Origin of the sequence: Alicycliphilus denitrificans K601 (assembly GCF_000204645.1) — a bacterium.
Lineage (GTDB): Bacteria > Pseudomonadota > Gammaproteobacteria > Burkholderiales > Burkholderiaceae_C > Alicycliphilus > Alicycliphilus denitrificans.
Genome location: NC_015422.1, coordinates 1618744 through 1730186, shown reverse-complemented (window position 1 = coordinate 1730186; position 111443 = coordinate 1618744). Strand labels below are relative to the sequence as shown.

Genomic DNA, 111443 nt, shown 5'->3' with positions numbered 1-111443 from the left:
GCCTACGAACTCGAAAACGAGCTGGAGCAGGCCGGCAAGAAGGAAATGCTGGAGTTGGTGCGCAGCATCGCCCCGGCCGACATGAACTGCCTGTTCGTGCGCCAGCCGCGCAGCCTGGGCCTGGGCCACGCCGTGCTGTGCGCCGAGCCCCTGGTCGGCGACGAGCCCTTCGCCGTGCTGCTGGCCGACGACCTGATGGTGGGTGAGGACGGCGGCCCCGGCGTGATGGCGCAGATGACCGCCGCGTTCGCCAAGCAGGGCCGCTCCCTGCTGGCTGTGCAGGAGGTGCCGCAGGAGCACACGCGCCGCTACGGCATCGTGAAGGGCGAGGCCGCCGGCGGCGCCCTGATGCGCGTGGACGAGATCGTGGAGAAGCCCGCGCCCGAGGTCGCCCCCTCGCGCATGGGCGTGGCCGGCCGCTACGTGCTCACCCCGCGCATCTTCGAGGAGATCCGCAACCAGCCGCGCGGCGTGGGCGGCGAGATCCAGCTCACCGACGCCATCGCGCGCCTGATGCAGCAGGAGACCGTCTACGCGTACCAATACAGCGGCAAGCGCTACGATTGCGGTAGCAAGGAAGGCTTCCTGGAGGCCACGGTCGAGCTTGCCCTGAAGCACCCGCAGGTGGGCGCGCAGTTCCGCGACTACCTGCGCTCACTGGAGCTGTAACGCCCGCCCGCATCGCATCGCATCGCATCGCGCCATTGTTTCGATAGCTGCCAGCGCTTGCCCAGCAAGCGTTGGAGGCCCATCTGCTGCTCAGCGCCGGCGCAGCACGTGGATGTACTCATCGCCCATGGTCTGCTGCTCGACCAGCTCGTTGCCCGTCTGCTTGGCGAACGCCTGGAAGTCGCGCAGCGAGCCGCTGTCGGTGGCCACCACTCTGAGCAGCTGGCCGCTTTCCATGTCGGCCAGGGCCTTCTTGGCCTTGAGGATGGGCAGGGGGCAGTTCAGGCCCCGGGTGTCGATTTCCTTGTGGATGTCCATGCTTGCTAATCCTTCGGCGCGTCGAGCCCGCGGCGGCGCTCCGCGTTTTCCTCGTCCGTGAAGAACACCGGCTCGTGCCCGCGCGAGCGCAGCCAGTCGGCCAGTGCATAGCCCGTGCCGGCGGGCCAGCACTTGAGCTCGCCCAGCTCATAGAAACGGTGGTCCACCAGCTCGGGCGACAGGCGCACCTCGCCCTCGGCCTGCACGTGGTAGGCGATGATGACCTGGTTCATGCGCAGGAACTCGTACGCGCCCACGAGCTTGACGGCGCGCGCGTCGAGGTTGGTCTCCTCCTTGACCTCGCGCGCGATGCCCTCCTCGGGCGACTCGCCCGCCTCCATGAAGCCGGTGATCAGCGCGAACATCTTGGGCGGCCACAGCGCGTTGCGCGCCAGCAGCACGCGGCCATCGACCTCCACGATGGCGGCCAGCACCGGCGTGGGGTTGTTCCAGTGCGTCCAGCCGCAGGCGCCGCAGCGCAGGCGTTCCTTGTCGCCGCTGTCTTCCAGCAGCGTGATGAATTCGAGCGGCGTGGCGCAGTGGGGGCAGAAGCGGGTTTCGTAGCGCATGGCGGTCAGGCGGGGAAGACGCCGGTGGACAGGTAGCGGTCGCCCCGGTCGCAGACCACGAAGACGATCGTCGCGTTCTGCTCGCGCTCGGCGATCCGCTGCGCCACCCAGCACGCGCCGGCCGCGGAGATGCCGCCGAAAATGCCCTCCTCGCGCGCAAGGCGCCGGGCCATGTCCTCGGCGTCGTCCTGGTGCACCAGCACCAGCTCGTCCACCATCTGCGGGTCGTAGATCCTGGGCTGGTACTCCTCGGGCCACTTGCGGATGCCCGGGATGCGCGAGCCCTCGCAGGGCTGCGCGCCGATGATGCGCACGCCCGGGTTCTTCTCGCGCAGGAAGCGCGACACGCCGGTGATCGTGCCCGTGGTGCCCATGGCGCTCACGAAGTGCGTGACGCGCCCCTCGGTCTGCTCCCAGATCTCGGGGCCCGTGGTCTCGTAGTGGATGCGCGGGTTGTCGGGGTTGGCGAACTGGTCCAGCACCACGCCCTTGCCCTGCGCGACCATCTGCTCGGCCAGGTCACGCGCATATTCCATGCCCCCGCTCTTGGGCGTGAGGATGAGCTCAGCGCCGAAGGCCTTCATGGTCTGTGCGCGCTCCACCGACAGGTCCTCGGGCATGATCAGCACCATGCGGTAGCCCCTGATGGCCGCAGCCATCGCCAGCGCGATGCCGGTGTTACCCGAGGTGGCCTCGATCAGCGTATCGCCGGGCCTGATCTCGCCGCGCTCCTCGGCGCGCCGGATCATCGACACGGCCGGCCTGTCCTTGACCGAACCCGCGGGGTTGTTGCCCTCCAGCTTGCCCAGGATGACGTTGCCGCGCGCCGCGTTGTCCTGCGCCCCGATGCGCTGCAATACGACCAGCGGCGTGCGCCCGATGGCGTCTTCAATGGTGGGATAGGTTTTCATACGACGCTACTGTGCCATAATTTGCGACTTCGTTTTTTGCGTCGCCCGGGTGGTGAAATTGGTAGACGCAGGGGACTCAAAATCCCCCGCCGCAAGGCGTGCCGGTTCGATTCCGGCCCCGGGCACCACATCCAAGGCCGCACAGTTCCAAGAACGTGCGGCCTTTTCTTTTTCAACCGCCGAAGAATGACGGACATGAAGAAGAGCAGATTCAGCGGAGAACAGGTCATCGAGTTTCACGTATATCGCGACCCGGCAGGGCTGGCTGCACGCGGTCTTGGTCATCGACGTGTTCTCGCGGCGCATCGTCGGCGGGAAGGTTGGCACCTGGATGCGAACGGGCTTCGTGCCCGTAGCCCTGGAGCAAGCCCTGCATGCCATCCGCCATTAATCGTACGGATGTCCGTTATTTTATGTATCATGACCACATGCAACTGGTCATTGATACCCGCCTGCCCGGCGGCGTCCGGCGCATTACGCTGAATCGCCCCGAAGCCAAGAATGCGTTCGACGCCGAGATGATGCAAGCCATCTCCCAGAGCTTCAGAAACGCTGCCAAGGACCCCGAAACACGGGTCGTGGTGCTCAGCGGCGCAGGCAGTCACTTCTGCGCGGGCGGCGACATCGAGTGGATGAAGGAAACCCTGGCGGCTTCGCAGATGCTGAAACGCGAGCGGGCACAGGCCGTCTCGGACATGCTTGGATCGGTGCATGCCCTGCCCCAGCCTCTTGTAGCTGAAGTCAAGGGAGCCGCCATGGGAGGCGGCTTTGGCTTGGTGTGCTGTGCTGATTTCGTCGTTGCAGACAGTCGGGCGAAGTTTGCACTGAGCGAAACGAGGCTAGGGATCGTGCCCGCCGCCATTTCGCCGTATGTGGTTGCCGCACTCGGTGTGCGCCGGGCCAACCGCCTCGCATTGGCAGGAACGCTGATCGACGCGCAAGAAGCGAAGGAACTGGGTCTGGCCACTCATGTGGCGGCTCCCGGCGGCACCGCAGAAGCCGTGGATTCGTTGCTGCATGAGCTGCTGTGCTCCGCCACCGGCGCACAACGGCTGACCAAGGCACTCTTTCGCCAGATGGCTTCTCCGGTATCCGACGAGAGCAACGCCGCACTGGCAGTCGAGGCCCTTGTCAACGCATGGAACCAGCAGGAAGCCATCGCCGGACTTGATGCCTTCCTCAACAAGGCAGCGCCCCCGTGGCGCGCCTGACATACGCGTGTGCGGCTACCCGCTGAGCCGCCATCCGGCTTCAGTAACATTGGGCTCATGACGAGTACCAAATTCTGTTTCTTCGGTCCGCAATGGTCTGCACACGAGGTCCACGGGGCCCCATCCATGGAGGACCGCGGACATGGCTAGACCTGCCGGCGTAAGCGGTGCCGATACAAAGCAGGCCATTCGCGCGGCGGCCATACAGCGCATCTATCGCCATGGCTATGAGGCGATGAACCTGCGCGGCCTCGCGGCGGATGTCGGGCTGCGCGTGGGCTCATTGCACAACTACATCCCGCAGAAGCAGGAATTCCTCGCCAACCTGCTCGACGAAATCATGACCGAGTTGCTGGCCGACTTCGAGACGCATATGGCCGGTGTCTCGGATCCGCAGGAGGCATTACGGCAGTTCGTGAGCTTTCATGTGCAATGGCACACGGCCCGTAAGGAGGAGGTGTTCATCGGCAACATGGAACTGCGCAGTCTCGCGCCAGAGCAATATGCGCGCGTGGCAGCCAAGCGCAAGCAGTATGAGAAGCACCTGACGGCGATCCTGAGCAAAGGCAAGAAGCTCGGCGTGTGGACCATCGAGAACCCGGGCATCACGGCCAAGGCCATCCTGGCACTGCTGACCGGCGTGAGCAACTGGTACCGGCCGGACGGCAGCCTTTCCCAGCCCCGTCTGACGAAGCTCTATCAGCTGATGGTGGAGCGCATGCTGCGCAACCCCTGACCGGCTCCTCGACGCGGCGGTCGCCTTGCCGAGCGGCCGTTGGACAGGCTCAGCTGCGCAGCAATGCCTCAACCTGGCGCTTCTGGATCTTCCCGGTACTGTTGCGGGGAAACGCTGCAGCGGAGATCACGCGGAACTCCTTGGGAACCTTGTAGCCCGCCAGGTGTTCTCGGCAATACGCCTGTAGAAAGTCGAGCGGACGCGATTCACCCTTGAGGGCGACGAAGGCCACCGGCACTTCGCCCCAGCGATCATCGCTTCTGCGCACCACGGCCGCCTCGATCACGTCGGGGTGGGCCAGCAGAACGCGCTCGATCTCGGCGGGATAGACGTTTTCGCCCCCGGTCTTGATCAAGTATTTGCTGCGATCCACGAAATCGAGCGACCCATCTGCATGGCGCACGAACACGTCGCCCAGATGGAACCAGCCGTCGGCTAGCTCTGCGCTTTCGATGCGGCCATTGCTCCAGTAACCCGAGAACAGGCCGGGACCACGCACGAGCATGTTGCCGGGCGTGCCGATCGGCACGTCCTGGTTGTCGTCGTCCACCAGCCGCACATGGCACCAGCTGGACTCGCGCTTCGAGAGGCTCTCGGGCACCTGCCCGGCTTTCAGCAGCGCGCCCGAGGCCGGGGCCAGCCCCGTTTCAGTGGAGCCGAAACTGTTGAGGTAGGGAGCCCCCACCAGCGAGGTGAGTTCAGCGATCTGCTGACACGGCACAAGATCAGCCATCGCGCCCACCATGCCCATCCTCGGCGCGAGGACGGGCGACGCCGACTTCAGCGCATTGATCAGGGGTTCAATGACCCCAGGCATGGCCATCAGCCAGCCAATGCGCTCCCGCTCGAGCGTCTTGCAGATCTCCGACGCCGAAAAGCCATCCTGCACGATCACATGGCCGCCCAGCATGAGTGTGGCCAGCGAATGGTCCGTGGCGGCCATGTGGAAGAAAGGCGACCATGCGATGAATCCATCCTCGGCCCCGATCCTATACTCGCAGGCATAGGCCATGGCGCGCGCAATGCTGGCCCGCTGACTGATCACGGCACCCTTGGGAAGACCCGTCGTTCCACTCGTGTAGAGGATCAGGAAGCCATCTTCGGGATGCACTTCAGGCCTGAGGAAATCGCGATCCTCCAACGCCCGCGTGGACTCTTCAGAAGCATCAGGCGAATCCAGGTCAATCACCCGGGCAACGCCGTGCTCCAGGGTGCCGAGCTGCTCCCGATAACGGGCGGACACGATGACGACGGCCGGCTCGACGAGTCGAAGGCAGTGCAACTGCTCTGCGCCCTGAAGACGCCAATTCAGGCAGGCGATCATCACCCCCAGCCTTGCTGCCGCGAGCTGCAACTCCAGATACTCGGGCCGGTTCTCGGACCATACGGCCATCCGCTGCCCGCGCAGCAATCCACACGCCTGCAGAAACGCCGCCCAGCGCTGCACCCGGGCTTCCAGCTCGCGGTAGCTCAACGTCCGGTCCGCATGGCTGAGTGCCGGCTTGTCGGGGTGCATCTGCACGCGCTTGAGGAACAGATCCGTCAAACACAGCTGGGAAGCTGCGGCCGTGGCATTCATGGGAGACTCCTGCATGCGGAATGGGGCTGGGTCGGGGTGAGAGACAAGGCTCAGCGGCTGCGCGTCGGGAACGCCTTGAGGCTGCCGCTGTGCATGACGCGGCCATCCAGGCGCCGCCCGATGATGCGCTCGGCCAGCCTTGCGGCCTCAATGAGGCATTCCAGATCGATCCCGGTCTCCAGCCCCATTTCGTTGCACATGAAGACCAAGTCTTCCGTACAGATGTTGCCTGCGGCGCCTCCATGCGCATGGCCGCTGAAGGGGCACCCGCCCAGTCCCGCCACGGAGGCGTCGAACAGGTCGACACCCGCCTGCAGCCCCGCCAGTGCGTTGGCCATTCCGGTTCCGCGGGTATCGTGCAGATGCAGGCCGATGCGGGCATGGGGGAAGAAGCGCCGGGCAAGCTCGACCCGCTCGGACACCGACCGCGGGTTGGCCCAGCCAACCGTATCCGCGAGGTACACCTCGTCCAGCCGGATCCGATGCTCGTCCTGCAACGATGCCATGTCGGCCAGCACCTCCTTGAGCCGCTCCTGCGGGATCGCACCTTCGAAGTTGCAGCCGAAGGCCGTCAGCACGTAGGCCTTGCGAACCGGCACGCCACGCGCGGCGTAGCGCTCCACCCAGCGCCGCTGGTCCTGCGCCTGGGCCTGCGCCGATACGCCATTGTTGAGCCGGCAGAAGGCATCCGAGGTGTAGAAGTACAGCACCCCTTCAAGATCCACTTCCGGCACGGCCACCGCACGTTCGAATCCCTTTTCGTTCAGCCAGAGCCCCGTATAGCGCACACCGGGCTGCTTGCGGATGGCACGGAAGAGCTCAGGCGCGTCCGCCATCTGAGGTACTTTCACCGGGTTGACAAAGGACGCGACCTGTATCTGGGGCAATCCGGCTTGCGCCAGTGCCTCCACCAGACCGGCACGGTCGGCAATGCTGAAACCGGGCTTTTCGATCTGGAAGCCCTCGCGCGGGCCTTCCTCGTGGATTTCGATGCGCATGGGCAAACTCATGGGTGCACTCCTTCGTCAAGCCTCGTCCGCGATGCGGAACAGCTCCTGATTCCGCTCCACCTTGCCGCCCACGCTGCAGCCGACCCAGCGGACCACGCCGTCGATAGCCGCCACGACAGGCATTTCCATCTTCATCGACTCGAGCGTCGCAAGGCGGTCGCCAGCCGCGACCTTCTGGCCCGCCTCCACATGGATCGCGACCATCAGGCCCATCATCGGCGCGACTGCGACACCTGAATGATCCGCGCCCCCGCCTCCCTGCGCAGCGTGCAGAGGCTTGATGTCCAGCGCCAACTGGGCTTCCTCGAAATCGGCCCAGGCGCGCCCGGCCTGGCACCGCGCAGACATGCGCATCGTCCGGCGGCCCAGCGTCACCAGCCAGCTTCCATCGGCCAACGGCTGCCCAACTCGGACGTCGAACAATTCATCGTCGATGCGAACAGGCCATAGGCCATCGGGCCGGGTCGCGCCGAAGCCCACCTGCCAGCGCCCCGACGGCGTCGAGACGTCGTAGCGCGGCGTGATCGAGAGCATGCCCGCCTTGCCCGCCGGATCGCGCCGCATGCGCCAGCCGGTGAGCGCCGCATCGCCCCACGCGCCCGATGCGGCGCTGGCGCGATGCACCGCATGGCGCCAGACAGTCATCAGCGCGGCGACATGCCCAACGCACTCGCGCGACTTCGCATGCGCGGCGAGCCATTCGTCGATGGTCTCGGTGTCGACGGTGTTGGCCGCCACCTGCGGCATGCCGAGCAGGCTGATCAGGAACGCGCGGTTGCTCGTCACGCCCAGCACCGTGGTCTGCTGAAGCGCTTCGCGCAGCCGTTTCAGCGCACGTTCCCGCGTGCTGTCGTACGCGATCAGTTTGGCAATCATCGGGTCGTAATGCGGGCTGATCTCGCAACCTGCGATGACGCCGTTGTCGGCCCGCACGCCCAACCCGACGCTGAATGCCTCGATCCGCCCGGTGGAGGGCAAAAAACCCTGCGCCGCGTCTTCTGCGTACAACCGGGCCTGCACAGCATGGCCGCAAGGCGCAGGCACCTGCGCCTGCTGCACCGCCAGCCGGCGATCGGCGACCGTGCGTACCTGCAGCTCAACCAGGTCGAGGCCGAGCACGCTCTCCGTCACCGGATGTTCGACCTGCAGCCGGGGGTTGACCTCCAGGAAGACGGCGGCGTCCTGCGTGACGGCGAACTCGACCGTGCCGAGACCCAGGTACCTGGCGGCCTCGCCCAGCGCTACGGAGTGCGCCCACAGCTGCCCCCTAAGTTCGTCGGAGATGCTGCAGACCGGCGCCTCCTCGATCACCTTCTGGTGGCGACGCTGCAGCGAGCACTCGCGGTCGTAGAGGTGCACCACATTGCCGGCTCCATCGCCCAGGATCTGAACCTCGACATGGCGCGGCTTGTTCAGGTAGCGCTCGACGATCACACGCCCGTCGCCAAACGAGGAACGGCCTTCACGAATGGCCGCCTCGACGGCTTCGCGCGCAGCCTCGATGCTGCGGATCACACGCATGCCCTTTCCGCCGCCCCCGGCAACCGCCTTGACCACGCAGGGCAAGGGCAGATCGCTGATGGCGCTAAGCACCCGCTCGGCATCCTCCGTCGCATTGGCCAGCCCGCCGGCGGTAGGAATGCCCAGCCGCTGCGCAGCCAGCTTGGCCGCCGACTTGTCGCCGAAGAGTTCGAGCGTTTCAGGCGTGGGGCCTATGAAGGTGATGCCGAATTCGGCGCAACGCCGCGCAAGCAGCGGGTTCTCCGACAGGAAGCCGAAGCCCGGATGAATGGCATCGGCCCCTACGGCCTGTGCGGCCTTCAGCACGGCATCGATATCGAGGTAGCTCTGCCGCGCCGGCCCGTCTCCGATCCATACCGATTCGCCGATCTCCTGGACATGCAGGGCGTTGGCGTCGGCGGTGGAGTGCACGGTGGCCACCGCGACGCCCATGCGCCGAAGGGTGCGGGCGATGCGGCAGGCGATCTCGCCGCGATTGGCAATCAAGACTTTGCTGAACATCTTCGTCCTCACATGCGAAACACACCGAACTGCGTGCTCTCGGCCGGCACTCTGGCTGCCAGATCGAGCAGCAGCGTCAGGGTGTCGCGGGTCTCCACCGGGTCCAGAATGCCATCGACCCACAGATGCCGCGCGAAATTACGGGCTGCGGCAAAGCTTTCGTACTGCTGCCGGATCGGCGCCTTGAAAGCCTCCTCTTCCTCGGCACTCCAGTCCAATCCCTTCGCCTGCAGGTTCTGCCTCTTGACCATCGCCAGCGTGGTGGCCGCCTGCTCGGGCCCCATGATGGCGGCACGCCCGTTGGGCCACATGAACATGGCATTGGGCCGGAACGCTCGTCCACACATGGCGAGATTCCCCGCGCCGTAGGAGCCGCCGGTGATGACGGTGAACTTCGGCACCTTGGCCGAGCTCATCGCGGTGATGAACCGTGCGCCTGCCTTGGCGATACCGCCTTGTTCAGCCTCCACACCGACCATGAAGCCGGCGACGTCCGCAAGGAAGAGCAAGGGAATGTTCCGCTTGCAGCACAGGTCGATGAAGTGGGTCGCCTTGACGGCGCTCTCGGTGAAGAGCACGCCATCGTTCGCCAGCACGCCGACCTGCCATCCGCCGATGCGCGCGAAGCCGGTGATCAGCGTCGGCCCGAACTCGGCCTTGAATTCGGTCAACTCGCCGCCATCCAGCAGGCAGCGAAGCACTTCGCGCGTGGGCGTCGGCTTCTTCGGATTGGCGCTCACCAGTTCATAGATGTCGGTCGCAGGGCGTGCCGGCCCCTGCGCAGGTATGCGGTCACGCAAGGGAGGGGGCATCGGCGGCAACTCGCCCACGAGCCGGCGCGCAATGGCCATGGCCTGGCCGTCGTTCTCGGCGATGTGATCGGTCACGCCGCTGACGCGGCTGTGCATCTCGGCACCGCCCAGACGTTCGGCGTCGATCACTTCGCCCGTTGCCGCCTGAACCAGTTGCGGGCCGCCAAGGAACATGAACCCCTTGCCGCGAACGATCACGATCTCATCGCACAGCGACGGAATGTAGGCTCCGCCTGCCGTGCAGGCACCCAGCACCACGGCAATCTGCGCGATACCCTGCGCGGACATTTCGACCTGGTTGCGGAAGATGCTTCCGAACAGGCCATCGTCGGGAAAGATATTGGCCTGGTCCGGCAAGAAGGCGCCGCCGCTGTCCACCAGCGTGATGCAGGGCAGCCGGTGCTGCAGTGCGAACTGCTGTGCACGAACATGCTTGCGGCACGTCATGCCGAAGTAAGTCCCACCTTTCACCGTGGGATCATTGGCAATCACCATGCATGCGCGCTGCTGAATCAGCCCGACGCCGGTGACGATGCCAGCGCCCGGAGCCACGCCGTCGTACATGCCTTCGCCAGCCAGTTCGGCAAGTTCCACGAACGGAGAACCCTCGTCCAGCAGCAGGTCGATGCGTTCGCGCACCAGCAGGCGGTTGCGCTCATGATGTTTCTTGCGCGCGCTTTCGCTGCCGCCGAGCCAGGCACGCTGGCGCGCCTCGGCAAGATCCTCGATCAGCAGGCGGTAGGCCTGGGCATTCACGTCACTGTCCTTGGTTTCCACAGCTTGCTCCGATCCACTCTCAGCCATTGATGTCCGGCATTTGCCGCAGCGTCAGCGCGACCTTCTGCGCGCCGGGTGCCGCGAAGAAGCCGTGGCGCACCATGTGCACCTCGGCCTTGACCGACAGCGCATTACGCACGCGCATCTCGACCTGGCGTGCCGTCTGGGCGTCGGCTTCGGCACCTTGCCCCGGTGCGCGCTCGACCACCAGCTTGAGGTTGCCCTGGGTCGTATGCCCCTCGAAGTCCGCGAGCACCCGCACCGCACCACCGACCAGAGGCGCCATCGCCGACACGATGTCCTGCACGGCCGACGGGAAGATGTTGACTCCGCGGACGATCAGCATGTCGTCGGTGCGCCCGAAGCAGCGAATCGCCGGCGTGGTGCGTCCGCCGGGACCGCCCATGGCGGTGACCGTGACGTGGTCGCCCGAACGGAAGCGCAGGACAGGCGACGCCTGGCGCTGCAACGAGGTATAGACCAGCTCTCCCGTCGCCCCTTCGGTCCAGGACAGCGGCGCCAGGCTTTCCGGGTCCACCAGTTCGACCAGAATGTGATCGGGGGCAACGAAGTACATCCCCTTCTGATCATCCGACTCCGCCCAGTAGACGCATCCGAGATCGGTACCGCCCATCAGTTCGCAGCAGGTAGCACCCCACGCTTCCTCGAGCGCGGCGCGGATGGCCGGGTTGCCGCCGCCAGGCTCACCACCAACGATCAGACGCTCGACCCCGAGCTCGCTGGCCGTCAGGCCCACCACGTCCTTGGCAATGCCGGCCAGATAAAGAAGGAAGTTGGGCGTGCCGACAATGCAGCGCGGCCGTGCATCACGCGCCGCGATCAGCAGCCGGTCCGCCCCGCCATCGGCGCCGATGGGGATATCAATGGCGCCGATCTGTGTCACGCCCTGATAGATGGGAATACCGCCGACAAAGCCCTTGCTCATCGAGAAGGCGTGAAGCACCAGGTCATGCGAGCGCACGCCACAGGCAAACAAGCCGCGCGCGGTGACCTCCGACCAGGCTGCCCGGTCGGAACGGGTGAGGCCGACATAGGCCGGACTGCCCGTCGTGCCCGACGAAGCCTGGATCTGAACGATTTCGAACATGGGCGCCGCCCGGTGCAGGCCCAGCAAGGGCGCTGCAGCGAGGCTCTCGCGCAGTTCCTGCTTGTAGGTGAAGGGCACGCGGGCCAGGTCCGCCAGAGTCAGAACCGAAGCGAGATCGACGCCGGCCGCCTGCATCTTGGCCTGATAGAAATCGGAATGATCGACGAGGTACTTCAACTGCTGCCGGAGCAGCACTTCTTGGCCGCGCTGCAGGACATCCCAGGGCTGAGTCTCGATCGCGCTGAACGAGATGGTTTCGGGGTTAGCACTCATGGTTGCTCTCTCATGATTGATCACAATACGGTCGTCCGTCCGTTTATGCTAGCATGACTACGAATGACTCTCAAGGCAAACAGCCAAAGGAATTTCCCCATGCAAGACTCCATCGAGATCACGCGGCCTGCCCCCGGTGTCGGGCTTCTGACGATTTCGCGTCCTGAGAAACACAACGCCATCGATCCGGCGACCGACCAGAAGATGGCGCAGGCCTTTGCCGAGCTCGACGCAGACGCAGGCGTGCGCTGCATCGTGGTCACGGGCGCAGGCAACCGGGCCTTCTGCGCAGGAGCCGACATTCCCGAATTGCTTCCCCACATCAAGCACAACATGGCGGCCCAGCGCGACGACCCGCAGTTCTGCGGCATCACCCATCGCATTGCGACGTCCAAGCCCGTTCTGGCTGCGATCAACGGTGTGGCATTGGGCGGCGGCCTGGAGATCGCCTTGGCCTGCGACATGCGTATCGCCTCGAGCAGCGCCAGCTTCGGTCTGCCCGAGATCAAGGTCGGTGTGCTGGCAGGGGGCGGAGGCTGCACCCGCCTGCCGAGAACCATTCCGGTCGCCCTGGCTGCAGAGATGATCCTCACTGGCGAGCCCATTGGCGCGACGCGTGCGCTAGAGGCTGGGCTGATCAGCCAGATCACGGAGCCCGACGCCCTGATTCCCCGCGCACTGGAAATCGCAGCCGCCGTGGCGAGCCGGGCACCCAAATCGGTACGCGCCTGCACGGCACTGCTCCGCCGCGCGCGCTATGACGAACTCCAGGACGCATTGGCCGACGAGCGCCGGGCGTTCGCCGACGTTCTGTTGTCGCACGACGCCGACGAAGGCATCCGCGCGTTCGCCGAGAAGCGCGCACCTCGTTATGAAGACCACTGACCGGCTCCACTCCCCTGTTTACCTGAACGTATAGGTCCACGACACCGGCGGCACCATCGTCTTTCGAGGCGACGCGCAAATTGCCCGATTCTTTTTTTGATCCGCTCAACTGAAGGAGACTCAACGATGAAGCGAAAGATGATCTGCGCGGCACTGGCCGCGGTTGGCATGCTGAGCCTGAGCACCGTCCAGGCCCAGATATCGGACAACGTGATCCGCATCGGAGTCATGAACGACATGTCCGGTCCGTTCTCCGAAATTGCCGGACCAGGCTCGGTCGTGGCAGCAAAGATGGCCGTAGAGGATTTTCTCCGGGCCAGCAAATCGGGCCTCAAGGTAGAAGTGGTTTCGGCCAACCACCAGAACAAGCCCGACGTGGGCGCGGTCACCGCGCGCAAGTGGTTCGACACCGACGGCGTCGACATGATCGTCGACGTCCCCGTTTCGTCGGTCGCTCTGGCCGTCAACCAGGTCGCACGTGAAAAAGGCAAGGCCTACATCAACACGGGCGCCGGCAGCCCCGACCTCACCGGCAAGGACTGTTCGCCAACCACCGTGCACTGGCTCTTCGACACATGGATGCTGGCCCACAGCACCGGGCGAGCGGTGGTCAAGAGCGGTGGCGACACGTGGTTCTTCCTGACCGCCGACTATGCATTCGGCCACGCGCTCGAGCGCGACACCGCTAACGTAGTGAAGGCTTCGGGCGGCAAGGTGATCGGGAGCGTCAAGGCACCGATGAACACGCCGGACTTCTCGTCCTTCCTGCTGCAAGCGCAAGCGTCGAAAGCCAAGGTCATTGGCCTGGCCAACGCGGGCGGCGACACCATCAACGCGGTCAAGCAAGCTGCAGAGTTTGGAATCGTGAAGGGTGGGCAGCGGCTGGCCGGCCTGTTGATCTTTCTTCCCGACGTACATAGCCTGGGGCTGCAACGAGCGCAGGGCCTGAACATCGCAGAATCCTTCTATTGGGACCTGAACGACGGGACGCGTGCCTGGACCGCCCGCTTTGCTCCGCTGAACGGCGGAAAATACCCGAGTGCGGACCACGCGGCCGTCTATTCCTCCGTGCTGCACTACCTGAAGTCGGTCGAAGCTGCCAAGACCGACGATGGGGCCAAGGTGGTTGCCAAAATGAAGGAACTGCCGACCGACGATCCGCTCTTTGGCAAAGGCAAGGTCCGGGAGGATGGGCGCAAAACCCACCCGGTCCATCTGTTCGAAGTGAAGAAGCCCAGTGAGTCGACAGGACCCTATGACTACTACAAGAAACTGGTGAGCATTCCGGCCGAGGAAGCCTTCCGCCCTATGGCCGAAGGAGGTTGCCCGCTCGTCGCCAAGAAGTGAGGTTCATCGAGAAGACATGCACTTCTGCCCAACCCCCAGCCTTTTTCGCAATCTCCGGGCTGTATCGAAAGGTGGCCCGCACCGCAGATGCCTACTAGCGTCGTCGATCGGATCTTGGGCCGCCAGATGGTAGGCGCGCGCACCTGCCTCCGCCGATAGACTTTGGAATACTCTATTTCACTGCACTGACGATAACGACATCTGGCTCACATAGCTGCTTGCGTTGCAGATTGAGCGGCACCACGGAAATGGCGTTGCGCACCACGGCGGCAACTGGCAGCGGCGGGCATGCAGTGCGAGTACCTTGCCCTCCAGGAACGCAGAGGAGCAAGGTCATTTCGCTTCTCGCAGGCCTTGTCAGCTTTGCGTCTCGCCTTGCGCCGCCGGGCGCGGCGCCTTGATCTGCACCTTGAAGCGCTGCTTGAGCAGCTCGTAGTACGCCTGCGCTTCGGCCGAGACCCAGAGCTGCAGGTACTGCTCGCGCTCCATGCGCGCCGTCGCTTCATCCGCAGCATCCCGCGGCACGATGCGGTTGACCTTCAGCACGGCATAGCCCTGCCCCGCAAGGTCCACGCCGGTCCAGACGGGCAGCTTGTCCGTGGGCGCCCGCAGGGCCGCATCGACCACCGCGCGCGGCTGGTTCTGCGGGCGGTCGCGGGACACCGTCACGGGGGCGGAAAGGCCCGCGGCGCCGTCGGGGCTGGCCTTCCAGGCGGCCAACCTGACTTGGCCCTCCTGCCGTGCGAACTCCGCTGACTTGTCCGCGACGTAGAGCGAGCGCACCTGCTCGCGCGCCTTGTCCAGCGGCAGCGTCATGGCGGGCTGATAAGCGGTGATCCGCGCCGCCGCCAGGGTGCTGTTGCCGATTTCGATGGCCTCGGTGTTGCGCTTGCTCTGCACCGAGTCCGGCTGGAACAGCGCCTCCAGCAGGCGCGGGTTGGCCAGCGCGCCCTTCTCGCCCGGAGCCGACGTGCGCGTCACGCCCGTGGCGGTGTGGATCTTGAGCTTGAGCTTGTCCGCCACCGGCTGCAGGCTGTCCGGCTGCTCGTAGACCGTGTTGGCGAAGGTTTCGGCCACCTCAGCGAACTTGCGCTGCGCCTGCTGCTGCCTGAGCTCGGCCTCCAGCGACGGGCGCAGTTCCTCGAAGCTCGGCTGGCGCGGCGTCTTGACATCGGTGAGCATGATGACGTGGTAGCCGAAGTCGGTTTCCACCACATCGCTGATCTCGCCCTTCTTCAGCGAGAACACCGCATCCTCGAACGGCTTGACCATGGCGCCGTGGCCAAAGAATCCCAGGTCCCCGCCGGAAGCGGCCGAGCCGGTGTCCTGCGACTCCTTCCTGGCGATCTCGGCAAAGCGGCCGGGCGCCTTGCGCACCTCCGCCAGCAGTTCCTGCGCCTTGGCCTTGGCCTTTTCGCGCTCGGCTGCGGGCGCATCCTTGGCAGCGTTGACCAGGATGTGGCTTGCGCGGCGCTCCTCCTTGCCGGACAGGCGGCTGAGGTTTTCCTTGTAATAGGTGCGCAGATCGTCCTCGTTGAGCGTGATGCCGGCCTTCACCGCATCCAGGTCCAGGACCACGTATTCCACCGTGGCCTGCTCCGGCTGCTGGAACTTGGCGAGGTGGGCCTTGTAGTAGGCCTCGAGGTCGGCATCCGTCACCGCGACCTTGGACACGAAGGCCGACGGATCGAATCGCGCGACCTGGATCTCCCTGCGCTGGAAGAGGGCGTCCAGCGCAAGCTTGGATTCCGCGGGGCCGGCGAACGCGGATGCCACCACGCTGCCCATGACCTGGCTGACCGATATGTCATGGCGCACGCGCGCCTCCAGGCCCTCCGGGGTGAGGCCCTGGGCGCCGGCCAGGGCGCGGTAGGCCTCGGCGTCCAGCGTGCCGTCCGGACGCTTGAGCGCGGCGATCTGGGGAATGCTCTGCAGTTCGCGCGCCAAACGCGCATCGCTGGTCAGCATGTGCATCTTCTGCGCGGCGACCTGCAGCACGCGGTCGCGCACCAGACGCTCCAGCGTGGCATAGCGCGCCTGCGGCGAATCGAGCAGCTTGGCATCGATGCCCGGCGACTGCGCACGGATGCGGTCGCTCTCCATGCGGTGCGCGTTGTCCCAGTCGGCCTGCGTGATGTCCTTGCCATCCACCCGCGCCACGACCGGGCTGCCCCCGCCAAAGTAGTTCCGGTCTATCCCCACGAGGATGAACGAGGGAATGATCAGCAAGAACAGCAAGCCCATCACCCACTTGGTGTGCTTGCGGATGGATTCCAACATGGTCGATCTTTCAACGGCTGCAAAAGAAAAGGCGAACTCGCGTTCGCCTTTGTCTGGGGTGGTGGGTGCTAACGGGGTCGAACCGCTGACCTACGCCTTGTAAGGGCGCCGCTCTACCAACTGAGCTAAGCACCCCCCATATCTCACAATCAGTTCAGGGCGTCCTTCAACGCCTTGCCTGGACGGAACTTCGGCACTTTAGCAGCCTTGATTTTAATCGTGGCGCCCGTGCGGGGATTGCGGCCGGTACGGGCGGCACGCTTGCCGACAGCGAAGGTCCCGAAACCGACCAGCGACACCGTCCCACCCTTCTTCAAGGTCTTCTTGACCGCGTCGATCGTGGACTCCAGAGCACGCGTAGCAGCGGCCTTGGAGATATCTGCTTGGGAAGCAATGTGCTCTATCAATTCGGATTTGTTCACAGGAAGCCCCTCGGGAAAAGAGTGGATGAATGTCTTATGCAAATCTGATCTTCAATGCCTTGCGCCAGTGACCGTGGGCCAATGGCGGCTAGCGCATGAAAATACTGGAACAGCAGCAGAAATTGCCGTCGCAGATTAAAACCATCGCCCTGCAGGGTGTCAACAAAGACGTACCGCCGCAGCGACAGCATGGCTGCGGATTCTAGTCGCATTTGCACGGTGCTCCGGGGCTCTTCCGCCTGTTTTGTCTCGCAAACGCCGGCGCTAGGCGGATTCCGTATTGACAAACGACACCAGGGACGCCTTTTCGGCCCGGCCGTGTCGCAACGGCGCCTCAGGCGAGGCTATTTGGCGACGCGGGCACGTATCTCCGGCAGGGCCTTTTGCAGGTAGTACACCATGGACCACACGGTCAGCACGGCCGCGAGCCAGATGAGCCAAGTGCCCCATACGCCAGTATCGATGATGTCGAACAATCGTCCATCGTAGAGCAGGAAAGGAATTGCAACCATCTGCACCGTGGTCTTGAGCTTGCCCAGCATGTGCACGGCCACGCTTTTGCTCGCGCCGATCTGCGCCATCCACTCGCGCAACGCGCTGATGGCGATCTCGCGGCCGATGATGATGAGGGCCACGAAGACGTCGGCGCGCTGCATGTGCACCAACACCAGCAGCGATGCGCAGACGAGGAATTTGTCCGCCACCGGATCAAGGAAGGCGCCGAAGGCGGACGTCTGGTTGAGCTTGCGCGCGAGAAAGCCATCAAGCCAGTCGGTAGCGGCGAACACCACGAACATCGCCGTGGCGATGAGATTGCGCGTGGCCGGCTCCATCGGCGCATAGAACACGCCCACGATCAAGGGTATCGCGACGATGCGCGTCCAGGTCATGACCGTGGGAATGGTGAAAAACATGAGGAGCGATTGTGTCATGCATCGCGATGCTCCACCGCGGCGGCAACTCAGCGCAAGGCGCGGTAGATTTCCTCGGCTAGGCCATGGGAGATGCCTTCCACCGTCGCCAGGTCTTCCACGCTCGCGTCGGCCACGCCGCGCACGCCGCCGAAGCGCTGCAGCAGGCGCGCGCGCTTCTTGGGCCCCACCCCGGGAATGTCCTCCAGCCGGCTGCCGCCCGTGCGCGCCCTGGCGCGGGCCGCGCGCATGCCGGTGATGGCGAAGCGGTGCGCCTCGTCGCGGATCTGGGCCACGAGCATCAGCGCCGCCGAGTCGCGGCCGAGATAGACCTTCTCGCGCCCGTCGGCGAACACCAGTTCCTCCAGGCCCACCTTGCGCCCCTCGCCCTTTTCCACGCCCACGATGCGCGAGACGTCCAGCCCCAGCTCCGTGAACACCTCGCGCGCCATGCTCACCTGTCCCTTGCCGCCGTCGACCAGCACCAGGTCGGGCAGGCGCGCACGCTTGTCGGACACCTCGGCGCCGCCTGCCTCGCGCTGCGCCTCGGCCACCTTGCTGTAGCGCCGCGTCAACACCTGGCGCATGGCGGCGTAGTCGTCCCCGCCGGTGATGCCGTCGATCTTGAAGCGGCGGTATTCGCTGCCCTGCATCTTGTGGTGATGGAACACCACGCACGAGGCCTGCGTGGCCTCGCCTGCGGTATGCGAGATGTCGAAACACTCGATCGTGAACCGATCCAGGTCCTCGGCGTCCAGGTCCAGCGCCTCGGCCAGGGCGCGCGTGCGCGCCTGCTGCGAGCCTTCCTCGGCCAGCAGCCGGGCCAGCTGGATCTCGGCATTCTGTTGCGCCATCTCCAGCCACGCGCGGCGCTGCTCGCGCGGCTGGCGCACCGCGGTCACGCGCACGCCGCTCTGCTCCGACAAGGCCTCCAGCAGCCGCTGCTCCACCGGCAGGCTGGTGATCAGCGTGGGCGGCACGGGCACGCCCAGGTAGTGCTGGGCCATGAAGGCTTCGAGCACCTGCGCCTCCACGGGGCAATCGGGCTGCGCCGCTCCTGCGCCCTCTTCCTGATCCTCCAACTGGAACACGCCCGCGGCGTCTTCGACATGCACGGGAAAATAGGCCCTGTCCCCCAGGTGGCGGCCGCCGCGCACCATGGCCAGGTTCACGCAGGCGCGCCCGCCTGCCACCTTCACGGCGAGGATGTCCACGTCCTTGTCCGAGACGCTCTCCACGGCCTGCTGGTGCAGCACGCGCGACAGCGCCGTGATCTGGTTGCGCACCTCGGCCGCCAGCTCGAACTCCAGCCGCTCGGAGTGCGCCAGCATGCGCCGCTCCAACTCCTGGAGCAGTTCCTGCGTTTCGCCGCGCAGCAGGGCCTCGGCGCTGCGCACGTCGCCGGCGTAGCCCTCGGGCGAAATCAGCCCCACGCAGGGCGCCGTGCAGCGCTTGATCTGGTAGAGCAGGCAGGGGCGCGTGCGATTGGCGAACACCGTGTCCTCGCAGGTGCGCAGGCGAAACACCTTCTGCAACAGCTGGATGGTCTCCTTGACTGCCCAGGCTCCCGGATAGGGGCCGAAGTAGCGGTGGCGCTTGTCCACCGATCCCCGGTAATACGCGATACGCGGATAGCGCTGGCCCGGCGCGTCGCCCTCGCCGTCCTTTTCGGCCACGCCGGTGATCTTGAGATAGGGGTAGCTCTTGTCGTCGCGAAACAGGATGTTGTACTTGGGGCCGAGCGACTTGATGAGGTTGTTTTCCAGCAGCAGCGCCTCGGCCTCGGAGCGCACCACCGTCGTTTCCAGGCGCGCTATCTTGCCCACCATGTGGCCGATGCGCGTGCCGCCATGCTGCTTGGCGAAGTAGCTGCTGACGCGCTTTTTCAGGTTGCGGGCCTTGCCCACGTACAGCAGCACGCCCTGCGCGTCGAAATAGCGGTACACCCCGGGCAGCGGAGGCAGGGCCGCCACCTGAGCGAGCAGTTCATCGGAGTGCGTTGCGGACATGGCGCTATTGTGGGCGTGGCAACAGTCCGTCGAGGGCGGAGCAGGCAGGCCCCGCGCTACCAGCCAAGAAGCGAGGCCTGCCCTGGTGCGGCAGCCGGTGCCGCCGCGCCACCGTGAATGCGGATCAATGCAGGTGGCGCGGGCGGCGGCCGCCGCCATGGCCGCTGCCGCCCTGCCCGCCAAGGCCGCGCGGAGGCTTGCCGATCTCCAGCGAGTTCACCAGCGCGTCGAACCGCTGCGAGAACAGCTTGTCGATCTCCGAAACCACCCCTCCCAGCTGCGAGCCGTCGAAGTGGCGCTCCATGAGGTTGATCACGTCCTGCACCAGCAGGTCGCGCTGCACCTGCATGATGGCCGCGGGCGTGGGCCCCACGAACAGCATCACGAAATCGTCGCGCGCGTCCTCGTCCTCGGGCGCCTCTTCCTCATCGAACTCGGTGTCGTAGAAGGTCACCTCGATGGCCGCGCCCTGCTCGGCCAGCTCGTTGAGGCTCATGCACATCTCATCGAGCGACTGGCGGAAATCCTCATCCCCGCTCACCGTCCAGCACATCTGGAGCACATGCTCCTTGGCGTCGAACTGGATGCCCGGCTCCTCCTCGTAGGCGCTGGCCGCGCCATCGGCAAGCGAGCGCGCCCCGGCGTATTTCCACAGCGGCTTGAGCGCCTCCTGGATCTGGTTGAAGTCCACATCGGCCCGCAGCTGCACCTGGCCGTGGACATGGATTTCAAAAGGAGCAGTGTAATGTGACATATCGAATCTTCATGGTGCCCCGAGCCGGGGTCGAACCGGCACGCCCCTTTGCAGGAAGCGGCGGATTTTAAGCCAGAGCATGGCATCCGCACCGGGCTAACGATGGACTTTGATGAGGCTTGCTGTAACAGGTTTTCCCCGAGGCCAGTGCCTTCGATCATATCCCGGTGCGCGATGCAAACCGCCCCGGTTCCCCTCCGCCTGGCTCCTAGCCGGCCCCTGGAATCGGGGCCTTTCAGGAGCACCTCATGGCGAAGATCAAACTCACCAAGTCCGTCGTTGACACGGCGCAGGCGCAAACCTGCGATGTGGAACTCCGGGATACGCTCGTTCCGGGCTTCTTGTGCAAGATAACACCAACGGGCCGCAAGGTCTTCATGGTTCAGTACCGCACGAACTCCGGCGTGCGGCGCAAGCCGGCACTCGGCCAGTTCGGCGAGCTGACGGTCGAACAGGCCCGGTCGCTGGCCCAAGACTGGCTGGCCGAAGTCCGGCGCGGGGGCGATCCCGGACTCGACAAGGCCGAAGCCCGCAAGGCGCCGACGGTCAAGGAACTGTGCGGCCGGTTCATGGATGACCACTCCAAGCCGCACAACAAGCCCAGCACCCAGGCCAGCTACCAGTACCAGATCGACAACTTCGTCATCCCAGCCTTCGGCAGCAAGAAGGTTCACGAGGTCACGCGCCACGACATCACCGCGCTGATGAAGCGCATGGAGAGGTCCCCCACGCAGGCCAACCGCGTACTGTCGCTCGTCCGCAAGATGTTCAACCTGGCCGAACTGTGGGGCTACCGGCCCGATGGCTCCAATCCTTGCCGTCACGTACCCAAGTACCCGGAGAAAGGCTCGACCCGCCTTATCACCGACGAGCAGATGGTCAGCCTGTTCGCCTACTTGGACAAAGCCGAGGCCGAGGGCCTGGAACATCCCATCTATCTGCTGGCCGTCCGGCTGCAATTCGAGTTCGCGGCCCGCATGTCGGAGATCCTGCTGTTGCAGTGGGATTGGCTCGACTTGCCCAATGGCCGGGTTGTCTGGCCGGACAGCAAGACGGGCGATATGTCCAAGCCGTTGAGCGAGGAAGCCCGCCGGTTGCTGACGAATGCACCTCGCTACGGCAATTCGCCCTACGTATGCCCGGCCATCCTCGACCATGACAAGCCGCTCGGCCCCCATTCCTACTATCAGGCGTGGCGCCGAATCCTTGATCGCGCCGGCGTGCCGAAGGTTGGCACCCACGGCATACGCCACCGCTCAGCGACCGACATTGCCAATTCCGGCATCCCCGTCAAGGTCGGCATGGCGCTAACCGCGCACAAGACCGTGGCGATGTTCATGCGCTACGTCCACACCGAGGACGACCCGGTGCGTAAGGCAGCCGAGTTGGTAGCCAGCCGGCGCAAGTCGGTCGTCGGCACGCGGCAAGAACCCAAAGAGGTGACCGCATGATCGGTGACCAGTGCCTCGGCATGTCGGCCCTGATTGCCGTGTCGCCGTTACGCCAATCGGCTCGGCAGCCCTCCCCGCCCGTGCATCGCACTGGGGACTGGAAAAGTATGCCCGTTACGGGTATAGTTTGGAGGTCAAGATGACCCACGTCCTCAAGCGGAAGGACTTTGCACGGTGGCAGGCGGGCGAAAAGCTGCCTGATGCTGCCTTGTGCAAGGCGGTTCAAGAGATGGAAAGCGGTCTGATTGACGCGGACTTGGGCGGCTTCCTCTACAAGAAGCGGGTTGCCCGATCCGGCGGCGGCAAGAGCGGCGGCTACCGCACGCTGCTGTCGGCCCGGATCGGCAGCCGCTACGTATTCCTGCATGGGTTCCCCAAGAGCGACAAGGCGAATATCACGCAGGACGAGAAGAAGGCGCTGCAATTCGCCGGCAAGGTGTTCCTGGAACTGTCCGCCGAGGCTTTGTCGAAGGCGTTGCACTCGGGCGTGTTATTGGAGGTGCATTGTGAGCAAGATCATTGAATCCCTGCGTGGCGACCTGGCTGCGCTCCACGAAGCGGGAGCGATCGGCAAGGTGACGATGCGCGAGTTCGACGCGATCTGCCCGCCGCCGGTGCGGGAGTTCAGTGCTGCCGACATCAAACACCTGCGCGAACGGTTGAAGTTCAGCCAGCCGGTGTTCGCACTTCACCTGCACACCACCGCGTCGACCGTGCGAAAGTGGGAGCAAGGCGAAACCCATCCCACCGGGCCGGCCCTCAAGCTGCTCAACGTCATCGCCGACAAGGGTTTGCAGGCAATTATTTGATCAAGGCAAACGGGTCAGCATTTCCTGCCACAGCGGCCGAAAACACAGTTACGATCTTCAAACCATGTAAGAACAATGGAGGTGACAGGTGGCAGAGAAAAGGAACGTGTTCATCAGCCATGTCCATAAGGACGATCACGGACTCCAGAAGCTGAAGGATCTGTTAGCTCCAAAAGGGATCGAGGTCAGGGATTCCTCCATCCATACAGGGAAGTTCAACAATGCCACCGATGAGCACTACATAAAGACGCAGATCCTTGCCCCTGCCATCAACTGGGCTGGAGTGTTCATTTGCTACGTTTCGCCCCAGACCAAGAATAGCGATTGGGTGAACTGGGAAATCGAATATGCGGCCAAACAGGGCAAGCGCATTGTCGGTGTTTGGGAGCATGGCGAGAAGGAATGCGACCTTCCAGAGGCCCTGAAAGAATATGCCGACGCCTTGGTTGGGTGGAACGGCGATGCGATCATTGACGCGATCAACGGGAAGGACTCGTGGGAAAAGCCAGACGGTGGTGCCTGCGACCCGGTTCCACTCAAGCGGCATCCCTGCTGATGGCTCGCATTCACTCCTATGTGGTGCGATACGACAGTGGTTTCGCGCCCAACCCTTTCTATGGCTACTGCACGCTTGCGACCTGCAAACCCAATATCCGCCGATCCGCTGACATCGGTGATTGGGTGGTCGGCAGTGGCAGCAATGATAGAACTGTCCGACGTGGCGGGCGTCTCGTGTACGCGATGCGCGTTACCGAGGCGATGACATTCGACGAATATGGCGCAGATCCACGGTTTGAATACAAGATGCCGTACCGCAATGGGAGTCGGAAGCAAAGTTGCGGGGACAACATCTACTTCAGGGCCGCGCCTGGAGCCGCTTGGCAGCAGCGAGACTCATTTCATTCCCGCCCCAATGGCACGCTCAACCCGGACCATGTTGCCCGTGATACGGGCGTCAACAGGGTCCTGATCAGTAATGATTTTGTGTACTTCGGGGGCGAGGGTCCGGAATTTCCCGAGGAACTGAAAGACCAGCAAGATCGGCCCTTATGCAAAACGGGAATAGGTCTAACCACCTTTGACGATGCGCAACTGATTGCGAACCTTGAGAAATGGATTCGCAGCTTTGACGTGAGCGGTTATCAGGGCGCTCCATTCGAATGGCTGACTCTTCGCAGGTGACCGATGAAAAAGGAAGGCTCCCTCTTGCTCTCGGATTACGCTGCGGAAATTGCAGCCACAGACGTACTCAACCCGAATGACTTCAATCCTGTCCTCCAAGGTCTATACGGAGAAGTCGGCGGAATAATGGCTACGGCCAAGAAAAGTGTTCGAGAGAGAACGGCTTACCCGGGTTTCAAGAAGGCGGCAGAAGAAGAGTTTGGCGACACCCTCTGGTATTTGGCTGCAATCTGCAGGCGCCTGCAGATTCCTCTCGAAGAGATATTCTCGGAAGCTGCGAACCACGGAAACTTCAAGAATGTGGGCGCTGCAAGTGACATCACCGAAGGTGCGTTAGCCTATATCGCTGTGCCTGTCGCCGCGACTGCTTCGTTGGATGCCACCTTGGTGCGTTTGGGGCAGTCAGCGGCAGCGCTACTTGGAAGTACGCCTGCACGCGCAGACTTGATTGCTTTCGCACGGGCTTACCTGGATGCAATTCATGCGGCCGAACTTGCGTTCTCTGAGGTGGCTCGCGGAAATCTCCGGAAAGCTCGCGGCGCGTTCTTGGAGCCGCAGGCAGAAGACCTGGCTGGCCTTGATTTCGACAGTGAGTTTGGAATTGAGGAACAGCTACCCAGGGATTTCAAAATCCGGGTCAATCAGCGAGGCAGTGGCAAGAGTTACCTCCAATGGAAGGGCGTATTCATTGGAGACCCTCTGACGGACAACATTGCCGATCGCGATGGCTACCGGTTCCATGATGTCTTCCACTTTGCTTATGCAGCAATCCTGCACTGGTCACCTGTGATGCGGGCATTGATCAAGCACAAGCGAAAGAGCAATCCGAAATACGATGAAGAGCAGGACAGTGGTCGGGCCATCGTCGTGGAAGAAGGGCTTTCAGCGTGGATTTTCTCCAGAGCCAAGGAGCTGAATTTCTTCGAGAATCAGGAAAAGGTCTCACTTGGGGTTCTCAAGACCATTGGTGAGTTCGTGAGTGGTTACGAAGTGGAGAAATGTCCGCTAAAGCTCTGGGAAAAGGCAATCCTGGATGGCTATGCTGTCTTTCGCCAGCTCAAGGAAAATCAAGGCGGCTGGATCATTGGAAACCGAGAACAACGCACCATCAAATACATGCCACTTGAGTCTGAAAAATGAAGATCCACCCGTTCGTTGATGCAGTTGCTTCTCTGCAGTTCGAAGACTGCTTCAATCCGTATTCGGATCGTTGTGAAGTTCATGATCGACGCGATGCACCACGTCGCCGTGCTGCTGCACTGTCCGCCATGTTGCGTCGTGCAACCGAGGAACCCGTAGACGCGATATGGATTGGACGAGACCTCGGATATCGCGGAGGACGCCGCACTGGGTTAGCCCTGACCGACGACCTTCACATAAGCCAGCACGCTAGGCGTTGGAATCTCGACCAGGTCGCCGAACGGCCGACGATAGGCAGTGCTGTGGCCGAACGAACCGCCGCGGTCATATGGGGCATGCTGGAACATATTGATGCCCGCATCTTCCTCTGGAACGTTTTCCCTCTGCATCCGCACGAATCAGGAGATCCGTTCACCAACCGGCAGCACAACGCGCGTGAGAGGCGAGCCGGCGAAGAACTGCTCCAACAGCTCATTGTCTTGCTACGTCCCTCTCGCATCGTCGCCATCGGCAACGATGCCGCCGCTGCGGCCCATCGCATCACGGATTCCGTACCCGTGATTTGCGTGAGGCATCCTAGCTATGGAGGACAGACCCAGTTCCAGAGGCAAATCTCGGAGCTCTATGGGCGCCCCATGAGCACTGGGTCGTTGTTTTGACGAGAGGCTTGGCTTCTTAGCGCGCAGCGATCGCCGCTTCAATCCAGCCCGACAGGTTGTCACTGATGTGGTTATAGGCCGCACTGCTCGTGGCCCCTGGTGGATCGTACATGCGGACGACGGTGGATAGCTTTCTACCGTCGTTCAAGGTAAATGAGTCAAATGGATTGGCCCCGGCAACTGATGGTTGCTGGTTGTGGTCCAGCAGCTTATGGACTCGTATCCCTAAGAGTCCCTTGCCACTATTCCATGACTGCTCAATCTCATATCGAATCCAGGGGCGATTCGCCGTTTCGGCTCCGACCAGAACAATTGTGCATGTCCGTCCTTGCAGCTGATCGTCGATCCAGCGCTTGATTGCGGCCTCGCCGCCTCGCTTCACTTCTTCCCATTTGTTATCGCTTGCTGGTTGGTTGCCCTCAACAACACCAATATTCCGTATCTTGGAGGCGCGCCAACTGTCGCGTTGATAGTGGAAGCTATAGAAGATTTTCCGTGGCATGGCGAGTCCTTTGTTGGATCATGTAAATCTGCAGAGGAGACTCAACTCGCTGCACCTTGAATGTTCAATGCGAGGTGCGTGTGAAAGAGTTGCGCGAAGTCCACATCACCAAGATCCGCATCGGCGAAATAACCTTGATCTTTGGCCAAGTTCAAGGCCGCCCCGCCTGGCGACGGTACGGGCAGAACTTTGGCGGCGGGGTGGAATTGCCTGAAGAGTTCATGCTCGGCTTCCACTCCTTCCATGCCGCCGATGAAAACAGCGGCAACGAGATCATCGCGCGACAGCATTTCTTCCCGCATTAGCAGCAGGCTCGCCTCTCTGTCACCGGCAACTGCATTGGTGAATACTACATTGTGAAAACGGTCGTTTTCTTCCGGGTAACGATCCTTGAAGAACGTGCTCTGATACAGAACCACGGCCCCAGAATAATCGACACCCAAATCCTCACAAATGCTCCAGATCATAGGCGTGATAGCGGGATGGCCTCCCCACACGATCTTGTGCTGACGAATGACGGCCATGACCAGTTCCCTCACAGCGCATTGGATGAGGAATGGATTGGCGGTCTCGTGATACGAGCCGCGGCCGACAAGTGGGACACTGGCTGAAAGGAAGATTGCGCTCACGATTCAGGCCTCCCAGTCCGCAAATTGCCATCCAGCTTCGCTGGCTTTGACCCACCGCGCAGAGTGGATATGCTGGCCCAGCCAGTCCAAATGCCCCAGCCACCGGGGATGCAAGCCAACATGATCGTAAACGACGGCAACCGATTGATCTGGCGAATTGGTGGATGCGTCATGCAACGTGGTCGACGTGGGGACACCAACTGTTGGGTAGACGACGACATTCCGGCCATCCGGCAGTCGGATATAGACCGCCTTGTTCGGTCCAACGCCGACAAGTTGACCGCCAATCGTTTGAATAGCGTTGCGCAAATTGCTCACTAGATTGACGGAACGGACCGCATGGCTTTGGCTGCGAACTTCTTCGAGCTGTAGACAGATTCGCTCCACAGCGCTGTCCGCGAGGCGTCCTGTGGCCGCATCCACTTCGTCGGGCAACAATTCTGCGCGACTGGCGGTGGCTGTTCGCGCAGATGGCGTGCAGTCTGGCCAGCCAACCCGTAAGACGCTGATGCCTTTCGCCAGAGCGCGTCCGAACTCTGCGCTTGTCCAGCGGCTTTCAAAGTAGCCTGGCGTGTCAAGCATCACAAGAACGTCGGAATCGCAAAGGCGATGCCATAGCATCGTCTGAAAATCTTCCGCAGGTGGAATCCCATGCGTATCGAGAAACACATCGAATAGCCGAGCAGATAAGGCGTCAAAGAGCTGCAAGGCTGCCTCACGGGCTTCGCCCCGGCGGTAACTTACGAACACTCGACGCTGGCGAGGTAGCAACCCCGCACACTCAAGTAAAGCGGTCGCGACACGCTGTGACCCGTTGGCGGCATAGGCTAAGCAGTTGAGAGGTCGCAGTAATTCAGGAATCTCTGCGTTAACTCGATTGACGTCGGATGCTATCGGCAGTAGCGGGATGCCTCGCTCCAGCAACTTCGCCACGTTGGCGAGAGGTGGATTGTCGCCCCCGAAAAATACTGCAGCGGATGAGCGCTGTTGGTCGGGGTTAAACGCTTCCGGGCGCACCTCCCATCCAACTTCATGTCCTAGTCGCAAGTTGAACATGCCTACGGCAGTTCCGACGATTTCTTCAAGCTCAGAAATCTGGGCGTCGGTTGGCGAACCAAGCACTGCAAGTTGATAGAGGGCGGCCATGCTCTTCCTTGTGATTTCAGTGTTCTCGCCTATCTGACCTTACGAAACCCAATGCGGGAATCTCCTTCAAAGATAGCCGATTTCGGGCGTCCCCGGTCGTGCCGCGCTGTCGTGCTACGCATCAAGCCCCGCTGCGCGAGTCTCGCCCCTGCGGGCTTCCATCGTTCCCTCGCGACGCTCGGCTGACGCCTCCGGCCCTGCTGGGCCTGCGCGCTCCGCTTGCCAGGGTTCGTGTATGGCATGGGGCGGTCTTGCTGTTTCCCTTCACCGTACCACGGCGTTCTCGCCGTCAAGGGCGGCGCGCGCCATGCGCGCTTGCGTCCTGGCGGCCGTCTGCGACCCCTGACTGCTTGCGCTGCGCCGTGCTGGCACCGGTTCCGGGCAATTCCGCCCGAGCAACCGGAGCACGATCATGTCGCAACTGACCCTCACTCTCGACACCCCGCTGATGGTGCGCGATGGCCGTGGGCGCTATCGGCTGGCGGACGCCGACCAGATTCTGGAAGCCGCGCGCCAGGTCATCGAACAGAAGATGCAGCGCGGCGAGGCGTTCACTTCGCCGGAGGCGGTGAAGGACTACCTGCGCGCCAAGCTGGCCGGCTTCGAGCACGAAGTCTTCGCGGTGTTGTTCCTCGACACGCGCCATCGGCTGATCGACTACGTGGAGATGTTCCGCGGCACGATCGACGCCGCCGAGGTGCATCCGCGCGAGGTGGTGAAGCAGGCGCTGCGGCTCAATGCGGCGGCGGTCATCGTTTCGCACAACCATCCGAGCGGAAACTCCGAGCCGAGCGCGGCCGACAAGGCGATGACCTCGCAGCTTCGGCAGGCGCTGGCGCTGGTGGACATTCGCACGCTGGATCACGTCATCGTTGCGGGGACTCGCACCACGTCATTCGCCGAACGCGGCCTGCTTTGACCATTGGGGGCTTCGGCCCCCTTTTTGCTGCGCCCGGCGGCGCGACTCCGGCCCTCGCGGGCCTGCGCGTGCTGCGCACTTGCCGAAAACCCGGGTGCGTGGAGGTGCGAGGGAGGCGGTCTTGCTGTTCCCTTCATCGTGCCACGGCGTTCTCGCCGTCAAGGGCTGCGCGCCGATGGCGCTTGCGTCCTGGCGGCCGTCGTTGACCCCTGACTGCTTGCGCTGCGCCGTGCCCCGGAAGGGTCGGGCAATTCCGCCCGGCTTCCTTTCAGGAGTTCACCATGAACAACGCACTCATCACCGACGAGCAGCGCATCGTGTTGCTGGCCAACGGCCGCGAATCCTTGGAGAACCCGGACTTCGATCCGGCCCCCGTGGTCAAGCTGTTCACGCCGGACGCCGGCGCGACCTGGCTGCTGACCGAGATTGATCCCGATGACCACGACCACGCCTTTGGGCTGTGCGATTTGGGCCTGGGGATGCCGGAAATCGGCTGGGTCAGCCTGCAGGAGCTGGCGGCCGTGCGCGGGCGGCTCGGGTTGCCGGTCGAACGCGATCTGCACTTCCGTGCCGAGAAGCGCCTGAGTGCCTATGCGCGCGATGCGCGGCTGGCCGGGCGGATCATCGAATGATTTCGCGCGGGGCGTCGCAAGATGCCTCGTTCAAGGTTTCAGGAGATCCGGCAGGCAGTCGGCGAATGCCGGCTGGATCTTACTCACGGGCTTGGCCACGGCCTCGTCGCCGGTGAGGACTGCCATCGTCATGCCGGTCATGGTCGTCAGACCGTTCGAGCTGCGCAGTACCTGTAGCGCAAGATCGACCGGGAAGCCGTCGGCACTGCGCCGCAGTGGATGAATGCCGCCATGCACGAACGAGTTCATGCCGTGCCAGGTCACATCCTTGAAATGCGAAAGCATTTGGTGCGCAGCCGCCGGCGCGCCTTGTCCGACTCGCTTGCCGATCTGCTCAATCATTTCGCTGGCGCCAGGCAAGTTCTTGGCCGCCTGTTCGCTCTGCAGCGTCAGTGGCGCCAGCAGCTTGTCGATCGCTGCGTCGCTGGCTGCGTAGAGCAGCCACATTGCCCGCGTCAGGGCCTCGAACTGCAGGCGCATGAGGCCGACGGCGGACGAGGGTAGTCGCAGCGCCATCAATGCTCGCATCGCTGTTGCATGCTCCATAGCGACCAGGCACATGCCAAGAGCTGACTCGCCACGGGGCGATCCATCGAAATCGGCGTCGCCCAGTAGTTCATCCAGACGTTCGTGCAAGGCATTGGAGCGGTGGAGCATGTGCTCCAAACGATCGTCGTTGTTGATGATGGTTTCCTCCATAGAGGGATCGTAGGACAGTCGTGCGTCCCCGGCCAAGAAACATGGCCGGTCGCGCTGTCGTGCTGCGCATCGAGCCTCGCTACGCGAGTCTCGCCCCCTTCGGGCTTCCATCGTTCCCTCGCTCCGCTCGGCTGACGCCTCCGGCCCGGATTCCTAGATCCGGGCCTGCGCGCTTCGCTTGCCGTGCGGTCGGCGTATTGAGGGGCCGTGGCCATGTCCAGCCGTCTCCCCTGACTTCATCACCTTCACCGCGACTGTAGCCCGCGGCCGTGTGCCGTCAAGGCGCGCAGGGCCGTGTCCTCGGCTGCGCCTGCGGGCCGCACCCACCCTGCGCTTGCCTCCTTGACGGCCCCCGTCCGCGCGCTCCTGACCGTCGCGGGCGATGAACTCAGGAAAGACGGTGGCAACAGGGCCAACCGGGTTCCTCGTGCCGACCGCACCGAACAGCCGAAAGGCTGGGCTTCCGAATCTAGGAATCCGGTATGCGGTGAACAGCAAACCTTTTTTCTTTGTCAGGAGAAATGCTATGCAAATCGCATCCCGCTTCGCTTCCCGTTCCCCGGTGCTGCGTTCGGAACGTCCCTTGTCGGATGACCAAATCCGGGCCGTGGCCCCGTCCATCTTCGCGGAGGCACCGCACGAAAGCCGCTCCGAGCGGTACAGCTACATCCCCACCGCAACCGTGCTGCAAGAACTGCGCGGGGAAGGCTTCGAGCCCTTCATGGTGACGCAAACCCGCGTGCGCCACGACGACCGCCGCGACTACACCAAGCACATGATCCGGCTGCGCCATGCCAGCCAGATCAACGGACGCGAGGCCAACGAAATCATCCTGCTGAACTCCCATGACGGCACCAGCAGCTATCAGATGCTGGCCGGGATGTTTCGCTTCGTTTGCAGCAATGGCCTTGTCTGCGGCGACACCGTGGCCGACGTGCGCGTGCCGCACAAGGGCGACGTAGCAGCCCACGTCATCGAAGGCGCTTACGAAGTCCTGCACGGCTTCGACCGGGCGCAGGAATCGCGCGATGCCATGCGCGCCATCACGCTGGACGCCGGGGAATCGGAAGTGTTCGCCCGTGCTGCGCTGGCGTTGAAGTACGACGAGGACAAGCCCGCGCCCATCACGGAATCGCAAATCCTGATGCCGCGCCGCCACGACGACGACCGCCGCGACCTGTGGAGCGTGTTCAACCGCACGCAGGAGAACTTGACCAAAGGCGGCCTGTCCGCCCGCGCAGCGAATGGCCGCCGCCAGACCACCCGGCCCGTGCAGGGCATCGACCAAAGCGTGCGCCTGAATCGCGCCCTGTGGCTGCTGGCCGATGGCCTGCGCCAGTTGAAAGCCTGAATCCCCACGCGGCAGGGGCAGGCAGCAGCCCTTGCCGCTTCTCTCGCTGCTGCATCCCACCGCTAGGAGAAATCACCATGAACGCCGTACTCAAAACCGAAGCCGTCGCCATCGAAGCCGCCTCACCGCTGGAAGTGGCCGACCCGGCCAAGAACCTGATCTTGGTTCCGTTGTCGCAACTGTTGCCGCGCCGCTCCAAGCGCAACGTCCGCACGACCCCGCGCCAGTCCATCCCCGAACTGGCCGCGAGCATTGCCCGCATCGGCCTGCTGCAAAACCTGATCGTCATCCTTTCCGCCGATGGCGAGGCTTACGAGGTGGTGGCAGGCGACCGCCGCCTGACCGCCTTGAAGCTGCTGGCGAAGAAGATGCGCATCCCTACCGACTACGAAGTGCCGTGCCTGCTGGTGGCCGATGCGTCCGCCCGTACCGTCAGCCTCGCGGAGAACGTGCAGCGCGAGAACATGCACCCCGCCGACCAGTTCGCGGCCTTCGCCGCGCTGGTCAAGGAAGGCCGACCCATCGAGGACATAGCCGCCGACTTCGGCGTGTCCCCGCTGGTGGTGCAGCGCCGCTTGAAGCTGGCGAACGTCTCGCCGCGCCTCATGGCCGACTACCGGGCCGGTGGCGTGACGCTGGAACAGTTGATGGCCTTGACCATCACCGATGACCACGCCGCGCAGGAAGCGGCGTTCTATGGTGCGCCGGAATGGCAGCGCAGCCCGTCCAAGCTGCGCGAGCGCCTGACCGAGCGCGAAATCGACGCCACGCACGCGCTGGTGCGCTTCGTCGGGCTGGACGCCTACCAGCAGGCAGGCGGCGGCATCCGCCGCGACCTGTTCGCGGAAGGCGATGCCGGAACCTACCTCACCGATACCGCAGTGCTGGAAACGCTGGTGCGCGACAAGCTGGCAACGCTGGCCGAGGACGTGCGCGCCGAGGGCTGGGCATGGGTGGAGGCCGTACCGCATCTGGCCTACGAGGAACGGCAGGCGTTCCAGAACGCCCCGCGCCACCGCCGCGAGCCGACCACCCGCGAGGCCCGCCGCATCGCCTCGCTGGAAACCCGCCTCGAAAAGATCGACGCCGAACTGGAAGAAGCTTGCGACGCCGAGGACGAGGCCAAGGCCGAGAAGCTGGAACAGCGTCGCGATCAGGTGGTCGGCGAACTGCAAGACGCGGAGGACGCCTTGCACGGCTATGCCCCCGATGTGCGCGAGGTGGCCGGTGCCATCGTCACCATCGACCGCAACGGCGAAGCCGTCATTCATCGCGGCCTGCTGCGCGAAGCCGAGGCGAAGGCGCTGCGCACGCTGGAAAAGCTGCGGCGCGGTTTCGGCAGCACCGAAGGCGAAGCCGCCAACGACGAGCACGAGGACGCCGACGACGCGCCCAAGGCCGCGAGCCTGTCCGACCGGCTGGCGCAGTGGTTGAGCGCCCATCGCACGGCGGCGCTGCAAATCGAAGTCGCACGGCATCCGCACGTCGCGCTGGCCGCGCTGGTGCATGGCATGGTGCAGACCGTCTTGCAGGAAAGCCACTACGGCCACGACCTGCCGCTCGGCGTGAGCCTGAAAGTGCAAGACCGACTGGAAGGCATGGCCCCGGACTGGCCGGAATCGCCCGCCGCCGTGGCGCTGCGCGAACTGCAACAGGTCGCCGGTGAAGCCTTGCCGGAGGACAACGCCGAACTATTCGCCGCGCTGCTGGCGAAGCCGCAAGACGAACTGGTGCGGCTGCTGGCCGTGTGCGTGGCTTCCACGGTGGACGTGGTGACGCCTCGCGCCACGCCGCACCAGCCCGGCGCGGAACTGGCGCAGGCCGTGGGCCTCGACATGGCTGCATGGTGGAAGCCGACCGCAGAAGGCTACTTCAAGCACGTTTCCAAGGCCGTGATTCTGGATGCCGTGGGCGCGTTTGCACCGGAATTCGTCACCCGGCTGGCGAAGCTCAAGAAGGCCGACATTGCCAGCGAGGCCGAGCGGCTGGCCGATGGCACCGGCTGGATGCCCGCCATCTTCAAGGCCGAAGGCCCGCAGGAGGCCGCGCAGGAAGAAGGCCCGGAGCAGGACGCCCCGGAGGATACCGAGGCAATGGCGGATGAACCCGCCGAGGCACTGGCCGCTTGACCCGCGCCGAAGGCAAGCGCCCCGGCCTCGACCGGGGCGCTTCGCTTTGTGTGGTGGCGCATCGAGACGAAGGAATAACCGCGATCAGCACCGCGCCCAGGCCGTTCCGCCCTGGGCGCGGTGGACGCGAAATCCGGGTGCGACAGTGGCCGCGCCCGGTGTTCAAGGCCAATAGCCGAATTAAAACGCCGCCGCCTTCGCGCTGGCTCAGGCGGCGGCGTTGAAGGCATCGCTGTAGTGCGCGATGCCTTCCGGCACTGTCCCATGCAGGGCCAGCGCCATGAAATAGCCGGGCGGCACGCCCGGCAGTTGCAAGCCCGCATGGGCCTGGAAGCCAAAGCGCGTGTAGTACGTTGGATCTCCCAGCAGCACGCAGCCTGCGGCCTGCATAGCCCGCAGTTCAGACAGCGCCTGTTCCATCAGGCGCGAACCGATGCCTCGCCCCTGCCTTGGCGGCAGGACGGAGATCGGCCCCAACCCATACCAGCCCTCGGTCTTTCGCCTGTGCTCATGGGTGATCGTTACTGGCGACAGCGCGACGTGACCGACGACGCGCCCATGTTCTTCGGCCACGATGGAAAGCGTCAGTTCGTTGGCGGCACGCAAGGCGCGCACGATGAATTGCTCGGTGTGGCTGGTGTGTGGTGCATCAGCGAAGGCGGCGGTCGTGACCGCTTCGATGGCGGCAATGTCGTCGGCGGTTTCGTGTCGGAGCTGGATGGTCAGGGTGTGCCACATGAGATTCAGACGCCCATCGCCATGACCCAGCCCACCAGCCCGGCTAACAGCACCACGAGCGCCGGCGGCACGCGCCCCACCGTCAGCAGTCCGAACGAGAGCAGCGCCAGCCCAAAATCCGCCTTGCTGTGGATGGCACTCGTCCATACCGGGTCATAGAGGGCGGACACCAGAATACCGACCACGCCGGCGTTGATGCCGGCCATGGCCGTCTGGATGCCCGCGCGGTGGCGCAGCCCTTCCCAGAACGGCAGTGCACCGACCAGCATGAAAAAAGCGGGGAGGAAGATCGTGCCCAGGAGTGCCAGCCCGCCGATCCAGCCATGCAGCGGTCCGTGGGCGACCGCGCCGAGGTAGGCCGAGAAAGTGAACAGCGGCCCCGGCACGGCCTGCGCCGCACCGTAGCCGGCCAGGAAGTCGGCATTGCTCACGACGCCGCTGGGCACCACCGAGGCCTGCAGCAGCGGCAGCACAACGTGTCCACCGCCGAAGACCAGTGCACCGGAGCGGTACACCCCTTCCAGCAGGGCTATCGTGGACGAGTCCGTGGCTGCCGCCCACAGGGGCAGCCCGACGAGCGGTGCGGCAAACAGCAGCAGCGCCACGATGCCCAGCTTGCGCGAGACGGGGTAGCTGTGGGCGTGGCCGCCGCCGGGTTGCGCGATCTTCAATGTCCACCAGCCCAGCAGCCCTGCCACCGCGATGGCGGCAAGCTGTCCCGCGGCCGAGGGCAGGACCATGGTCAGCAGCGCCGCCAGAATGGCCAGCGCGGCGCGCGGCCGGTCCGGGCACAACGACTTGGCCATCCCCCAGACCGCTTGCGCCACGATGGCCACGGCGACGACCTTGAGCCCGTGCACCCAGCCGGACTGGGCCAGCCCCTGGTACTCGGCGATGCCAAAGGCGAACAGGATCAGCGCAATCGCCGATGGCAAGGTGAATCCGGCCCAGGCCGCCAGCAGCCCCAGCCAGCCCGCGCGGCCCAACCCCAGCGCCATACCGACCTGGCTGCTGGCCGGCCCCGGCAGGAACTGGCACAGGGCGACCAGATCGGAGTAGCTGCGGTCATCCAGCCAGCGGCGACGCTCGACGAACTCCGAGCGGAAATAGCCCAGATGCGCGATCGGCCCGCCGAAGGAGGTCAGCCCCAGCTTGAGGAAGGCGCCGAAGACTTCGACGGGTGAGCCGCGCGCGGCAGCGGCCTCATGCTGCAAGGTGTTGGTGGAATCTGTCATTTGTGCATCGCCTCCCCGGTGAACTCCCGGATGCGGTCCTTGGCCAGCGCCAAGCCTTCCTTGCCCTTGGGCGTGATCGTGTAGAGCTTGCGCACGGTGCGCCCTTCACGCTCCTGGCGGGAGACGAGGTAGCCGTCGCGCTCCATCTTGTGCAGCATCGGGTACAGCGTTCCGGGGGAGAGGCGGTAGCCGTGGTGGGCCAGCTCGTCGATCATCCATTGCCCGTAGATCTCCTGCTCGGCTGCGTGGTGCAGCACATGCAGGCGGATCAGCCCCGACAGCAGGTCGTGGTGCTCCATGGCACGTGGAGTAGGCTTCTCTTTCATATCGAATATCGATAACGAAATTCGATAATACCAGCCTCACTTCAGATTGCCTGCCGCTTATGCGGGAGGTCTCAGACCCTGCGACCCTCCGCATCCACCACGGCTTCGCCGTCTTCCTTGCGGAACGCGCCGCGCTGCGGCTGCGGCAGGATGTCCAGCACGGCCTCCGAAGGCCGGCACAGGCGCGTGCCCAGCGGCGTGACCACAATGGGCCGGTTGATGAGGATGGGATGCTGGAGCATGAAGTCGATCAACCGGTCATCGCCCCACTGCGGGTCGCCCAGGCCCAGTTCGGCATAGGGCGTGCCTTTCTCGCGCAGCACGGCGCGCGCCGATACGCCCATTGCGGCGATCAGCACCATCAGCGTCGCCCGATCGGGCGGGGTCTTCAGGTACTCGATGACCGTGGGCTCCTCGCCGCTGTTGCGGATCAGGGCCAGCACGTTGCGCGAGGTGCCGCAGTCGGGATTGTGGTAGATCGTGACGGTGCTCATGGGAGTGACCTGGTTGGTTATCGGGTGGCGGAGTTCGGGCCGCATTCGTACCAGCCGCGCGAGCGGTTGACCACGCGCACGACCAGCAGCATCACGGGTACCTCGATCAGCACGCCGACCACGGTGGCCAACGCCGCGCCGGACTGGAAGCCGAACAGGCTGATGGCGGCGGCCACGGCCAGCTCGAAGAAGTTGGAGGCACCAATCAGCGCCGAGGGACAGGCAATGTTGTGCTGCTCGCCCAGCCGACGGTTGAGCCAGTAGGCCAACCCGGAGTTGAAGAACACCTGGATCAGGATCGGCACCGCCAACATGGCGATCACCAGCGGCTGGCGGATGATGGCCTCGCCCTGGAAGGCGAACAGCAGCACCAGCGTGAGCAGCAGCGCCGCGATCGACAGAGGGCCGATGCGCTCCAGCGCCCGGTCGAAGGCGGCTTGGCCCTTGCTCAGCAACGCGCGGCGCCAGAGCTGGGCCAGGATGACCGGAATCACGATGTACAGACCGACCGATACCAGTAAGGTGTCCCACGGCACCGTAATGGACGATAAGCCCAGTAGCAGGCCCACGATTGGGGCGAAGGCGAAGACCATGATGGTGTCGTTCAGCGCCACCTGCGACAGCGTGAACACAGGATCGCCCCCGGTCAGCCGGCTCCAGACGAACACCATTGCCGTGCAGGGTGCGGCGGCCAGCAGGATCAGGCCCGCGACATAGCTGTCGAGCTGGTCGGAGGGCAGCCACTGCGCGAAGACCTGGCGGATGAAGATCCAGGCGAGTAGCGCCATCGAGAAGGGTTTGACGGCCCAGTTGACGAACAGCGTCACGCCGATGCCGCGCCAATGCTGCTTGACTTGGCCGAGAGCGCCGAAGTCCACCTTGAGCAGCATGGGAATGATCATCACCCAGATCAGCAGGCCCACCGGCAGGTTGACCTGCGCGATCTCCATGCGGCCGATGGCATGGAACACGCTGGGCGCGAACTGGCCGAGCGCGATACCGGCGACGATGCACAGCAGTACCCACACGCTCAGGTAGCGCTCGAAGACGCTCATGGTGGGGGCGGCCGGCACGCGGCTGGCCGTTTGGGTTCCAACACTCATCGCGCAGACCTCACTTCGTGCCGATGCTGCGCAGCTCGTGCTGCAGCGACATGGCATCCAGGCGTTGCATCGGCAGCGACAGGAATAGCTCGATGCGCCGGCGCAAGGTCAGCGCCGCATCCGTGAATGCCTTGCGCTTCTGTTCGTCGGTGCCCTCGACGGCTGCGGGATCAGGCACACCCCAATGCGCCGACATCGGGCGTCCCGGCCACACGGGGCAGACCTCGCCGGCGGCGTTGTCGCAGACCGTGAAGATGAAATCCAGCTCCGGCGCACCGGGCGCCGCGAACTCGTCCCAGTTCTTGCTGCGGTAGCCGGCGGTCGGCATGTGCAGCCGCTCCAGCGTGGCGAGCGCCAGTGGGTGGACTTCGCCCTTGGGGTGGCTGCCCGCCGAGTAGGCGCGAAAGCGCCCCTGGCCCAATTCATTGAGGATGCCTTCGGCCAGGATGGAGCGGGCCGAGTTACCCGTGCAGATGAACAGGGCGTTGTAGGTCTTGTCGGTGGTCATGGGTATCTCACATCAGCAGCAGGAGGAAGCCGGCTTCACCGCAACGCCCACCGGCTTGCCGCGCACCGGGGTACAGCACGCTGCGGCGGAAGTCGCTGCAGGCGCCGCTTCGTTAAAGACCGGAATGTTGCCCAGCGTGTGGAAGTGCTCCCAGGCCACGCCCTGCGGATCGGTGATCCAGTGCTTCTCGCTGCGCGCGTAGCAGCAGGTCGTGGTGCCCTCGTCCAGCAGCGTCATGTCGGCCGCCTCGGCGCGGGCCTTCAGCACCGCCAATTCCTCGGCATCGTCGGTCTGGATACCCAGGTGGTCGATGCCCGGCTTGTTGCCACGTGTGGAGATGGCGAAGTTGACCGGCGGGTCTTCGAGCATCCATTTGGCGTAGTCGCCTTCGACGCGCGCGGGCTGCGCGGCGAACAGTTGGGAATAGAAGCCGATGCTGCGGTTCAGGTCATCGACGTGCAGGTGGACGTGAAAGCGCTTCATGGGGGTGATCCTTTCAGCAGGAAGTACAGGCAGAGGAGGATTCGGTGACCTCGCACGCGCCGCCCTGGCAGCAGTGCTCGGTCAGATAGCCGAGCAGCCCATTCATCTTGGTGAAGTCGGCGCGGTAGATCAGGTTGCGGCCCTGCTGCTCGATGGTGACCAGGCCGGCATGGGCCAGTTCTTTCAGGTGGAAGGACAGGGAGTTGCGGGCCACGTCGAGCTGGTCGGCGAGGACGCTGGGTGTCAGCCCTTCGGGGCCGGCGACCACCAGGGCGCGGAACACGCGCAGCCGCTGGGTATGGGCCAGGGCGCCGAGGGCGGAAATGGCTTGGGTCTCGTTCATGATTCGATAATACAACATTTATTGAATCATTGGCAAAACGCTTCAATTGAATGGAGCCTGCGCGCTTGCGAGGCTTGACTTTCAAGACAGTTGCTCACGCCTTCGCGCCTGCGGCGCTGCGCGCTTCGCTTGCCTCCAGGGGAAAGCCCTGCGGGCTATCCCCGCCGCGCGCAGCTTGGCGCCCCTCGATGTGGCCGAACCGGCTGCGCCGGATCGGCCCGTCCAGCGCCCCGCCGCGATGAACGGGGCGCTGGCGAACACGCTGGCGCTTGCTGCGGCAGGTTGTGCAGGTGCGTGCCGTCCTCAACGCTGGCGGTTCCTGCCCATCACGTCACGAAGGACGGTTCACGGACAACCCGCCCGGCATCGCTATGGAGCTTCCACGCCACGCCTCAAGACCGGCGCCGCAAGGTGTGGTGGAGGCGTTCTCGCCTGTCGTTGCGGGGTTGACCTCGCCCGCGTCAGCGGGCGAGCCGGAGAAGCCTTCGAGCGGGGATGCCGAGCAGGCCCTATCTCCTTTCGGAGCGGTTCGACCCAAGGCGTCCTTGTCTCGTTGTGAATCCTGGCGGTGGCGCGGCTGCGCCTCGGGCTTCATGGCTGCAACCGTCCGGCGAAAACAATTTCCCCGCCGCTGCACGGCTTCCTCGCGCAGCAAATTCTTTTCGCCTCCCGGCTCTCCACTGCGTTTCGACCGCAAGCGGTGCGGCCAGCCCGTCCCCTGCCGGCCGGATCACAACAAGGACGCGATGGGCGCGAACCTTGTTCAACCGAAAGGAGAAAACATCATGGCCAACATCGGCACCTTCACCGCAGACAAAGACGGCTTCACCGGCACGCTTCGCACCCTGACACTCAACGTCAAGGCCAAGCTGGTTCCCAACGACAAGGGCAGCAGCGAGAACGCCCCCGACTTCCGCCTCCAGGCCGCCGGCCACGACATCGGCGCGGCGTGGAAGAAGACAAGCGAGGCCGGGCGCGATTACCTGTCCGTGACCCTCGACGATCCTTCGTTCCCGGCTCCGGTCTATGCCCGCCTGATCGAAGGCGAGGACGGCACGCACGACCTTATCTGGTCGCGCAGCAAGCCCCAGGCGGCGTGACCGCCGCAGCGCCCCGCCCATCGCGGCGGGGCGCTGTGCTGCTGGTCGCAGCACATCACAACGTCACGCGCGCGGCTTCGCCGCGTCGCGTTCCTTCAACACCGCCTCCAGCTCCTGGCGCACCTGCGCCAGCAGTTCGTCGGCCTTGTGCGGGCTATTGCCCGCATAGGCCAGCGTCAGCAGTGTGAGCGGATGGATCTCCATCACCTCGCACAGCTCGGCCAGCTTGTTCAAGGTCGGGCTTTTCAGGTCGCGTTCGAGGGTACTCATATAGGTACGGCTGGACACGTCAGAGAAGGCTTCCTGGCTCAAGCCACGGGCCTTTCTAACTGTCTTCAACGCCTTCGCCAATGAGTTCCCAGCCGCCACCTATGGTTTCCCTCGAAAAACCAAGATGACAGCCCATTGCGTCCTATAGAGCTACAATCTATAGTGTTCATTTGGTGTTCTACGTTTTTGTGCCTTTACGGAAATCCGCATCGGCGGGTTCCAGCAAAGCCACGCAAGCGCATCCGCGCTTGCGCACGAAGGCGTAAATCCGGTTTGGCGGTTCTGCGCTTGGGCGTGAAACCGCATCCGTGCATCATTGGATTTGTGGGATTGCCGACCATGCCCCAGCCACTCGCCACCGTCCCGGAGCGCGCGCAACTGCTCGCCAACGGCGAGGCCCGCGCCGCTGGCCGGGCCATCGACCCGGTGCCCGTGGTGCGGCTGTTCACGCCGGACGCGCATGTGACCTGGCTGCTGGCTGCGCTCGATCCCGCCGATGGCGACACCGCCTGGGGCCTCATCGACCTGGGAATCGGAATGCCGGCGCAAGGAACCGTCAAGCTGTCCGAGCTGGCTGGCATCGTCGGGCCGCATCAGCAGCCCGTGATGCGCGACCTCTATTTCCGCCCCACGCGCACGCTGTCGGAATACACCCGGCTGGCCGAGCGCGACGGGGCCATCCCGGACTGAGTACGGCCTACTGTGGCTTTCTCAGTCTGGTGTCATGCCGGATAGGTCTTAATCGGCACTCTTGCGGCATACCCCGGCAAATCTGATCGAAACAGTCATGATGTCCGGCCTGGGCTGCGGCAGGCTGGCCTGTACGGCGTCCCACGGTCGGGGCGCTGCCACTGCCACATTGAGACGGAAACCGCAACGCATCGGAGCCAATTGGTCTTGACAACCCGAGCCACAATTTTTACCCATGACGTTCTGACGATGGCGATGTAGCGCGTAGCCCGGCCGTGGCGGCGATTCCTGTTCCCAGGAGGTTGCGTCATGGCCGATCGCGCCGCCGAGTCTTGGTATCCGACTGCCGCGTATCTGTACGTGCTGCATCTGGACAGCCTTGCGCTCGCCTGGGAGTACCTGCGCAGGCACCCCGACTACCGGCTCGATTGGCTGCGCCATCGTCGCCGGTCACAGGCAGCACAGGACGCGGCGCATCGCTGGGGCCTGCGCCTGCTGGAAGACCCGGCCCTGGATGCGCGCGACGCGCATCCGGCCTGGCAGCCCGGCCACGCTGCCGTGGTGCAACTCTACCCCGATGCCGATCCGCCCGTGGATGCCGAATCCTTCGCGTTCTGGCGTATCCCCGGCCATAAGCAACTGCTCCACGATGGCAAGGGGCTGGCGCTCACCGCACGCAGCCCCGGCCATTGCCTGCGCTTCGCGCTCGCGCCTGGACTGGAAGACGGCATGGCCGTCGCCTATGCCCACCGCGGCGGCGCTGCCGCGCCTGCGCGCGGTCATGTGTTCGGCGCGGCACTGGCCGATGCCAGACGTAGGCCGACACCTGCCGCGCTGCTGGAACTGCACACCTTGCAGGCGCTCGACGCGACCCTGGCGGGTGCGTCCTTGCGCGACGTGGCCGAAGGTCTGTTCGGCGCCGATGCCGTGGCCGCCGACTGGCACGCCGATGGCGATCTGCGTGCCCGCGTGCGCCGCCTGGTGCGGCGCGGCGATGCGTTGATGCGCGGCGGCTACCGCCGCCTAGCACAACTGTCGCCGCTTGAGAAGGGACGTTTTGATGGAGACGCAAAACGTCCCTGAGCAGAGCAGCTTCGTTTTCTGAGACTGGCTTCCATCCGGTTGCGCTGTGTGGCCGGAGCTTTGCAACCGATGGAGGTTCATCTCATGCGTCCCGCTCCTTTGCGGCCTGCCGCCGCTGTCTCAACTGCTGCCGCGCAGCCCCAACGCTATCTGACCAACGACGAAGCCGCCGAATACCTGCGCCTGTCGCCGCGCACGCTGGAAAAGCAGCGCGTGATCGGCGGCGGCCCGCGCTTTCGCAAGTTCGGCCGGCGCGTCATGTACGCCGTGGCCGACCTCGATGCCTGGGCCGCCGACCGCAGCTTCGAGACGACTTCCGATCCCGAATACGCCGAGCACCACTCGGCCGACAGCCGTGCGCGCTGACCACTGGAGCGCGGGAGGCCATCGCCATGTCCAGCCCTGCGCTGCCGTCCCGGCAGCGGCCGTTGCAAGAGCGCGAACAGCTCGACCTGTTCCGCGCCTTGCCCGGCGACATGGCGCCGCGCGACAGCCAGGACTTGATGGCCTTTCCGTTCTTCTCGCTGGCGAAGTCGCGGCGCGTCGCGCCGATCGACTTCCGGGCGGGGAACGTCACGATCCGCGTGGAAGGCACGGCCGAGCATGGCATCGCCACGATTTGGGACGCGGACGTTCTGATATGGGCGGCCTCGCAGATCGTGGAAGCCCGCGACGCGGGCTTCCGCTCGTCGCGGCTGATGCAGGCCACGCCCTACGAGATCCTGCGGTTCATCGGGCGCGGTACGTCGCTGCGCGACTACCAGCGCCTCAAGGCCGCCCTCGACCGGCTGCAATCGACCACGGTGGCCACGTCGATCCGCGAGACGACCGGACGGCGCCTGCATCGCTTCTCGTGGATCAACGAGTGGAAGGAACTGGCCGATGCCAAGGGCACGCCCTTGGGGCTGGAGCTGATCTTGCCGGACTGGTTCTATGCCGGCGTCATGGACGCCGCCCTGGTGCTGACCATCGACCCGGCGTATTTCCGGCTGACGGGCGGCATCGAGCGCTGGCTGTACCGGCTGGTGCGCAAGCACGGTGGCCGACAGCCGGGCGGCTGGCAGTTCGATTTCCGACACCTGTATCGGAAATCGGGCAGTGCCACGCGCTTCTCGGACTTCGCCTACGACCTGCGCGTGCTGGTCGCGCGGCAGTCGCTGCCGGGCTACGTACTGGGCATCGAGCGGATGCCCGACAACGGCATGGAGCTGCTGACGTTCCGGCCCGTGCCGCAGACGGCACGGGAATAACTCCGGGACAGCCTGTGAATGGTGTCGTGCTATCAGGCGTGCCAGGTATCGTGCTATCGGGAGTACGGCTATCGTGCTATCAGGAGTACGAATCGGCCGCAAAGCCAATAACGGCGCGGGTTTGCGGCCCCTCTAACTTCCCTAACTTAAAACCTCTAACTGGTAGTAGAAGCGCCGCGCCACGGTGGACAACCGCCACGCGGCACGAAGCGCAGCGGCAACAGCCCGGCTTTCCAACACGGAGGGCCGCGCCATGATCGTTGCTCTGCTCAACCAGAAAGGCGGCGTGGGCAAGACCACGCTCGCCACGCACATCGCTGGAGAGTTGGCGATGCGCGGCCAGCACGTCGTGCTGCTGGATGCCGACCCGCAAGGCTCATCGCTGGACTGGACGCAGCGCAGAAGCCAGCAAGGCTTGCCACGGCTGTTCAGCGCCGTGGGCCTCGCCCGCGAAACGCTGCACCAAGAGGCGCCAGAACTCGCCAGGAGGGCCGATCACGTCATCATCGACGGCCCGCCGCGCATCGCCGCCTTGGCGCGCTCCGCGCTGCTGGCGGCCGAGCGCGTGCTGATCCCCGTCGCAGCCAGCCCCTACGATCTCTGGGCCAGCGCCGAGATGGTGGCGCTGATCCGCGAGGCGCAGGTGTTTCGGCCTGCGCTGCGCGCGGCCTTCGTCATCAACCGGCGCGTCAGTACCACCGTGATCGGGCGCGAAGCGCGCCAGGCGCTCGCTCACCAGCCGCTTCCTGCGCTACGCGCGGAAGTGCATCAACGCATCGTATTCGCCGACAGCGTGGCCACTGGCCGGCTCGCACGCGAGACGGCACCGGACAGCGCCGCCGCACGCGAAATCACTGCGCTGGTGGACGAACTGCTGCGGTGGCCGACATGACCGAGAAACCGCTGCCGAACAGCAAACGCACGGCAAAGCGCGTCGGCATCGGCGCGCGTCCGCCCGTGAATCCGCACGCCGAGGCGTGGATTCGCCAAGGCGATGCCGATGCGCTGGGCAAGGGCGACCTCTACACGGCTCGGCTGACCCTCGACATCACGCCCGCCATGCGGGCGCGCATCAAGGTGTCAGCCTTCACGCAGGGCGTGACCGTGGCCGACCTGCTGCGCGGCCTGTTGGAGCGGGAGTTTCCAGAACACCGCAGGGAGAACACCCCATGACCGCATCCGCTTCTCTTGCCCCCGCGCCTGTTGCCTTCGCGGCCACGGCAGCGCTCGCAGCGCCTTCCGCACAGCCTGCCAGCGCGCCGCTGACGCGCGTGGCGTTGGCCTACATCGAACCGCGTTTCAATCTCTACCTGCGCTTTGGCGAACCCGCGCGCACGCACCAGCTCGACCGTTGGCGGCGCTGCGCGGTGTTTCTGCCGGGCGCCATGTTCTGCCGCATCCGCTGGCAGGCCAACGACTACGGCACGATCCGCTGGCAGCTCATGGTGATGCAGACTTGCACGCCGCTCGATGCGGCGCAGCGCATTCCCGGCGTGCAGCCGGGCGCGCGCCTGCTGCTGCACGCCGAGGGCGAGAACCAGGTTCGCACCGTGCTGGAGCGCATCGACGCCATCGAGGTGCTGCGCATCGCGCCCGCCGCTGTCTCGCCTGCGTACTGGCGCACGCTCGCCAACCGGCTCGCTGCGCGCCTGCCGCTGCCCGAATACACTGCCGAGCGGCATGCCGCCTGGCTGGCCGGGAGGGCGCTGCCATGACCGCCGTTTCCAATTCCGGCACCGCACCGCGTTCTCGATCGCGCCTGCGCGCTCGTTTGGTGCTGGCGAGCCTGTCCGCCTGCGGCCTCGCTGCGCTGGCCTGGGCGTCCTTCGTGCAGCCGCTGCCGCGCCTGATCTACAACCCGTCCGTCAGCGTGGCGGTCGGCTGGTATCGTGTCGAAACGCTGGGCCGCGGCACCAGCTCGCCGCCACGCCCGTTGTCCGTGGGCAGCATCGTCCTGACCACGCTGCCGCCAGATGCCGCCGCGCTGGCTGCGCAGCGCGGCTACCTGCCGTCGCGCGTGCCGCTGCTCAAGCGCGTGGGCGCCGTCGCGCCGCAGGAGGTGTGCATCACTGGCCGCATCGTCCGCATCGACGGCGTGCCTTCGGCCGCCGTGCTGCCCGCTGACCGCTGGGGCCGCCCGCTGCCATCCTGGCAGCAATGCCGTCGCATCGAACCCGGCGAACTGTTCCTGCTCAGTGTGACCAACCCGGCGTCGTTCGACAGCAGGTACTTTGGGCCGGTCAGCGCATCCGCCGTGATCGGCGTCGCGCATCCGGTCTGGCTGGAGTCCCGCCCATGATGGTCGCCGACTCGCTGCACGTTGCCGTGCATCTTGTCGTGCCATCGGGCGTGTTGTTCTGCTGGCCGTCGCCGTGTCGTCGCGCGTGCAGTGCGGGTGCATTCGCACCGCACTTCGCGCTGCCTCCGGCGCAGCCGTCCTACATGCAGGCGTCTTGCCTCGAACGCGCCCGGCCTGCGGCCGTGTCCGCGTTCGCCGGCGGGCTGGCTGCTCGCAGCACAGCGCCGCCGGGCCGCCGCTGCCCGGAGCGTCAGCGAGGGGCAAAGGCGGAAGGCAAGACAAAAGGACGCGGCACCGGGCCGCGTCGAAAGCCAGTCTGCACGTGGGGGTGGCGCAGCACGGAGCGGCTTCGCCGCCGTGCCGCGTGGGGCGCGAGGGTCGCGCCAATGCAGGCATGTCCGCGTGCTTCGCACGCCCGGACACGCCAGAACTTGCAGGAAGCGCAGCTATGACCGACCGCCGCGACGACGATTTCCGCATCCGCCCCAGCGCCCCGAAGAACCGGGGCAAAGGCCAGGGCCAGAGCTTCGTTTCCAAGGTGCTCAAGCAGGCTGGCAAGGCCAGCGGCGGCAAGTCCTCGGTGCGCCGTCCGGCATCGGCGCGTGGCACCGGCCAGCGGCCCGGTTCGCGCCTGGGGCGCGGCCACACGGCGGCGCGCTTCGCAGGGGCGAAGCTCACGCCCATGTCGCGGCGCGCGACCATCAAGACGCTGCTGGTCAACCAGCGCCAGGCCAGCCCGCAGTCACTTGCCAAGCACCTACGCTATATCGAGCGCGACGGCGTGGGCCGCGATGGCGAACCGGGCCAAGCCTACGGGCCGCAGACCGATGCCGCCGACCTCGACGCCTTCAAGGAACGCTGCGCCGACGACCGGCACCATTTCCGCTTCATCCTCTCGCCCGAGGATGGCGCCGAGTTGGAAGACCTGCGCACCTACACACGGCACCTCATGGGCCGCATGGAAGCCGACCTGGGCACGGGCCTCGATTGGGTGGCCGTCAACCACTGGAACACCGACAACCCGCACACGCACATCGTCGCGCGCGGGCGCGACGACACCGGCAAAGACCTCATCATCGCGGGCGACTACATCGCCGATGGCTTCCGCCATCGCGCCGCCGAGCTGGCGACCGAATGGCTGGGGCCGCGCACCGAGCTGGAGATCCAGCAGACCTTGCAGCGCGAGGTGGAGCAGGAGCGGTGGACGAGCCTGGATCGCACCCTGCAACGGGAGGCCGGCGAGGACGGCCGGGTGCGGATCGAACGCTTCAACGAACCGCGGCTGCAACGCCAGCGCCTGCTGCTGATCGGCCGCCTGCAAAGCTTGCAGCGCCTGGGCCTGGCCGACGAAATGCAGTCCGGCACCTGGGCCGTCCATGCCGATGCGGAAAAGACCCTGCGCGCCCTGGGCGAGCGTGGCGACATCATCCGCACCATGCAGCGGGCTATGCGCGGCGAGCCGCGCGAGCTGGCGGTGTTCGAGCCGGGCCAGGATGCCGACGGAAGCGGCCGAACCATTCTCGGCCGCGTAGCCGCGAAAGGGCTGGCCGACGAGCTGCGCGACCGGGGCTATCTGGTCATCGACGGGGTGGACGGCAAAGCCCACTACGTCGCACTCAACGCCCGCGACGAGCTGGCGAACTATCCGACCGGCGCCGTGGTGGAGGTGAAGGGGTCGGCCGACGTGCGCGCGGCCGACCGCAACATCGCCTCGCTGGCGAGCAATGGCCTGTACCGCACCGATCACCACCTCGCCATCGCGCAAGGCCAGCCCGTGCCCGGCCGCGATCCGCAGGAAGTCGTCGCGGCCCACATCCGCCGGCTCGAAGCCCTGCGCCGGGCCGGCATCGTGGAGCGCGTGGCCGAGGGGCTATGGAAGGTGCCGGGCGACCTGGCCGAGCGCGGTCGCCAGTACGACGCGCAGCGCCTGGGCGGCGTGGCGGTGGAACTGAAATCGCACCTGCCCATCGAGCGGCAGGCCCGCGTGATCGGGGCCACCTGGCTCGACCAGCAGTTGATCGGCGGCGGCTCAGGCCTGGGCGACCTGGGCTTTGGCGGCGAGGCCAAACAGGCGATGCAGCAGCGCGCCGACTTCCTGGCCGAACAGGGGCTAGCCGAGCGGCGCGGGCAGCGCGTGATCCTGGCGCGCAACCTGCTGCGCACGCTACGCAACCGGGAACTGGCGCAGGCCGCCAAGGACATTGCCACCGAAACCGGCCTGGAGCATCGCCCGGTGGCCGACGGCCAGCGTGTAGCAGGCATCTACCGTCGCAGCGTCATGCTCGCCAGCGGTCGCTATGCGATGCTCGATGACGGCATGGGGTTCAGCCTAGTGCCATGGCGGCCAGTGATCGAGCAGCGGCTGGGGCAACAGCTTGCCGCGACGGTTCGCGGCGGCGGAGCTACATGGGAAGTCGGGAGACAGCGAGGTCAGTCCGTTAGCTGAACAAGTCCATGCCCAATGCTCGTCAACATAGTCCCTGGCCGATAGGAACTACACAACCAGGCCCTGTTCTTCCTTATCAACCTCGACTAGCTCCGGCATCCATTTTCCGCTGCTGTCGCTACCGGAACCGTGGCACGATCGCGGATGTCCTCGTGCAGGATGCGGCGCATTTCGACGATCGCCGGCGCGGTTCCCTGGACACTGTGCGCGGAATGGACGATTTTTTCGGATACGGCACCGTCCAGATGGGCGCTCCAGTAGGGCACCAGGCCGTCGTCGGATTTGGTCAGCGGAACCTCGGGATCTTGATGGCCGATGATCGAGTGGAAGCGTACGCACGGCGAAATTGACAGCCCGGCGGCGGCTTGGACGAATGGGTCGGAGCGGTCGAGGTTATCGATGCTGTTGGGTAGCCTGAGCTTATCCCCGCCAGCCTTTGCCGCCTCGCCATGGGCAAGATCGTCCAATACGTCGGCGAAGCCTTCCAGCAGGGTCAGTGGCAGGCGCACCAGGCGCTTGGCGAAACGCCCCAGGCGACCACCGGCAACCTCGGTGCCGCGGTGCGGGGCTGCAATGAAGATCGCGCGTTCCACTTGGGGAAGCGGCTCGAAGTGCATGAGCGGGCCGACCCGCTTGCGCAGTCGCTCCAGTCTGCCATCGTCGAATTCGCGTCCGGCCAGCAGCTCGTTCCACAGGGCGTCGCCCCCCGACGATGACACCATCAAGCGCGAGATCACGCCTCCCATGCTGTGACCTATCAGCACCATGTCACGGGAGGCGGCAGCGTTCCCCTGTGGATCGAAGTGCCGCAGCGCCCCGTCCAGCGTCTGACGAATCGCGTGGTGGTTCAGTGCGATCGGCATGTTGGTCGGGTAGTAGAACTGCCAGACCTGGAACTGGCGGCGAATCTCCTCGTCGCCCATCAGTTCGTTGGCCACGTTGACCCAGGCTTCCGGGCTGCTGGCCAGGCCGTGAATCATCAGGATGATGCGACGATCCGGGTCATAGGGCTGCATCAGGTACAGGTGCGGGCGTTCGATGCCCTGCTCACGTCCGAACAGGCTGCGCAGCGATTGCCGGTTGAAACCCGAGCGCGCCAGCCACAGTCCGTAGCTGGCGGTGAAGTTCGCCGCCAACGGCACATCCTGTCCATGCAGTTCGATTTTCGCGTCCCGGTATGGGTCGTGAACGGAAAGCGCGACCTCGCGAGTGGACAGCACTTGGGCGAGGTTTTCGCCAGAAAAGCGCAGCAACGCAGTGATTGCCGCTGTCGGCATTTCGCTCCACGCTTGGTCGGGCCGCTGATGCGGTTGCTCGGTTCCTGCGCCGCCAGAGTCCGCTGCCGCCGTCGTCACGGGATCAGGGGCCATCACTGCCACCAGTTCGGCACCGAAGCCATCGCGTCGAAACGTGCTGCGCAGCCCGGCGAACGACAGCGACGAAGCCGGCAGCAGTTCGTGCGGCAGGATTGCCCGCGCCCGACCGGGGGACACCACATCCGGCGGTTCGAGCGTCACCATCCACGGCCCATCCCTGAACATCATCTCCGCACTCGCCAGCGCCTTACCGCGATAACTGGCGAACACGAGCGATGCCGCCTCCTGCACCGCCAGGTTGTAGTAGTCGCGCACCTGAGTCTGGCGATCCTCAAAGGCGCGCGCGTCCGGCGAGCGCTCGCTGAAGAACAGGTAGGCATAGGCATGCCGAGCCACCTCCAGCCAGGCATTCAGGCGTTGATCGCCGGCATCGGGAGCGACCTGTTGCTCGGTATCCGGCAAGGTCTGCGCCTGCTGTAGCCACAACTCCGACAAGGCCGACAGGCGCTGCTCGCTGGTCAACCCCTGAACATCCGACACGGCATGGATGCACCCGGCGGCCTCCGGCTTCGCACAGGCACCATCGTCCAGACCGGCAACGCGGATCGTCTCCAGGGTGGCGGCGCTGAGCTTGCCGCTGGTCAGGATGTCGCCGCGCTTGAGCGTGATGTATTCGCCGGGCGTCATTGCGGCGACTTCCACCGCCGGGCGGAATTCGCGCAGAACCGCACAACCGCTCAGCAGCAGCGATGCCACCGCCAGAACCACCAGCTTTGCGTACCGGCTTTTCATCGCGCTACTTCGTCGCTGGCGATCCGGGCTTGCCTCGGATTTCGGCCTGCTCCGCGTACTCCCTGGATATCGCCTCCAGCCCCCCTATGGCGAAGTGGTACAGGTGGCTCGCAATCGTCTGAGAAGGCATCTGGAAGATCTCCTGCAACGGGCCGGGGAAACTGCGTCCACCGACCAGCAGCATTAGGCAGGGGGCGATCACGTTGAGCAGGCACCGGGTCAGGGCGGGGTCTTCCGGGGGTATCTGCGTGATCTCGCCGAGCATGTGCTTGAGGAGCGCCATCTTCGGCTGTGCTTCGTCCTGGAAAAGGATCTGCAGGTGCGAGGTCGGGGACAGCACTTCCCTGGCCAGGACACGCAACTGCCATGCTTGGGGTTCCTGAGTCGCGCGCTCGACCAACTGCTCGATCAGCACGCGCAACTTCGACGAGGGAGACAACCCGCTGCCGACGAGTTGCCGCAGGGCGGCCATGTCCAGCAGCCGGCCATGAGACGCCGCCAGCACGGCTTGATACAGACCACTGCGGTTGCCGAAGTGGTAGTTGATCGACGCCAAATCCACCTGGGCCTGGGCAGCGATGGCCTTGTTGGAGGTCTCGGCATACCCCGTGGTGGCGAACAGCTCGCCCGCCGCCTCAAGTATCCGGGTTCGGGTGGCCTCGCCATCCGAGCGAAGTCCGCGTGCAGGTTTGTTCATTCCTCGATTGTCCAGAGCAGCAGGTACGGCTTGCATTCTCGCCTAGACTAAAACTAAAATCACTTTAGTGTTATCGTAGCGCACCGCATCGTTCTGCCTCCATTCCGACTTCCTGGATCGTTTGACATGAAGAAGCCCCTCATTGCCCTTGGTCTCCTTGTAGTGCTGGCGCTCGGCGCATGGGCCTGGATGCATCAGCGGGATAAAGACCACGACGGTGCGCTGGTGCTGTACGGCAACGTGGACATCCGGCAGGTGTCGCTGGCTTTCGATGGCAGTGGCCGCGTGGCCGAATTGAAGGTCGATGAAGGCGATGCGGTGAAGGCGGGTCAACTGTTGGCCACGCTGGACACGCAAACGCTGGCCTTGCAGGCCGAACAGGCGCAGGCACAGATCGGCGTGCAGCAGCAGAATCTGTTGCGCCTGAAGAACGGCTCGCGCCCCGAAGAACTGGCGCAGGCGAGAAGTAGCTACGCCGCTGCACAGGCCGATGCCGAGCGTGCGCGCAAGGACTTGGCGCGATTGCAGGGGATTGCCGCCAATACCGACAACCGTGGGGTCAGCGCACAGGAATTGGATCGCGCCCGTGCCGCCGTGCAGGTCGCCGACGCGCAGGCGGCGCAACAGCGCGACGCGCTGCGCCTGACAGAAATCGGCCCGCGCAAGGAAGACATCGCCGCCGCCGAGGCGCAACTGAAGTCCTCCGAGGCGCAATTGGCACTGTTGCAGCATCAGGTTTCTCAGGGCCAGTTGATCGCGCCATCCGATGCCGTGGTGCGCTCGCGCCTGCTGGAACCGGGTGACATGGCCACCCCGCAGAAGCCGGTGTACGCATTGGCGATCACCCGTCCGAAGTGGGTGCGCGTGTATGTGAATGAACCGGATTTGGGCAAGGTCAAGCCCGGCCAGTCCGCGCGCGTCACCACCGACAGCGCACCGGACAGGCCCATCACCGGCAAGGTCGGCTATATCTCCTCGGTCGCCGAGTTCACCCCGAAAGCGGTACAGACCGAGGAACTGCGCACCAGCCTGGTCTATGAGGTGCGGGTGGTCGTCGAGGACAACGACGATGCGCTGCGCCTGGGCCAGCCTGCCACTGTCGTATTGGGCGGCGACACGCAATGAGCCGAGCCGAGCCAGCCGGCGCCAGCGTCGTCGCCGACAGCCTGCGCAAGACCTTCGAGGCGCCGGGCGGCGGGCCGCTGCACGCGGTCGATGGCGTGTCGCTACAGGTGCGCCAAGGCGAGCTGACAGCATTGGTTGGCCCGGATGGCGCCGGCAAGACCACGTTGCTGCGAATGATGGCCGGCCTGTTGAAGCCCGACGCCGGCAGCCTGCGGGTGCTCGGGATCGACGTGGCGCAAGACCCGCAGGCTGTACAGGATCGCATCAGCTACATGCCGCAGCGCTTCGGCCTGTACGAAGACCTGAGCGTGCAGGAGAACCTCGACCTCTACGCCGACCTGCATGGCGTGCCGCAGCAGCAGCGCCGCGAACGCTTCGCCCGACTGCTGGACATGACCGACCTGGCGCGCTTCACCGACCGGCCCGCCGGCAAGCTCTCCGGCGGCATGAAGCAGAAGCTCGGCCTGGCCTGCACCCTGGTGCGTTCGCCTGACTTGCTGCTGCTGGACGAACCCAGCGTCGGCGTCGATCCGCTGTCGCGGCGCGAACTGTGGAAGATCGTGCAGCAACTGGTCGAGGACGAACAGCTCAGCGTGATCGTCAGCACCGCCTACATGGACGAGGCCGAGCGCTGCGCGCAAGTGTTCGTGATGAACCTGGGCAAAGTATTGGCCGAAGGCACGCCGCAGACGCTGGCCGAACGCGCACGCGGGCTGGCCTTCGTTGCGCCGCCGGCCGCAGGCACGCCAGCCCGCGACTTGCAGGCCAGGCTGATCGACGCCAGCGAGTTGATTGTCGATGCCGTTCCCAGCGGCGGCGCAGTGCGTTTCATCCGCCAGCCGAATGCGGACGAAGCAAAGATCGCCGCGTTGCTCGATGGTTCGCCCCCGCAATCGCGCACGGAAGAACTGGAAGACGCCTTCATGATGTTGTTGCGCCAGCATCAGGACGGCGACGAAGCGGCTTCGCCACAAGCCACGACACCGCAGGAAGCGAACGTCGATGCGCCGCGCGATGACGGAAAACCCGTGATCGTGGTGCGCGACCTGGTGCGCAAGTTCGGCGATTTCACCGCCGTGGCCAGCACCTCGTTCGAGGTCGCACGCGGAGAAATCTTCGGCCTGCTCGGCCCCAACGGGGCCGGCAAGACCACGACCTTCCGCATGTTGTGCGGCCTGCTGCCGGCGACCAGCGGCCATCTGGAAGTGGCCGGCCTGAACTTGCGCCATGCCCGCGCCAAGGCACGCGCGCGCATCGGCTACGTGTCGCAGAAGTTCGCGCTGTACGGCAACCTGAGCGTGCGCGAGAACCTGGAGTTCTTCGGCGGCGCCTACGGCCTGCGCGGCAAGGCCCGAGACGCGCGGGTGGACGCGATCATCGAGCAGTTCGCGCTGGAACCGAAGGCGCTCAGCGGCCAGTTGCCCGGCGGCTACAAGCAGCGCCTAGCGATGGCCGCCGGCCTGCTGCACCAACCGGAGATCCTGTTCCTCGATGAGCCGACCAGCGGCATCGACCCGCTGGCGCGGCGCGCGTTCTGGCGCACCATCACCGCCCTGGCGCAGGGCGGCACCACCATCATCATCACCACCCACTTCATGGAGGAGGCCGAATACTGCGACCGCATCGCGATCCAAGATGCCGGCAGGATGCTGGCGCTGGGCACGCCGATACAGGTGCGCGAGCAAGCCGGCGACGCCGGCGGCGACATGAACAGCGCGTTCATCGCCATCGTCGAGCAAGGCCGAGCGAAGGCGGCCGAAGGAGTGGCGGCGTGAGCACGCACGACACACAAAGCGGGTTTCTGCGCCGCTTCACCGCCCTGCTGCGCAAGGAAGTGCGGCAGATGCTGCGAGACAAGAGCAACCTTGCGGTCGGCCTGCTGTTGCCGGTCGCGCTGATCCTGCTGTTTGGCTATGGCCTGTCATTCGACGTGAAGAACGCGCCGGTCGCGGTGGTGCTGGAAGACCGCTCGCCGACCGCGCGCGAACTGGTCGATGGCCTGCAAGGCTCGCCGTATATCGCGCCGTTGTTTGCTGCCGACATGGCCGAGGCCGAGCGCTTGATGATGGCCGGCACGGTGGATGGCATCGTCCGAGTGCCGATGGATTTCTCGCGCCGCTTGAACGCCGGCGATGCGCGCATCCAGTTGCTGCTCAACGGCGTGGATTCCAGCTCGGCGCAGACCATCGAAGGCTATGTGAGCGGCGCGATAGGTTCATGGGCGCAGCAACAGGCGGATCGCGCCGGCAACAAGCCCGCCGGCATCGGCAACGTCGAGGTCGTGCAGCGGATGTGGTTCAACGAGGCCGGCGAAAGCCGCTGGTTCCTGATCCCCGGCCTGATCGTGCTGGTGCTGACCCTGATCGGCGGCTTCCTGACCTCGCTGCTGATCGCGCGCGAATGGGAGCGCGGCACGCTGGAATCGCTGTTCGTCACCCCGGTGCGGCCGATGGAGATCGTGCTGTCGAAGATCGCGCCGTACATGGTGGTCGGAGTGATCGACTTGGGTCTGTGCCTGCTGGCCGCGCACTTCCTGTTTCACGTGCCGATGCGCGGCTCGCTGGTCGTCATCGTCATCGCTGGCCTGCTGTACCTGATGGTGTCGCTGCTGCTCGGGCTGTGGATCTCCGGGGTCACCCGCAACCAGTTCCAGGCCAGCCAGATGGCACTGCTGGCCAGCTTCATGCCGGCGATGATGCTCTCCGGCTTCGTGTTCGACCTGCGCAACGTGCCGGTGGTGATCCAGGTCATCAGCCAACTGCTGCCGGCCACGCACTTCATGGCGTTGATCAAGACCCTGTTCATGGCCGGCAACAACTGGCCGGTGATCTTCCTGAATTGCGGCATTCTCGCGCTGTATGCGTTGGTGTTGATGTTCGCCACGCAGCGCACGTTGCGCAAGACCTTGAGGTGACTGCGATGCATGCCTTTTTCGCCACCCTGGCCCAGATCGGCGCGCTGATCCGCAAGGAAATCCTCGCCTTGGTCAAAGACCCCGCCAACCGCGCCATGCTGTTTGCTCCAGCACTGATGCAGGCGCTGCTGTTCGGCTATGGCGCCACCTACGACCTCACCAACGTGCCCTACGCGGTGCTTGACCAGAGCCGTGGCCAAGCGTCGGCTGAATTACTGGCACGGCTGGACGGAACCGGCGTGTTCCACCGCGCCGCCACCCTGACCAACTCCTCGCAGATCGCAGGAATGATCGACGGTAACGATGCGCTGATGGTGCTGAGCATTCCCGCCGATTTCCAGCAGCGCCTGAATGCCGGCCAGAGCGCGCCGCTGCAGGTGATCTTGGACGGGCGCAATTCCTCCACCGCCGGTTCGGCGTCTGCTTACGTCGGCTCTATCGTCGCCAGCTACAACGCTTCGCTGGGCGGCGGTGCAGCCGGTATCGCGATCGAGCGCCGCGCCTGGTTCAACCCCAACTTGGAATCGCGCTGGAACATGATGCCGGGGCTGATCGGCGCACTGAGCATGTTGCAGACCTTGCTGATCGCGGCGCTGTCGGTGGCGCGCGAACGCGAGCAAGGCACCTTCGACCAGTTGCTGGTCACGCCATTGACGCCGTTCCAGATCCTGATCGGCAAGGCGATCCCGGCGATTCTGGTCGGCCTGCTGCAATCGACCATCATCTTCCTGGTCATCCTGTTCTGGTTCCAGATCCCGATGAACGGCTCGGTGTGGCTGCTGTACGCAGGGCTGCTCACCTTCAACATCGCCGCGGTCGGCGTCGGCCTGTCGGTGTCGGCGGTGTCTCTGAGCATGCAGCAGGCGATGCTCTACACCTTCCTGCTCATCATGCCGCTGATGCTGCTCTCCGGCTTGCTGACGCCGGTGAAGAACATGCCGGAAATCCTGCAGGTCGCCACCTACGCCAACCCGCTGCGCTTCGGCATGAGCATCGTGCGCCGGGTGTATCTGGAAGGCGCCGGTTTCCTCGACATCTGGCGCGATTTCATTCCCTTGCTGGTGATGGGCGCCATATCGCTGCCGCTGGCGGCGTGGCTGTTCCGCAATCGCCTTTCCTGATCGAGTATCGTCATGCACGCACCGCGCTGTTCCAATCGTCTCGTCCCCCGCCTGCTCGCCGGTGCGCTTGCCGCCGCACTCGCCGGTTGCGCCGTTGGCCCGGATTTCGTCAAGCCCACGCCCGCCGCACCGGACGATTGGACGAGTTGGCGCAGCGGTGATGCGTCGCTACGCATTCCGACCGAAGCCACTCAGGCATTGCCGGCCCAGTGGTGGCTGGCATTCAACGACGCAACCCTCGATGCGTTGCAGCAGCGCGCTTTCGATGCCAGCCCCGACCTGCGCACCGCCGCGCTGCGCTTCGCCCAGGCGCGCGCGCAGCGCAACACGGTGGCCGCGCAGCGCGGGCCGGAAATCAACGCCAGCGGCAGCGCCACCCGCCAGCGCCAGAGCCAGAGCGGTGCCGGCACGCGCATGATCGGCATCATGGGGGCCGACCCCAGCCTCACCGAGTTGCTGGCCGAACCGTTCACGCTGTACCAGGCCGGCTTCGACGCCTCGTGGGAGCTGGATTTGTGGGGCCGCGTGCGCCGATCCGTGGAAGCCGCCGATGCCGATGTCGGCCACCAGGCTGCGCTGCTCGATCTGGCCCGCCTTGGCCTGACCAGCGACGTGGCGCGCAATTACTTCGAGCTGCGCACCGCCCAGCGGCAGATCCGCTTGATGCGCGAGGACATCGCCGCACTGGAAGACCGCGCCGCGCTGCTGCAAGCGCGCGTAGAAGGCGGCGTGCTCGACCACACCGACCTGCAACGCCAGCGCGCCGAACTGGCCGCATTGAAAGCGCAACTGCCGCCGCTGCTGGCACAGGAAGCCGCCAGCGCCAATCAGATCGCACTGCTGCTGGGCGAACGCCCGGGCGCGCTGCGGGCCGAACTCGCACCGCGCGAAGCCGACGCCGGGACTTCGTTGCCCGATCTTGCCCTCGGCTTGCCATCGGAAGTTGCGCTGCGCCGCCCCGACATCCGCGCCGCCGAAGCGCGCCTGCACAGCGCCACCGCCAGCATCGGCATCGCCAGGGCCGACCTGTACCCCAGCATCCGGCTTGGTGCGACGTTCGGTTACGAGTCCTACCTGAGCGGCGAATTTTCTGACTGGGGCAGCCGCACCTGGTCGGTTGGCCCCAGCCTCGGCCTGCCGATCTTCGACCATGGCCGACGCAAGGCCACCGTGCAACTGCGCGAACTGCAACAGCAAGAAGCCGCCATCAACTACCAACAGACCGTGCTGAAAGCTTGGCAGGAAATCGACGATTCGCTGTCCGCCTACAGCGCCGAGCAGCGTCAGGCGCGCGAACTGCAAACCCGCAGCGATGCGGCTGGCGATGCCTATCAGCTTGCACAGGCGCGCTACGACGGTGGCGTCACCGATTTCACTGCCGTACTCGACGCCCAGCGCAGCTATCTACAAGCCCGCCGTGACCTGGCGGCCAGCGAGGGACGTTTGAGTACGCGCTACGTCACCGTCAACAAGGCCATCGGCAACGTGCCGTTGGACACGGAGAACGCGGCAGGAAAAGGGATGGAGTGAGGAGAGAACCATGCGGAAAAATGGCCCTGAGCTGGAAGCAGACATGTCGAAGACCCCTGCCGTGGCAAGGCGCACTGCGCTGGTGGTAGGACTTGGCATCAGTGGCATCGCGTGCGCGATTGCGCTGCACCGTGCGGGGTGGCTTCCCGTCGTTGTCGAACGTGCGCCAGCCCGCCGCCGGGGCGGCTACTTCATTGCCGTGATGGGTGTGGGGCGATCGGCTGCCGCCGATCTAGGAGTCGGAGACCGCTTGGTCGATCACAGGGCCGAAAGCATGACCTATGTCATCGATCGGCAAGGGAATCGATCTCCGGGCCTGAGTTTCGCCGACATACCGATCAATCCCTACCTCACCATGCGGGGTGATGTCGAAGACGCAGTTTGGAAGACATTGCAAGAGGTCGCGCCCGACACGGAAATCCACTTCTCGACCACTCCGACCGCGATCGAGCAAAATGGGGATTGTGTCGAGGTGACGCTTGAAGGGCCGCAGGGCGTGAGCCGCCGCTGGTTCGACCTTGTGATCGGTGCCGATGGCATCCGCTCCACGGTGCGCCGTCTTGCATTCCCTCCTGCGCTTGGCGGCTTGCAGCGTCTTGGCACCATGATCTGCGCCTATGCGCTTCAGGAGGATCTACCCACGCTGCCAAGCGGGGTCGGAGGGCAGATCATCGAGCCTGGCCGTTCGTTCACCGTCTTTCCCTTCGATGATCGGCGATCGACGGTACTGTTCTCCTGGTATGCGGCCGATCCTGATGCCGAGCGTAAAGGGAAGGCCGCCGAACAAATCCGCAAGGCATTCGGGCCAGAGCCTCTCGGCCCTATCCTGGAAGCTGCATTGGGGCAACTGGAGACGAGCGAGGCGGCCCTGTTCGACATCGCCGAGCAGGTTCGCCTTTCCACTTGGTATCAGGGGCGCGTGGTGCTGGTCGGTGATTCGGCCTGGTGCCCATCACTTTACTCGGGCATGGGCGCGTCGAGCGGCCTGGCCGGCGCCAATGTGCTGGGCAAGCGTCTCGAAGAACATGGCGACGACATCGCAGCCGCCCTCGCCGACTGGGAAGCCACGATGCGGCCACGGATAGCGGAGTTCCAGAAGTCGGCCGGAACCGGCATTGGCGTCTTCACCCCCGCCAGCGACAAGGCAATCCGCATCCGCAAGCGTGCGATGTCACTTTTGACCAATCCCATAGTGCGCTGGGTGTTCTCGCACGTGGGCAAATTTCTGCCCGTCATGCAGCAACGGGAACGTCCGATTTTCTGAGTGTTCACTGCCGTCAGGTTGTGGGGGGTAGAGCTTCCAATCCAAGCGTCTGATCCAGATGTCATCAGGCTAAGACAGACTTCATCAGGGGGCAGCAGAGTTATGGAGATCCGACACCTGCGCTGCTTTCTTGCGGTAGCTGAAGAACTGCGCTTTGCGCGGGCAGCGGAACGACTGCACATGGAGCAATCGCCATTGTCGCGGGCGATCAAGGAGTTGGAAGAAGACTTGGGTGTGGCGCTGTTCGTCCGCACCACGCGCACCACTCGACTGACCCGCGCTGGCACGCTGTTCTTGGAACACGTGCGCCGCGTGTTCACGGCCTTGGAACAAGCACGCGACAGTGTAAAAGCGGCGGCAAACGGTTTTCATGGCCAATTGCGCGTGGCCTTGTCGGACGGCATTACGCCCTCGCGCTTGCCGGCCGTGCTGGCGCTATGCCGGCAGGAGGAGCCGGAAGTCGAAATACGGTTCTTCGAGGTGCCGCTGTCGCAGCAGATCAAGGGCCTGCATGACGACCTGTACGACGTGGGGTTCACGCAGTCCGATGAAGTGGGTGATGGCATCACCGCCATACCTGTCTGGAGCGACCCGATCATGGTGGCGGTGCCCGCACGGCATCCGCTGCTAGCCCACAAGCGCATTCCGCTGGATGAACTGCTGCGCTATCCGCTCGTCCTGTGTGATCCGCAAGTGTGTGAAGGCCCCGCCAAGCACGTCGATCGGATACTGCGCCGGGTGGACATGGAGCCATTGGTCGCAGAACGAGTCGCTTCGTGTGATTTGATGATGGCGCTGGTATCGGCCGGCTTCGCGCTTGGTCTGGCAGGTGCCGCGCGTATTGCCGCCAGCCATGAACCGGGCGTAGTCGCCCGGCCGCTGGCGCTGCGCGTGCCACCGCTAACGACCTACCTACTGCACGCCGCAGGCGAGCCGTCCGAGGAGCTTGCGCGGTTCATTGAGCGCGTGCAGGCCGTCGAATCACCGGAACCCCCAAGGCCCAAGCCGGGCCATCATTCCGATTCCCTGGAGGAACCTGCGCCATGAAGAAGATCGTCCCATTCTTGCTGGTGGCCGCGTTGACTGCCTGCGGCCAGTCCGAAACGCCTCAGAAGGCCAACACTTCGGAAGCGAATATCCCAACGGTGGAAGAACTGGCGGCCAATCCCGAACGGCTCAAGGAACTGCGCCAGCAATGCAAGCCCGACCGCCCGAAGCTCGGCGACGTGCTGTGCAATCGGGTGGCCGAAGCCACGCGCAAGCGGTTCTATGGCGACGGCGAAACGCCGTACACGCCGCCGAAAGAACCGCCCAAGTTCTGATCGTTGGCGGTTCGCCGCATCGTCTTCATTTTTTGATCGACACGCCGCAATGCGCCTGCGCTTGCGGCGTTTTTCTTTGGCTGGCTGTCGCACTCATTCTGTCTTTTTGCTCGACCTTTCTGCTGAAAACGGTCTTTGACCGGCACTGACCCGGCACCGAACCTGACGCCTGCGGCACGCCCTTGTGTCGCTTCTTCCATGAGGAATCAGCGCAGGAGAAATCGGAGGCCAGGTCATGCAAGGGACGAACGTGCTGTTCGGTCAGATCGCCGTGGTATTCGGCATCGTGATCGCCGGAGTGTGGGGCGCCACACAATGGACAGCCGCGGCCCTTGGCTATCAAGTACGCCTTGGCTCGCCCTGGTTCGACTTCCTTGGCACTTCGATTTATCACCCGTGGAAGCTGTTTGAGTGGTGGTTCTTCTTCGGCGCCTATGCGCCGGAAGTCTTCGACACCGGCGGCGCCATTGCCGGCGCCAGCGGCATGGTCGCCGTGGTCGTCGCCATCGCCATGTCGGTCTGGCGCTCGCGCCAAGCGCGCCTGGTCACGACCTACGGCTCTGCGCGCTGGGCGAACGCTCAGGACATTCGCAAAGCCGGCCTCACACAGCCGGCCGGCGTGTTCCTCGGCCAGCACGACCGCCAGTACCTGCGGCACGAAGGGCCGGAACACGTCCTGACCTTCGCGCCCACCCGCTCGGGCAAAGGCGTGGGCTTGGTGGTGCCAACGCTGCTGTCTTGGCCGGCGTCGGCCGTCATCCACGACATCAAGGGCGAGAACTGGCAGATCACCGCCGGCTGGCGCTCGCGCTTCTCGCATTGCCTGCTGTTCAACCCGACCGATGCGAAGTCGGCCGCCTACAACCCGCTGCTGGAGGTGCGACGCGGCGCGCATGAAGTGCGCGACGTTCAGAACATTGCCGACATTTTGGTTGATCCCGAAGGCGCGCTGGAGAAGCGCAACCATTGGGAGAAGACCTCGCACGCGCTGCTGGTCGGGGCCATCCTGCATGTGCTCTACGCGGGCGAGGACAAGACGCTGCGCGGCGTCGCCAACTTTCTGTCCGATCCGGCCAGCCCGTTCGAGCTGACCTTGCACCGGATGATGACCACGCCGCACCTCGGCGATGGGCCGCATCCGGTCGTCGCATCGGCGGCGCGTGAAGTTCTCAACAAGAGCGACAACGAACGCTCGGGCGTGCTGTCCACGGCCATGTCGTTCCTCGGCCTGTACCGCGACCCGACCGTGGCCGAAGTCACCTCGCGCTGCGACTGGCGCATCGCTGACCTGATCGCGGCCGAGCATCCGGTATCGCTGTATCTGGTAGTGCCGCCTTCGGACATATCGCGGACGAAGCCGCTCATTCGCCTGATCCTCAACCAGATCGGGCGGCGCCTCACCGAATCGCTCGATGGCTCCGATGGCATCAAGCGCCGCCACAAGCTGCTGCTGATGCTCGATGAGTTCCCTGCGCTGGGGCGCCTGGACTTCTTCGAGACGGCGCTGGCCTTCATGGCGGGCTACGGCATCCGCAGCTTCCTCATCGCGCAGTCGCTCAACCAGATCGACAAGGCGTATGGGCAAAACCACTCCATCCTCGACAACTGCCATGTGCGCGTGACGTTCGCCACGAACGACGAGCGCACCGCCAAACGGATCTCCGAGACGCTGGGCACGGCCACCGAGCTGCGCGCCCAGCGCAACTACGCGGGCCATCGGCTCGCGCCGTGGCTGGGCCACCTTATGGTGTCGCGTCAGGAAACCGCGCGCCCGCTGCTGACGCCGGGCGAAGTCATGCAGCTTCCGCCTGACGAGGCTGTGGTGATGGTGGGAAGCCGGGCGCCGATCAAGGCGAAGAAGCTGCGCTACTACGCGGACGCCAATTTCAAGCGTCGTGTGCTGCCACCGCCCGCGCTGGCGGATGGGCAGTACGCCGACGCGCCGCCATTGCGGCCCGACGACTGGAGCGGGTTGGCGATTCCCGCCGTGCCCATCGCACCGGCCGCGGCATCCGCTGATGGCCTGGGTTCCGCCGATGACGGTGGCCCACGCCGTCAGCCCGAACTCTCCGAAACCGTCGCCTACGACCCCGAGCTGGCCGCCCCCGTGGCCGACCTTGGGCTGCTCGATGACGACGACGACCTGCCGCTTCCCCTTCCGCGCCAGCTCGATCCAGCCATGCAGCGCACGGCCCGGCTGGCTTCCCTCGACCCCAACGACGGAATCGAGCTATGAGCCACTACCGCCTCAACCTGTTCATCCAGCCGGAGCACGCCAAGCGGCTCGATGAGCTGGCCGCCAAGAAAGGCGTGTCCAAGTCGTCCATCGTCGCGGCGGCGCTCGCATCGTGGCTGTCGCCCGATGCCGCCGACCAGCGCGAGGCGGCTATTGCCAAGCGGCTTGATCGCCTGTCGCGCCAAGCCGAGCGCATGGAGCGCGACCAGAACATCGCCATCGAAACGCTGGCGCTGTTCATCCGCTACTACCTGACCGTGAGCACGCCGGTTCCCGAGGCGCACCAAGACGCGGCACGCGCGCAGGGCAAAGCGCGCTTCGAGCAGTTCACCGAGCAGCTTGGCCGCCACCTGCTGCGGGGCCGCAGCCTGGTGCGCGACGTGGTGGAGGAACTGCATCCCGACCCGATGCGGATGGAAGACGCGGCGGCAGCCGCGCAAGCGCAGGAGCGTGCGTCATGAGCGCCGTTCCGCAGTCCATGAGTGCCACGTCGCTCGACCGCCGCATCCAGATGCTGCGCACGGCGATGGGGCCGCTGATCGCCGCCGCGCTCGAAGACCCGGACGTGGTGGAGGTGATGCTGAATCCTGATCGCACCCTTTGGGTGGATCGGCTTTCCAGTGGACGCGCGCCGATGGGCGTGGAACTGCCCGAGGCGGACGGCGAGCGAATCATCCGCCTGGTCGCGGCCCACGTTGGCGCAGAAGTCCATCGCGGCCAGCCGCTGCTGTCCGCCGAGTTGCCCGAAACGGGCGAACGCTTCGAGGGCATCTTGCCGCCGGCAGCGCCGGGGCCGGCCTTCGCGCTGCGCAAGCGCGCCATCGGCGTGATTCCGCTGGAGCGGTACGTCATCGACGGGATGATGACCAGCGCGCAAGCGGGCTTTCTCGTTCGCGCCGTGCGCGAGCGGCAGAACGTGCTGATAGCCGGCGCCACCAGCAGCGGCAAGACCACGCTCGCCAATGCTTTGCTCGCCGAAATCGCCGCCACCGGCGACCGCGTGCTGGTGCTCGAAGACACGGTGGAGCTGCAATGCACGGCCCGCGACCACGTTCCTCTGCGCACCCGCGCAGGCGTGGTGTCGATGACCGAGCTGGTGCGCTCGTCCATGCGCCTGCGGCCTGATCGCGTCGTCGTTGGCGAAGTGCGCGGCGCCGAGGCACTGGATCTCATCAAAGTGTGGGGCACAGGCCATCCGGGCGGTATCGCCACGATCCATGCCGGCTCCGCGCTCGGCGCGCTGCTGCGCCTGGAGCAACTGATTCTCGAAGTGGCGGTGAACCCGCCGCGTGCGCTGATCGCCGAGGCGGTCAACGTGGTGATCCACATCGCCGGGCGCGGGCGCAAGCGCCGCATCGAGAGCATCGCCCGCGTCGTCGGCTTCGACGGCGTGGGCTACCAACTGGCGGACGCGCTGGAAACGCCGTTTCCCGAGCTGCCGCCACTTCCCGATGCCGCACCCGCTGCGGCGACTTCCCCATCCCCTCACTCACTTGGAGAACTGCCATGACGCAGATGTACGTTCCTGCTTTCCGTTTTTCTGCAAATCCGGCTTTGCGTCTTGCGCGGCTGCGCTGCCTGGCCCGCCCTGCGGGGCAAGGGCTGCTGCTGGCCGCGCTGCTGCTGTTCCTGGCCGGAACCGCGCAGGCCGCCGGTTCCTCGATGCCGTGGGAAGGCCCCTTGCAGTCGATCTTGGAGTCGATTCAAGGGCCGGTGGCGCGCATCGTCGCGGTCATCATCATCATCGCCACGGGCCTCGCGCTCGCCTTCGGCGACACGTCCGGCGGATTCCGCAAGCTGATCCAGATCGTCTTCGGTCTGTCCATCGCCTTCGCGGCTTCGAGCTTCTTCCTGTCGTTCTTCAGCTTCTCCGGCGGGGCCGTCGTATGAGTGCCCCCGACACCTTCGCGGACGGCTTCGAGGTACCGCTGCATCGCTCGCTGACCGAGCCGATTCTGCTGGGCGGTGCGCCGCGAACCGTGGCGATCGCCAACGGCACGCTGGCCGCCGCTGTCGGCCTGGGCCTGCAACTGTGGATTCCCGGCGTGGTGTTCTGGATCGTCGGCCATTCGCTGGCGGTGTGGGGTGCGCGCGTCGATCCGCAGTTCATGGCCGTGTTCGCCCGGCACATCAGGCACCGCCCGCTGCTGGACGTGTGAGGGGAGGACGCCGCGATGCTGAACCTCGCCGAATACCGCCAGCGGCCGGCCTTGCTTGCCGACTGGCTGCCCTGGGCCGGGCTGGTCGCGCCGGGCGTCGTCTTGAACAAGGACGGCAGTTTCCAGCGCACGGCCCGGTTTCGCGGGCCTGACCTCGACAGCGCGACGCAAGGCGAGCTGATCGCCACGTCGGCACGGTTGAACAACGCGCTGCGCCGCATGGGATCGGGCTGGGCGCTGTTCATCGAAGCCGAGCGTCGGCCTGCGGCCGATTATCCGCACTCGGAGTTTCCCGAGCCGCTTTCCTGGGTGGTGGAGGAAGAACGCCGGGCCGCCTTCGAGGAATCGGGCAATCACTTCGAGAGCGGCTATCACCTGACGCTGCTTTACCTGCCGCCGGAAGAATCCCGCGCCCGTGCAGCCAAGATGCTCTACGAGAACACGCCGACGAATGGCGTGGACTGGCGCGAGCGGCTGCAAGCCTTCGTCGCGGAAACGGATCGCGTCTTTGACCTGCTCGACGGCGTGATGCCGGAGATTGACTGGCTCGATGACGCGCAGACGCTGACCTACCTGCACGCGACCATCTCGACGCGGCGCTATCGCGTCGGCGTGCCCGAAGTGCCGTTCCACATCGACGCGCTGCTGACCGACTCGCCGCTGGTCGGTGGCCTGGCGCCCATGCTGGGCGACCAGCACCTGCGCGTGGTGTCGGTGCGGGGCTTCCCGACCTCGACCTGGCCGGGGATTCTGGACGACCTCAACCGCCTGGGCTTTGCGTACCGCTGGAGCACGCGCTTTCTCTGCCTCGACAAAGCCGAGGCGGAAAGAGAACTCGCCCGCCTGCGCCGCCAGTGGTTCGCCAAGCGCAAGAACGTCATCGCGCTGCTACGCGAAACGATCTTCCAGCAGGAAAGCCCGCTGGTCGATACCGACGCCAACAACAAGGCCGCCGACGCCGATGCTGCCTTGCAGGAGCTGGGCAGCGATCAAGTCGCCTTCGGCTACCTGACGGCGACCGTCACCGTCATGGACGCGGACGCCGCCGTGGCCGACGAGAAGCTGCGCATGGTGGAGCGCGTCATACAGGGTCGGGGCTTCGTCACCATCCCCGAAACGCTCAACGCCGTGGATGCGTGGCTGTCCTCGCTCCCCGGCAATGCTTACGCCAACGTGCGCCAGCCCATCGTCTCGACGCTGAATCTGGCGCACATGATGCCGGTGTCGGCGGTATGGGCCGGCCAGGAGCGCAACGATCATTTGGACGGCCCACCGTTGATCGTGACACGTACCGATGGCGCTACGCCGTTCCGGCTGGTGACGCACATCGGCGACGTGGGCCACACGCTGGTCGCAGGCCCGACCGGCATGGGCAAGTCGGTCTTGCTCGCCACGCTGGCGATGCAGTTCCGCCGCTATCGCGGCTCGCGCATCTTCGCCTTCGACATGGGCCGTTCCATGCGGGCCGCCATCCTCGGCCTGGGCGGCGAGCACTACGACCTGGGCACGGATGGCGAAATCGCCTTCCAGCCGCTCGCGCGCATCGACAGTGAGGGCTACCGCACCTGGGCCGCCGAATGGATCGAAGGCCGCTTGCTGCACGAAGGCGTGGCAGTCGGCCCCGACGAGAAGGCGGCTATCTGGTCGGCGCTGGGAAGTCTCGCCGGTGCGCCGGTGGAGCAGCGCACGATGACGGGACTTTCCGTGCTGCTGCAATCGAACACGCTGCGGCAGGCGCTTTCGCCCTATGTGCTGGGTGGCGCCCACGGCAAGCTGCTGGACGCCGACCACGACCGGCTGGGCATGGCCGACGTGCAGTGCTTCGAGATGGAGGAACTGATGCACAGCAAGGCCGCCGTCATGGCCGTGCTGCATTACCTCTTTGCGCGTTTCGATGAACGCTTCGACGGGGCGCCCACGCTGCTGATCCTCGATGAAGCGTGGCTGTTCCTCGATGACCCGGTGTTCGCGGCGCGCATCCGGCAGTGGCTCAAGACGCTCAGGAAAAAGAACGTCAGCGTCATCTTCGCCACTCAGAGCCTTGCCGACATCAAGGATTCGAGCATCGCGCCCGCGATCATCGAGAGCTGTGCGAGTCGGATTTTCTTGCCCAACCCGCAGGCGACAGAGCCGCAGATTCGCACGATCTACGAGGGCTTCGGCCTCAACAGGCGGCAGATCGAAATCGTCGCCACCGCGCAGCCCAAGCGTGACTACTACTACCAATCCCGCCTCGGCAACCGCCTGTTCGACCTCGACCTGGGGCCGGCGGCCCTGGCCTTCGCGGGCGCGTCCACGCCGCAAGACCAGCGCGACATAGGCCGCGTGCTGCTGGACGCCGGCGTGCCCGGCTTCGCGGGCGCTTGGCTGCGCCATCGCGGCCTCGATTGGGCGGCCGACCTGCTGCCCTCGTTCCCCGGCCTCGCGCCGGGTTCCCTCGCTGACCAACCCCTGGAGAACCTGTCATGAAAAAGCGCCTTATCGCCGCAGCCATTGCGGCCATGCTTTGCACTGCCACCGCCCATGCGCAATGGGTCGTGGTCGATCCCACGAACCTCGTGCAGAACACGCTGACCGCGATCCGCACGCTGGAGCAGATCAACAACCAGATCCAGCAGCTTCAGAACGAAGCGCAGATGCTGATGAACCAGGCGCGCAACCTCGCCAGCCTGCCGTCCAGCGTGGTCGGCCAGTTGCGCGCGAATCTGGCAACGACCGAGCGGCTGATCGCCCAGGCCCGAGGCTTGGCCTACGACGTGACGAATCTGGATCGGGAGTTCGCGCGCCTGTATCCCGAGCAGTACGCCGCCACCGTCAGCGGCGACCAGATGTACCGCGACGCGCAGGAGCGTTGGCGGAACACGCTCAACGGCTTGCAGACCACGATGCAGATGCAGGCGCAGGTGTCGCAGAACCTGGGCGAAGACGAAAGCGTGCTGGCCGACCTCGTGGGCAAGAGCCAGTCGGCCGAAGGGGCGCTCCAAGCCATGCAGGCCATGAACCAGTTGCTCGCCTTGCAGGCCAAGCAGTCGATCCAGTCGCAGCGGCTCCAGATCACGCAGGATCGCGCTGCCGCGCTGGAGCTGGCGCGGCAGGCGGCGGCCACCGAGCGCGCGCGCGAAGTACGGCGGCGGTTCATGGGCGATGGCACGCCGTACACGCCGCAGCGCGTGGATTTCTACGGCAACTGACGGGAGGCCGCCATGCGATGCGTCCTCGTCCTGTGTGCCGCGCTGCTGGCCGCTTGCGGCGAGCAGCCGGCCGACCACCTTGCCGATGCCCTGGCCGCTGATCCCGTGCGGCTCAAGGCATTGCGCGCGCAATGCGCGGCCGACCGGCAGGCCACGGGCGAGGACGCTTGCCGCGCCGCCGCCGAAGCCTTCCGGCGGCGCTTCTTCTCCGGCCAAGCCGGGCCGGATGAATACCAGACCTTGGCCGAGCTGCCACCGATCCCGCCGAGTTTTGATGAGCCGGCCGATGGCGTGGCGCCGGTCGTTCCTGCCGAACCGGAGGACACGCCATGAATGACGTGACCATCATCGACCAATTCCTCAACACCTTTGCTGCCTACATCGACTCGGGTTTCGGGCTGCTGCGGGGCGAAGTGGCGTTCCTCACGGCCACGCTGATCGTCATCGACATGACGATCGCCGGCCTGTATTGGGCCATGAGCCACGCCACCGGCCAGGGCGAGGACGTGATCGCCAAGCTGCTGCGCAAGGTGCTGTACGTCGGCGCCTTCGCCTACATCATCAACAACTTCAACTGGCTGGCGAGCATCGTCTTCCGCTCGTTCGCGGGATTGGGCATCACCGCCACCGGCTCTGCCATCACGATGGAGAACTTCTTGCAGCCGGGCCGGCTGGCGAAAACCGGCCTTGACGCGGGCGGGCCGATCTTCCTCCAGCTCGACGACATGATGGGATTTCCCGAGGTGTTCTTGAACCTCGATGCCATCTTGGTGTTGTTCCTCGCCTGGCTGGTCGTGGTGCTCTGCTTCTTCGTGCTGGCGATCCAGCTATTCATCACGCTGATCGAGTTCAAGCTGACCACGCTCGCGGGCTTCGTGCTGGTGCCGTTCGCGCTTTGGAACAAGACCTCGTTCCTGGCCGAAAAGGTCTTGGGCAACGTGGTGGCCTCCGGCGTCAAGGTGCTGGTGCTGGCCGTGATCGTCGGTATCGGCTCGGGCCTGTTCACTCAGTTCCAAGTCCATCCCGATGAGCCGTCGCTCGACCACGCACTGGTCATCATGCTGGCCTCGCTCACCTTGCTGGCGCTGGGGATCTTCGGCCCTGGCATCGCCACGGGCCTTGTGTCCGGTGCGCCGCAGCTCGGCGCGGGTGCGATGGCAGGCGCTGCCATCGGCGCAGCCGGGACGGCGGTGGCTGTTGGTGCTGCCGCGACGGGCGTAGGCGGTGCCGTGACCGCTGGCGCGCGCATGGCACCGGCTGCCGCCAAGCTGGCCGGCGCTGGTGCGCGTGCGGCCACGTCGGCGGCTGGCAGTGCGAAATCGGCGTTCCAGGCCGGCTCCGCCGCCGCTGGCGGCGGCGCAAAGGGCGCGATGGCGGGCTTGGGCAACGTCGCCAAGACCGGCGCGCAGTCCGCCGGACGTGCGGCTGCATCCCGTGCATCCGCTGCCGGGCAACGCATGGCCGCTCCCTTCCGCGCTGGCTGGAACGGCGCTGCCGCCGATGGCGGCGCGGGCGCGGCATCCGGTCAGGGTGCCGCAGGCGAGGCCGCATCCGGCGCCGCTACGGCGCAGACACAGGAACAGCCCGCTTGGGCCAAGCGCCTGCATCGCCGCCAGCAACTCACCCACGCCGCGACCACCACCGCCCACGCGCTGCGCGGTGGCGATGGCGGCGGCTCCGGCCAGGGGCCGAGCCTGCGCGATTCCGATTCATAAGGAGAACTGACCATGCGATTCAAGAAACCGCAGGTGCGCTACGCCGACACGCCGCAGCCTGCCACGCCGTACCAAGCTGCCGGCCAGGTGTGGGACGAGCGCATCGGCTCGCCGCGCGTCCAGGCGAAGAACTGGCGCCTGATGGCCTTCGGTTGCCTGACGCTTGCGCTGCTGATGGCCGGCGGGCTGGTGTGGCGCTCGGCGCAATCCATCGTGACGCCCTACGTCGTGGAGGTGGACAACGCGGGCCAGGTACGCGCCGTGGGCGAAGCCGCCACGCCATACCGGCCCAACGATGCGCAGACCGCGCACCACATCGCGCGCTTCGTGACGCTGGTGCGCTCGCTGTCCATCGACTCCATCGTCGTCCGCCAGAACTGGCTCGACGCCTACGACTACACGACCGACAAGGGCGCGGCCGTGCTCAACGACTACGCGCGGGTCAACGACCCGTTCGCGCGCATCGGCAAGGAGTCTGTGACGGTACAGATCACCAGCGTCGTGCGCGCCAGCGACACCTCTTTCAACGTGCGCTGGACGGAACGCCGTTACGTCAACGGCGCCGCGGCTGGGCTGGAGCGATGGACGGCCGTGGTGTCCATCGTGCTCCAGCCGCCGCGCACCGAAGAACGCCTGCGCAAGAACCCCCTGGGCATCTACGTCAACGGCCTGTCGTGGAGCCGCGAACTGGATTCTTCCGAAGGAGCCAAGCCATGAATGATCTTTTCCGTAAATCCTCTTTGCCGGCGATCCTGCTCGCCCTCGCGGGCTGCGCCTCGCAGGGCAAGCCACCGCCAACCATCTCGCTCGATGAGCCGGTGCAGGCGCAGCCGCTGCCGGAGCCGCCCGCGCCGGTGGAAGTGGTGGCCGTGCCCGAGGTGCTGCCAATGCCGGCGCAGTTGAAGCCGCTCGAGGACGCCAAACCCGCGCCGGAGCCGGCCGACGAGAAGGTGCGCGTCTCGCGCGCCAATGCCGAGGCCCGCGTCGCGCCCACGCGCGAGGGCTACGTCAATGCGATTCAGGTCTGGCCCTTCACCGATGGCGCGCTGTATCAGGTCTATGCGGCCGTCGGCCGTGTGACCGTGGTTTCGCTCCAGCCGGGCGAGGAACTGGTGACGGTGGCCGCCGGCGATACCGTGCGCTGGATCGTGGGCGACACGTCCAGCGGTAGCGGTGCCGACCTGCGCGTGAACGTGCTGGTCAAGCCGATCCGCTCGGGCCTCAAGACCAATCTCGTCATTACCACCAGCCGCAGGACGTACCTGCTGGAGCTGGCTTCGACGGAGAAGACGTGGATGGCGTCCGTGTCCTGGGAGTATCCGCGCGACCGGATGCTGGCGCTACAGCGTCAGGCGCAGGCGGCCAATGCCGCCGCGCCTGTCGATACCGGGCTGGCGCTGGAGAACCTGCGCTTCCGCTACGCGATCAGCGGCAGCAATCCGCCCTGGAAGCCGCTGCGTGCGTTCGATGACGGCGAAAAGGTCTATATCCAGTTTCCGGCGGGCATCGCGCAAGGCGAGCTGCCGCCGCTGTTTGTCATCGGCGCGCAGGGCGACGGGCAACTGGTGAACTACCGCTTCCGCTCGCCGTACTACATCGTGGATCGGCTGTTCGGCGCGGCCGAACTGCGCCTGGGCGGTGACAAGGGCGACGTGGTGCGGATCGAGCGCACGGATGGCGTGGCACGGAGGAACTGACCATGAGCCAGGACAACACCCCCGACCTCGCCACGCCGCAGGCGGGCAAGGTCGCGCCCGAGGCGGTGGCGCTGCGCGCCCAGCCGCGCCCGGTCACGCGCCTGAACCGGCGCACGCTGGCCATCCTCGTCGGCGGCCTGTCGGTCGCCGTGCTTGGGGCCACGATCTGGTCGCTGCAACCGCAGCGGCGCGGTACGGGCGAGCAAACCGAGCTTTACAACGTCGATCGCGTCTCGAAGTCCGAAGGACTGGATGCGCTGCCGACGGATTACTCGAAGCTGCCACCAGCCTTGCCGCCCGATGTGCCCGAGCTGGGGCCGCCGTTGCCCGGCGACCTTGGCCCGGCCATCGTCGCTTCGCAGCAGCCGGTGACGCCGGGCTATTCGCCGCCAGGCCATGATCCCGAAGATGCCTTGCGCAAGGAGGCGGACGCGGCGGCGGCCTCGTCGGTGTTCTTCCGCTCGGGCGCCCAGGGCCAGGCCGCCACCACGGTCGCGCAAGCTGCGCCGGGTGCGCCTGGTGTTGCAAACACACTCGCGGCCTTCGCTCCTCTCGCTGCCGGGCCTGCCTCGACGGCGGCCCAGCCCGCCGACCCGACGACCGTGCAGAACCGGCAAGACCAGAAAGAAGCGTTCCTGAAAGCCGGTTCTACGGAAACCCGCAACTCCGGCAACCTGGCGCTGCCGGCGTCTCCGTATCAGGTGATGGCCGGAACCGTGATCGCGGGCGCGCTGGTGACGGGCATCAAGTCGGACTTGCCGGGCGACGTGATCGCTACGGTGACGGAGCCTGTCTACGACACGGCTACGGGCCGGCATCTGCTGATTCCACAGGGGGCGCGCATCCTCGGGCGCTACAACAGCCAGGTCAGCTACGGCCAGAGCCGGGTGCAGGTGGTGTGGAACCGGATCATTCTGCCGGACACGTCCTCGTTGACGCTGGACAACCTGGCCGGCACCGACCCGGCCGGCTATGCCGGCCTGGAGGATGGTGTCGATTGGCATTGGGATCGCATCTTCGCCGGCGCCGCCCTGACGACGCTGCTGGGCGTCGGTGCCGAGTTGGCCTCGCCGGGGAACCGCCAGAACGGCGACCGCGTCATCATCGCCGGACGCGACAGCTTGCAGGACAGCGTGAACCAGGTCGGACAGGAAATGACCCGGCGCAACCTCAACATCCAGCCGACGCTGACCGAACGGCCGGGTTTGCCGGTGCGGATCATCGTCAACCGCGACCTGGTTCTCCGCCCCTATCAGCCGCTGTTCTTCAACCGGGGGAGTTCGAGATGAGCACGACCCGCAAGCTGCGACTCGGGCCGCTGCCCAAGACCGAGAGCGTCAAGCTGACCTTTGTTTGCTCGGGCAGCCTCAAGGCAGACCTCGATCGTTACGCCGCGCTGCACGCACAGACGTATGGCGAGACGGTCGACGCCATGACGCTGATCCCGCATATGCTGGAGGCGTTCATGGCGGGGGACCGGGGATTTAGACGCCACGCAAGGTAGACGCCCCTTCAGCGGTCGGGATCGTTTCGGCCGTTTCTGAGAATCTCCAGCGCTGCCTGTAGGTGTCGTTCTTCTGGCCCCAGGGCGGAAAGGGACGAGAACACCGCTGCGGTTTGGTGCCAATAGATGGCGTGACTGATGGCGGGGCGCAGCGCGTCAAGTTCTTCGCTCGTCAGGGACGCAGCAAACGCACGTAGCCGGATCTCTGATCTCTCGCGCCGGATGTGACACTCACGACACAAAGCACGCAGGGCACTGAGTGGGTATTCCCACGGCTCGAAGCCTTCTCGCATATTTGCGTAGTAGCAATGGTGGGCATCCAAAGGCTTCGTGGCTCCGCAGTCCTGACATTGATGTCCTGCCCGCTTCTTCACGGTTGCTGCCTTCTTACGCCACCTTTCATCTTGCAGCTTGGATGCATAGGTGCCTGAAAGCCGTGAGTAGTCATACCCGGCGGATTAAACCCTGAAGTGCAACTTCCCAGACCCGAAGCGAGCCAGGTGTCGTAGCCTGCACCGCTTCACCGGCAAGTGGAGCTGCACATGAACTATCGACACCTGACCCTGGAGCAACGCTACCAGATCGCGGCGCTGCATGGCGCGGGCGAAAGCCGCAAGTCCATCGCCGAGAAGATCGGCCGCCATCCGAGTACCGTTGGGCGAGAGCTATCCCGCAATCGGTGCGGTAAGGCGTACACCGCCTCGCATGCACATGGCCTCGCGACGCAGCGCCGAACCTTGGCGAGCTCTCGAAGTCCGCTGGCGCCAGGCGTGGTGGCCGAGCTCACCGCCCGCCTGAAGCAGGAGCACAGCCCGGAGCAGATCGCCGGCCGTCTGGGTCTGCTCAAGGCCGGCAAGGTGAGCCACACGACGGTCTACCGGTATGCACGCGAGCTCGGCTTGCACTCGCACTTGCGGCAACCGAAGCGGCGTCGCGGTTACGGCCAGCGCCGCACGGGCCGCTTCGCCGACCGCAAGCCGATTCAGGCGCGACCGCCTGAAGTCGCCGAGCGAAGCCGCATTGGCGACTGGGAAGGCGACTCGGTGCGTCCCGCACGCGGCACGGGCGCGGTGATCACATTGGTCGAGCGGCGAAGCGGCTTCGTGCGCCTGACCTGGAGTCCGGACGGCACCGCCGATGCCGTCTCGCAAGCCATCGAGTGCCGCATGGATCGGCTGGCCGACTACATCCACACCATCACCTTCGATCGAGGCAGCGAGTTCGCCGAGGACCGCAGGCTGGAGAAATCACTCAAGGCTGCGATCTACTTCGCCGATCCGCACAGCCCGTGGCAACGCGGCTGCAACGAGAACCTCAACGGCCTGCTTCGACAGTATTTCCCGCGCAGCCGCGACTTCTCGACCATCACCATGGAAGAGCTACAAGCCGCCGAGGATCGTCTCAACGACAGGCCCAGAAAGAGGCTCGGCTACCTAACCCCAAGCGAGGTATTCTTCAACCCCAACCACATTGCACTTCAATGTTGAATTCGCCCCCCTCAATAGGGTAGAAGCCCATGTTCCAAGAGTGACCAAGCTCGTACCAGAATCCGAACGACTCAACCAGATCGTCGAACTCCATCGTGTCGCCACCGTAGTTCAACATGGTATGAAGCGTGCTGCTGTCGAACACCAAGACTAAGAGCGAGTCGTTCCCATAGGGCTCGTTTCGAGCTCTCCAAGCCTCGATATCGACGAAGAACGCATCCCCCAGGATTTCCTCTTTAATCATCCATTCGGTAAGAGCGGCACGCATGCGCTCCAAGTTTCTACTCATTGCAGTGAAATGCATCTCCTCCTCCAAAGGGCAAGGGGATCGCGGAGCTTACGAATCGGGGCGGCTAACGCCGCGACGCGTTCGATAGGCCGTTCCACCGATGCAGCACCAGTCGAAAGTGTCCTTGTGGATCGGCAGCAACCAGTGGCCGCCAAGTTCGTCGCCCTAAGGAAGCTCTGAACAACTCCCCCATCAGCGACAATAGCGCACCGAAGTCGAGGTGATGACGATGCAGCTTTCGTTCGGAGATGCCGAGGGCATGGGCAAGCGCAAGCGGACGCGACGTGAGGTGTTCCTGGACGAGATGGAGCGGGTGGTGCCGTGGTCGGCGCTGCTGAAGCTGATCGAGCCGCACTACCCGAAGCTGGGGCGCCCCGGTCGCCAGCCGTATGCCTTGGCCACGATGCTGCGCATCCACTTCCTGCAGCAGTGGTACGCCTTGAGTGACCCGGCGATGGAGGAGGCGCTGTACGACACTGCGGTGATGCGGCGCTTCGCGCGGCTGAGCGGGTTGGACGCGATTCCGGATGAGACGACCATCCTCAACTTCCGCCGCTTGCTGGAGACGCACGACCTGGCGCGGCAGTTGTTCGAGCGGGTCAACGCGCATTTGGCGCGCAGGGGTCAGAGCCTGAGGGCCGGGACGATCGTCGATGCCACGATCATCGCCGCGCCCAGTTCGACCAAGAACGCCGAAGGCACGCGCGACCCCGAGATGCACCAGACGAAGAAGGGCAACCAGTGGCACTTCGGGATGAAGGCGCACATCGGGGTGGACGAGGACTCCGGGCTGGTGCACCACGTGGATTGCACGGCAGCCAACGTGGCCGACGTGACGCGGCTGCACGCGCTGTTGCATGGCAAGGAAGATGTCATCTGGGGTGACAGCGGGTACACCGGCGCCGAGCATCGACCGGAGTTGGAAGATGTGGACGCGGCGTTCCGGATTGCCGAGAAGCCCTCGAAGGTCAAGGCCATTGGCAATGCGCGCGAGCGCATGTACGTCAAGCGCTGGGAGCAATTCAAGGCCAGCGTGCGGGCCAAGGTGGAACACCCGTTCCGGGTGGTGAAGCGGCAGTTCGGCTACATGAAGGTGCGCTATCGCGGGCTTGCGAAAAATGCCGGCCAGTTGTACGTGCTGTTCGCGCTGTCGAACCTGTGGATGGTGCGGCGGCAGTTGGCAGCTGCCGTGGGGTAATTGCGTCTGCTGGATGGGAAAACCCATCCGATAGCGCCAAAAAGGGCGAGAAGACACACGAATTGGCGTGCCTCAAGCGCTCGGACACTGGAATCCAAGGGTCAGGGCGTGTTGTTCAGACCTTCCCTAAGGACAGTCTGCATAAACCCAGGGCAAGTCAGCTACCGCGCAGGCTTAACAGCTGAGACGATGCTGGCATGAAGCAGACAAGTTTGGGGCTGGGCCAATCGAGCAAGCGCACGCGGCGGCGCGTGTTTCTCGAAGAGATGGACCGGGTAGTGCCGTGGTCGGAGCTGGTCACGTTGATCAGCCCCTTCATGCCCGAGGGCCGGCGCGGCCGGCCGCCATTCGCGGTGGAGGTGATGCTGCGGATTCACTTCATGCAGCAGTGGTTCAACCTGAGTGACCCAGCGATGGAAGAGGCGCTGCACGACATGGCGCTGTTTCGGGACTTCGCGGGTCTGGGCGGCTGGGATGAGCGCGTGCCGGACGAGACGACCATCCTGCGCTTCCGGCGCGTGCTGGAGAAGCACAAGCTGGCGCCCAAGATCCTTCAGACGATCAACGACCTGCTACGCAGCAAGGGCCTGATGCTGCGAGCAGGCACGGTGGTGGACGCCACGCTGATCGCAGCACCGAGTTCGACCAAGAACGCTGAGGGCGAGCGCGACCCGGAGATGAAGCAGAGCAAGAAGGGCAATCAGTGGTACTTCGGCATGAAGGCGCACATCGGCGTGGATGCGGAGTCGGGCCTGGTGCACACGGTGCGCGGCACAGCCGGCAGCGCGGGCGATGTGACCGAGGCCAACGCGCTGCTGCATGGTGAAGAGACGGAAGGCTTCGGTGACGCTGGATACCAGGGTGTGGACAAGCGCCCCGATGCCAGGCTGGGTGTGCGCTGGAACATCGCCATGCGCCCAGGCAAGCGCCGGGCGCTGGACAAGAGTCGGGAGTCGAACCGCCTGATCGACGAGCTGGAGAAACTCAAGGCCAGCATCCGGGCCAAGGTGGAGCACCCGTTCCGCGTGATCAAGCGCCAGTTCGGCCATGTGAAGGTGCGCTACCGCGGACTGGCGAAGAACACAGCGCAGCTGCACACGCTGTTTGCTCTGTCCAATCTATGGATGGTGCGTCGCCAGTTGGGCGGGGTGCAGGGATGAGTGCGCCTGCACAGCGCGAGATCAGCCGCATCGGCGGCCTATGCACCCCGAAATGCACGCCAACCCGGCCAGCGATGGCGTCGCAGCCGTCACGACACTTCTTCAAACGGCGCAGAGCTCAACTGACTGCGCTTTGTGCAGACCTTCCCTAAGGGAAACGCTATAGTTATAGTAATCTGCATAAAAATGCTGGCCTTTTGACCAGCCAGATGATCCGATAACCGGGGGAGGTTAGGATGCATTTGAAGAAGTTGGCCGTCCGGAATTTCAGGCGGCTGCGAAACGTTGTAATTGATCTTGCTTCCGACATCTCTATTTTTGTCGGTGCCAACAACAGCGGCAAGACATCAGTCGGGCACGCACTCCAGTTATTCACTGGCAGTGGCCGCTTCAACATTCACGACTTTAGTGCCGAACTTTGGGCCGACATCGTTGCGTTTGGTGAGGGCGATGGCGAGGCGAGCCTTCCCACGATGGAAATCGACGTTTGGTTCGAAATCGGTCCGGACGATGTTCACCGCGTCATCGATCTTCTTCCCAGCCTTGCTTGGGAAGGCAAGCTGGTGGGGATGCGTGTTGCCTACGTGAACCGCCCCGGCTTTCAAGGAGGCCGATTGGTTTAAGTTGACACCTCTGTCGAGGTGTCGCTGACGGCGAGTTGCCTCCAGTAGTTTGCCTCAGCTTCTGCCGGAGGGATGCCCCCAATCGGCGTGAGCAGTCGGACGTGATTGAACCAGTGCACCCACTGCAGGGTGGCCAGCTCCACGGATTCCCTGGTCTTCCAGGGTCCCCGGCGGTGAATCAGCTCGGCCTTGTACAGCCCGTTGATGGTCTCGGCCAGTGCGTTGTCGTAGCTGTCACCCCGGCTGCCCACTGATGGCTGGATACCCGCCTGGTCCAAGCGTTCGGTGTAGCGTATGGAAACGTATTGACTGCCCCTGTCGGAATGGTGCGTCAAGGCATGGGCGTGCTGGCTGGCGGTCATACAGCGCCTGCTCCAGCGCATCCAGCACGAAGTCCGTTTGCATGCTGCGGCTGACCCGCCAGCCCACGATGCGCCGGGCGTACACGTCCACCACGAAGGCCACGTACAACCAGCCCTGCCAGGTGGAGACGTAGGTGAAGTCCGACACCCACAGCTCGTTGGGCCGGCTGGCCTTGAATTGCCGGTTGACGTGGTCCAGCGGGCACGGTGCCGATGTGTCCGGCGTGGTGGTGCGCACTGTCTTGCCACGGCGTGCTCCTTGCAAGCCCATGGCACGCATCAGGCGCTCGACCGTGCAGCGCGCCACTGCGATGCCCTCGCGGTTCATCTGCAGCCAGACCTTATCGGCCCCGTAGACCTGCCAGTTGGCGTGCCACACGCGCTGGATGTCGGCTTTCAAACCCTCGTCACGCTGGACGCGTTGACTGCGCAGTTGCGGGTTGCGTTGCCGGGCTGCGTGGCGCCAGTAACACGACGGGGCCATCTGCAGCACCCGGCAGATGGGCTCGACCCCGTAGTCATCACGGTGGCGGTCGATGTAGTTCTTCAAGACTTCAATCGGCGGTCGAGCTCCGCCTGCGCGAAAAACGCGCTGGCCGTCTTCAGGATGTCGTTGGCCCGGCGCAGCTCTTTGACCTCACGCTCCAGTTCCTTGATGCGCTGGGCGTCTGCCGTGGTGGTGCCGGGGCGCTGGCCGCTGTCGACCTCGGCCTTCTTGACCCAGTCATTCAAGGTCTGCGGCACGCAGCCAATCTTGGGCGCAATCGATTCAATGGCTGCCCACAGCGACGGGTAGTCGGCTCGGTGCTCCTGCACCATGCGAACGGCGCGCTCGCGGACTTCCGGGGAGAACTTCGGTGACTTGTTCATGGCTCCATCTTCTCAAGAGTTGGTGCCTCCTCGAAATCCGGGGCTGTTCAACGCGCCCACCAATCCTGCGGCGACGCATGCACGCTATGTCGAAGTGCGCCAGCGCGTGCTCGATGCGGTCGCTAAGGGTGAAGACGGAGCACCCGCCTTCGATCCCTCGCCACGTAACCTGCGGGAGTTCCTTCGCGACAGGCTACATGACGAATATGAGCTGCGCTATTTCGTACTCGATCCCGCGCGGTTCGATGCGAAGATGGTCGCAGAGGCTGGCTATGACCCAGCCACTCTCACCGGACGCGACCGGAGCGGCCGTGAGATCTTGAACGGCCTTCTCCACATTGACTTCTTGAACGCACAGCGCCATCTCTCGGACGGCCCAGGTGGCTCTCGCGCCGAGGATCTCTCCCGTGTACTCAGTCGCTTCTACGGGCGCAACCTCGAACAGAAAGGCGAAGATATCGAAGCGTTGCGCGCCCTCGCAGCATCCGAAGTCTCGCTTAATGAGCATCTCGAACGAGTGTTCGAACCGACGCTCAAGAGCTTGTCGAAGCTCGGCTATCCGGGCCTCTCAAACCCGCGCATGATGATCCGCTCGGCCCTCGACCCTGCCCAGATCATGAGCGGTCGAGATGGCGCGATCGTTCACTATGCGTTGGGAGCCGATGACGGGAAGCCCGACCCGCCTACCTTGCCCGATCGGTATAACGGTCTTGGCTTCAAAAACCTCATCTTCATGGTCGTTGAGCTGCTCGACCTCCACGCTCAATGGCTGGCGATCGAGGAAAACCGTCCGCCGGTCCACCTGATCTTCATCGAGGAGCCCGAAGCGCACCTCCATGCCCAGCTTCAACAGGCCTTCATACGCAAGGTGATGGACATCCTAGCGCTCAAGGGCGAGGACCGCACGCACTATACGAGCCAGGTCGTCGTCACGACCCATTCGACTCATATCCTTTACGAACGAGGCTTCCGGCCGATCCGCTATTTTCGTCGAAGCCGTGCACAGAATGTGTCGACCTCCGATGTGCTCAACCTCTCGGTTTTCTACGACAGCACCGATCCGGACATCCGAAGCTTCCTCGAGCGCTATTTGAAACTCGCGCACTGCGATCTGTTCTTCGCCGATGGCGCCGTGCTGGTCGAAGGCAATGTCGAACGGCTGCTATTGCCGCAGATGATCGCCAATGCCGCGCCGCGGCTGCAATCGACCTATCTCACCGTCCTAGAGATCGGCGGAGCGTTCGGCTACCGATTCAAAACGCTGATCGAGTTTCTCGGACTGACAACGCTCATCATCACCGATCTCGACAGCGTGTTCGGTCCACTGGGGCAGGATGGCGAGGGTGCGGCACCCGCTGGTCAACCGGAAGCCGCGGAACCAGCCGCCGAGAACGCGCAGGCTGCCGGCGCTGACGCTGAGGACATTGACGATGACGAGGACGATTTGCCTGTGGCTGCGGAGAAGCCCGGGAAGGCGTGCATAGCCGGTCATCCGGGCGCGGCGACGTCCAATCAGACTTTGCTCCAATGGCTACCGAAATGCGACACGGTCGCCGCCCTGTGGGAGGCGACGGCTGAGCAGAAGATCCAGGCGAGGACGGACGACAATGACGCTTTGGTACGCGTTGCCTATCAGTGCCGGACCGATGTCACTTGGGGCGGAGAAACCCTGGCGCTAGCCGGGCGCACGCTGGAGGAAGCATTCGCACTCGAAAATCTTGAATGGTGTCAGGACAAGAACCGTAAGCCGCTTCAGCTCCGCATCGCCAAGGCCGACGAGAAGAACCTGACCACGCTTGCGGAACGCATCCACAAGCGCGTGCAGGCTAAGAGCTTCAGCAAGACCGACTTCGCGCTCGCCTTGTTAGCCGAAGATCCGAGCAGTTGGTCTGTCCCAACCTATATCGCCGAGGGCCTGAGCTGGCTTGAGACCGAGATTGCGCCGCCGGAACCGGACGAGGACCAGCCGCATGAGGGCCAGCCGCATGAGGACGCGCCCCAGGGGGCACCAGTCGCCGCCGGCGACGAGGTAGCGGCATGACAAGCCGGATCGGCAGTCCTGACACACAAGCCGATCTAGATGTTCGAGCGTGTCTCGATCGGATGCCGCCACGCTCGTTTGTCATGGTCGCCGGTGCGGGGTCGGGGAAAACGACCTCGCTGATCAAGGCTATGGCGCACCTAGCCGAGACCCGCGGTCCTGCCCTGCGCCGCGCCGGGCAACAAATCGCCTGCATCACATATACCGAAGTCGCCGTCGGTGAGATTTCGGCCGATGTCGGGGCCTCGCCGCTATTCCACATCTCGACCATCCACAGTTTCCTGTGGTCAGTCATCCGGCCGTTCCATTCGGATATCGCGGCTTGGGTAGCCATCCGCATCGACGAGAAGATCGCGGAGCGACGCGCACACTACGACAAGCCTCGGACTCAGGCGAAAACGAAGGCCCGCCTCGAACAGGAGATCGCAGATCTCGAAGCCGATCTGGCTGCGATCAGTGAAGTAGAGAAGTTCGTCTACGGCACCGGCAGCAGCTACGCTGAAGGCATCCTTGGCCATGACGATATCCTCAAGCTCACCCCAGCCTGCGTCGCAGCGCATCCGCTGCTGAGACAACTCGTCGCTAAGCGCTTTCCCTACATCTTCGTCGATGAGAGCCAAGACACCAATCCGGAGGTCGTCGAGGCGTTACGGCACATTGCGGGCGAACATCCTGGCCTGTGTGTCGGGTTCTTCGGAGACCCGATGCAGAAGATCTATATGAGCGGAGTAGGCACTGTCCCGCTGAACGACGGCTGGGCGGAGATCACAAAGCCCGAGAACTTCCGGTGCCCGACATCGGTGCTCGGGGTCATCAATGCAATCCGCGCCCCTGGCGACGGTCTTGAGCAGGTGCGTGGTCGGACGATAACCGTTGATGGCATCGAGCAGCCGGTTGCCGGTACCTCCAATCTGTTCATCCTGCCGGCGGACGCGGAGCGGAGTGCGCGCCTCGCGGCCATTAGGCAGTGGCTGGCCGCCGAAACCGGCGACGGTCTGTGGCTAAGCGACGTGCGGGAAGGCGATGTCCGCCTGCTTGTACTGGTGCACCGCATGGCGGCCAACCGGCTCGGGTTCCCTAATCTGTATGCTGCGCTCAATGACCGAGCCCCCATGAGTCTGAGTGAAGGGCTGAGCGATGGCACAGCCTGGCCGCTCCGTCCACTTGTCCAGCACATACTTCCGCTCGTTGTCGCGGCGCAAGCGGGTGATCGGTTCACAGTGATATCGACCTTGCGCAGCGAATGCCCGAGGCTTGAACCAGCGCGGCTTCGAGGGCAAGCGACGGCCCCCGTTCTTACAGCGCTACAGCAAGCGCTCGACGGGCTTGTCGGTCTGTTGGCAGCAGGATCGCAGGCGACTATCCGGGACGTCTTGACGCATGTGCGAGATAACGAGTTGCTGCGCCTCGATGATCGCTTCGCCATGCATCTGGTTGCAGAGCCTGTGGATGACGGCAGCAGCGGCTTCGAGAACGTTCAAGCCTATCTGGCATGCGGTGTCGACGAACTCTGGGCCTACCGGCGCTACTTTACAGAGGAGTCACCGTTCGCGACGCATCATGGGGTGAAGGGTGCCCAATTTGAGCGCGTATTGGTCGTCATCGACGATGAGGAAGCGGGCTTCCGGCAGTATTCTTACGGGAAGTATCTCGGGTACGTCCCCCTCTCGGACAAGGACGAAGCCAACCTGGCGGCAGGTGAAGAGTCCGTACTCGATCGAACCCGCCGCCTCTTCTATGTGTGCTGCTCGCGTGCAACGAAGGACTTGGCAGTCGTGGCCTTTGTGCCCGATGTCGCAGCGGCTCGCACCGCGATCGTGGCGCAGAATCTATTCCCCGAGGCCGTAATCCGAGGTGCGGAGCATCTGGGCTGAGGTTTCAACACATCGGGCAGTCAATCGGTGAAGGCCGCTGGACCTTGCTCCTGGGCTTGTCGCGATCTAGCTGTAGTTTCCCAAGAGGTTGTTCACCCGAGGTGAAGGAAGATGGAGGTTCTCAAGCCGGCCAACTTTCTTCAGGACTCCCCGTGTGAACATCCACAAGAATGCCTCAATGACGCCCAGAGGTCGAGAGCATCTGGTGCGCGAGATCGATCGCATCGGGCTCAAGCCTGCGGCTGCAGCCGCAGGCTTGAGCGCACACACCGCACGCAAGTGGCAGCGTCGCTGGGCCAGCCAGGGCGCGCCCGGCCTGCTTGATCGCAGTTCCCGACCCGAGCGCAGTCCGCGACGCAGCGATGCCCTCAAGCTCGAGCGGGCGGTGGCGCTGCGCCGCAATCAGCGCCTGACCTACGCGTGCATTGCCGAGCGGGTGGGCCTGTCCATAAGCGTCGTGGCACGTGCTTGCAAGGCCGCTGCGGTGGCGCGCTTGCCCGCGTTGCAAGACACGGTGCCCGTGCGCCGTTACGAACGCCAAAGCGCGGGCGAATTGCTGCACCTGGACACCAAGAAGCTTGGGCGCTTCGACAAGCCTGGCCACCGTGTCACGGGCGATCGCACACAGAACACCCCGCGTGCCGGCTGGCAAGCGCTGCATGTGGCTATCGACGATCATTCGCGCGTGGGCTTCAGCCAGATGCTCGCCGACGAGACGGCCAAGTGCGCCTTTGCCTTCCTGCTGGCCGCACTGCGCTACTACAAGAGCCTGGGCGTGAACGTTGAGCGAGTGATGACCGACAACGGCTCGGCCTACAAGTCACGCCGCTTCACCAAATTGCTGCGTCGCCTGGGCATCAAGCACATCCGCACGCGCCCCTACACGCCAAGGACCAATGGCAAAGCCGAACGCTTCATCCAGACCTTGCTGCGCGAGTGGGCCTATGCCTTCGTCTACCCGTCCTCGGAACATCGAGCGCGGGAACTGCAGCCGTGGATGTACCACTACAACTTCCATCGGCCACACTCGGCAACTTCACATCGTCCTCCTATCACTCGCCTTGGCTTCGAGGGGAACAACGTGTTGAGAAACTACATCTAGCGCAGCGGAGTTAACCTTGACTGAACGCGCTTGGATGAGCCGTGTCATTGCCCCCTATGAAAAGGCCGCTTCTGCGCCAACAGAAGCGGCCCCTGAATTGGTGCCCGAGGCCGGAATCGAACCGGCACGCCTTTCGGCGAGGGATTTTCTTACCACTTCGGCTTTCGCCGCCAGCGCGTGCGCTGTTCGTGGTCTGGAGCACGCCTTCACCATAGCCTTGCAGCCGTAGGTGCCCGCCGTCTGCTCTCTACACCTTCCCAGGCATTGGGCCTGGGCTTGGCTCGGCGTTGGCTCGGATGCCGGGGCATCCAGGGCGTTCGCCGACTTTGACGGGCTTCACCTCTGGGGTTTCCCCCGGAGGGCTCAAATTGTTCAAGTCCCTTGTGTCTACCGATTTCACCACTCGGGCATTACATGATGCACTGGAGCCTACACCTCTCCCTGCTGGCTCCTAGTTGGCTCCTGACCATCAAGCCGAGCCGCGAAGCTACGCCTTGGATGCTCCCAAGTCCTTGCCACTATTGACCTTCCGGCTTGGTGGCGAAAGCAGAAAGGACTTGACAAAACAGATTTTAAGTCCGCAGTGTCTACCAATTTCACCATCGGGGCGCCCGCCACCCGGCAGGGTATATCGGCGCAGGGTAACTGGAGCAGCACGCGAGCGCAATGCCCCGCCGCGCCCCTGCACGCCGCCGAGCGACCATTTCGGCCAACAAAAAAGGGAAGCCTTGGCTTCCCTTGCAATTTCTGGAGCGGGAAATCGGTCTCGAACCGACGACCTCAACCTTGGCAAGGTTGCGCTCTACCAACTGAGCTATTCCCGCGTTTTCTTCCGCTCCGCGCCGCCTGTTCGGCAGTGCACCCTGGAAAGACTGGAACTATAACACGAATTTCAGGCCGGCTTTCCAGCTCCGCAGGATTTTCGCGCTGCCCCCGCCCCGGATGGGCGGGTGAGCCGCTACAGTCAGCAGGCAGCCCATGACGCACGGAAAACCCCTCCCCTCCAGCCCCGCGATGCAGCCGCCGGGCGACTCCTCCATCGGGGCGACCCTGGTCGTGTGCCTGGGTCTCTCGCAGCTCGTCGCCTGGGGCACGATGCACTACCTCATAGCGGTCTTTGGCCGGCCCATCGGGCAGGAGATGGGCTGGAGTGCGGCCTTCGTGCAGGGCGGCTTCTCGCTGGCGCTGGTGGTCATGGGCGGCGCGTCGGCGCTGGCCGGGCGCTGGATCGACGCGCAGGGTGGCCGCGCCGCCATGATGACGGGCTGCTGGATCGGCGCGGCCGGCTGCGCGCTGCTGGCCACCACCACGGGCGCGGCCCAGTACCTGGCGGGCTGGGCGCTGCTGGGCCTGGGCATGCGGCTGGCGCTGTACGACGCGGCCTTCGCGGCGCTGGCCCACCTGGGCGGCGCGGCCTCCAAGCGGGCCATGTCGCAGATCACGCTCTTCGGCGGGCTGGCCTCCACGGTGTTCTGGCCGCTGGGGCAGGCGCTCGCGCAGGCGCTGGGCTGGCGCGGCGCGCTGGGGGTGTATGCGCTGTTCCTGCTGCTGGCCTCGGGCCTGCACCTGGCCATTCCGGCGGCGCGGGTCGCGGCCCATGCGCCGCGGCATGCGGCCCCGGCCGGCGGGCCCGGGGCTGCACCGGCGCGCGCCGACACGCTGCTCTACGGCCTCGTCGCCGTGCTCGCGATGGTGATGCAGACCGGCATCTCCGCGCACTTCATCGAGCTGCTGCGGGGGCTGGGGTGGAGCGCCTCGGTGGCCGTGACGCTGTCGGCGCTGCTGGGCATAGGGCAGTTCACGGGACGGGTGTGGGTGGTGGCCTGGGGCCACCGCTACAACGCCATCCGGCTCAACCTGCTGCCCAGCGCCCTGCTGGCCGGCGGCTACGCGGTCTCGCTCGTGGTGGGCACGACGCTGTACGGCGCGGCGGCATTCGCCTTCCTCTACGGCGCTGGCAACGGCATCGCCACCATCACGCGCGGCGCCATGCCACTGCTGCTGTTCGATACGGCGAGCTACGGGCGCATCGTCGGCGCGGTCTTGAAGCCGGCCTTCGTGCTCTCGGCGGCGGCGCCCGTGGCGCTGGCCTTCGCGCTCGACGGCTGGGGCCACGCGGGCACGCTGTGGCTCATGCTGGCGACGAGCCTGGTGCTGCTGGCGGCATCGGCGGCGCTGGCGCGCCGGCACGCGCCGCGGCGGGGCTGAGCGCCGCGGGCCGGCTCAGATCTCGAACGCCGCCCGGTCCTTGCCGTTGATCCACCTGGGCGGCTTGCCGCGCCCGCTCCAGGTCGCACCCGTCACGGGGTCTCGGTACCTGGCCGGCACCTTCCTGGCCGCGGGCTTCCACGGAAAGACCTGCTGCGCCGTGAAGCCGAACTCCGCGATCAGCGCATGGACGGTGGCCAGCGCCTGCCTGGCCTCGGTCTTGCGGGCCTCGGCGATCCGTTGGTCCAGGGCTTTCTTTTGCTCCAGCAATGCTTGGTAGGTGCTCATCGTCGTTTTGCTAGGAATGTTCATCGGTGCAAATAGCATAGCGCTTCGGACAGGATCCGCGCCGCCCTCGATAATCCGCGCATGCCCGCGCCGCGCAACGCTCCCCGCCCGCCGAAGGAAGACCGCCACTTCGTCACGGCGCTGGCGCGCGGCCTGGAGGTGCTGGCGTGCTTCCGCTCGGGCGACAAGGTGCTGGGCAACCAGGAGATCGCGCAGCGCTGCCGGCTGCCCAAGTCCACCGTTTCGCGCCTGACGTACACGCTCACGCGGCTGGGCTACCTGATCCACGTGGAGGACGCGGGCAAGTACCGCCTGGGTACGGCCACGCTGTCGCTGGGCAGCGCCATGCTGGTGCGGCTGGACGTGCGCCAGATCGCCCGCCCGCTGATGCAGGAGCTGGCCGATTTCGCCAAGGCCGAGGTCTCGCTGGGCACGCGCGACCGCTTCTCGATGATCTACGTGGAGAACTGCCGCAGTTCGGCCCTGCTCACGCTGAGCCTGGACGTGGGCTCGCGCATCGCGCTGGCCACCTCGGCCATGGGCCGGGCCTGGCTGGCGGCCGTTCCCGAGGAGGTGCGCAGCCCCGCGCTGGAGCAGATGCGTGCGCGCGGCGACAAGATGGCCTGGGGCGAGGTGCAGGCCGGCATCGACAAGGCCCTGCAGGACTACCGCAGCCTGGGCGTGACCTGCTCGTTCGGCGAATGGCAGCGCAACGTGAACGCCATCGCCCGCGCCTTCCACCCCGGCGGCGGCCTGCCGCCGATGGTGATCAACTGCGGTGGCCCGTCGTTCAACCTGCCGCCCGAGTTCCTGCTCGCCGAGGTGCGCCCGCGCTTGATCGAGATGGTGGTGCGCATCGAGGCCGCGCTCTGCCGCTGACCGCGCCAGTACCCACTTTTCATAGCTGCTGGCGCTTGCCTATAAAGCGCTGGAGCCGTTTTTTGCTTACCCCCCGAAACGCACGGACCGGCATTCCCATCGGTTCTGCAAAGCGGAACCATGGCAGCCGCACCGCGAGTTTCGCAGGTGACAGACGGCGCGGCGGGCGGTGGCTAGCATGACCCCACTCAAATTCTGCAATGCAGAAATCGCCCCCCTCCATTGCACAAACCACCCAGGAGCATTCCCACCATGAGCGTGAAACAGCTTTTCGACCTGACCGGGCAAGTCGCCCTCATCACCGGCGGCTCGCGCGGCCTGGGCCTGCAGATGGCCGAGGCACTGGGCGAGATGGGCGCGCGGCTGGCCATCACGGCGCGCAAGGCCGACGAGCTGGCGCAGGCCAAGGCCCACCTCGAAGGCCTGGGCTACGAGGTCGAGACCGTGGTCAATGACCTGTCGAAGTTCGACCAGATCCCGGCCATGGTGGACCAGGTGCTCGCGCGCTTCGGCACCATCGACATCCTGGTCAACAACGCCGGCGCCACCTGGGGCGAGAAGGCCGAGGACTACCCCGACGCCGCCTGGCACAAGGTGATGGACCTGAACGTGAACGCGCCCTTCTTCCTCTCGCGCGAGGTGGGCAAGCGCGTGATGATCCCCAAGGGGCGGGGCAACATCATCGTCACCGCCTCGGTGGCCGCGCTCAAGGGCACGCCGCCGGGCATGAACACCATCGCCTACAACACATCCAAGGCCGCGGCGCTGCACTTCGCGCGCACGCTGGCGTCCGAGTGGGGGACCTACGGCATCCGCGTGAACGCGCTGTGCCCGGGGTTCTTCCCGAGCAAGCTGGCCAGCGGGCTGATCGACAAGCTCGGCCCCACGCTGGTCCAGCGCACGCCGCTGCGGCGCATCGGCGGCGACGAGGACCTCAAGGGCGCCGTGGTGTTCCTCGCCTCGGAGGCCTCGCGCCACATCACCGGCCAGGGGCTGGTGATCGACGGCGGCGCGAGTCTCATCTGATCCACCCAACAGGACCACACCCATGGACTTCTCCTACTCCCCCAAGGTCGTCGATCTGCAAAAGCGCCTCACGGCCTTCATGGACGAGCACGTCTACCCCGCCGAGAGCGCGTACCACCACGAGGTGGACGCGAACCGCAAGGCCGGCAACCCCTGGCAGCCCACGAAGGTGATGGAGGAGCTCAAGGCCAAGGCCCGCGCCGCCGGCCTGTGGAACCTGTTCCTGCCCGAGTCGAAGTACGGCGCGGGCCTGACCAACCTGGAATACGCGCCGCTGTGCGAGATCATGGGCCGCTCGCACGTCGCGCCCGAGGCCTTCAACTGCTCCGCGCCCGACACCGGCAACATGGAGACGCTGGTGCGCTACGGCAGCGAGGAGCAGCAGCGCCAGTGGCTGCTGCCGCTGCTGGAGGGCCGCATCCGCTCGGCCTTCGCGATGACGGAGCCCGCCGTGGCCTCGTCGGACGCGACGAACATCGAGGCGCGCATCGAACGCGTGGGCGACGAGTACGTGATCAACGGCCGCAAGTGGTGGACCTCGGGCGCGCCCGACCCGCGCTGCGAGATCCTGATCTTCATGGGCAAGACCGACCCCGACCACCCGAGCCGCCACCGCCAGCAGTCGATGATCCTCGTGCCCATGAAGACCCCGGGCGTGACCATGGAGCGCGCGCTGCCCGTCTTCGGCTACGACCACGCGCCCCACGGCCATGGCGAGGTGAGCTTCGACAACGTGCGCGTGCCCGTGTCCAACGTGCTGCTGGGCGAGGGCCGCGGCTTCGAGATCGCCCAGGGGCGCCTGGGCCCCGGGCGCATCCACCACTGCATGCGCCTGATCGGCGTGGCCGAGCGCGCGCTGGAGCTCATGTGCCGGCGCGCCCTGGGCCGCGTGGCCTTCCACCGCCCCGTGGCCGACCAGGGCGTGACGCGCGAGCGCATCGCCAACGCGCGCATCCTGATCGACCAGGCACGCTTCCTCGTGCTCAACGCGGCCTACATGATGGACACCGTGGGCAACAAGGTCGCGCAGAAGGAGATCGCCATGATCAAGGTGGCCGCGCCCGGCATGGCCTGCCAGGTGATCGACTGGGCCATGCAGGTGCACGGCGGCGGCGGCGTGTGCGACGACTTCCCGCTCGCCGCCGCCTACGCCCAGGCCCGCACGCTGCGCTTCGCGGACGGGCCCGACGAGGTGCACCGCAACCAGATCGGCAAGATGGAGCTCTCTCGGTACATGACCGCCCGCTGAGCGCCGCCCATGTCCGACCGCCACTTCGCCCACTGGCCGCACCTGCTGCCGCGCCACCTCACGGTGCCCGCCACGCACCTGTACCGCAACATCGAGGTCTCCGCCATGCGCTACCCGGACAAGGCGGCGCTGGTGTTCTACGACTCGGTCCTGTCCTACGCGCGCCTGCAGGACGAGACCGAGCGCCTGGCCGCCCACCTGCAGCAGGCCTGCGGCGTGCGCAAGGGCGACCGCGTGCTGCTGTACATGCAGAACAGCCCGCAGTTCGTGATCGGCTACTACGCCATCCTGCGCGCCGACGCGGTGGTGGTGCCGGTCAACCCGATGAACCTGACCGAGGAGCTGCGCCACTACGTGGACGACGCCGGCGCGCGCACCATCCTCGCGGCGCAGGACCTGTTCGCCCAGGTGCGCCCGCTGCTGCGCGAGGGCCGGGCCGCGGCCGACGACGACGCGCAGGCCCCCGGGCTGCGCCACTCCGTGGTGGCCGCGTACGGCGACTACCTCACCGCGCCCACCGACCTGCCCGTGCCCGCCTTCGTGGCCGCCCCGCGCGAGAGCGTGGACGAGCCCGGCGCCGTGGCCTGGTGCGACGCGCTCGCCGCGGGCCTGCACCCCGCGCCGCTGGCGGCCGGCCCCGACGACCTGGCCGTCATGCCCTACACCTCGGGCACCACGGGCCACCCCAAGGGCTGCATGCACACGCACCGCAGCGTCATGTACAACGCCGTGGCCGGCACGCAGTGGCTGAACACGCAGCAGGACGCGGTCACGCTCGTGGTGCTGCCGCTGTTCCACGTGACCGCCATGCAGGGCGGCATGAACGGCTCGCTCTACGCCGGCGCCACCATCGTGCTGCTGCCGCGCTGGGACCGCGACGCGGCCGCGCAGCTCATCGGGCGCTACCGCGTCACGGGCACGCAGATGATCGTGACCATGGTGGTGGATCTGCTGTCCAACCCGCGCCTGGGAGAGTACGACTTCTCCAGCATCCGGCGCCTGAGCGGCGGCGGCGCGGCCATGCCCGAGGCCGTGGCCACGCGGCTGCAGGAGCTGTGCCGGCTCGATTACCTGGAGGGCTACGGCATGTCCGAGACCATGGCCGCCACGCACATCAACCCGCCCCAGCGCCCCATGAAGCAATGCCTGGGCATCCCCATCTTCGACGTGGACGCGCGCGTGGTGGACCCGGCCACCCTGGCGGAGCTGCCGCCCGGAGAGGTGGGCGAGATCATCGTGCACGGCCCGCAGGTCATGCAGGGCTACTGGGGCCAGCCCGAGGCCACGGCGGCCGCCTTCGTCACGCTGAACGGCAAGCGCTTCCTGCGCACCGGCGACCTGGCCCGCGCCGACGAGCACGGCTACTTCTACATGGTGGACCGGCTCAAGCGCATGATCAACGCCAGCGGCTTCAAGGTCTGGCCCGCCGAGGTGGAGGCGCTCATGTACGCCCACCCCGCCATCCAGGAGGTCTGCGTGATCGCCGCGCGCGACGCGCGCCGCGGCGAGACCGTGAAGGCCGTGGTGGTGCTGCGCGAGGCGTTCAGGGGCAAGGTCACCGAGCAGGAGATCGCCGACTGGGCGCACGGCCACATGGCCGCCTACAAGAGCCCGCGCCTGGTGCAGTTCGTGGACGCCCTGCCCAAGTCCGGCACCGGCAAGGTGCAGTGGCGCGCGCTGCAGGACAGCGAGGCGACCTCGGCACCCTGATCGCTCTCAAAAAAAGGAGCTGCCTGCGCTTGCCAGTTCAGGTTTTCAAGCAAATTTCGCTTTGAAACCTGGAACTGGCAAGCGCAGGCAGCTCCCGTTTTTGAAGCACGGCCCGCGCCCCAAGGCGCGGGCCTGCTGCGTCACTGGCCGGTCTGGATGGGCTCGACCTTGCCGTTGCGCACGGCCGCGCCGCGCTCCGTGGTGACGGTGCCGCCGCGCTGGTCCACGCCCTGCACGCCGCCGGGGTTGACCTCGGGCGGCAGCGCCTTGTAGGCCGCGTCCAGCTTCGCGTGGATGGCCTTGGTGTCGCTCGCCGAGCCCGCGAGCTGCATGGCGCGGAAGGTGGCGTGCACGGCGGTGTAGTTCCACAGCGCCTCGGAGCCGGGGATGCGCCCCGGGTACATCTTGCCGAAGCGCTCGATGAACGCCTTGTTCTCCGGCTTGGTGTCCTCCGACACGGGCATCACGCCGATGGCCCCTTCCAGCAGGCCGTAGCCGCCCACCACGCGGGCCATCTCGTCGAGCTTGGCCTGGTCCATGACCACGAAGCCGCCCTTGAAGCCCAGCTCGCGCGCCTGCTTGACCACCAGCGCCGTGGGCTCGGACGCGCCGCCCACGAACAGCACGTCGGGCTTCTCGGCCAGCGCCTTGCTCACGCCGCTGTAGAAGTCGGTGGCGCGGTTGTAGCTCATGGGGTTCTCGGCCACCACGGTGCCGCCCAGCTTCTCCCAGCCCGGCTTGAAGGCCGCGGCCCAGGCCTTGCCGTAGTCGTGGTCCGCGCCGATCATGGCCACCTTCTTGCCATAGCGCCCCATCACATACCTGGAGAACGGCGCGATGTAGCTCGTGAACTCGGGCGGGATGCGCAGCGTGAGCTTGTTGCCGCGCTCGGTGATCTGCGGCACCGAGCTGTAGGCCAGCACGATGAAGTTGTTGCGCTCGTTGGAGGTCTGCAGCGCGAAGATGCCGCCCGAGTGCGGCACCAGGATGGCCGCCGCCTTGTGCTGCTGCACCAGGCGCTGGGCATTGATGGCGGTCTCGGACGGGTTGTACTTGTCGTCCAGCGGGACGACCTCGAAGCGGACCTTCTTGCCGCCGACCTCCGGGTTGCCGGCGTTGATCTCGGCCACGGCCATCTGCATGCCGTCGAGCACGTTCTTGCCGTATTGCGCGGCGCCGCCCGACAGCGGGCCCGAGTAGCCGATCTTGATCACCTCCTGCGCCAGCGCCGGGCCGGCGGCGAGGGCCGCGGCCGCCACGGCCAGTGCCGTCATCTGGCGGCGGGTGAAGCGGGGGAATGCGCGCATGGGTGTGCCTCCTGCAGTCGAGTGGTGAAAGGGAAAAAAAGAGATCAGGCGCCGATGTACGCCCTGCGGATGGAATCGTCGGCCAGCAGCTCGCCGGGCAGGCCCTCGCGCACGATGCGCCCGCTCTCCAGCACGTAGGCGCGGTGAGCGATGCGCAGCGCCGCGTAGGCGTTCTGCTCGGCCAGCAGCACGGTGGTGCCGGCCTGGTTGATGCGCTGGATCACCTCGAACATCTGCTTGATGACCAGCGGCGCCAGGCCCAGCGAGGGCTCGTCGAGCAGCAGCACGCGCGGGCGCCCCATCATGGCGCGGCCGATGGCCACCATCTGCTGCTGCCCGCCCGAGAGCGAGCCGGCCGGATCGTGCTGCTTCTCGCGCAGGATGGGAAACAGCTCCAGCACCTCCTCCAGCGTCTGGCGGCTCGGGCCCGGGTCGCGGCGGTGCACGTAGGCGCCCAGCTCCAGGTTCTTGCGCACGCTCATCTGCGGGAACAGCTTGCGCCCCTCGGGGCACTGCACCACGCCGGCCTGCACGATGGCCGAGGGCTTGCTGCCCACCAGCTCGCGCCCCTCCCAGGTGATGGAGCCGCCGGCCGCGCGGTGGATGCCGCTGGCCGTGAGGAACAGCGAGCTCTTGCCCGCGCCGTTGGCGCCCAGCAGCACCACCAGCTCGCCCTTGCCCGCGTGCAGGCTCACGCGGTCCAGCGCCAGGAAGCTGCCGTACTTCAGCGAGACGTCGTCAAACTTCAGCATGCTCGCTCCCCAGGTAGGCGTCGATCACGGCGGGGTTGCGGCGGATCTCCTCGGGCGTGCCCTCGGCGATCTTCTCGCCGTAGCTGAGCACCAGGATCTTGTCGGCCAGGCTCATGATCATGTTCATCTTGTGCTCGATCAGCGCCACCGTGATGCCGTGGCGCACGATCTTGCGGATGAGCTCGGCCAGGCCCTCGGTCTCCTCGGGGTTCACGCCGCCAGCCGGCTCGTCCAGCAGCATCAGGCGCGGGTCGGTGGAGAGCGCCAGCGCGAAGGCCACGCGCTTGCGCTCCTCCTGCGTGATGTCGCCCGCCAGGCGGTGGGCCACGCGCGACAGGCCCACGAAGTCCAGCGCCTCGCGCGCCTTCTCGCGGCACACGCGCTCCTCCTCGCGCAGGCGGCTGGAGCCGCGCAGCACGTCCCACAGGCCCGAATGCGTGCGCAGGCGGTGGCCCACGATCAGGTTGTCGAGCACGGTGGAGCGGTCGAACAGCGTGGTGGTCTGGAAGGTGCGCGCCACGCCCAGCCGGGCCACCTGGTCGGTGCGCAGCGACGTCACGTCGCGCCCGTCGAAGGTGATGGTGCCGCTGGTGGGCTTGTGCACGCAGCTGATGAGGTTGAAGAACGTCGTCTTGCCCGCGCCGTTGGGGCCGATGATGGCGTTGATCCTGCCCTCCTCGATCACGGTGCTCACGTCGTTCACGGCGGCCAGGCCGCCGAAGCGCTTGGTCAGGTGGTCAATCTTGAGCATGCTGCTGCCCCTTCCTGGCATTGCGGCGCGCGCGCCATGCGGTGACGCTGCCCACCACGCCGTAGGGCATGAAGATCACCAGCATCACGAGAATGGGCCCGAAGACGATGAAGCGGTACTCCTGCAGGAACTGCAGGTACTGCGTGAGCCAGGGCATGCCTATCGACCCCAGCAGCGGCCCGAGCACCGTGCCCAAGCCGCCGGCCATGGCGAAGATCATCATGTCGAAGGTGTGGTGCACGCCGGCCATGTCCGGCCCGATGAAGCGCACGAAACCCGCGTACAGGCCGCCCGCCACGCCCGCGTAGACCACGCTCAGCATGAAGGCCAGCACCTTGTTGCGCATGAGGTTGATGCCCAGCGCCTCGGCCAGCTCGTCGCTGTTGCGTATGGCGATGAAGGTGCGGCCCAGCAGCGACTTGACGATGCGCTGCATCGCCCAGACCGACAGCACGAGGAAGGCCAGCACCAGGTAGTACAGCGCCAGCGGCGACTCGAAGCTCAGCGCGCCGATGGCCTCCGGCGCCGGGATGCCCATGATGCCCACCGTGCCGTGGGTCAGGCCCTCCCACTTCTCGATCACGAGGAACATGATGTAGCCCACGCACAGCGTGAAGATCGAGAAGTAGTGGCCCTTCAGGCGCAGCGACACGACGCCGATCAGGTAGCCCAGCACCATGCACACCACGCCCGACATCACCAGGCTGCCCCAGAAGGGCCAGCCATGGTCCACCGTGAGAATGCCCACGGTGTAGGCGCCCGCGGCCATGAAGCCCGCGTGCGCGAGGTTGAGCTGCCCCGTGTAGCCCGTGATCAGGTTCAGGCCCAGCGTGGCGATGGCGAAGATGTAGGCCGTGCTCATCACCGTGAGGTGGTAGTCGTTGCCCGCGACCCAGGGGAACGCCAGGCTGGCGGCCAGCAGCAGGCCCCAGCCGGCGCGGCTGTCGATGAATCCGCTCATTCAGTGCCCCCTCTTCGCGAACAGGCCCTGCGGGCGCAGCGACAGGATGACCACCAGCAGCACGAAGGCGACGATGTCCTTGTAGTCGGTGGAGATGTAGAAGGCCCCGAAGCTCTCGGCGAAGCCGATGATCAGGCCGCCCACGATGGCGCCGGGCACGCTGCCCATGCCGCCCAGGATGATGATCACGAAGGCCTTGGTGATGACCAGGTTCCCCATGGCCGGGTAGACCAGATTGATGGGCGCGTACAGCGTGGCCGCCACGGCCGCGAGCATGCCCGAGATGGCGAAGGTCAGCATGGACACGCGGTTGGCGTCTATGCCCACGAGCGACGCGCCCTCGCGGTTCTGGGCCATGGCGATGATGGTCGAGCCCGTGGTCGTGCGCGTGAGGAACAGGTGCAGCGCCACCATCAGCGCGAAGGCCGCGGCGATGATCAGCAGGCGCTGGGCCGGCGCCGTGATGCCGCCCATCTCGACGATGGAGGTGTAGGGCGTGGGCATGCGCTGGAAGTCCGCGCCCCACAGCGCCTGCGCCCCGGCCTCCAGGAACAGCAGCACGCCGATGGCCGCGATCATCGGGTGGATGCCCGACGCCTTGCGCAGCGGGTGGAACACCAGCCGCTCGCTCACCACCGCCAGGGCCGCCACCACCGCCGCGGCGGCCAGCATGGCGACCCAGTAGCCCCAGCCCCAGGCGTTCATCGCATGGAAGGCCACGAACGCGCCCACCATGTAGAACGCGCCGTGCGCGAAGTTGGGCACGTGCAGGATGCCGTACACCAGCGTCAGCCCCAGCGCCACGAGGCCGTAGATGCCCCCCAGGGTCAGCCCGTTGAGGACCTGCTGCATGAGCATCTCCATCAGCCGCCCCTCCTCGCACCGATCGCCGGCCCGCGCCACCGGCGGGCGCGGGGGGCTGCGTTCACATCCAGAGCTGTCCGCATCGTCTCACTCCTCCTCGGGTTCAAGCACCACCCCGGGCCATGCTCCGGCCACTGCGGGGCAGGCGTCTGCAGGGTTGCGGGCGCAGCTTAGCCAGCGCCGCGCGGCCGATTTCCGGCGATTCTGCAATGCAGAACAACTCCAGGGTAAATACCGACGGTGCGGGCGCTTCTCCAGTCACCTAGATGACTCTCCAGGCGGCCCATTCCCCACGAAACGGGCACGGCGGCATGCCGTCCCTCATGTTCTGCAAAGCGGAATCACGCGCCGCGAATGGGCGCGGCGGCATGCCGCTGCGCGGCCCGGTGCGCACGGGCCCGGCCGGCGCAGGCGTTGCCGCGTGCGCCGGCCCTTATGCCTGATGGCCCGCGCGGCCGGGGCCCACTGACATTCATCAAAAACAGACACGCAAACGCGCTTTTTCGCCGATGTACGGAACAAGCAGCGCCGGTGCATTGCGCCTTTCCATACCGCAAAACCAAACTAACGCTAGCTTAAATAAAGGAGACGACAAACAATGACCAGCAAGCGCCGCTTCCTGGCCGCATGCACCCTCGTGGCGTTCGGCACCCTGCCCGCGCAGGCCGACACCTATCCCAGCCGTCCCATCCGCATCATCGTCCACTCGTCGCCCGGCGCGCTGCTGGACGTGACGACGCGCGTCGTCGCGCAGGAGATGTCCAAGGACCTGGGGCAGCCCATCGTCATAGAGAACCGCCCCGGCGCCGACGGCCTGCTGGGCATCCGCGCCGTGAAGGCCGCGCCCGCCGACGGCTACACGCTGCTGGCCGCGGCCAACACCGTCGCCCAGCTGCCCGCGTTCCGCAAGGAGCCCGGCTACGACCTGGAGAAGGACTTCACCGGCATCGGCATGATGAACCGCGCGCCCTTCCTGTTCGTGGGCCCGCCCGGCCAGCCCAGCAAGACGCTGGCCGAGCTCATCGCCAACGCCAAGGCCCAGCCGGGCCAGCTGGTGATGGCCCACGCGGGCAAGGGCACCAGCGTGCACATGGCGGCCGCTCTGTTCTTCCACCAGACGGGCACCAAGTTCCTGGACGTGCCCTACAAGGGCGCCGCGGCGGCCCTGCCCGACGTGGTGGGCGGCCGCGCCAACGTGATGTTCGACGGCGCCAACTCCTCCGGCCCGCTGGTCAAGGAAGGCAAGCTGCGCGCCTTCGGCATCACTTCGACCACCCGCTCCCCCGTCTTCCCGGACATCCCCACCCTGGCCGAGCAGGGGCTGCCGAACTACAGCTTCTACGTGTACCTGGGCCTGCTGGCCCCGGCCAACGTGCCCAAGGACGTCGTTCCGCGCCTGGCCAAGGCCCTGCGCACGGCGCTGGCCAGCGAACCCGTGAAGAAGCGCTTCCGCAACGACGCCGCCGAAGCGGGCCGCATGAGCCCCGAGGAGTTCACGAAATTCCTGAAGGAAGACGCCGCGCGGACCGAGAAGGTGGCGACCGACCTGGGCTACGCCAAGGAATGAACGGCGCCCCGGCGCAAACGCACGACAGCACATTTTTCACCCACCTCGAAGGAGACCCTTGACTATGAAAAAAACCATCGCACTCGCTGCCGGCCTGGCCGGCATGGCGCTATCGCCCGCCTTCGCGCAAAGCAGCGTCACGCTGTACGGCCTCATGGATGCGGGCCTTGTCCACATCGATAACGTCGGCGGAGCCAGTTCCAATCAGGTGCGCAGCGGCAGTGCGCTGACATCGCGCTTCGGTTTGCGCGGCAGCGAGGATCTGGGGGGCGGCCTAAGCGCCATCTTCAACCTGGAATCGGGTATCTGGGCCGATACCGGCGCCATCCAGGGTGATTTCTTTCAGCGCCAGTCCTGGATTGGCCTGCGCTCCGCCAGCTTCGGCGAGGTGACGGCAGGCCGCTTGTTGCCCTCCATCAGCGATGTCCTCATCGGATCGACCCAGGCCCCCTACCTGGGCAACCCCACCGCCACCATCGACGGCGCGGCTACCGCCGGCGCGTCAGCGCGCTTCAACAACATGCTGGGCACGCGCGTGAGCAATGCCATCAAGTACGCGTCCCCGAGTTTCTCGGGCTTCAAGGTGCATGCCTTGACAGCGTTCGGCGAAGTCGCCGGCTCCAACTCTGCAGGCCGCGTCCTCTCGCTCGGCGGCAGCTACGTCAGCGACAGCATCGAGGCCGGCCTGGTCTATCACGAGACACAGTGCAAAGACGCAGGCGGATGCGCCCCAGGCAAGGCCAAGGACAAAATCCTCGGCCTGGGCGGTTCCTACAAGCTCAACGGCGCCCGCTACGGCGCGGTCTATACCCGCCAGGAAAACGCGCTCAACGTGCAGGGCAACGATGCGGACGTGTTCACCATGTACGCGCGCGTCCCGCTTAGTCCGCAATGGATCGTCATGGGTGGCCTCCAGTTCCAAAACGACAAGTCCGTACAGAACTACGATGTGCGCCAAGTCAACCTGGGCGCCAACTACGTGCTGAGCAAGCGCACCTGGCTGTATGCGCTGTATTCGCACCAGACCGTGAAGAACGGCGGCAAGGCCGGCATGTACTCCGCCACGTCGGACAGCGACAAGCAGAACCAGTTCAGCACCGGCGTCGTGCACACCTTCTGAGCCGCGCCGAACGCATAGTTGTTACTTCCAAGGGTTGGGGCATGACTCTGTCATGCCCTTTTTTTCTTACCGTGAAGAATATGCCCCTCGGTACACGCGCAGACTCCCCTGGAGCGCTCCTGCGCCACCCGAGCTTCCCCCGGCTGTGGGGCGTATGGCTCATGGCCAACGTCTGCATGTGGATGAGCGACGTGGCCGCCGTCTGGCCCATGACCTCGCTCACCGACAGCAAGCTGATGGTAGCCATGATCCAGACCTGCACCACCCTGCCCGTCTTCCTGCTGGCCCTGCCGGGCAGCGCCATCACAGACATCGTCGATCGCCGCAGCGGCTTTCTGGCCGCGCAGTGCTGGACGGCGCTGGCCGCCGCCATCGTGTTCAATGGCATGGCGGTGAATGCCTCGCTCGTGCTGGTGCTCCTGCTGGCAGGCGTCATCATCGCCTGGCTGGGAGGCGCCTGGGTGTTCGCGCTGACGGCCACGGGCATCGCGCCGTGCGTCCTCCTGGGCCGGCGCTATCGCATATAACGCGTCAAAGTACGGAACACGCACCCGACATGCGTTGCACAAGCGCCGGCCGGGTGCCTACATTGCACCATCCGTCAGCACTCTTGAACCTTGGACCGTGGACGCCATGCAATACGAAGATTTCCAGTTCATCCTGTTCGACCGCAAGCCCGATGGCGTGCTGCTGGCCACGCTCAACCGGCCCGAGGCCATGAACGCCACGAACAACCGCATGCACTGGGAGCTGACCCAGCTCTGGGGCGTGGTCAATGACGACCCCGGCGTGAAGGCCGTCGTGGTCACGGGCGCGGGCGAGCGCGCCTTCTCGGCGGGCGGCGACCTGTCGGTGGTGGAGGAGATGGCCAACAGCCAGGAAGCCACCATGCGCGTGATGAAAGAGGCCAGCGACATCGTCTACAACATGCTGGCCTGCGACAAGCCCATCATCTCCGCCATCAACGGCACGGCCGTGGGCGCGGGCCTGGCCGTGGCGCTGCTGGCGGACGTGAGCGTGATCGCCGAGGACGCCAGGCTCACCGACGGCCACGCGCGCCTGGGCGTCTCGGCCGGCGACCACGCGGCCATCATCTGGCCGCTGCTGTGCGGCATGGCCAAGGCCAAGTACTACCTGATGACGGCGGACTTCATCGACGGCAAGGAGGCCGAGCGCATCGGCCTCGTGACCTTCTGCACCCCGCGCTCCGAGGTACTGCCCAGGTCGCTCGCCATCGCCGCCAACCTTGCGCGCGGCAGCCAGGCGGCGATCCGCGCGACCAAGAAGTCGCTCAACAACTGGATGCGCCAGGCGGGGCCGATCTTCGACAACTCCCTGGCCATGGAAATGCTGTGCTTCCTGGGGCCCGACGTGAAGGAAGGGCTCGCGGCGCTGCGCGCCAAGCGCACGCCCGATTTCCCCTCGGCACGGCTGCCGGGTTGAACCATGACGCACTGCCACTGCCGGCAGCAGTGCGTCCACAAAACTAACAAACAATAGTTAGCCCTAAAAGAATATTTGCGACACAAGGAGACACCATGACCGTTGCACCCCCCTCCCCCGCCGAAGCCGCGCGCGCCCAGGCGATCGCCTGGATCGGCCAGGCCCCGAAGCGCCTGCTGATCGGCGGCCAGTGGGTCGATGCCGTATCGGGCAAGACCTTCGAGACCCTCAACCCCGCCACCGAGCAGCTGCTGTGCCGCGTGGCAGAGGCCGAACAAGCGGATGTGGACGCCGCCGTCGCGGCCGCGCGCAAGGCGTTCGAAGCGCCCTCGTGGTCTGCCATGTCGCCCCACTCCCGCACGCGCGCACTGCTCAGGATCGCCGACAAGGTCGAGGCGCATATCCCCGAGCTGGCCGCCATCGAGTCGCTCGACAACGGCATGCCGCTCTGGTACGCCACGGCGGCGGCCACGGCCTGCGCGGACATCTTCCGCTACTACGCGGGCTGGTGTTCCAAGGTGCTGGGCACCACCATCCCTTCGGATGGCAGCACGCTGATCTACACGCTGCGCGAGCCGCTGGGCGTGTGCGGCCAGATCATCCCGTGGAACGTGCCGGTGCTCATGGCCTCCATCAAGTTCGCCAATGCGCTGTGCTGCGGCAACACCGTGGTGCTCAAGCCCGCCGAGCTGGCGTGCCTGACCTCCATCCGCCTGGCCGAGCTGATCCAGGAGACGGACCTGCCCCCCGGCGTCATCAACGTGCTGCCGGGCTTCGGCCCCACGGCGGGCGCGGCGCTGGCGCAGCACCTGGGCGTGGACAAGATCGCCTTCACCGGCTCCACGGCCGTGGGCAAGCAGGTGGTGCGCGACGCCACCAGCAACCTCAAGAAGGTGACGCTGGAGCTCGGCAGCAAGGCGCCCAACGTGGTGTTCGCCGATGCCGACCTGGACAAGGCCATCGCCACGGCCGTCAAGACCTTCTGCGGCAACTCGGGCCAGGTGTGCTCGGCCGGCACGCGCCTGTTCGTGCAGGAGAGCATCCACGACGAGGTGGCCGAGCGCGTGGCCAGTGAGGCCGCCACGTGGAAGGCGGGCGACCCGTTCGCGGCCGACACCAAACTGGGTCCGCTGATCTCCGCCAGGCAGCGCGACCGCGTGTGGTCCTACATCGGCGCGGGCCAGGAAAGCGGCGCCGCGCTGCGCCTGGGCGGCAAGGCGTGGAACGGCCCGGGCTACTTCGTCGAGCCCACGGTGTTCGACAACGTGAAGAACGGCATGAAGATCGCGCAGGAGGAGATCTTCGGCCCCGTGCTCTCGATCATCCCGTTCAAGGACGAGGACGACGCGGTGCTGCAAGGCAACGAAACGACCTACGGCCTCTCGGCCGCCGTGTGGACGCGCGACGTCTCGCGCGCGCACAAGGTCGTCAAGGCGCTCAAGGCCGGGCGCCTGTGGATCAATACCTTCGGCGAGGCCGATCCCGCCATGGCCTTCGGTGGCTACAAGCAGTCGGGCTGGGGGCGCGAGTTCGGCGCGGAGTCCATCGAGGCGTACACGCAGGCCAAGTCGGTGATGGTGCGGCTCTGACCCGCATTGCTACTCATTCAGTAGCTGTCAGCGCTTTTCCAGCAATCGCTACAGGCCAAAAACACTTGAAAGACCAAAGGAGACAGGCATGAGCCAGCCAACAATCCCCGCCTTCGTTCAAGGAACCAAGCAGCTGCTGATCGGCGGCCAGTGGGTCGCGTCCAGCACGGGCCAGCACATCGACGCGATCAACCCCGCCAACGGCGAGCTGCTGTGCCGCATCGCCCAGGGCAACGCGCAGGACGTGGACCGCGCCGTGGCGGCCGCGCGCAAGGCCTTCGAGGGTCCGTGGAGCCGCTTCACCGCGCACGAGCGGCGCAAGCTGCTGCTCAAGGTGCACGACGCGATCATGGACAACTTCGAGGAGCTGGCGCTCATCGAGACGCTGGACATGGGCGCGCCGCTCGCGCGCACGCGCGGCTACAAGGAATGGCTGTCGCAGCTGCTGCAGTTCTACGCGTCACAGACGGGCCTGGCGGGCTCGGTGACCGGCACGCCCATGTCCATCGCGCCGAACTTCATGGCGCTCAAGCACCAGGTGCCCGTGGGCGTGGTGGGCGGCATCATCCCGTGGAACGGGCCTCTCATGGGCCTGTGGTGGATCTACGGCCCGGCCCTGGCCACGGGCTGCACGGCGGTGCTCAAGCCCGCCGAGGACGCATCGCTCTCGTCGCTGCGCGTGTCCGAGCTGATGATGGAGGCGGGCGTGCCCGAGGGCGTCATCAACGTCGTCACCGGCTACGGCAAGGACGTGGGCCAGGCCCTGTCCGAACACATGGGCGTGGACCGCGTGGCCTTCACCGGATCGGTGGGCACGGCGCAGGCCATCGTGCGCGCGTCGGCGGGCAACTTGAAGCGCCTGCAGCTGGAGCTGGGCGGCAAGTCGCCCGACATCGTGCTGGCCGACGCCGACCTGGACAAGGCCGTGCCCGGCGCGGCCATGGGCGTGTTCAGCAACACCGGCCAGGTCTGCGTGGCGGGCACGCGCATCCTGGTGCAGCGCGCCATCCACGACGAGTTCGTGCAGCGGCTGGCGGCCTTCGCCAAGACCATCAAGATCGGCGACGGGCGCGAGAGCGGCGTGCAGATCGGCCCGCTGATCTCGCAGCGCCAATTGGACCGCGTGATGCACTACATGGACATCGGCGGCAAGGAAGCGCAGCTGGTGCACGGCGGCCAGCGCCTGACCGGCGGCGAACTGGGCAAGGGCTTCTTCGTGGAGCCCACGGTGTTCGCCAACGTGCGCAACGACATGACCATCGCCCGCGAGGAGATCTTCGGCCCCGTGGCCTCGGTGATCCCGTTCGACACGGTGGAGGACGCGCTGCGGCTGGCCAACGACACGCCCTACGGCCTGGCAGGCGGCGTGTGGACGCAAAACCTCGGCACCGCGCACAAGGTCTCGCAGGGCATCCGCTCGGGCACGGTGTGGGTCAACTGCTACGGCGTGATCGACCCGGCCACGGGCTTTGGCGGCACCAAGATGAGCGGCTACGGCTGGAAGGGGGGCAAGGAGCACGTGGAGAGCTTCCTGTACCCCAAGGCGACCTACTTCAACCTTGTCTGAGAAGGAATTTCCCGAATTATACCTTATGCAGCAAGCGCCTGCAGCTATCTTTTGAGGAGCAATAAACACCATGACCGACTCCGCCCTTCCCCACTGCCCGCCCCTGGAGCAAGCGCTGGTGCGCTTCGTCCAGGACCTGCGCTACGAAGACCTCGACGCCCCCGCCCACGCGGGCGTGAACCGCCTGATGCGCGACCAGCTCGCGCTGCAGATCGGCATCTCGCAGATGCCGTGGTCGCAGCAGCTGCTCAAGTACGCTGCCGCCCAGCAGCGCCCCGGCGCCAGCCGCGTGGCCGCCAGCGGCCTCACCATGAGCGCGCAGGACGCCGCCTTTGTCAACGGCTCCTACGGCCACGGCTTCGAGTACGACGACGCCCACGGCCCCAGCTACAGCCACCCGGGCAGCTGCGTGATCCCGGCGGCGCTGGCGCTAGGCGAGGAGCTGGGCGCGACGCTGGAGGAAGTCGTCACCGCTCTCGTGGCAGGCTACGAGGTCTACACCCGCATCGGCCTGCTGGCCGCGCCCGACCTGCTGCAGCGGGGCTTTCACCCGCACTGCGTGCTCTCCAGCTTCGGCGCTGCGGCCGTGGCGGCCAAGCTGCGCAGGCTCGACGCCGAGACCACGCTGCACGCGCTGGCCATCGCGCTCAGCCACACCAGCGGCACCACCGAGTACACCTCCACGGGCGGCTCCATCAAGCGCATCCATGCGGGCATAGGCACGAAGAGCGGTATGGCGGCGGCCGAGATGGCGCGCGCCGGCATCACCGGACCACGCGCCTTCCTGAGCGGCAACAAGGGCTTCTTCAAGACCTTCCTGCAGCGCGGCCCGGGCGACGGCGCCGAGGCGCGCTTCGCCCCCGGCCAGCCCTTCCAGATCGCCACCGTCTGGCTCAAGGCCTACTGCGCCTGCTACTGCACGCACGCCTACATCGACGCGCTACGCCCCTTCGCCGCGCGCCGCACCGAGATAGCCGACGTGCACCTCAAGATCACGCCGCACTTCAACGTGGTCGTGGGCACGGCCAACGCCAACGCCTACACGCCCAGGAACATCGAGCACGTGCAGTTCAGCCTGCCCATCCAGGCCGCGTTCGCGCTGCTGGGCCTGGGCAACGGCTACCCCGTGCACCGCGACTACCTGGCCGGCAAGGTGGACATGGCGCCCGTCATCGCGCTGGCGCGCGGCATCCGCATCACCGAGGAGCCCGCGCTGGAGAAGAGCCACCCGGGCAAGTTCGTGGCCGACGTCACGGTCGCCTTCCAGGACGGCAGCTCGCAGCATGTCTTCGTCGCCGACCCGATCGGCACCGACACCAACCCCATGCCCGAGCAAGTGCAGGACGCCAAGTTCATGGAACTGACCGAAGGCGTGCTGGGCGCCGGGCGCGCCCGCGCGCTGCTCGCCGCGCTGCGCGCCATGGACCCGGCGATGAAGGCCGCCGACCTGACGGCCCTGTGCGCCGCGGCGCAATAGCCCCGTACCCGAGGAGAACCACCATGATTTCACGCCGCCACCTCCTGCAGGCCCTGCCCGCGCTGCCCGCCGCGCTGGGCCCCGCCATCGCGCTGGCGCAGCCGATCGCCGGCAAGCCCATCCGCCTGCTGGTCGCCGCATCCGCCGGCACGACCGTGGACGCCGCCGCGCGCTTCGCGGCCGAGCCGCTGTCCAGAATCGCGGGCGTACCCGTCGTCGTGGAGAACCGCCCCGGCGCGGGCGGCGCGATCGGCAGCGAGGCCGTGGCCAAGTCGCCCGCCGACGGCCATACGCTGCTGTTCACGGGCGTGACGCACTTCTCCGCGCGCTACTCGGGCGAGGCATCGGCCACCTACGACCCGGTGAAGGACTTCAAGGCCGTCGCCCGCATCTGCAGCGCCGCGCTGGCCGTGGTGGTGGCGGCGGACTCACCCTACAAGACCATGGCCGACCTGCTGGCCGCGATGAAGGCCAGGCCCGGCGAGGTCGACTACGGCTCGGGCGGCGTGGGCAGCACATCGCACCTGTGCACCGTGATCCTGAACGACCTGACCAGGACCTCGGCCAAGCACATCCCCTACAAGGGCAATACCCAGGCCGTGACCGACACGGTGGCCGGCATCGTGGCCTTCACCTGCCAGGGATCGGGCGGTGTCTTGCCTTTGATCAAGGCCGGCCGCCTGCGCGCGCTGGCCGTGACCAGCCGCAATCGCTGGGAGGCTCTGCCCGACGTGCCCACGGGCACCGAGTGCGGCATTCCCGGCTTCGAGGTGGCTTCGTGGATGGGCGCGTTCGCCCCCGCGGGGGCGCCCGACGCCATGGTCGCCCTGGTGTCCGACGGGCTGGCAAGGATCGCGCGCTCGCCCGAGTTCAAGGCCTTCTGCGACAAGCAGTCGATGTTCGTCGAGCTGGTGGAGCACCGCGCGTTCCAGGCCAGCCTGCCGGCCGAGGACGCGCGCTGGCGGCGCGTGGCGGAGCTGGTCAAGCGGTCCTGACACCGGCCTTCGGGAGGTGCGGGTGCGGCCGGCCGGATCTTCTTCAATTCCGTCGAATCGGCATTTCGCACTTCGTCAATTGACCCCCCATCGGCTCTCTCCTAGATTGGCGCGCTCGCACTGGCCTGGCCAGGCGAACGGGCCTGAAACGATCCCGGAAAAACCAGGCAGGAGACAACACCATGCTGCATCTTCATCACCTTGTCCGCACGCCCGCGGGCACTGCGGTTCCGGGCGCGCTGGCCGCAGTGGAGTCCCGCGCTCGCGCCGTCGTCTTCTTCGGCCCCTCCACCTCGGCCGGGAGCGTGGCCGTTTCGCCGATCTTCAACGGCACGAAGGCGCCCGGCCCGTGCTTCGCCATCCCGGGCGCAGATCCCTTCAACCTGATGTGAGAGCGCCATGCCCCAAGACTCTGCCCTCCTGCCCCGCTACGAGCACTTGTACATCAACGGCGAATGGGTGACACCGATTGACGGCGAGCTCGTCGAGAGCATCGACCCCGCCACCGGCCGGCCCTGGGCCATCGCGCCCCTGGGCGGCGCGCGCGACATCGACCGCGCGGTCGAGGCCGCGCGCCGCGCCTTCCCGGCCTGGAGCCGCAAGCCCGGCCACGAGCGCGCCGCGCTGCTGCGCCGCCTGGCCGACCTGTTCGCCGCCGCCATCCCCGAGCTGGCGGTGATCGAGTCGCACGACAACGGCAACCTCGTGCGCGAGCACCGCGCCAGCCTCACGGCCCAGGTGCAGTGGTACCAGTGGTTCGCGTCGCTGGCCGACAAGGCCCAGGGCACGACCATTCCCATCGACGACAGCGTGCACGCCTTCACCACGCGCGTGCCTGTGGGCGTGGTGGGCGCCATCATTCCGTGGAACGCGCCGCTGCTGGCCACCTGCCTGAAGGTGGGCGCGGCGCTGGCGGCGGGCTGCACGCTGGTGGTCAAGCCCGCGGAGTCCACGCCCGTCTCCGCGCTGGTGCTGGCGCGGCTGGTGCACGAGGCGGGCTTTCCGCCCGGCGTGTTCAACGTGGTGCCGGGCCATGGCCGCACGGCGGGCCAGCGGCTGGTGGAGCACCCCGACGTGGACAAGGTCTCGTTCACCGGCTCCACCGCCACGGCCAGGCGCATGGTGCGCGACGGCGCCGACAACCTCAAGCGCTTCACCTTCGAGCTGGGCGGCAAGGCGCCGCACATCCTGTTCGCCGACGCGGACATCGACAACGCCATCAACGCCGCCACGGCCTCGGCCTGGCGCCTCACGGGCCAGAGCTGCGCGCTGGGCTCGCGCGTGCTGGTGGAGCGCAGCATCTACGACCGCGTGGTGGAGGCCTTCCGCGAACGCGCCAAGGCGGTACGCGTGGGCTTGCCCTGGATCGACGCCAACCACATGGGGCCGCAGGCACACCAGCAGCAGCTGGACAAGACGCTGTCGTACATCCAGTACGGCAAGGAGGACGGCGCCGAGCTCGTCACGGGCGGGCGCCGCATCGACACGCCCGAGCTCGCGGCCGGCTACTTCGTCGAGCCCACGGTGTTCGCGGGCGTGGACAACGGCATGCGCATCGCGCGCGACGAGATCTTCGGGCCCGTGGCCTCGCTGATCCCGTTCGACGGCGAGGACGAGGCCATTGCGATCGCCAACGACACGCCCTACGGCCTCACGGCCGGGCTGTGGACGCGCGACGTGGGGCGCGCGCACCGCGTTTCCAGCCGCATCGAGGCGGGCATGGTCTGGGTCAACACCTATTCGTTCCTGCGCTGGTCCACGCCCTACGGCGGCTTCAAGGCCAGCGGCTGGGGGCGCGAGAACGGCATCGACGCGCTCGATCCGTACCTGGAGACGCGCACCACCGTCATCAGCACCACGGGGCAGTTCCCCAACCTGTACGTTTGACCATCAAGGAGACCACCATGCGCGGCATCGTATTCAGAGGCGACCGGAAGCTCGAAATCCTCGACTTCCCCGACCCCACGCCCGGCCCCGGCGACGCCATCGTCGAGATGAAGGCCTCGGGCATGTGCGGCAGCGACCTGCACTTCTACCGCAACAAGCCCGCCGAGGTGCTCAAGTCCCTGGGCTTCAAGGACCTGGCCTCGCGCGGCATGGCCGAGGACACGCCCATCATCGCGGGCCACGAGCCCTGCGGCCAGATCGTCGCGGTCGGCTCGGCCGTCGATCCGCGCGTGTTCAAGGTGGGCGACCGCGTCACGGTGTTCCACTACGAGGGCTGCAACCACTGCGACCACTGCCGCAGCGGCTGGACGCAGATGTGCAGCCATGGCGCGGACATCCACGGCGTCATCAAGCATGGCGGCCACGCGCACTACATGAAGGTGCCCGTGACTTCGCTGGTGCATCTGCCCGAGGAGGTGTCCTACGCCACGGGCGCGGCCATTTCCTGCGGCACGGGCACGGCCTGGGGGGCGCTGCTGCGCCTGAATGTCACCGCGCGCGACACGCTGGCCGTGTTCGGCCTGGGGCCCGTGGGACTGTCGGCCGTGCAACTGGCCGCGGCCATGGGCGCGGAGGTGATCGGCATCGACATCGCGCCCGACCGCGTGGCGCGCGCCAGGGAGTTCGGCGCGGCCCACGTGATCGACGGGAGCAAGGCCGATCCGATCGAGGAAATCCTCAAGCTCACGGGCGGCCTGGGCGCGACCTGTTCCATGGACTGCGCGGGCGGCGACGTGCCCAAGCAGCAGGCCGTGCGCTGCACACGCCCCTGGGGGCGCATCGCGCTCGTGGCCGTGGGCGGCAACCTTCATGTGGATGGCATGAAGGACGTGATCGGCAAGCAGCGCACCATCGTCGGCTCCTACACCTTCTCGGAGCCGAGCATGAAGGACTGCGTGACCTTCGTGGCCCGCCACGGCGTGCAGGTGGACAGGCTTTTCACCGACCACTGGAAGCTGGAGCAGGCCCAGGAGGCCTACCGCGTCTTCGACGGGCAGGCCGGCGGCAAGGGCGTGTTCGTGTTCTGAAGGAATTCAAGCAAAAAAGACCCCTGGCGCTTTTCCATCAAGCGCCAGTAGCTCTTATTTCAATAGCAACCTCACAGGAGACAACCATGCAGTGCTTTCAACATGCCATCAGGAAACTGGCCACGGCCGCAGCGCTCGCCGCGTCGGCCACCCTGGCGGCCCAGGCCCAGGACATCCCCGTGGTGTCCATCCAGTCGGTCACCGGCCCCGTGGCCTTCGCCGGCGCCAACTACCAGAAGGCCATCCGCCTGGCCGTGGAAGAAGCCAACGCCAAGGGCGGCGTCAACGGCCGCAAGATCAACCTGATGGAGCGCGACAGCGCCAGCGACAAGGGCCAGGCCATCAACCTGGCCGGCCAGGCGGCGGACCGCGACCGCGCCGTGCTGGTGCTGGGCCCCTCGGCCACCACCGAGGGCGTGGCCGTGGCCCCCGTGTTCAACGACAAGAAGACGCCCAGCCTGAGCTTCGTCACCTCGGACGCCATCCTCAAGCCCGGCCCGTGGATGCTGAAGTTCCAGCAGGCGCCCTCGGTGGTCAGCCCGCTCGTGGCCAAATACGTGCTGGAGAAGACGCCGATCAGGAAGGTGGCCATCGTCTACGACCGCGTGAACGAAGCGCTGATCGAATACAAGAACCACTTCCGCGATCCCTTCAAGGCGGGCGGCGGCACGGTGGTGGCAGAAGAAGCCGTGGTCAGCAGCGACTCCAACTTCCTGCCCCTGGCCACCAAGCTCAAGGGCCTGGACGTGGATGCGGTGTACTTCGCCACCTACGGCGAGCAGTCGGCCAACATCGTGCTGCAGCTGCGCCAGGCGGGCAGCGGCGACAAGGTGCGCTACATCGGCACCATCGCCATGGTGTCGCAGAAGTTCCTGGAGATGACGGGCCCCGCGTCCGAAGGCTCCATCGCCGTGTCGGACTACGTGGCGGGCATCGACCGGCCGCTGAACAAGTCGTTCGAGGCCGCCTACAAGGCGCGCTGGGGCGTGGAGCCCGACAACTGGGCCGCATCGGCCTACTCGCTCGCCCAGGTGGCGCTGGCGACGCTCAAGGAAGCCGGCCCCAACCCCACGCGCGACTCGGTGCGCGAGGGCTACCACAAGGTGCGCGACGTGCCCATCGTCGGCGGCTCCGGCGTGTGGAACCAGAAGGACCGCGTGCCGAGCTACGGCGCCATCGTCCTCGTGGTCAAGGGCGGCAAGTTCGTCCCCGCGCCCTGAATTTCTATTGAAACGATAGCTGCCAGCGCTTGATGCACAAGCGCTGGCGGCCAATCTCACTCTTATGAAGCCTCTCCCATGCTGATCCAACAGCTCCTCAATGGCCTGGTCGTGGGCGGCACCTTCGCCGTCTTCGCGCTGGGCTTCACCCTGCTGTTCGGCGTCAACCACATCCTGAACATGGCCTACGGCTCCGTGTTCATGTGGGGCGCATTCGCGGGCCTGTACGCCGCCACGGTGTTCCATGCGCCGTTCATCGTCGCGCTGCTCGTGGGCATGCTCGCGGGCGGCGTGCTCTCCGTGCTGCTCGACTTCGTGGCCTTCCGCCCGCTGCGCCGCCGCCACGCGCCCGAGTTCTCCTACATCCTCACCTCCATCGGCGCGAGCATCGCCCTCGTGGCGCTGGCGCAGAAGGCCTCCAACACGGCCGTGTGGCAGTTCCCGGCCGACACCTTCCCTGTGGTGATCCACGAGTTCCTCGGCCTGCAGGTGCAGCGGCTGCAGCTCATCATCGTGCTCTCCGCCCTGGTGCTGGTGGGCGCACTGATCTATGCGCTGTACTACACCGGCATGGGCCGGCGCATCCGCTGCGTGGCGCATTCGGAAGGCACGGCGCAGCTGCTGGGCATCAATGCCGAGTGGGTCAACATCCAGGTGTTCTTCATCTCCGGCGCCCTGGCGGGCTTCGCGGGCGTGCTCATCGGGCTGGCGTTCAACTCGGTGCACTTCCTGATGGGCGAGCCGTTCCTCATGCGCGCCTTCGTCATCATCATCCTCGGCGGCCTGGGCTCCATCGCGGGCTCGCTCGTGGGCGGCGTGATCATCGGCGTGGTGCAGACGCTGGCCTATGCCTACATCTCCTCGGCGGCGGCGGACGCCATCGCCTTCGTCATCCTCTTCGTCATCATCCTGATCCGCCCCACGGGCCTGTTCGGCAAGCCGGGCGCGGTCATGCGCGTGCAAAGGCAGTGAACCCATGATCGATTACCTGCTTTCCTATAGCTCCGTCCTCGACCATGTGCTGATTTACACGCTGCTGGCCATGAGCCAGGCGGTGGTGCTGCGCGCGGGCACGTTCTCCATCGGCCCGGCGGCGTTCGCCGCCATCGGCGCCTATACCTCGGCCATCCTGGCCGTCACGCACGGCTGGTCCGCGCCGCTGGCGATCGCCAGCGGCACGCTGCTGGCGGGCGTGGTGAGCGCGCTCATGGCCTATCCGCTCTCGCGCCTGCGCGGGGTGTTCCAGGCACTGGCCACGCTGGCGCTGGTGCAGGTGATGGTGACCATCGCCCAGAACTGGGACAGCGTGACCAACGGCGTGCTGGGCATCTCGGGCATTCCGAAGGCGGCCACCACCGGCTGGCTGCTGCTGATCGTGGCCCTGTGCATGCTGCTGACCTGGACGCTGGGCAAGTTCAGCCTGGGCCGCGCCATGGACGTGATCCGCGCCGATGAGACGGTGGCGGTGTCGCTGGGCATCCGCGTGGCCTATCACCAGCGCCTGGCGATGGTGCTCTCGGGCCTGTTCGCGGGGCTGGCCGGGGCGCTGCACGCGTTCAACTCGTATGCGATCTCGCCCGAGGAGTTCGGCTTCCACATGCTGGTGCATGCGCTGGCCTCGTCCGTGCTTGGCGGCGCCACGTCGATCTGGGGGCCGCTGGTGGGCGCGGGCGTGCTGACCACGCTG

109 protein-coding genes, 3 tRNA genes, 3 pseudogenes and 1 other annotated feature (2 of these 116 only partly in view) are annotated in these 111443 nt (G+C 65.8%); of the genes and pseudogenes, 76 read left to right on the top strand and 39 right to left on the bottom strand.

The annotated features are described in order from the left end of the window. Nucleotides 1-669: the 3' portion of a UTP--glucose-1-phosphate uridylyltransferase GalU gene (galU, locus tag ALIDE2_RS08195; protein WP_013519639.1), read on the top strand. Its footprint begins 216 nt before the window's first position; the window shows 669 of its 885 coding nt (coding positions 217-885); its start codon lies beyond the left edge, outside the window; the stop codon is at nucleotides 667-669. A gap of 90 nt (nucleotides 670-759) precedes the next feature. Here galU and ALIDE2_RS08190 read toward each other — a convergent pair whose 3' ends face one another. From ALIDE2_RS08190 to cysM, 3 genes are read right to left on the bottom strand one after another with little or no spacing between them, the layout of a single operon-like run. Continuing rightward, entirely contained in the window at nucleotides 760-987 is a 228-nt protein-coding gene (locus ALIDE2_RS08190; protein ID WP_013519640.1) for a sulfurtransferase TusA family protein, read from the bottom strand. A 5-nt stretch (nucleotides 988-992) separates the two neighbouring features. Then, nucleotides 993-1556 carry an NUDIX hydrolase gene (locus ALIDE2_RS08185; RefSeq protein WP_013519641.1) on the bottom strand — a complete coding sequence of 188 codons (564 nt, stop codon included), beginning with the start codon at nucleotides 1554-1556 and terminating at the stop codon, nucleotides 993-995. 5 nt (nucleotides 1557-1561) lie between these two features. Next, nucleotides 1562-2467: a cysteine synthase CysM gene (gene cysM, locus ALIDE2_RS08180; RefSeq protein WP_013519642.1), complete on the bottom strand. Its 906-nt coding sequence runs from the start codon at nucleotides 2465-2467 to the stop codon at nucleotides 1562-1564. Nucleotides 2468-2510: 43 nt separating this feature from the next. On the opposite strand from cysM, the gene ALIDE2_RS08175 reads away from it, so the two are divergent. From ALIDE2_RS08175 to ALIDE2_RS08160, 4 genes and pseudogenes are all read left to right on the top strand, one after another. After that, nucleotides 2511-2595: transfer RNA gene (locus ALIDE2_RS08175), tRNA-Leu, on the top strand. A 101-nt stretch (nucleotides 2596-2696) separates the two neighbouring features. Next, nucleotides 2697-2846: pseudogene (locus ALIDE2_RS25430) on the top strand (IS3 family transposase); the annotation flags it as partial. Then, nucleotides 2842-3678, top strand: coding sequence for an enoyl-CoA hydratase-related protein (locus ALIDE2_RS08165; RefSeq protein ID WP_013721794.1), 837 nt, complete (start codon nucleotides 2842-2844; stop codon nucleotides 3676-3678). The pseudogene ALIDE2_RS25430 and the gene ALIDE2_RS08165, both read left to right, overlap by 5 nt. Nucleotides 3679-3820: 142 nt before the next feature. Further along, nucleotides 3821-4414 (top strand): TetR-type transcription factor C-terminal domain-containing protein, encoded by a 594-nt coding sequence (locus ALIDE2_RS08160; RefSeq protein WP_013519696.1) that lies wholly within the window; start codon nucleotides 3821-3823, stop codon nucleotides 4412-4414. A gap of 49 nt (nucleotides 4415-4463) precedes the next feature. On the opposite strand, the gene ALIDE2_RS08155 is transcribed toward ALIDE2_RS08160, so the two are convergent. Genes ALIDE2_RS08155 through ALIDE2_RS08135 form a run of 5 tightly spaced genes read right to left on the bottom strand, consistent with a single transcriptional unit; the run spans nucleotide 4464 to nucleotide 11995 of the window. Next, nucleotides 4464-5993, bottom strand: a complete 1530-nt coding sequence (locus ALIDE2_RS08155) for a class I adenylate-forming enzyme family protein (protein ID WP_013721793.1) — start codon at nucleotides 5991-5993, stop codon at nucleotides 4464-4466. A 50-nt stretch (nucleotides 5994-6043) separates the two neighbouring features. Beyond that, nucleotides 6044-7003, bottom strand: a complete 960-nt coding sequence (locus ALIDE2_RS08150; RefSeq protein WP_013721792.1) for a hydroxymethylglutaryl-CoA lyase — start codon at nucleotides 7001-7003, stop codon at nucleotides 6044-6046. A 15-nt stretch (nucleotides 7004-7018) separates the two neighbouring features. Then, on the bottom strand, nucleotides 7019-9025 hold the full coding sequence (locus ALIDE2_RS08145; protein WP_013721791.1) for an acetyl/propionyl/methylcrotonyl-CoA carboxylase subunit alpha: 2007 nt from the start codon (nucleotides 9023-9025) through the stop codon (nucleotides 7019-7021). 8 nt (nucleotides 9026-9033) lie between these two features. Next, nucleotides 9034-10614: an acyl-CoA carboxylase subunit beta gene (locus tag ALIDE2_RS08140; protein ID WP_013721790.1), complete on the bottom strand. Its 1581-nt coding sequence runs from the start codon at nucleotides 10612-10614 to the stop codon at nucleotides 9034-9036. A 19-nt stretch (nucleotides 10615-10633) separates the two neighbouring features. Then, the gene (locus tag ALIDE2_RS08135) at nucleotides 10634-11995 is read right to left on the bottom strand and encodes a phenylacetate--CoA ligase family protein (RefSeq protein WP_013721789.1); all 1362 of its coding nucleotides are present in this window, start codon (nucleotides 11993-11995) and stop codon (nucleotides 10634-10636) included. Nucleotides 11996-12094: 99 nt separating this feature from the next. Here ALIDE2_RS08135 and ALIDE2_RS08130 point away from each other — a divergent pair, with 99 nt between their 5' ends. Beyond that, on the top strand, nucleotides 12095-12880 hold the full coding sequence (locus ALIDE2_RS08130) for an enoyl-CoA hydratase/isomerase family protein (protein ID WP_013721788.1): 786 nt from the start codon (nucleotides 12095-12097) through the stop codon (nucleotides 12878-12880). A gap of 126 nt (nucleotides 12881-13006) precedes the next feature. Further along, entirely contained in the window at nucleotides 13007-14227 is a 1221-nt protein-coding gene (locus ALIDE2_RS08125; protein WP_013519703.1) for an ABC transporter substrate-binding protein, read from the top strand. Nucleotides 14228-14584: 357 nt separating this feature from the next. Here ALIDE2_RS08125 and ALIDE2_RS08120 read toward each other — a convergent pair whose 3' ends face one another. The 6 genes from ALIDE2_RS08120 to ALIDE2_RS08095 form a co-directional block, all read right to left on the bottom strand. Further along, a complete protein-coding gene (locus ALIDE2_RS08120; RefSeq protein WP_013519704.1) occupies nucleotides 14585-16507 on the bottom strand; it encodes a SurA N-terminal domain-containing protein in 1923 nt (640 codons plus the stop codon). Nucleotides 16508-16566: 59 nt separating this feature from the next. Then, nucleotides 16567-16642 (bottom strand) — tRNA-Val (locus ALIDE2_RS08115). A 14-nt stretch (nucleotides 16643-16656) separates the two neighbouring features. Next, complete coding sequence (locus tag ALIDE2_RS08110) at nucleotides 16657-16929, bottom strand: HU family DNA-binding protein (protein WP_013519705.1); 273 nt, start codon at nucleotides 16927-16929, stop codon at nucleotides 16657-16659. A gap of 344 nt (nucleotides 16930-17273) precedes the next feature. Further along, the gene (gene pgsA / locus ALIDE2_RS08105; protein ID WP_041700769.1) at nucleotides 17274-17843 is read right to left on the bottom strand and encodes a CDP-diacylglycerol--glycerol-3-phosphate 3-phosphatidyltransferase; all 570 of its coding nucleotides are present in this window, start codon (nucleotides 17841-17843) and stop codon (nucleotides 17274-17276) included. 47 nt (nucleotides 17844-17890) lie between these two features. Then, nucleotides 17891-19849 carry an excinuclease ABC subunit UvrC gene (uvrC, locus tag ALIDE2_RS08100; protein ID WP_013519707.1) on the bottom strand — a complete coding sequence of 653 codons (1959 nt, stop codon included), beginning with the start codon at nucleotides 19847-19849 and terminating at the stop codon, nucleotides 17891-17893. 124 nt (nucleotides 19850-19973) lie between these two features. Continuing rightward, entirely contained in the window at nucleotides 19974-20603 is a 630-nt protein-coding gene (locus tag ALIDE2_RS08095) for a DUF6806 family protein (RefSeq protein WP_013519708.1), read from the bottom strand. 248 nt (nucleotides 20604-20851) lie between these two features. On the opposite strand from ALIDE2_RS08095, the gene ALIDE2_RS08090 reads away from it, so the two are divergent. The 7 genes from ALIDE2_RS08090 (at nucleotide 20852) to ALIDE2_RS24280 (ending at nucleotide 25844) form a co-directional block, all read left to right on the top strand. After that, nucleotides 20852-22054 (top strand): tyrosine-type recombinase/integrase, encoded by a 1203-nt coding sequence (locus ALIDE2_RS08090; protein ID WP_011805818.1) that lies wholly within the window; start codon nucleotides 20852-20854, stop codon nucleotides 22052-22054. A 139-nt stretch (nucleotides 22055-22193) separates the two neighbouring features. Continuing rightward, a complete protein-coding gene (locus ALIDE2_RS08085) occupies nucleotides 22194-22577 on the top strand; it encodes a type II toxin-antitoxin system RelE/ParE family toxin (protein WP_011805819.1) in 384 nt (127 codons plus the stop codon). Then, nucleotides 22561-22863 (top strand): helix-turn-helix domain-containing protein, encoded by a 303-nt coding sequence (locus ALIDE2_RS08080; protein ID WP_011805820.1) that lies wholly within the window; start codon nucleotides 22561-22563, stop codon nucleotides 22861-22863. Before ALIDE2_RS08085 ends, ALIDE2_RS08080 begins: the two co-directional genes overlap by 17 nt. Before the next feature lie 88 nt (nucleotides 22864-22951). After that, the gene (locus ALIDE2_RS08075; RefSeq protein ID WP_013721787.1) at nucleotides 22952-23419 is read left to right on the top strand and encodes a TIR domain-containing protein; all 468 of its coding nucleotides are present in this window, start codon (nucleotides 22952-22954) and stop codon (nucleotides 23417-23419) included. Next, a complete protein-coding gene (locus ALIDE2_RS24285; RefSeq protein ID WP_011805822.1) occupies nucleotides 23419-24045 on the top strand; it encodes an Nmad2 family putative nucleotide modification protein in 627 nt (208 codons plus the stop codon). The genes ALIDE2_RS08075 and ALIDE2_RS24285 overlap by 1 nt, the downstream gene beginning before the upstream one ends. A 3-nt stretch (nucleotides 24046-24048) precedes the next feature. Next, nucleotides 24049-25185 (top strand): nucleoside triphosphate pyrophosphohydrolase family protein, encoded by a 1137-nt coding sequence (locus tag ALIDE2_RS08070; protein WP_011805823.1) that lies wholly within the window; start codon nucleotides 24049-24051, stop codon nucleotides 25183-25185. After that, the gene (locus ALIDE2_RS24280; protein WP_011805824.1) at nucleotides 25182-25844 is read left to right on the top strand and encodes a uracil-DNA glycosylase; all 663 of its coding nucleotides are present in this window, start codon (nucleotides 25182-25184) and stop codon (nucleotides 25842-25844) included. The genes ALIDE2_RS08070 and ALIDE2_RS24280 overlap by 4 nt, the downstream gene beginning before the upstream one ends. Nucleotides 25845-25860: 16 nt before the next feature. Here the strand turns inward: ALIDE2_RS24280 and ALIDE2_RS24275 are convergent, their stop codons facing one another. From ALIDE2_RS24275 to ALIDE2_RS24265, 3 genes are read right to left on the bottom strand one after another with little or no spacing between them, the layout of a single operon-like run. Beyond that, nucleotides 25861-26346 (bottom strand): TIR domain-containing protein, encoded by a 486-nt coding sequence (locus tag ALIDE2_RS24275; protein WP_011805825.1) that lies wholly within the window; start codon nucleotides 26344-26346, stop codon nucleotides 25861-25863. 41 nt (nucleotides 26347-26387) lie between these two features. Then, the gene (locus ALIDE2_RS24270; RefSeq protein ID WP_013721786.1) at nucleotides 26388-26975 is read right to left on the bottom strand and encodes an SLOG domain-containing protein; all 588 of its coding nucleotides are present in this window, start codon (nucleotides 26973-26975) and stop codon (nucleotides 26388-26390) included. A gap of 3 nt (nucleotides 26976-26978) precedes the next feature. Continuing rightward, nucleotides 26979-28121: a toll/interleukin-1 receptor domain-containing protein gene (locus ALIDE2_RS24265; protein ID WP_013721785.1), complete on the bottom strand. Its 1143-nt coding sequence runs from the start codon at nucleotides 28119-28121 to the stop codon at nucleotides 26979-26981. 412 nt (nucleotides 28122-28533) lie between these two features. Between ALIDE2_RS24265 and radC the strand changes: the two genes are divergently transcribed. Both radC and ALIDE2_RS08055 read left to right on the top strand, forming a co-directional pair. Then, a complete protein-coding gene (gene radC / locus ALIDE2_RS08060; RefSeq protein WP_013721784.1) occupies nucleotides 28534-29040 on the top strand; it encodes a RadC family protein in 507 nt (168 codons plus the stop codon). A gap of 281 nt (nucleotides 29041-29321) precedes the next feature. Further along, nucleotides 29322-29672, top strand: coding sequence for a DUF2958 domain-containing protein (locus ALIDE2_RS08055; protein ID WP_013721783.1), 351 nt, complete (start codon nucleotides 29322-29324; stop codon nucleotides 29670-29672). A gap of 30 nt (nucleotides 29673-29702) precedes the next feature. Here the strand turns inward: ALIDE2_RS08055 and ALIDE2_RS08050 are convergent, their stop codons facing one another. Continuing rightward, nucleotides 29703-30371 (bottom strand): DUF6988 family protein, encoded by a 669-nt coding sequence (locus ALIDE2_RS08050; protein ID WP_013721782.1) that lies wholly within the window; start codon nucleotides 30369-30371, stop codon nucleotides 29703-29705. Nucleotides 30372-30897: 526 nt separating this feature from the next. Between ALIDE2_RS08050 and ALIDE2_RS08045 the strand changes: the two genes are divergently transcribed. Continuing rightward, entirely contained in the window at nucleotides 30898-31722 is an 825-nt protein-coding gene (locus ALIDE2_RS08045; RefSeq protein ID WP_013721781.1) for a DUF932 domain-containing protein, read from the top strand. 77 nt (nucleotides 31723-31799) lie between these two features. After that, nucleotides 31800-33851, top strand: a complete 2052-nt coding sequence (locus ALIDE2_RS08040) for a ParB/RepB/Spo0J family partition protein (RefSeq protein WP_013721780.1) — start codon at nucleotides 31800-31802, stop codon at nucleotides 33849-33851. A gap of 207 nt (nucleotides 33852-34058) precedes the next feature. On the opposite strand, the gene ALIDE2_RS08035 is transcribed toward ALIDE2_RS08040, so the two are convergent. The 8 genes from ALIDE2_RS08035 to ALIDE2_RS08000 all read right to left on the bottom strand — a co-directional run bounded on the left by ALIDE2_RS08035 (nucleotide 34059) and on the right by ALIDE2_RS08000 (nucleotide 39081). Beyond that, the gene (locus ALIDE2_RS08035; RefSeq protein WP_023980163.1) at nucleotides 34059-34577 is read right to left on the bottom strand and encodes a GNAT family N-acetyltransferase; all 519 of its coding nucleotides are present in this window, start codon (nucleotides 34575-34577) and stop codon (nucleotides 34059-34061) included. Between the two features lie 17 nt (nucleotides 34578-34594). Continuing rightward, entirely contained in the window at nucleotides 34595-35824 is a 1230-nt protein-coding gene (chrA, locus tag ALIDE2_RS08030; protein ID WP_003107233.1) for a chromate efflux transporter, read from the bottom strand. Further along, the gene (locus tag ALIDE2_RS08025; protein WP_015014846.1) at nucleotides 35821-36150 is read right to left on the bottom strand and encodes a PadR family transcriptional regulator; all 330 of its coding nucleotides are present in this window, start codon (nucleotides 36148-36150) and stop codon (nucleotides 35821-35823) included. The genes chrA and ALIDE2_RS08025 overlap by 4 nt, the downstream gene beginning before the upstream one ends. 71 nt (nucleotides 36151-36221) lie before the next feature. Then, on the bottom strand, nucleotides 36222-36644 hold the full coding sequence (gene arsC, locus ALIDE2_RS08020; RefSeq protein WP_013721779.1) for an arsenate reductase (glutaredoxin): 423 nt from the start codon (nucleotides 36642-36644) through the stop codon (nucleotides 36222-36224). 17 nt (nucleotides 36645-36661) lie between these two features. Further along, nucleotides 36662-37747: an ACR3 family arsenite efflux transporter gene (gene arsB / locus ALIDE2_RS08015; RefSeq protein WP_013721778.1), complete on the bottom strand. Its 1086-nt coding sequence runs from the start codon at nucleotides 37745-37747 to the stop codon at nucleotides 36662-36664. A 10-nt stretch (nucleotides 37748-37757) separates the two neighbouring features. Beyond that, on the bottom strand, nucleotides 37758-38255 hold the full coding sequence (locus ALIDE2_RS08010; protein WP_013721777.1) for an arsenate reductase ArsC: 498 nt from the start codon (nucleotides 38253-38255) through the stop codon (nucleotides 37758-37760). Nucleotides 38256-38267: 12 nt separating this feature from the next. Next, nucleotides 38268-38738, bottom strand: a complete 471-nt coding sequence (locus ALIDE2_RS08005; RefSeq protein WP_003107243.1) for an ArsI/CadI family heavy metal resistance metalloenzyme — start codon at nucleotides 38736-38738, stop codon at nucleotides 38268-38270. A 13-nt stretch (nucleotides 38739-38751) separates the two neighbouring features. Continuing rightward, complete coding sequence (locus tag ALIDE2_RS08000; protein WP_013721776.1) at nucleotides 38752-39081, bottom strand: ArsR/SmtB family transcription factor; 330 nt, start codon at nucleotides 39079-39081, stop codon at nucleotides 38752-38754. A gap of 785 nt (nucleotides 39082-39866) precedes the next feature. Here ALIDE2_RS08000 and ALIDE2_RS07995 point away from each other — a divergent pair. Then, a complete protein-coding gene (locus ALIDE2_RS07995) occupies nucleotides 39867-40181 on the top strand; it encodes a DUF736 domain-containing protein (protein WP_015014848.1) in 315 nt (104 codons plus the stop codon). Nucleotides 40182-40244: 63 nt separating this feature from the next. Here ALIDE2_RS07995 and ALIDE2_RS07990 read toward each other — a convergent pair whose 3' ends face one another. Continuing rightward, nucleotides 40245-40550, bottom strand: coding sequence for a helix-turn-helix domain-containing protein (locus ALIDE2_RS07990; protein ID WP_013721774.1), 306 nt, complete (start codon nucleotides 40548-40550; stop codon nucleotides 40245-40247). Nucleotides 40551-40790: 240 nt separating this feature from the next. Between ALIDE2_RS07990 and ALIDE2_RS07985 the strand changes: the two genes are divergently transcribed. The 9 genes from ALIDE2_RS07985 to ALIDE2_RS07945 all read left to right on the top strand — a co-directional run bounded on the left by ALIDE2_RS07985 (nucleotide 40791) and on the right by ALIDE2_RS07945 (nucleotide 48219). Next, complete coding sequence (locus ALIDE2_RS07985; protein WP_015014849.1) at nucleotides 40791-41141, top strand: DUF2958 domain-containing protein; 351 nt, start codon at nucleotides 40791-40793, stop codon at nucleotides 41139-41141. A 309-nt stretch (nucleotides 41142-41450) separates the two neighbouring features. Then, a complete protein-coding gene (locus ALIDE2_RS07980; protein ID WP_013721772.1) occupies nucleotides 41451-42224 on the top strand; it encodes a DUF2285 domain-containing protein in 774 nt (257 codons plus the stop codon). An 84-nt stretch (nucleotides 42225-42308) separates the two neighbouring features. Beyond that, a complete protein-coding gene (locus ALIDE2_RS07975) occupies nucleotides 42309-42590 on the top strand; it encodes a helix-turn-helix transcriptional regulator (RefSeq protein WP_013721771.1) in 282 nt (93 codons plus the stop codon). Between the two features lie 26 nt (nucleotides 42591-42616). Beyond that, nucleotides 42617-43474 carry a replication initiator protein A gene (locus tag ALIDE2_RS07970; RefSeq protein WP_013721770.1) on the top strand — a complete coding sequence of 286 codons (858 nt, stop codon included), beginning with the start codon at nucleotides 42617-42619 and terminating at the stop codon, nucleotides 43472-43474. Between the two features lie 253 nt (nucleotides 43475-43727). Next, nucleotides 43728-44366, top strand: coding sequence for a ParA family partition ATPase (gene parA / locus ALIDE2_RS07965; protein ID WP_013721769.1), 639 nt, complete (start codon nucleotides 43728-43730; stop codon nucleotides 44364-44366). After that, complete coding sequence (locus tag ALIDE2_RS07960) at nucleotides 44363-44647, top strand: hypothetical protein (protein WP_013721768.1); 285 nt, start codon at nucleotides 44363-44365, stop codon at nucleotides 44645-44647. The genes parA and ALIDE2_RS07960 overlap by 4 nt, the downstream gene beginning before the upstream one ends. Further along, nucleotides 44644-45189: a DUF2840 domain-containing protein gene (locus ALIDE2_RS07955; protein ID WP_013721767.1), complete on the top strand. Its 546-nt coding sequence runs from the start codon at nucleotides 44644-44646 to the stop codon at nucleotides 45187-45189. The genes ALIDE2_RS07960 and ALIDE2_RS07955 overlap by 4 nt, the downstream gene beginning before the upstream one ends. After that, nucleotides 45186-45773, top strand: coding sequence for a S26 family signal peptidase (locus tag ALIDE2_RS07950; protein WP_013721766.1), 588 nt, complete (start codon nucleotides 45186-45188; stop codon nucleotides 45771-45773). The genes ALIDE2_RS07955 and ALIDE2_RS07950 overlap by 4 nt, the downstream gene beginning before the upstream one ends. Before the next feature lie 448 nt (nucleotides 45774-46221). After that, on the top strand, nucleotides 46222-48219 hold the full coding sequence (locus ALIDE2_RS07945) for a relaxase/mobilization nuclease domain-containing protein (protein ID WP_013721764.1): 1998 nt from the start codon (nucleotides 46222-46224) through the stop codon (nucleotides 48217-48219). 86 nt (nucleotides 48220-48305) lie between these two features. Here the strand turns inward: ALIDE2_RS07945 and ALIDE2_RS07940 are convergent, their stop codons facing one another. Then, nucleotides 48306-50327, bottom strand: coding sequence for an esterase/lipase family protein (locus ALIDE2_RS07940; RefSeq protein WP_013721763.1), 2022 nt, complete (start codon nucleotides 50325-50327; stop codon nucleotides 48306-48308). A 4-nt stretch (nucleotides 50328-50331) separates the two neighbouring features. Beyond that, nucleotides 50332-51024, bottom strand: a complete 693-nt coding sequence (locus ALIDE2_RS07935; RefSeq protein WP_013721762.1) for a TetR/AcrR family transcriptional regulator — start codon at nucleotides 51022-51024, stop codon at nucleotides 50332-50334. Nucleotides 51025-51150: 126 nt separating this feature from the next. Between ALIDE2_RS07935 and ALIDE2_RS07930 the strand changes: the two genes are divergently transcribed. The 9 genes and pseudogenes from ALIDE2_RS07930 (at nucleotide 51151) to ALIDE2_RS07895 (ending at nucleotide 60300) form a co-directional block, all read left to right on the top strand. Beyond that, a complete protein-coding gene (locus ALIDE2_RS07930) occupies nucleotides 51151-52149 on the top strand; it encodes an HlyD family secretion protein (RefSeq protein WP_013721761.1) in 999 nt (332 codons plus the stop codon). A gap of 83 nt (nucleotides 52150-52232) precedes the next feature. Further along, nucleotides 52233-52607: pseudogene (locus tag ALIDE2_RS25750) on the top strand (ABC transporter ATP-binding protein); the annotation flags it as partial. After that, a complete protein-coding gene (locus tag ALIDE2_RS07925; protein ID WP_420796276.1) occupies nucleotides 52596-53924 on the top strand; it encodes an ATP-binding cassette domain-containing protein in 1329 nt (442 codons plus the stop codon). The pseudogene ALIDE2_RS25750 and the gene ALIDE2_RS07925, both read left to right, overlap by 12 nt. Further along, on the top strand, nucleotides 53921-55063 hold the full coding sequence (locus ALIDE2_RS07920; RefSeq protein ID WP_013721759.1) for an ABC transporter permease: 1143 nt from the start codon (nucleotides 53921-53923) through the stop codon (nucleotides 55061-55063). The genes ALIDE2_RS07925 and ALIDE2_RS07920 overlap by 4 nt, the downstream gene beginning before the upstream one ends. 5 nt (nucleotides 55064-55068) lie before the next feature. Then, nucleotides 55069-56184 (top strand): ABC transporter permease, encoded by a 1116-nt coding sequence (locus ALIDE2_RS07915; RefSeq protein WP_013721758.1) that lies wholly within the window; start codon nucleotides 55069-55071, stop codon nucleotides 56182-56184. Between the two features lie 12 nt (nucleotides 56185-56196). Continuing rightward, nucleotides 56197-57714, top strand: coding sequence for an efflux transporter outer membrane subunit (locus ALIDE2_RS07910; protein ID WP_013721757.1), 1518 nt, complete (start codon nucleotides 56197-56199; stop codon nucleotides 57712-57714). A 43-nt stretch (nucleotides 57715-57757) separates the two neighbouring features. Further along, on the top strand, nucleotides 57758-58978 hold the full coding sequence (locus ALIDE2_RS07905) for an FAD-dependent monooxygenase (RefSeq protein ID WP_049791321.1): 1221 nt from the start codon (nucleotides 57758-57760) through the stop codon (nucleotides 58976-58978). A gap of 102 nt (nucleotides 58979-59080) precedes the next feature. Next, nucleotides 59081-60025 carry a LysR family transcriptional regulator gene (locus tag ALIDE2_RS07900; RefSeq protein WP_013721755.1) on the top strand — a complete coding sequence of 315 codons (945 nt, stop codon included), beginning with the start codon at nucleotides 59081-59083 and terminating at the stop codon, nucleotides 60023-60025. After that, nucleotides 60022-60300 carry an EexN family lipoprotein gene (locus ALIDE2_RS07895; RefSeq protein WP_013721754.1) on the top strand — a complete coding sequence of 93 codons (279 nt, stop codon included), beginning with the start codon at nucleotides 60022-60024 and terminating at the stop codon, nucleotides 60298-60300. The genes ALIDE2_RS07900 and ALIDE2_RS07895 overlap by 4 nt, the downstream gene beginning before the upstream one ends. A gap of 25 nt (nucleotides 60301-60325) precedes the next feature. Here ALIDE2_RS07895 and ALIDE2_RS24930 read toward each other — a convergent pair whose 3' ends face one another. Further along, the gene (locus tag ALIDE2_RS24930) at nucleotides 60326-60541 is read right to left on the bottom strand and encodes a hypothetical protein (RefSeq protein WP_128654057.1); all 216 of its coding nucleotides are present in this window, start codon (nucleotides 60539-60541) and stop codon (nucleotides 60326-60328) included. Between ALIDE2_RS24930 and ALIDE2_RS07890 the strand changes: the two genes are divergently transcribed. From ALIDE2_RS07890 to ALIDE2_RS07825, 14 genes are all read left to right on the top strand, one after another. After that, nucleotides 60536-62536 carry a conjugal transfer protein TraG gene (locus ALIDE2_RS07890; protein WP_013721753.1) on the top strand — a complete coding sequence of 667 codons (2001 nt, stop codon included), beginning with the start codon at nucleotides 60536-60538 and terminating at the stop codon, nucleotides 62534-62536. The genes ALIDE2_RS24930 and ALIDE2_RS07890 overlap by 6 nt on opposite strands. Beyond that, entirely contained in the window at nucleotides 62533-62997 is a 465-nt protein-coding gene (locus ALIDE2_RS07885) for a ribbon-helix-helix protein, CopG family (RefSeq protein WP_003111089.1), read from the top strand. Before ALIDE2_RS07890 ends, ALIDE2_RS07885 begins: the two co-directional genes overlap by 4 nt. Then, nucleotides 62994-64046, top strand: coding sequence for a P-type conjugative transfer ATPase TrbB (gene trbB / locus ALIDE2_RS07880; RefSeq protein ID WP_013721752.1), 1053 nt, complete (start codon nucleotides 62994-62996; stop codon nucleotides 64044-64046). The genes ALIDE2_RS07885 and trbB overlap by 4 nt, the downstream gene beginning before the upstream one ends. Next, nucleotides 64043-64426, top strand: a complete 384-nt coding sequence (locus ALIDE2_RS07875) for a TrbC/VirB2 family type IV secretion system protein (RefSeq protein ID WP_013721751.1) — start codon at nucleotides 64043-64045, stop codon at nucleotides 64424-64426. The genes trbB and ALIDE2_RS07875 overlap by 4 nt, the downstream gene beginning before the upstream one ends. Beyond that, nucleotides 64423-64695 (top strand): VirB3 family type IV secretion system protein, encoded by a 273-nt coding sequence (locus ALIDE2_RS07870; protein WP_013721750.1) that lies wholly within the window; start codon nucleotides 64423-64425, stop codon nucleotides 64693-64695. Before ALIDE2_RS07875 ends, ALIDE2_RS07870 begins: the two co-directional genes overlap by 4 nt. 15 nt (nucleotides 64696-64710) lie before the next feature. Then, nucleotides 64711-67164, top strand: a complete 2454-nt coding sequence (trbE, locus tag ALIDE2_RS07865) for a conjugal transfer protein TrbE (RefSeq protein WP_013721749.1) — start codon at nucleotides 64711-64713, stop codon at nucleotides 67162-67164. Next, nucleotides 67161-67886: a P-type conjugative transfer protein TrbJ gene (gene trbJ / locus ALIDE2_RS07860; RefSeq protein WP_013721748.1), complete on the top strand. Its 726-nt coding sequence runs from the start codon at nucleotides 67161-67163 to the stop codon at nucleotides 67884-67886. The genes trbE and trbJ overlap by 4 nt, the downstream gene beginning before the upstream one ends. Before the next feature lie 12 nt (nucleotides 67887-67898). Then, on the top strand, nucleotides 67899-68219 hold the full coding sequence (locus ALIDE2_RS07855; protein WP_013721747.1) for a hypothetical protein: 321 nt from the start codon (nucleotides 67899-67901) through the stop codon (nucleotides 68217-68219). After that, nucleotides 68216-69601, top strand: a complete 1386-nt coding sequence (trbL, locus tag ALIDE2_RS07850; RefSeq protein ID WP_013721746.1) for a P-type conjugative transfer protein TrbL — start codon at nucleotides 68216-68218, stop codon at nucleotides 69599-69601. Before ALIDE2_RS07855 ends, trbL begins: the two co-directional genes overlap by 4 nt. 12 nt (nucleotides 69602-69613) lie before the next feature. Further along, nucleotides 69614-70318 (top strand): conjugal transfer protein TrbF, encoded by a 705-nt coding sequence (gene trbF, locus ALIDE2_RS07845; RefSeq protein ID WP_013721745.1) that lies wholly within the window; start codon nucleotides 69614-69616, stop codon nucleotides 70316-70318. Next, the gene (trbG, locus tag ALIDE2_RS07840) at nucleotides 70315-71298 is read left to right on the top strand and encodes a P-type conjugative transfer protein TrbG (protein WP_013721744.1); all 984 of its coding nucleotides are present in this window, start codon (nucleotides 70315-70317) and stop codon (nucleotides 71296-71298) included. The genes trbF and trbG overlap by 4 nt, the downstream gene beginning before the upstream one ends. A gap of 2 nt (nucleotides 71299-71300) precedes the next feature. Further along, nucleotides 71301-72587 carry a TraB/TrbI/VirB10 family type IV secretion system protein gene (locus ALIDE2_RS07835; protein WP_013721743.1) on the top strand — a complete coding sequence of 429 codons (1287 nt, stop codon included), beginning with the start codon at nucleotides 71301-71303 and terminating at the stop codon, nucleotides 72585-72587. Next, entirely contained in the window at nucleotides 72584-72802 is a 219-nt protein-coding gene (locus tag ALIDE2_RS07830; protein WP_013721742.1) for a DUF2274 domain-containing protein, read from the top strand. The genes ALIDE2_RS07835 and ALIDE2_RS07830 overlap by 4 nt, the downstream gene beginning before the upstream one ends. 542 nt (nucleotides 72803-73344) lie before the next feature. Further along, nucleotides 73345-74289 (top strand): IS30 family transposase, encoded by a 945-nt coding sequence (locus tag ALIDE2_RS07825; protein ID WP_013721741.1) that lies wholly within the window; start codon nucleotides 73345-73347, stop codon nucleotides 74287-74289. Here the strand turns inward: ALIDE2_RS07825 and ALIDE2_RS07820 are convergent. After that, nucleotides 74258-74593, bottom strand: coding sequence for a hypothetical protein (locus ALIDE2_RS07820; protein WP_013721740.1), 336 nt, complete (start codon nucleotides 74591-74593; stop codon nucleotides 74258-74260). The genes ALIDE2_RS07825 and ALIDE2_RS07820 overlap by 32 nt on opposite strands. Before the next feature lie 214 nt (nucleotides 74594-74807). Here ALIDE2_RS07820 and ALIDE2_RS07815 point away from each other — a divergent pair, with 214 nt between their 5' ends. The 3 genes from ALIDE2_RS07815 to ALIDE2_RS07805 all read left to right on the top strand — a co-directional run bounded on the left by ALIDE2_RS07815 (nucleotide 74808) and on the right by ALIDE2_RS07805 (nucleotide 77559). Continuing rightward, on the top strand, nucleotides 74808-75776 hold the full coding sequence (locus ALIDE2_RS07815) for an IS5 family transposase (RefSeq protein WP_013721739.1): 969 nt from the start codon (nucleotides 74808-74810) through the stop codon (nucleotides 75774-75776). A gap of 197 nt (nucleotides 75777-75973) precedes the next feature. Beyond that, a complete protein-coding gene (locus ALIDE2_RS07810; protein ID WP_013721738.1) occupies nucleotides 75974-76936 on the top strand; it encodes an IS5 family transposase in 963 nt (320 codons plus the stop codon). A gap of 236 nt (nucleotides 76937-77172) precedes the next feature. Continuing rightward, nucleotides 77173-77559, top strand: coding sequence for an AAA family ATPase (locus ALIDE2_RS07805; RefSeq protein WP_041700761.1), 387 nt, complete (start codon nucleotides 77173-77175; stop codon nucleotides 77557-77559). Here ALIDE2_RS07805 and ALIDE2_RS07800 read toward each other — a convergent pair. After that, nucleotides 77556-78791 (bottom strand): annotated as a pseudogene (locus ALIDE2_RS07800) (IS3 family transposase). The gene ALIDE2_RS07805 and the pseudogene ALIDE2_RS07800 sit on opposite strands and share 4 nt — an antisense overlap. Further along, nucleotides 78397-78513 (bottom strand) — a sequence feature (AL1L pseudoknot). (Overlaps the previous pseudogene by 117 nt.) On the opposite strand from ALIDE2_RS07800, the gene ALIDE2_RS07790 reads away from it, so the two are divergent. From ALIDE2_RS07790 to ALIDE2_RS07780, 3 genes are all read left to right on the top strand, one after another. After that, a complete protein-coding gene (locus tag ALIDE2_RS07790; protein ID WP_238530121.1) occupies nucleotides 78790-80832 on the top strand; it encodes an ATP-dependent nuclease in 2043 nt (680 codons plus the stop codon). The pseudogene ALIDE2_RS07800 and the gene ALIDE2_RS07790 sit on opposite strands and share 2 nt — an antisense overlap. Then, complete coding sequence (locus ALIDE2_RS07785) at nucleotides 80829-82706, top strand: UvrD-helicase domain-containing protein (protein ID WP_013721737.1); 1878 nt, start codon at nucleotides 80829-80831, stop codon at nucleotides 82704-82706. The genes ALIDE2_RS07790 and ALIDE2_RS07785 overlap by 4 nt, the downstream gene beginning before the upstream one ends. Before the next feature lie 154 nt (nucleotides 82707-82860). Then, nucleotides 82861-83808 (top strand): IS481 family transposase, encoded by a 948-nt coding sequence (locus ALIDE2_RS07780; RefSeq protein WP_013721736.1) that lies wholly within the window; start codon nucleotides 82861-82863, stop codon nucleotides 83806-83808. Between the two features lie 748 nt (nucleotides 83809-84556). Here ALIDE2_RS07780 and ALIDE2_RS07775 read toward each other — a convergent pair. Next, nucleotides 84557-84632, bottom strand: a tRNA-Gly gene (locus tag ALIDE2_RS07775). A gap of 154 nt (nucleotides 84633-84786) precedes the next feature. Here ALIDE2_RS07775 and ALIDE2_RS07770 point away from each other — a divergent pair. Next, nucleotides 84787-86016, top strand: coding sequence for an MFS transporter (locus tag ALIDE2_RS07770; protein ID WP_013519709.1), 1230 nt, complete (start codon nucleotides 84787-84789; stop codon nucleotides 86014-86016). Between the two features lie 15 nt (nucleotides 86017-86031). Here the strand turns inward: ALIDE2_RS07770 and ALIDE2_RS07765 are convergent, their stop codons facing one another. After that, nucleotides 86032-86304 carry an H-NS histone family protein gene (locus ALIDE2_RS07765; RefSeq protein ID WP_013519710.1) on the bottom strand — a complete coding sequence of 91 codons (273 nt, stop codon included), beginning with the start codon at nucleotides 86302-86304 and terminating at the stop codon, nucleotides 86032-86034. 81 nt (nucleotides 86305-86385) lie between these two features. Between ALIDE2_RS07765 and ALIDE2_RS07760 the strand changes: the two genes are divergently transcribed. The 4 genes from ALIDE2_RS07760 to ALIDE2_RS07745 all read left to right on the top strand — a co-directional run bounded on the left by ALIDE2_RS07760 (nucleotide 86386) and on the right by ALIDE2_RS07745 (nucleotide 91168). Continuing rightward, a complete protein-coding gene (locus ALIDE2_RS07760; RefSeq protein ID WP_013519711.1) occupies nucleotides 86386-87183 on the top strand; it encodes an IclR family transcriptional regulator in 798 nt (265 codons plus the stop codon). Nucleotides 87184-87435: 252 nt separating this feature from the next. After that, complete coding sequence (locus ALIDE2_RS07755; RefSeq protein WP_013519712.1) at nucleotides 87436-88209, top strand: SDR family oxidoreductase; 774 nt, start codon at nucleotides 87436-87438, stop codon at nucleotides 88207-88209. A gap of 22 nt (nucleotides 88210-88231) precedes the next feature. After that, nucleotides 88232-89458: an acyl-CoA dehydrogenase family protein gene (locus ALIDE2_RS07750; RefSeq protein ID WP_013519713.1), complete on the top strand. Its 1227-nt coding sequence runs from the start codon at nucleotides 88232-88234 to the stop codon at nucleotides 89456-89458. Nucleotides 89459-89467: 9 nt separating this feature from the next. After that, complete coding sequence (locus ALIDE2_RS07745; RefSeq protein WP_013721735.1) at nucleotides 89468-91168, top strand: long-chain fatty acid--CoA ligase; 1701 nt, start codon at nucleotides 89468-89470, stop codon at nucleotides 91166-91168. A gap of 140 nt (nucleotides 91169-91308) precedes the next feature. On the opposite strand, the gene ALIDE2_RS07740 is transcribed toward ALIDE2_RS07745, so the two are convergent. From ALIDE2_RS07740 to ALIDE2_RS07720, 5 genes are read right to left on the bottom strand one after another with little or no spacing between them, the layout of a single operon-like run. Continuing rightward, a complete protein-coding gene (locus tag ALIDE2_RS07740; RefSeq protein WP_013519715.1) occupies nucleotides 91309-92475 on the bottom strand; it encodes an ABC transporter substrate-binding protein in 1167 nt (388 codons plus the stop codon). A 44-nt stretch (nucleotides 92476-92519) separates the two neighbouring features. Next, the gene (locus tag ALIDE2_RS07735; RefSeq protein WP_013519716.1) at nucleotides 92520-93227 is read right to left on the bottom strand and encodes an ABC transporter ATP-binding protein; all 708 of its coding nucleotides are present in this window, start codon (nucleotides 93225-93227) and stop codon (nucleotides 92520-92522) included. Then, a complete protein-coding gene (locus ALIDE2_RS07730; RefSeq protein WP_013519717.1) occupies nucleotides 93214-93978 on the bottom strand; it encodes an ABC transporter ATP-binding protein in 765 nt (254 codons plus the stop codon). Before ALIDE2_RS07730 ends, ALIDE2_RS07735 begins: the two co-directional genes overlap by 14 nt. Next, nucleotides 93965-94939: a branched-chain amino acid ABC transporter permease gene (locus tag ALIDE2_RS07725; RefSeq protein ID WP_013519718.1), complete on the bottom strand. Its 975-nt coding sequence runs from the start codon at nucleotides 94937-94939 to the stop codon at nucleotides 93965-93967. Before ALIDE2_RS07725 ends, ALIDE2_RS07730 begins: the two co-directional genes overlap by 14 nt. Further along, nucleotides 94940-95803, bottom strand: a complete 864-nt coding sequence (locus tag ALIDE2_RS07720; protein ID WP_013519719.1) for a branched-chain amino acid ABC transporter permease — start codon at nucleotides 95801-95803, stop codon at nucleotides 94940-94942. It lies immediately after the preceding gene. A 598-nt stretch (nucleotides 95804-96401) separates the two neighbouring features. On the opposite strand from ALIDE2_RS07720, the gene ALIDE2_RS07715 reads away from it, so the two are divergent. The 14 genes from ALIDE2_RS07715 to ALIDE2_RS07650 form a co-directional block, all read left to right on the top strand. Next, nucleotides 96402-97370: a Bug family tripartite tricarboxylate transporter substrate binding protein gene (locus ALIDE2_RS07715; protein WP_013519720.1), complete on the top strand. Its 969-nt coding sequence runs from the start codon at nucleotides 96402-96404 to the stop codon at nucleotides 97368-97370. Between the two features lie 64 nt (nucleotides 97371-97434). Beyond that, a complete protein-coding gene (locus tag ALIDE2_RS07710) occupies nucleotides 97435-98490 on the top strand; it encodes a porin (RefSeq protein ID WP_013519721.1) in 1056 nt (351 codons plus the stop codon). 80 nt (nucleotides 98491-98570) lie between these two features. Continuing rightward, nucleotides 98571-99017 (top strand): MFS transporter, encoded by a 447-nt coding sequence (locus ALIDE2_RS07705; RefSeq protein WP_238530120.1) that lies wholly within the window; start codon nucleotides 98571-98573, stop codon nucleotides 99015-99017. Between the two features lie 106 nt (nucleotides 99018-99123). After that, nucleotides 99124-99933: an enoyl-CoA hydratase/isomerase family protein gene (locus tag ALIDE2_RS07700; RefSeq protein ID WP_013519723.1), complete on the top strand. Its 810-nt coding sequence runs from the start codon at nucleotides 99124-99126 to the stop codon at nucleotides 99931-99933. A gap of 95 nt (nucleotides 99934-100028) precedes the next feature. Further along, complete coding sequence (locus tag ALIDE2_RS07695; RefSeq protein ID WP_013721734.1) at nucleotides 100029-101522, top strand: aldehyde dehydrogenase family protein; 1494 nt, start codon at nucleotides 100029-100031, stop codon at nucleotides 101520-101522. Nucleotides 101523-101610: 88 nt separating this feature from the next. Then, nucleotides 101611-103089: an aldehyde dehydrogenase family protein gene (locus ALIDE2_RS07690; protein ID WP_013519725.1), complete on the top strand. Its 1479-nt coding sequence runs from the start codon at nucleotides 101611-101613 to the stop codon at nucleotides 103087-103089. 70 nt (nucleotides 103090-103159) lie between these two features. Continuing rightward, a complete protein-coding gene (locus ALIDE2_RS07685) occupies nucleotides 103160-104566 on the top strand; it encodes an MmgE/PrpD family protein (protein WP_013519726.1) in 1407 nt (468 codons plus the stop codon). Nucleotides 104567-104589: 23 nt separating this feature from the next. Then, nucleotides 104590-105561, top strand: coding sequence for a Bug family tripartite tricarboxylate transporter substrate binding protein (locus tag ALIDE2_RS07680; protein WP_013721733.1), 972 nt, complete (start codon nucleotides 104590-104592; stop codon nucleotides 105559-105561). Between the two features lie 182 nt (nucleotides 105562-105743). Continuing rightward, nucleotides 105744-105953: a hypothetical protein gene (locus tag ALIDE2_RS07675; RefSeq protein WP_013519728.1), complete on the top strand. Its 210-nt coding sequence runs from the start codon at nucleotides 105744-105746 to the stop codon at nucleotides 105951-105953. Between the two features lie 7 nt (nucleotides 105954-105960). Further along, nucleotides 105961-107448 carry an aldehyde dehydrogenase gene (locus ALIDE2_RS07670; protein WP_013519729.1) on the top strand — a complete coding sequence of 496 codons (1488 nt, stop codon included), beginning with the start codon at nucleotides 105961-105963 and terminating at the stop codon, nucleotides 107446-107448. A 17-nt stretch (nucleotides 107449-107465) separates the two neighbouring features. Continuing rightward, nucleotides 107466-108536, top strand: a complete 1071-nt coding sequence (locus ALIDE2_RS07665) for a zinc-dependent alcohol dehydrogenase family protein (protein WP_013519730.1) — start codon at nucleotides 107466-107468, stop codon at nucleotides 108534-108536. 86 nt (nucleotides 108537-108622) lie between these two features. Beyond that, a complete protein-coding gene (locus ALIDE2_RS07660; RefSeq protein ID WP_013519731.1) occupies nucleotides 108623-109756 on the top strand; it encodes an ABC transporter substrate-binding protein in 1134 nt (377 codons plus the stop codon). Nucleotides 109757-109834: 78 nt separating this feature from the next. Then, nucleotides 109835-110728, top strand: coding sequence for a branched-chain amino acid ABC transporter permease (locus tag ALIDE2_RS07655; RefSeq protein WP_013519732.1), 894 nt, complete (start codon nucleotides 109835-109837; stop codon nucleotides 110726-110728). A gap of 4 nt (nucleotides 110729-110732) precedes the next feature. Further along, nucleotides 110733-111443, top strand: partial view of a branched-chain amino acid ABC transporter permease gene (locus ALIDE2_RS07650; RefSeq protein WP_013519733.1) — the 5' portion only. 183 nt of this gene lie beyond the right edge of the window; only the first 711 of its 894 coding nucleotides appear in the window; the start codon lies at nucleotides 110733-110735; its stop codon lies beyond the right edge, outside the window.

Coding starts and splice junctions, on each gene's coding strand:
- ALIDE2_RS08190 (WP_013519640.1), bottom strand. CDS start 987: ATGGACATCCACAAGGAAATCGACACCCGGGGCCTGAACTGCCCCCTG.
- ALIDE2_RS08185 (WP_013519641.1), bottom strand. CDS start 1,556: ATGCGCTACGAAACCCGCTTCTGCCCCCACTGCGCCACGCCGCTCGAA.
- cysM (WP_013519642.1), bottom strand. CDS start 2,467: ATGAAAACCTATCCCACCATTGAAGACGCCATCGGGCGCACGCCGCTG.
- ALIDE2_RS08165 (WP_013721794.1), top strand. CDS start 2,842: ATGCCATCCGCCATTAATCGTACGGATGTCCGTTATTTTATGTATCAT.
- ALIDE2_RS08160 (WP_013519696.1), top strand. CDS start 3,821: ATGGCTAGACCTGCCGGCGTAAGCGGTGCCGATACAAAGCAGGCCATT.
- ALIDE2_RS08155 (WP_013721793.1), bottom strand. CDS start 5,993: ATGAATGCCACGGCCGCAGCTTCCCAGCTGTGTTTGACGGATCTGTTC.
- ALIDE2_RS08150 (WP_013721792.1), bottom strand. CDS start 7,003: ATGAGTTTGCCCATGCGCATCGAAATCCACGAGGAAGGCCCGCGCGAG.
- ALIDE2_RS08145 (WP_013721791.1), bottom strand. CDS start 9,025: ATGTTCAGCAAAGTCTTGATTGCCAATCGCGGCGAGATCGCCTGCCGC.
- ALIDE2_RS08135 (WP_013721789.1), bottom strand. CDS start 11,995: ATGAGTGCTAACCCCGAAACCATCTCGTTCAGCGCGATCGAGACTCAG.
- ALIDE2_RS08130 (WP_013721788.1), top strand. CDS start 12,095: ATGCAAGACTCCATCGAGATCACGCGGCCTGCCCCCGGTGTCGGGCTT.
- ALIDE2_RS08125 (WP_013519703.1), top strand. CDS start 13,007: ATGAAGCGAAAGATGATCTGCGCGGCACTGGCCGCGGTTGGCATGCTG.
- ALIDE2_RS08120 (WP_013519704.1), bottom strand. CDS start 16,507: ATGTTGGAATCCATCCGCAAGCACACCAAGTGGGTGATGGGCTTGCTG.
- pgsA (WP_041700769.1), bottom strand. CDS start 17,843: ATGTTTTTCACCATTCCCACGGTCATGACCTGGACGCGCATCGTCGCG.
- uvrC (WP_013519707.1), bottom strand. CDS start 19,849: ATGTCCGCAACGCACTCCGATGAACTGCTCGCTCAGGTGGCGGCCCTG.
- ALIDE2_RS08095 (WP_013519708.1), bottom strand. CDS start 20,603: ATGTCACATTACACTGCTCCTTTTGAAATCCATGTCCACGGCCAGGTG.
- ALIDE2_RS08090 (WP_011805818.1), top strand. CDS start 20,852: ATGGCGAAGATCAAACTCACCAAGTCCGTCGTTGACACGGCGCAGGCG.
- ALIDE2_RS08085 (WP_011805819.1), top strand. CDS start 22,194: ATGACCCACGTCCTCAAGCGGAAGGACTTTGCACGGTGGCAGGCGGGC.
- ALIDE2_RS24285 (WP_011805822.1), top strand. CDS start 23,419: ATGGCTCGCATTCACTCCTATGTGGTGCGATACGACAGTGGTTTCGCG.
- ALIDE2_RS08070 (WP_011805823.1), top strand. CDS start 24,049: ATGAAAAAGGAAGGCTCCCTCTTGCTCTCGGATTACGCTGCGGAAATT.
- ALIDE2_RS24280 (WP_011805824.1), top strand. CDS start 25,182: ATGAAGATCCACCCGTTCGTTGATGCAGTTGCTTCTCTGCAGTTCGAA.
- ALIDE2_RS24275 (WP_011805825.1), bottom strand. CDS start 26,346: ATGCCACGGAAAATCTTCTATAGCTTCCACTATCAACGCGACAGTTGG.
- ALIDE2_RS24265 (WP_013721785.1), bottom strand. CDS start 28,121: ATGGCCGCCCTCTATCAACTTGCAGTGCTTGGTTCGCCAACCGACGCC.
- radC (WP_013721784.1), top strand. CDS start 28,534: ATGTCGCAACTGACCCTCACTCTCGACACCCCGCTGATGGTGCGCGAT.
- ALIDE2_RS08055 (WP_013721783.1), top strand. CDS start 29,322: ATGAACAACGCACTCATCACCGACGAGCAGCGCATCGTGTTGCTGGCC.
- ALIDE2_RS08050 (WP_013721782.1), bottom strand. CDS start 30,371: ATGGAGGAAACCATCATCAACAACGACGATCGTTTGGAGCACATGCTC.
- ALIDE2_RS08045 (WP_013721781.1), top strand. CDS start 30,898: ATGCAAATCGCATCCCGCTTCGCTTCCCGTTCCCCGGTGCTGCGTTCG.
- ALIDE2_RS08040 (WP_013721780.1), top strand. CDS start 31,800: ATGAACGCCGTACTCAAAACCGAAGCCGTCGCCATCGAAGCCGCCTCA.
- chrA (WP_003107233.1), bottom strand. CDS start 35,824: ATGACAGATTCCACCAACACCTTGCAGCATGAGGCCGCTGCCGCGCGC.
- ALIDE2_RS08025 (WP_015014846.1), bottom strand. CDS start 36,150: ATGAAAGAGAAGCCTACTCCACGTGCCATGGAGCACCACGACCTGCTG.
- arsC (WP_013721779.1), bottom strand. CDS start 36,644: ATGAGCACCGTCACGATCTACCACAATCCCGACTGCGGCACCTCGCGC.
- arsB (WP_013721778.1), bottom strand. CDS start 37,747: ATGAGTGTTGGAACCCAAACGGCCAGCCGCGTGCCGGCCGCCCCCACC.
- ALIDE2_RS08010 (WP_013721777.1), bottom strand. CDS start 38,255: ATGACCACCGACAAGACCTACAACGCCCTGTTCATCTGCACGGGTAAC.
- ALIDE2_RS08005 (WP_003107243.1), bottom strand. CDS start 38,738: ATGAAGCGCTTTCACGTCCACCTGCACGTCGATGACCTGAACCGCAGC.
- ALIDE2_RS08000 (WP_013721776.1), bottom strand. CDS start 39,081: ATGAACGAGACCCAAGCCATTTCCGCCCTCGGCGCCCTGGCCCATACC.
- ALIDE2_RS07995 (WP_015014848.1), top strand. CDS start 39,867: ATGGCCAACATCGGCACCTTCACCGCAGACAAAGACGGCTTCACCGGC.
- ALIDE2_RS07985 (WP_015014849.1), top strand. CDS start 40,791: ATGCCCCAGCCACTCGCCACCGTCCCGGAGCGCGCGCAACTGCTCGCC.
- ALIDE2_RS07980 (WP_013721772.1), top strand. CDS start 41,451: ATGGCCGATCGCGCCGCCGAGTCTTGGTATCCGACTGCCGCGTATCTG.
- ALIDE2_RS07975 (WP_013721771.1), top strand. CDS start 42,309: ATGCGTCCCGCTCCTTTGCGGCCTGCCGCCGCTGTCTCAACTGCTGCC.
- ALIDE2_RS07970 (WP_013721770.1), top strand. CDS start 42,617: ATGTCCAGCCCTGCGCTGCCGTCCCGGCAGCGGCCGTTGCAAGAGCGC.
- parA (WP_013721769.1), top strand. CDS start 43,728: ATGATCGTTGCTCTGCTCAACCAGAAAGGCGGCGTGGGCAAGACCACG.
- ALIDE2_RS07960 (WP_013721768.1), top strand. CDS start 44,363: ATGACCGAGAAACCGCTGCCGAACAGCAAACGCACGGCAAAGCGCGTC.
- ALIDE2_RS07955 (WP_013721767.1), top strand. CDS start 44,644: ATGACCGCATCCGCTTCTCTTGCCCCCGCGCCTGTTGCCTTCGCGGCC.
- ALIDE2_RS07950 (WP_013721766.1), top strand. CDS start 45,186: ATGACCGCCGTTTCCAATTCCGGCACCGCACCGCGTTCTCGATCGCGC.
- ALIDE2_RS07945 (WP_013721764.1), top strand. CDS start 46,222: ATGACCGACCGCCGCGACGACGATTTCCGCATCCGCCCCAGCGCCCCG.
- ALIDE2_RS07940 (WP_013721763.1), bottom strand. CDS start 50,327: ATGAAAAGCCGGTACGCAAAGCTGGTGGTTCTGGCGGTGGCATCGCTG.
- ALIDE2_RS07935 (WP_013721762.1), bottom strand. CDS start 51,024: ATGAACAAACCTGCACGCGGACTTCGCTCGGATGGCGAGGCCACCCGA.
- ALIDE2_RS07930 (WP_013721761.1), top strand. CDS start 51,151: ATGAAGAAGCCCCTCATTGCCCTTGGTCTCCTTGTAGTGCTGGCGCTC.
- ALIDE2_RS07925 (WP_420796276.1), top strand. CDS start 52,596: ATGAAGCAGAAGCTCGGCCTGGCCTGCACCCTGGTGCGTTCGCCTGAC.
- ALIDE2_RS07915 (WP_013721758.1), top strand. CDS start 55,069: ATGCATGCCTTTTTCGCCACCCTGGCCCAGATCGGCGCGCTGATCCGC.
- ALIDE2_RS07910 (WP_013721757.1), top strand. CDS start 56,197: ATGCACGCACCGCGCTGTTCCAATCGTCTCGTCCCCCGCCTGCTCGCC.
- ALIDE2_RS07905 (WP_049791321.1), top strand. CDS start 57,758: ATGTCGAAGACCCCTGCCGTGGCAAGGCGCACTGCGCTGGTGGTAGGA.
- ALIDE2_RS07900 (WP_013721755.1), top strand. CDS start 59,081: ATGGAGATCCGACACCTGCGCTGCTTTCTTGCGGTAGCTGAAGAACTG.
- ALIDE2_RS07895 (WP_013721754.1), top strand. CDS start 60,022: ATGAAGAAGATCGTCCCATTCTTGCTGGTGGCCGCGTTGACTGCCTGC.
- ALIDE2_RS07890 (WP_013721753.1), top strand. CDS start 60,536: ATGCAAGGGACGAACGTGCTGTTCGGTCAGATCGCCGTGGTATTCGGC.
- ALIDE2_RS07885 (WP_003111089.1), top strand. CDS start 62,533: ATGAGCCACTACCGCCTCAACCTGTTCATCCAGCCGGAGCACGCCAAG.
- trbB (WP_013721752.1), top strand. CDS start 62,994: ATGAGCGCCGTTCCGCAGTCCATGAGTGCCACGTCGCTCGACCGCCGC.
- ALIDE2_RS07875 (WP_013721751.1), top strand. CDS start 64,043: ATGACGCAGATGTACGTTCCTGCTTTCCGTTTTTCTGCAAATCCGGCT.
- ALIDE2_RS07870 (WP_013721750.1), top strand. CDS start 64,423: ATGAGTGCCCCCGACACCTTCGCGGACGGCTTCGAGGTACCGCTGCAT.
- trbE (WP_013721749.1), top strand. CDS start 64,711: ATGCTGAACCTCGCCGAATACCGCCAGCGGCCGGCCTTGCTTGCCGAC.
- trbJ (WP_013721748.1), top strand. CDS start 67,161: ATGAAAAAGCGCCTTATCGCCGCAGCCATTGCGGCCATGCTTTGCACT.
- ALIDE2_RS07855 (WP_013721747.1), top strand. CDS start 67,899: ATGCGATGCGTCCTCGTCCTGTGTGCCGCGCTGCTGGCCGCTTGCGGC.
- trbL (WP_013721746.1), top strand. CDS start 68,216: ATGAATGACGTGACCATCATCGACCAATTCCTCAACACCTTTGCTGCC.
- trbF (WP_013721745.1), top strand. CDS start 69,614: ATGCGATTCAAGAAACCGCAGGTGCGCTACGCCGACACGCCGCAGCCT.
- trbG (WP_013721744.1), top strand. CDS start 70,315: ATGAATGATCTTTTCCGTAAATCCTCTTTGCCGGCGATCCTGCTCGCC.
- ALIDE2_RS07835 (WP_013721743.1), top strand. CDS start 71,301: ATGAGCCAGGACAACACCCCCGACCTCGCCACGCCGCAGGCGGGCAAG.
- ALIDE2_RS07830 (WP_013721742.1), top strand. CDS start 72,584: ATGAGCACGACCCGCAAGCTGCGACTCGGGCCGCTGCCCAAGACCGAG.
- ALIDE2_RS07825 (WP_013721741.1), top strand. CDS start 73,345: ATGAACTATCGACACCTGACCCTGGAGCAACGCTACCAGATCGCGGCG.
- ALIDE2_RS07820 (WP_013721740.1), bottom strand. CDS start 74,593: ATGCATTTCACTGCAATGAGTAGAAACTTGGAGCGCATGCGTGCCGCT.
- ALIDE2_RS07815 (WP_013721739.1), top strand. CDS start 74,808: ATGCAGCTTTCGTTCGGAGATGCCGAGGGCATGGGCAAGCGCAAGCGG.
- ALIDE2_RS07810 (WP_013721738.1), top strand. CDS start 75,974: ATGAAGCAGACAAGTTTGGGGCTGGGCCAATCGAGCAAGCGCACGCGG.
- ALIDE2_RS07805 (WP_041700761.1), top strand. CDS start 77,173: ATGCATTTGAAGAAGTTGGCCGTCCGGAATTTCAGGCGGCTGCGAAAC.
- ALIDE2_RS07790 (WP_238530121.1), top strand. CDS start 78,790: ATGGCTCCATCTTCTCAAGAGTTGGTGCCTCCTCGAAATCCGGGGCTG.
- ALIDE2_RS07785 (WP_013721737.1), top strand. CDS start 80,829: ATGACAAGCCGGATCGGCAGTCCTGACACACAAGCCGATCTAGATGTT.
- ALIDE2_RS07770 (WP_013519709.1), top strand. CDS start 84,787: ATGACGCACGGAAAACCCCTCCCCTCCAGCCCCGCGATGCAGCCGCCG.
- ALIDE2_RS07765 (WP_013519710.1), bottom strand. CDS start 86,304: ATGAGCACCTACCAAGCATTGCTGGAGCAAAAGAAAGCCCTGGACCAA.
- ALIDE2_RS07760 (WP_013519711.1), top strand. CDS start 86,386: ATGCCCGCGCCGCGCAACGCTCCCCGCCCGCCGAAGGAAGACCGCCAC.
- ALIDE2_RS07755 (WP_013519712.1), top strand. CDS start 87,436: ATGAGCGTGAAACAGCTTTTCGACCTGACCGGGCAAGTCGCCCTCATC.
- ALIDE2_RS07750 (WP_013519713.1), top strand. CDS start 88,232: ATGGACTTCTCCTACTCCCCCAAGGTCGTCGATCTGCAAAAGCGCCTC.
- ALIDE2_RS07745 (WP_013721735.1), top strand. CDS start 89,468: ATGTCCGACCGCCACTTCGCCCACTGGCCGCACCTGCTGCCGCGCCAC.
- ALIDE2_RS07740 (WP_013519715.1), bottom strand. CDS start 92,475: ATGCGCGCATTCCCCCGCTTCACCCGCCGCCAGATGACGGCACTGGCC.
- ALIDE2_RS07735 (WP_013519716.1), bottom strand. CDS start 93,227: ATGCTGAAGTTTGACGACGTCTCGCTGAAGTACGGCAGCTTCCTGGCG.
- ALIDE2_RS07730 (WP_013519717.1), bottom strand. CDS start 93,978: ATGCTCAAGATTGACCACCTGACCAAGCGCTTCGGCGGCCTGGCCGCC.
- ALIDE2_RS07725 (WP_013519718.1), bottom strand. CDS start 94,939: ATGAGCGGATTCATCGACAGCCGCGCCGGCTGGGGCCTGCTGCTGGCC.
- ALIDE2_RS07720 (WP_013519719.1), bottom strand. CDS start 95,803: ATGGAGATGCTCATGCAGCAGGTCCTCAACGGGCTGACCCTGGGGGGC.
- ALIDE2_RS07715 (WP_013519720.1), top strand. CDS start 96,402: ATGACCAGCAAGCGCCGCTTCCTGGCCGCATGCACCCTCGTGGCGTTC.
- ALIDE2_RS07710 (WP_013519721.1), top strand. CDS start 97,435: ATGAAAAAAACCATCGCACTCGCTGCCGGCCTGGCCGGCATGGCGCTA.
- ALIDE2_RS07705 (WP_238530120.1), top strand. CDS start 98,571: ATGCCCCTCGGTACACGCGCAGACTCCCCTGGAGCGCTCCTGCGCCAC.
- ALIDE2_RS07700 (WP_013519723.1), top strand. CDS start 99,124: ATGCAATACGAAGATTTCCAGTTCATCCTGTTCGACCGCAAGCCCGAT.
- ALIDE2_RS07695 (WP_013721734.1), top strand. CDS start 100,029: ATGACCGTTGCACCCCCCTCCCCCGCCGAAGCCGCGCGCGCCCAGGCG.
- ALIDE2_RS07690 (WP_013519725.1), top strand. CDS start 101,611: ATGAGCCAGCCAACAATCCCCGCCTTCGTTCAAGGAACCAAGCAGCTG.
- ALIDE2_RS07685 (WP_013519726.1), top strand. CDS start 103,160: ATGACCGACTCCGCCCTTCCCCACTGCCCGCCCCTGGAGCAAGCGCTG.
- ALIDE2_RS07680 (WP_013721733.1), top strand. CDS start 104,590: ATGATTTCACGCCGCCACCTCCTGCAGGCCCTGCCCGCGCTGCCCGCC.
- ALIDE2_RS07675 (WP_013519728.1), top strand. CDS start 105,744: ATGCTGCATCTTCATCACCTTGTCCGCACGCCCGCGGGCACTGCGGTT.
- ALIDE2_RS07670 (WP_013519729.1), top strand. CDS start 105,961: ATGCCCCAAGACTCTGCCCTCCTGCCCCGCTACGAGCACTTGTACATC.
- ALIDE2_RS07665 (WP_013519730.1), top strand. CDS start 107,466: ATGCGCGGCATCGTATTCAGAGGCGACCGGAAGCTCGAAATCCTCGAC.
- ALIDE2_RS07660 (WP_013519731.1), top strand. CDS start 108,623: ATGCAGTGCTTTCAACATGCCATCAGGAAACTGGCCACGGCCGCAGCG.
- ALIDE2_RS07655 (WP_013519732.1), top strand. CDS start 109,835: ATGCTGATCCAACAGCTCCTCAATGGCCTGGTCGTGGGCGGCACCTTC.